The following is a 98,393-nucleotide window of genomic DNA, read 5'->3' on the forward strand; positions in this document are numbered from 1 at the left end:
TCATCTGGCCGGAATCCGCCATCCCGGATTACGAAGCCAGCCAGAACGGTTTCCTGACCATGATGGACGACCTGATGCGCGCCAAAAACAGCAGCCTGATCACCGGGATTGTCGACGTGCGCGCCACCCCGCAGGGCCAGCAAATCTATAACAGCGCCATTGTATTGGGTGAACAGACGCCGTACGTCTACCCGGCCAAAGACCGTTATAACAAGCATCATCTGGTGCCGTTCGGTGAGTTTGTGCCGCTGGAGACGCTGCTGCGGCCACTGGCGCCGTTCTTCGATCTGCCGATGTCGTCCTTCAGCCGCGGCGATTACGTCCAACCACAACTGAGCGTGAAGGGCTATAACCTGACGGCAGCGATCTGTTATGAGATTGTTCTCGGCCAACAGGTGCGCGATAACTTCCGCCCGGACACCAATTTCCTGCTGACCATCTCCAATGACGCCTGGTTCGGCCATTCCATCGGCCCGTGGCAGCACTTCCAGATGGCGCGCATGCGTGCGCTGGAACTGGGGCGCCCACTGTTGCGCAGCACCAACAATGGCGTAACCGCCGCCGTTGACGCCAACGGCGAGGTGATTGCCGAGATCCCGCAGTTCACCCGCAGCGTGCTCGAGGTGAAAGTCACCCCGACCACCGGCATTACGCCATACGCCCGTTTTGGCGCCACACCGCTGTGGATCATCACCCTGCTGCTTGGCGGCATGGCGTTGATGCTCGGCCTGCGTCGCAGGTAATCTCAACCGGTGCGCAGTTCACTGAACTGCGCACCGCGTCCCTGTCCCCATCTCAAATACCCATCAAATCAACGCTTCTGGCACACTCCTTGCTTTAATTACTTTGTGATTTAAGACCGATTTACTTTTACTGACGTTTTGTCGCACTTATGCACAACTTGAGAGCATCACAGGCACCGGAAGGGTGCATCAGGGTTTTGTTGCATTAATTTGGTGCGCGTGGCGTCTCAAAAAATGAAACATTTTAGTTTCATTGTGTTCACAATCGGCTATTTTCTAACGGTTATCTGTGCCAAGACTATCTTTATATCTTGAGTAAGAGATCCCCCGTTTTAAACCTGACACTCTTGAGTCAGAACCACGACAACAGCAAAGGAGCTGGACCATGCAAATGCGTAAATTGGCGTTATCGTTACTGCTGATCGGTATGGCGGGTAACGTAGCCCATGCGGAAGAACTGACCGGTACGCTGAAGAAAATCAAAGACAACGGCGTGATCGTTGTCGGCCACCGCGAATCGTCAGTGCCGTTCTCCTACTACGACAACCAGCAGAAAGTTGTGGGCTACTCCCAGGACTACTCCAACCAAATCGTTGATGCTGTTAAGAAAAAACTGAACATGCCCGATCTGCAGGTAAAAATGCTGCCGATCACCTCGCAGAACCGTATCCCACTGCTGCAGAACGGCACCTTCGATTTTGAATGCGGTTCAACCACTAACAACGTTGAGCGTCAAAAACAGGCGGCCTTCTCCGACACCATCTTCGTGGTCGGTACCCGCTTGCTGGTGAAAAAAGGCTCTGACGTCAAAGACTTCAAAGACCTGGCCGGCAAACCTGTAGTGGTCACCTCCGGCACAACGTCAGAAGTGCTGCTGAACAAACTCAACGACAGCGGCAAGATGAACATGCGCATCATCAGCGCCAAAGACCACGGTGACTCGTTCCGTACCCTGGAAAGCGGCCGCGCCGTAGCCTTTATGATGGATGACGCGCTGCTGGCGGGCGAACGAGCCAAAGCGAAGAAGCCGGATCAATGGGAAATTCTCGGCACGCCGCAGTCGAAAGAAGCTTACGGCTGTATGCTGCGTAAAGACGACGCCGAGTTCAAAAAACTGGTCGATGACACCATCGCTCAGGCCCAAACCTCCGGTGAAGCGGCAAAATGGTTTGATAAATGGTTCAACCAGCCAATTCCACCAAAGAACCTCAACATGAACTTCGCCCTGTCAGACGACATGAAGCAACTGTTCAAAGAGCCTAACGATAAAGCACTGAACTAATAGAAAGAGAGCTGGTGCGGCCGCCAGGCCAAACCAGCCCTGTTGATGGCTGGGACAGACAGGAATGAGGGGGGCCGTTCCCCTCCCTCATTTTCCCCCGAACTCACAACCGATATCCGCGCACATAAGCCAGCCTGACTGGCCGCGATGCAATCGGCGCTGAATAGTCATCAATCTTTAGGCGCTCTGCGCCCGCTTAACGGAGTTTGTTATGTCAATAGATTGGAACTGGGGTATCTTCCTGCAGCAGGCCCCGTTTGGGAATACCACCTACCTCGGCTGGATTTGGTCCGGCTTCCAGGTCACGGTAGCCCTCTCCGTCTGTGCATGGATTATCGCTTTCTTTGTCGGTTCGCTGTTCGGTATTTTACGTACCGTGCCAAACCGTTTTCTTTCCGCTCTCGGCACCTGCTACGTCGAACTGTTCCGTAACGTGCCGCTGATTGTGCAATTCTTTACCTGGTATCTGGTGATGCCGGAGTTGCTGCCTGCCAATCTGGGCATGTGGTTCAAAACCGAACTCGATCCCAACGTCCAGTTCTTTATCTCCTCCATGCTGTGCCTCGGGCTGTTTACCGCCGCCCGCGTGTGCGAGCAGGTACGCGCCGCGATTCAGTCCCTGCCGCGTGGCCAACGCGCCGCCGGGCTGGCCATGGGCCTGACGCTGCCGCAAACCTATCGCTATGTGCTGTTACCGAACGCCTACCGGGTGATTGTGCCGCCGATGACCTCGGAAATGCTCAACCTGGTCAAAAACTCCGCCATCGCTTCAACCATTGGCCTGGTGGATATGGCGGCTCAGGCCGGTAAGCTGCTGGATTACTCCGCGCATGCCTATGAATCCTTTACCGCCATTACGCTAGCCTATATCGGCATCAACGCCGTGATCATGCTGTTTATGCGTCTGGTAGAGAAGAAAGTGCAGTTGCCTGGCAATATGGGGAGTAAATAATGTACGAATTTGACTGGGCATCCATTGTCCCAAGCTTCCCTTACCTGCTGCAAGGGTTGGTCATCACGCTGAAGATCACCGTGACCGCCATCGTTTTTGGCATCCTCTGGGGCACCATTCTGGCGGTCATGCGTCTGTCTCCAATCAAGCCTATCAGCTGGTTTGCCACACTCTACGTCAACCTGTTCCGTTCCGTGCCACTGGTGATGGTGCTGCTGTGGTTCTACCTGGTGGTTCCAAGCTTATTACAACAAGTTCTGGGGCTATCGCCGAAAACCGATATTCGCCTGATCTCGGCTATGGTAGCCTTTTCCCTGTTTGAAGCGGCCTATTACTCGGAAATTATCCGTGCCGGCATTATCAGTATTTCCCGCGGCCAATCTTCCGCCGCGCTGGCGCTGGGCATGACCCACTGGCAGTCGATGAAACTGGTGATCCTGCCGCAGGCGTTCCGCGCCATGGTTCCGCTGCTGCTGACTCAGGGCATCGTACTGTTCCAGGATACTTCGCTGGTCTACGTGCTGAGCCTGGCCGACTTCTTCCGTACCGCCTCAACCATCGGCGAGCGCGACGGCACACAGGTTGAAATGATCCTGTTCGCCGGTTTTGTCTATTTTGTTATCAGTCTCGCCGCCTCGGCGCTGGTAAGCTATTTGAAGAAAAGGACTGTTTGATGATATCCCTGAAAAATGTTTCTAAGTGGTACGGTCACTTTCAGGTTCTGACCGATTGCACCACCGAAGTGAAAAAAGGCGAGGTGGTGGTAGTCTGCGGTCCTTCAGGCTCGGGCAAATCCACCCTGATCAAAACCGTCAACGGTCTGGAGCCGATTCAGCAAGGCGATATCCTGGTGAATGGCACGGCCGTCAACAACAAGAACACCAACCTGGCGCAGTTGCGTTCCAAAGTGGGCATGGTGTTCCAGCACTTTGAGCTGTTCCCGCATCTGTCGATCATCGACAATCTGACGCTGGCGCAGGTAAAAGTCCTCAAGCGCGACAAGGACGCCTCACGCGAGAAGGGCCTTAAGCTGCTGGAGCGCGTGGGGCTTTCCGCCCATGCCAACAAGTTCCCTGGGCAACTTTCCGGCGGCCAGCAGCAGCGTGTGGCTATCGCCCGGGCGCTGTGCATGGACCCGATCGCCATGCTGTTCGATGAACCGACCTCCGCGCTTGATCCGGAAATGATCAACGAAGTGCTGGACGTCATGGTCGAGCTGGCGCAAGAAGGCATGACCATGATGGTGGTGACCCACGAAATGGGCTTTGCCCGTAAGGTGGCCCACCGGGTGATCTTTATGGACGAAGGCAAAATTGTCGAAGACCGCAACAAAGACGACTTCTTCAACAACCCGGAATCCGAACGCGCAAAAGACTTTCTGGCCAAGATACTGCATTAATTCATCGACACTATGCGCCCCGCCCGGGGCGCATTCTCCGCCCCTATCCCGGCACTAAAAGCGCTTGTTTCTCCCCTGTTTTGATCCGATGCTCGCTGGATAACAACAAAGGAGATAAACATGCCCCGCCCTATCATTATCGATTGCGACCCCGGCCTGGACGACGCCATTGCCCTTGCCATGGCGCTGCGCTCGCCGGAACTGGACATCAAGGCCATCACCACTTCCGCCGGCAACCAGACGCCGGAGAAAACCCTGCATAACGCGCTCGGTCTACTGACGCTGATGAAACGCGAAGATATTCCCGTCGCTGCCGGTGCCGCGGCACCGCTGATGCGCCCGCTGGTGATTGCCGATCATGTCCACGGCAAAACCGGTATGGGCAATACCCATCTGCCAACGCCAACGATAAAACCGGTCACGCAAACCGCCGTGGAACTGATCGCCGCCCTGCTGCGCACCAGCCCGCAACCGATCACTCTGGTGGTCACCGGCCCGATGACCAATATCGCCCTGTTACTGGTCCAGCATGCCGAGCTGAAAGGCAACATCGAGCGCATCGTATTTATGGGCGGCGGAATGAATGCCGGCAACGCCACGCCGGTGGCGGAATTCAATATCTTTGTCGATCCCGAAGCCGCAGAAATCGTGCTGAAGTCCGGCGTGCCGCTGACCATGGCCGGGTTGAACGTCACCCATCAGGCGCTGGTGCTGCCGCAGGATATCGAACGTATCCGCCAGGTTAACAATCCGGTGGCGCAAGCGGTTGCAGAGATGCTCGATTTCTATCTGCCGCTGTACCTCAGCCACCCACGCGGGTTGCCGGGCGCCGCGATGCACGATCCCTGCACCATCGCCTGGCTGCTGGCACCGCAGCTGTTTACCGGCATCGAACGCTGGGTCGGCGTGGAAACCCAAGGGGAATATACCCTTGGCATGACGGTAGTGGATAACTTCCAGCAGAGCGGTAAACCGGCCAACGTTGAAGTGCTGACCGGTATTGATCGCGAAGGATTTATCGAACTGCTGATTGAACGCGTGGCGCGTTACTGATTGGCCGGGGCGTTCACTGCGCCCCGGCACATTCAATTTTTTTGATTTAACACAGCGAATTTTTACGCTATCACTGGCTGCGGCTTGCCTCTAAGATGCCTTATACACCGCATCACTAACACCTTAGAGCAAGTCTGGAGATAGCCCAATGAGTCGTATACTGGTCCTGAAATCAAGTATTCTGGGCGATTATTCCCAGTCTGGAAAATTAGTCGATTTTTTTGTTGAACAGTGGCGAGAAGCACATCCGAATGACACATTTACCCTTCGCGATCTGGCCAACCCAACCCTGCCCGAGCTGGATGGTGAAGTGGTTGGCGGTTTTAACGCCGGTGATAACCCCTTGACGCAGCACCAAAAAGAGACGCTGGCGCTTTCCGACGAGCTGATTGCTGAATTGAAATCGCACGACACTGTCATCATCGGTGCCCCAATGTACAATTTCAATATTCCTACCCAGCTGAAAATTTATTTCGACCTGGTGGCACGCGCCGGCCAAACCTTCCGTTACACTTCTGAAGGCGCGGAAGGCCTGGTGACCGGGAAAAAAGCGATAGTGATCTCCAGCCGCGGCGGTATCCACGCCGATACGCCAACCGATCTGATCACCCCTTACCTGAAGCTGTTCCTCGGGTTTATCGGCATCACCGACGTAGAATTCGTACTGGCGGAAGGTTTTGCCTATGGGCCGGAAGTCGCTGAAAAAGCCGCGCAAGACAGCCGCATTGCCGTGACGCAAAAGGTGCCGGCCAGGGCGCAATTGGCCCCGGCAACCCAGCCTGCGGCGGTACAAGCCCCGGCGAGCGGCGGCTTTCTGAGTAATCTGATGAAAAAGCTCTTCGGCTGATCGTCTCCCCTCATCCTGATTTGCCAAGCAAGAAGGATGAGGGGGCAACACTCAAGGTTCGAAGGGCCGACGCTGGAACTGGTCATGGCCGCACTTAGGGCACAGCGGCAGCACTTCCGGCGTGTAAAACGCCAAATGATGGTGGCACTGCTCGCACACCAGATTGCCCAACCCTACCACCTCACCGCTGTGGTAGACGCCGTGATGGCTGACGTCTTTAAACACTTCCCGCCATTCCAACTGGGTTTTGTCCGTAATATCCGCCAGCTCTTGCCACAGGCTCTCCTTGATTACCCGCATAAAGACGCTGTCGGTAAACTCGCCTTTGCTTTCCTGGTAACTGCGGGCGAACTCTTCCAGGTCGCGCCGTACCGCCTGGATCACCTGCTCCACTTCGCCGCGCGTCAATTCACCCGCTTCGTTCAGCCGTTTTTCGGCACCGGCGACCAATTCGTCAATATCACGCTCTCCATTTTTCAGGCGTTCGGTCAGAGATGCCACCAATTCGCGGTAATACTGAGCAACCTTGTTCATATTCTCTCCTCGATGAACTTACGTGACAGGGCTTATCGCCTAAAACTATCTCTTATCATTTTAGTCGTAAATTGCTGATGTCACTTGGCAAGGCACGGGCTCCTCAAGATGTGAGTCATATCATGGCGGGGATTTTTTAAATGCGCCTAGTCGGGCGCTTGGTGTTGTTGCCGGGAGGTCTTATCAGCTATGCTATGCGGATCTATAAGTACTCAACAGAATGCTACGGATGTAGCTGTTTTACACCTACAGGACCACCAGCCGCCATGCAAGAGCAATACCGTCCAGAAGACATAGAATCGAACGTACAGCTTCACTGGCAAGAGAAGCAAACTTTCAAGGTTACCGAAGACGCAAGCAAGGAAAAGTACTACTGCCTATCCATGCTGCCCTACCCATCAGGCCGTCTGCACATGGGACACGTTCGTAACTACACTATCGGCGACGTGATCTCGCGCTATCAGCGCATGCTGGGCAAAAACGTGCTGCAGCCGATCGGCTGGGATGCGTTCGGCCTGCCGGCGGAAGGCGCGGCGGTTAAAAACAACACCGCACCGGCTCCGTGGACCTACGACAACATCGAATACATGAAGAACCAGTTGAAACTGCTGGGCTTCGGCTATGACTGGGATCGCGAGATCGCCACCTGCGATCCGGATTACTACCGTTGGGAACAGTGGTTCTTCACCAAGCTGTACGAAAAAGGCCTGGTCTACAAGAAAACCTCCGCCGTCAACTGGTGCCCGCACGATCTGACCGTGCTGGCCAACGAACAGGTTATCGACGGCTGCTGCTGGCGCTGCGACACCAAGGTAGAGCGTAAAGAGATCCCGCAGTGGTTCATCAAAATTACCGACTACGCCGATCAGTTGCTCAACGATCTGGATACGCTGGAAAGCTGGCCAGAGCAGGTGAAAACCATGCAGCGCAACTGGATTGGCCGCTCCGAAGGGGTGGACATCACCTTTGACGTGGCGGGCAGCGACGAGAAGCTGACCGTTTACACCACCCGTCCGGATACCTTCATGGGCGCCACCTATGTGGCCGTCGCGGCGGGCCACCCGCTGGCGCAACAGGGTGCGGTGAATAACCCGGCGCTGGCTGAATTTATCGAAGAGTGCCGCAATACCAAGGTGGCCGAAGCCGACATGGCGACGATGGAGAAGAAAGGCATGCCGACCGGCCTGTTCGCCATTCATCCGCTGTCCGGCGAGAAGGTGCCGGTTTGGGTTGCCAACTTCGTCTTGATGGAATACGGCACCGGTGCAGTGATGGCGGTTCCGGCTCACGACCAGCGCGACTGGGAGTTCGCCACCAAATATGGCCTGCCGATCAAACCGGTGGTGCTGGCGCTCGACGGCAGCCAGCCGGACGTACACGCCGAAGCGATGACCGAAAAAGGCACGCTGTTCAACTCCGGCGAGTTCGATGGCCTGGATCACGAAGCCGGTTTCAACGCCATTGCCGACAAACTGGTCGCCATGGGCGTGGGCCAACGCAAGGTCAACTACCGTCTGCGCGACTGGGGCGTGTCCCGTCAACGTTACTGGGGCGCACCGATCCCGATGGTGACGCTGGAAGACGGCACCGTAATGCCAACCCCGGAAGACCAACTGCCGGTGATCCTGCCGGAAGACGTGGTGATGGACGGCATTACCAGCCCAATCAAGGCCGATCCCGAGTGGGCGAAAACCACCGTTAACGGCCAACCGGCGCTGCGTGAAACCGACACCTTTGACACCTTTATGGAGTCCTCCTGGTACTACGCGCGCTACACCTGCCCGCAGTACGACCAGGGTATGCTGGATCCGGCCGCCGCCAACTACTGGCTGCCGGTCGATCAGTATGTCGGCGGTATCGAACACGCCATCATGCACCTGATGTATTTCCGCTTCTTCCACAAACTGCTGCGTGACGCAGGCCTGGTGGATTCGGACGAGCCGGCAAAACGCCTGCTGTGTCAGGGTATGGTGCTGGCGGATGCCTTCTATTACACCGGTAACAGCGGCGAGCGCGTCTGGGTTTCCCCGGTCGACGCCACCGTTGAACGCGACGACAAAGGCCGCATTGTTAAAGCCACCGATCCACAAGGCCGCGAACTGGTCTATGCTGGCATGAGCAAAATGTCGAAGTCGAAGAACAACGGCATCGATCCGCAGGTGATGGTCGAGAAATACGGCGCGGATACCGTGCGTCTGTTCATGATGTTCGCCTCGCCGGCAGAAATGACGCTGGAATGGCAGGAATCCGGTGTGGAAGGGGCAAACCGCTTCCTGAAACGCGTTTGGAAACTGGCCTACGAACACCTTGAGAAAGGCGCTGTCCAGCCGCTGAACGTCGCGGCGCTGAACGAAGATCAGAAAGCGCTGCGCCGTGATCTGCACAAAACCATCGCCAAAGTGACCGATGATATTGGCCGTCGTCAAACCTTCAACACCGCCATTGCGGCCGTGATGGAGCTGATGAACAAACTGGCCCGCGCACCGCAGGACAGCGAGCAGGATCGCGCTCTGCTGCAAGAAGCGTTGCTGTCCGTCGTTCGTATGCTGTATCCGTTTACCCCGCACGTTTGCTTCTCGCTGTGGCAGGCGTTGGGCGGCGAAGGCGATGTGGATACCGCAGCCTGGCCACAGGCTGACGAGCAGGCGATGGTCGAAGACTCCAAGCTGGTCGTGGTACAGGTAAACGGCAAAGTTCGCGCTAAAATCACCGTGGCAGCAGATGCAACCGAAGAGCAGGTACGTGCGCGTGCCGCCGAGGAACATCTGGTCGCCAAATATCTGGACGGGGTTACGGTTCGTAAAGTGATCTATGTTCCGGGCAAATTGCTTAACCTGGTTGTGGGTTAACACAAGGAGGAGTTGTGCGACATCGTATTCTGACGCTGTTGCTGGGGTTGGCGGTGCTGGTCACCGCCGGCTGCGGTTTTCACCTGCGTGGCACCACGCAGGTCCCCTCGGAAATGAAAACGCTGATACTGGACAGTGGGGATCCTTACGGTCCGCTGGCCCGCGCAGTGCGTGAGCAATTGCGTCTGAACGACGTGACTATCGTCAAAGATCCGAAACGTAAGGATATTCCTTCCCTGCGTCTCGTCGGTTCCAGCGAAAGCCAGGACACCGCCTCGATCTTCCGGGACGGCAAAACCGCTGAGTATCAGATGGTGCTGACCGTTCAAGCGCAGGTCCTGATCCCGGGTCATGATCTGTATCCGCTGAACGTGAAAGTCTTCCGTTCGTTCTTCGACAACCCGCTGACCGCACTGGCAAAAGACTCCGAACAGGACATTATTCGCCAGGAAATGCGTGAGCAGGCCGCCCAGCAACTGGTCCGCAAACTGTTGACGGTGCATGCGGCGGAAGAACAAACCCAGCAAAAAGCTGCCGCCGCCGGTGAAAAAGCGGAAAGTCTCTCAGCGCAATGATCCGTATTTATCCTGAACAACTTGCCGCGCAGCTCCGAGAGGGGCTGCGCGCTTGTTATTTATTGAGTGGCAATGAGCCGTTATTGCTGCAGGAAAGCCAGGATCTGATCCGGCAAGCCGCGCAACAACAGCAGTTCACCGAGCACTACAGCATTTCTCTCGACGCCCATACCGACTGGGACGCCATTTTCAGCATCTGCCAGGCCATGAGCCTGTTCGCCAGCCGCCAGACCCTGCTGCTTATCTTCCCGGATAACGGCCCGACGGCCCCGCTCGGCGAGCAACTGATCAAGCTGGCGGCGCTGCTGCATGACGACATTTTGCTGATGCTGCGCGGCCCTCGCCTGACCAAAGCGCAGGAAAACAGCGCCTGGTTCAAAGCGCTTAGCCCAAATGGCGCTTACGTCAGTTGCCAGACGCCGGAACAAGCGCAGTTACCCCGCTGGGTGGCACAGCGCGCCAAAACCATGAAGCTCGAGCTGGACGATGCGGCCAACCAGTTGCTGTGCTATTGCTACGAAGGCAACCTGCTGGCGCTGTCGCAGGCGCTGGAAAGGCTGTCACTGTTGCATCCGGACGGTAAGCTCACGCTGCCACGCGTTGAACTGGCGGTGAACGACGCCGCTCACTTTACGCCGTTTCATTGGCTGGACGCCCTGCTGGCGGGCAAAAGCAAACGCGCCTGGCACATTCTGCAGCAAATGCAGCAGGAAGATGTCGAACCGGTGATCCTGTTGCGCACCCTGCAACGCGAGCTGCTGCAACTGCTCAACCTGCAACGCCGCATGGCATCCGTGCCGCTGCGCACGCTGTTCGATCAGTACAAGGTCTGGCAAAACCGCCGTAACCTGGTGACGCAGGCCCTGCAGCGGCTGTCCGGCGCTCAATTGCAGCAGGCGGTCCATCTGTTGACGCAAATTGAGATCACCCTGAAGCAGGATTACGGTCAGTCGGTATGGCCGGAACTGGAAACCCTGTCTATGCTGCTGTGCGGCAAACCCCTGGCCACGAGTTTTTCAGATGCCCACTAATCCGCAAAGCGCGACAATCCTGCATGCCCTGTTCGGCGGCACCTTTGATCCTATCCATTACGGCCATTTGCGGCCGGTGGAAGCGCTGGCCGCAGAAGTCGGCCTGAACCAGGTCACGCTGCTGCCAAACCACGTCCCCCCGCACCGCCCGCAGCCGGAGGCCAATGCCCAACAGCGGCTGAAGATGGTTGAGCTGGCGATCGCCAATAACCCGCTGTTCGCCGTTGACGATCGTGAACTGCACCGCACCACGCCGTCCTATACCATTGAGACGCTGGAAACCCTTCGTAAAGAACGTGGCCCCGCGTTGCCATTGGCCTTTATTATTGGCCAGGATTCTCTGCTGACGCTGCACAAGTGGCACCGCTGGCAGGCATTGCTGGATGTCTGCCATCTGTTGGTGCTGGCCCGCCCTGGCTACAATGACCAAATGGATACGCCGGAACTGCAACAGTGGCTGGAGCGTCATCGGGTCACCGACGCCGCGCTGCTCAGCCAACGGCCGCAGGGACATATTTACCTGGCCGACACGCCGCTGTTGGAAATTTCCGCCACTGAAATCCGCCAGCGCCGCCATCAGGGCCTCAGTTGTGACGACCTGTTGCCGCGTTCGGTACAGCGCTATATCGAGTTACAGGGTTTATATCGCTAGCCGGAGTCGCGTGATATACTGCGCCGCTATTTTTCAGGTATTCGCTGAAAACCCCGGAAACCTTAGCTGCCGGGCAATTATCAGCTGGCTTTCAGCGGCATCCTGCCGACATTATCATTGATTCAGGCCGCATGCGGGCATTTGCCTGCCGCAGTCGAACAAACAGAACACACCCGAGGGGGAACCTTTGCAAGGTAAAGCGCTCCAAGATTTCGTCATCGATAAAATCGATGACCTGAAAGGCCAAGACATTATCGCTCTGGATGTACAGGGCAAATCCAGCATCACCGATTGCATGATCATCTGCACCGGGACCTCTACCCGCCACGTGATGTCGATCGCCAACCACGTAGTGCAGGAAGCCCGCTCCGCAGGGATGGAACTGTATGGCATGAAAGGTCAGGAAGCCTCCGACTGGGTCGTGGTCGATTTGGGCGATGTGATCGTACATATCATGCAGGAAGAAAGCCGTCAGCTGTATGAGCTGGAAAAACTCTGGAGCTAAGCGGTGAAACTGCAACTGGTAGCGGTCGGCACTAAGATGCCAGACTGGGTGCAGACCGGTTTTATGGATTATCTGCATCGTTTTCCGAAAGACATGCCGTTTGAGCTGACCGAAATCCCGGCAGGCAAGCGCGGCAAGAATGCCGACATCAAACGCATTCTGGAAAAGGAAGGCGAGCAGATGCTGGCTGCGGTGGGCAAAGGCAACCGCATTGTCACGCTGGATATCCCCGGTACGCCGTGGGAAACGCCGCAGTTGGCGCAACAGCTCGAACGCTGGAAGCAGGATGGCCGCAACGTCAGCCTGCTGATTGGCGGCCCGGAAGGGCTGGCACCGGCCTGCAAAGCCGCTGCCGAACAAAGCTGGTCGCTCTCGCCATTGACATTGCCGCATCCTTTAGTGCGCGTATTGGTGGCTGAAAGCCTCTATCGCGCCTGGAGTATTACAACAAATCATCCTTACCACCGGGAATAACCGGTGGTGACAGTGACAGAGTGAAATAAAGCAGCGGGATGAAAATAGAACGTAACCCTTTTCGCGACTATACGGCTGAATCTGCCCTGTTTGTACGCCGCGCCCTGGTGGCGTTTTTGGTCATTCTGGTGCTGAGCGGCACCCTGATCGCCAATCTGTATAATCTGCAAATTGTCCGCGTCGAGGATTACCGCACCCGTTCCAACGAAAACCGCATCAAGCTGGTGCCCATCGCCCCCAGCCGCGGCATTATTTACGATCGTAACGGCACCCCGCTGGCGCTCAACCGCACTATCTATCAGTTGGAGCTGATGCCGGAAAAGATCGACGATCTGAAAGCGACGCTGCAGGCGCTGCGCCCGGTGGTCGATCTGACCGACGACGACATCACCAACTTCGAGAAAGAGCGCAAACGCTCACGCCGTTTCGTCTCCATCCCGGTGAAAACCGCACTGAACGAAGTGCAGGTCGCCCGCTTTGCGGTCAATCAGTTCCGCTTCCCCGGCGTGGAAGTGAAAGGCTACCAGCGCCGCTATTATCCCTATGGTTCCGCCCTCACTCACGTCACCGGTTACGTCTCGAAGATCAACGATCGCGACGTCGAACGGTTGGACAAAGACGGTAAGCTGGCGAACTACGCCGCCACCCACGATATCGGCAAGCTGGGTATCGAGCGCTATTACGAAGACACCCTGCATGGCAAAACCGGCTACGAAGAGGTCGAGGTCAACAACCGCGGTCGGGTAATCCGTCAGTTGCACGAGCAGCCGCCTTCCGCCGGCCAGGACGTTTACCTGACGCTGGATCTCAACCTGCAACGCTATATCGAGCAATTGCTGGTGGGCAGCCGGGCGGCAGTGGTGGTGAGCGATCCGCGCACCGGCGGCATTCTGGCGATGGTCTCCAACCCCAGCTATGACCCGAACCTGTTCGTGGACGGCATCTCCAGCAAGGATTACCAGGGGCTGTTGAACGATCCTAACCGGCCACTGATCAACCGTGCCACGCAAGGGGTTTACCCGCCTGCCTCAACGGTGAAACCCTATATTTCCGTCTCGGCGCTCAGCGCCGGGGTGATCACCAAAAACACCATAGTGTTCGATCCCGGCTGGTGGCAGTTGCCCGGTTCGGAAAAACGCTTTCGCGACTGGAAAAAATGGGGCCACGGCCGCCTGAACGTCACCAAAGCGCTGGAAGAATCGGCAGATACCTTCTTCTATCAGGTGGCGTACGACATGGGCATCGATCGCCTGTCGACCTGGTTGACCAAGTTTGGCTACGGCCAGTACACCGGCATCGATCTTTCCGAAGAACGTTCCGGCCTGATGCCGACCCGCGACTGGAAATTCAAACGCTATAAAAAACCCTGGTATCAGGGCGACACCATTCCGGTGGGCATCGGCCAGGGCTACTGGACGGCAACGCCGATCCAGATGTCCAAGGCGCTGAATACCCTGATTAACGACGGCAACGTCAAAACGCCGCATCTGATGCAGAGCACCCGAATCAACGGTGCGCTGGTGCCGTTCCGTCAGGAAGAGAACACGCAGATCGGCGATATTCATTCCGGCTTCTGGGAAATTGCCAAAGACGGCATGTATGGTGTAGCCAACCGCCCTAACGGGACGGCGCGTAAGTACTTCGCGGATGCACCCTACAAAGCCGCGGCAAAATCGGGTACCGCACAGGTATTCGGCTACGAAACCTATAACGCCCACAAACTCGCAGAGCATCTGCGTGACCACAAACTGATGACCGCCTTTGCGCCGTACAACAACCCAACGGTGTCGGTCGCCATCATTTTGGAAAACGGCGGTTCCGGTCCGGCGGTCGGGACGATTACCCGTCAGATCCTCGACCATATCCTGCTGGGCGACAACAATACGCAATTACCCTCCGAGGCTCCACTGCCGCCTGGTGTAGAAGGTGATTAAGGTAGAACATGACTGAAAGCCAACAAAAAGGCTCGATCTGGACCAAAATCCATATCGACCCCACTTTCCTGTTATTCATTCTGGCTCTGCTGGTCTACAGCGCATTCGTGATGTGGAGCGCCAGCGGCCAGGATATCGGCATGATGGAACGCAAAATCGGCCAGATCGTCATGGGCCTGATCGTGATGGGCGTAATGGCTCAGATCCCGCCGCGGGTCTATGAAAGCTGGGCGCCCTATCTGTACATTTTCTGCGTGATCCTGCTGATCATGGTGGACGCGTTCGGGCAGATCAGTAAAGGGGCTCAGCGCTGGCTGGATCTCGGCTTTGTGCGCTTCCAGCCGTCAGAAATCGCTAAAATCGCCGTTCCGCTGATGGTTGCGCGCTTTATGAACCGCGACGTCTGCCCGCCTTCGCTGAAGAATACCGCCATTGCGCTGGTGCTGATTTTCCTGCCGACCCTGCTGGTTGCTGCGCAGCCGGACCTGGGCACGTCGATTCTTATCGCCGCCTCCGGTCTGTTCGTGCTGTTCCTGTCCGGCATGAGCTGGAAGCTGATCGCCGTTGCCGCCGTGATGCTGGCGGCCTTTATTCCCGTGCTGTGGTTCTTCCTGATGCACGGCTATCAACGCGACCGCGTCATGATGCTGCTCGATCCGGAAAGCGATCCGCTCGGTGCCGGCTACCATATTATTCAGTCGAAAATCGCCATAGGTTCCGGCGGCCTGTCCGGCAAGGGCTGGCTGCACGGCACCCAGTCGCAGCTGGAGTTCTTGCCGGAGCGCCATACCGACTTCATCTTCGCGGTATTGGCCGAAGAACTCGGGCTGATTGGGGTGCTGGTGCTGTTGGCGCTGTACCTGCTGGTGATTATCCGCGGGCTGATGATCGCCGCCAGGGCACAGACGACCTTCGGCCGCGTCATGGTCGGCGGCCTGATGCTGATTCTGTTCGTTTATGTGTTTGTTAACATTGGTATGGTCAGTGGCATTTTACCGGTAGTTGGCGTACCTTTGCCTCTGGTCAGTTACGGGGGTTCGGCGCTGATCGTACTTATGGCTGGGTTCGGCATTATCATGTCGATCCACACGCATCGGAAAATGCTGTCTAAAAGTTTATAAGAGGTGAGTAATGCGTAAGGAATGGCTTTGGGTCGGCGTAGTGGCTGTGTTGCTTTCCGCCTGTACCTCCCCGACCACGGAACAGCAGGCGCCGCCGCAGCAGCCGTATAACGGGCCGGTGGTGGAAATCGGCGGCGTTGAGCCTCAATATGAACCCTATAACCCTGGCACCCTGCAGGATTATAAGGTTAATGGCGATACTTACCGCATCGTGAAGGACCCGCAGAATTTCTCGCAGACCGGTCTGGCCAGCTCCTATGGCGAAGAAGCCCGGGGCAACACCACCGCGCTGGGCGAGCAGTTCGATCCTAACGGCCTCACCGCCGCGCACCCCACGCTGCCGATCCCAAGCTACGTGCGCGTGACCAACCTCGCCAACGGCCGTCAACTGGTGGTGCGCGTGAACGATCGCGGGCCTTACACCAATGGCCGCATTATCGATCTGTCGAAAGCCGTTGCCGACCGTCTGAACCTGTCCAACAACACCAAGGTTAAAGTTGATTTCATCAACGTGGCGCCGGATGGCACCCTGAGCGGCCCCGGCACCATAGGGACAATCGTCGCCAAACAAAGCTACGCCCTGCCGTCGCGCCCCGATCTTGGCTCGAGCAGCATGGGAACTCCCGTGCAGCAGGAAGCCCCCATCGCCAGCGGTGCCGCAGTACGTCCAATAGATAACAGCAGCCTGGACACCGGTGACAGCAACGCCCCAGCCGCCGCAGCCGGCAGCAGCCGCACCGGCTTCCTCGGCGCACCAAGCCAGGTTCCCGCCGGCGTGTTGGAAGGTTCAGAACCTGAACCGGCCGTCGCCGCCGCCATTGCAGCCCCCGTCGCCGCCACCGCAGCCGTTGCTGCCGGAGCCTCTTCCGCCGGGAGCTATGTCGTCCAGGTTGGTGCACTCAGCAGCGCTGAACGCGCACAAACCTGGCAACAGAGCCTGAGCCGGCAATTTGGCGTGCCAGGCAAGGTTGCGGCCAGCGGCGGTGTCTACCGCGTACAGTTAGGCCCGTTCAACGATCGCCAGCAGGCGGCACAGTTGCAACAGCGCCTGGCCGCGGAAGCGCAACAACAATCTTTTGTCACTGCCGCACCCTAAACAAAGATACCCGATCAATTTCAAGCTGCAGCCGACACTGCTGCAGCTTGAAAGGTCAAAAGCATGAAGCCCCGGCGGGCGATCGCGACTGATAAGCGTTTCTCTAGCTGAAACATTTTCTTTCAGCAAAATGCCGGTAAAGCGCTATTAGTCAGATGAATGGATAATGCCTGCCGGAATCTCATCTGTTATAGTGTGGCTCGTTTTTAACTTTACCCTCATGGATGTTGTCCTCTCGATCATGAAACAAGTAACTTCTTTTCGCTTAATCAAGAGCATAGCGCTCGGCTCCGTTATCGCGATGAGTGCAGCTTCCGTTGCGCAAGCCGATGACGTTAATATCAAAACCATGATCCCAGGAGTGCCGCAAATCGATGCGGAAGCCTACGTCCTGATTGATTACAACTCCGGTAAAGTTTTGGCGGAAATGAATGCCGACGCGCGCCGCGATCCGGCCAGCCTGACAAAAATGATGACCAGCTACGTCATCGGCCAGGCGCTGAAAGCGGGTAAAATCGGCCCGGAAGACATGGTTACCGTGGGACAAGATGCCTGGGCGACCGGCAACCCGGTATTCAAAGGTTCTTCGCTGATGTTCCTGAAGCCAGGCGATCGCGTGCCGGTTTCCAAACTGACCCGCGGCATCAACCTGCAATCCGGTAACGACGCCTGCGTGGCGATGGCCGATTACGTGGCCGGCAGCCAGGACGCATTCGTTAACCTGATGAACACCTACGTCAGCAAGCTGGGCCTGCAAAACACCCACTTCCAGACGGTACACGGCCTCGACGCACAGGGCCAGTACAGCTCGGCGCGCGATATGGCGTTGATCGGCCAGGCGCTGATCCGCGACGTGCCGGACGAATACGCGATTTATAAAGAAAAAGAGTTCACCTTCAACAATATCCGTCAGATGAACCGTAACGGTCTGTTGTGGGACACCAGCCTGAACGTGGACGGCATCAAAACCGGCCATACCGATGCGGCAGGCTACAACCTGGTGGCTTCCGCCACCGAAGGCCAGATGCGCCTGATCTCTGCGGTACTGGGCGGTCGGACTTATAAAGGCCGTGAAACCGAAAGCAAGAAACTGCTGACCTGGGGCTTCCGCTTCTTCGAAACCGTTGCACCGCTGAAAGTGGGCAAAGAGTTTGCGTCTGAACCGGTCTGGTTCGGCGATTCGGATCGCGTTGAGTTGGGCGTGGACAAAGACGTCTACCTGACCATCCCACGCGGCCGGATGAAAGATCTCAAAGCCAGCTACGTGCTGAACACACCGGAGATTCATGCGCCACTGGCTAAAAACCAGGTTGTCGGCAGCATCAACTTCCAGTTGGATGGCAAAACCATCGATCAGCGCCCTCTGGTGGTAATGAACGAAGTGAAAGAAGGCGGTTTCTTCAGCCGCATCGTGGATTATATCAAACTGATGTTCCACCACTGGTTCGGTTAACAGTTGAAACGGGCAAAATTGCCCTCATATACTGATTAACATTAACTCCCGCTCCGGCGGGAGTTATAATTTATAGATTCGCTATGTTGATAGCAGCACTCTGGAGCGCACATGAAAACTAAACTGAACGAACTGCTCGAATTCCCTTGCTCGTTTACCTACAAGGTAATGGGCCTGGCACAACCTGAGCTGGTGGACCAGGTGGTTGAAGTGGTGCAGCGCCATGCTCCCGGGGATTACAACCCTGAAGTTAAACCGAGCAGCAAAGGCAATTACCACTCCGTTTCCATCACCATCAACGCCACCCATATCGACCAGGTTGAGACGTTATATGATGAATTGGGCAACATTGAAATTGTCCGCATGGTGCTGTAATTCCAGCACAAAACCCTGCTAACCAACCCGGGCCAGAGGATCGTCTGCCCGGGTTGCGCATTTTTGGTCAGCTAAATGCTGGTCGCCGGCCAGAGCGCCCGGTATAATGGCATTACCACTTCTGTAACCTGACGATGACTCTTTTGCAACCAGACAAGATCATTTTGCGTCAGCTGGGGTTGCAGCCCTACGAGCCTGTATCCCAAGCCATGCACAACTTCACCGATCGCAGAACCGATACCACGCCCGATGAGCTGTGGTTGGTTCAGCATCAGCCCGTGTTTACCCAGGGCCAGGCCGGTAAAGCGGAGCATCTGTTAATGCCGGGTGATATTCCGGTGGTCCAGAGCGATCGCGGCGGCCAGGTGACCTATCACGGTCCAGGGCAGCAGGTGATGTACGTGATGATCGATCTGAAACGCAACAAGGTTGGCGTTCGCCAACTGGTCACGGCTATCGAAGATACCGTTATTAATACCCTCGCCCACTTTCATATCGAATCGCGCGCCCGCCCGGATGCGCCCGGTGTTTACGTGGGGGAGCAAAAAATCTGTTCGTTGGGTTTGCGGATCCGCAAAGGCAGTTCATTCCACGGCCTGGCGCTGAATGTTGCCATGGATCTCACTCCCTTCCAACGTATCAACCCTTGCGGTTACGCCGGCATGCAAATGGCGCAGGTCAGCGCGCTGGCGCCCGGCGTAGGCATAGAAGACGTACACCCAATCCTGGTACAGGAATTTGTTCATTTACTCGGCTACCCGAAGGTCGAGCTTCGTAACTGGAACCTGCACGATTATGAGTAAACCAATTCAGATGGAACGCGGCGTTAAATACCGCGATGCAGACAAAATGGCGTTGATCCCGGTTAAAACGGTGGTCACCGAACGGCAGGAGCTGTTACGTAAACCCGAGTGGATGAAGATCAAACTCCCTGCCGACTCTACACGCATTCAGGGCATTAAAGCCGCCATGCGTAAAAACGGTCTGCATTCGGTGTGCGAAGAAGCTTCCTGCCCGAACCTGTCTGAATGCTTTAACCACGGCACCGCCACCTTTATGATCCTGGGCGCTATCTGTACCCGCCGTTGCCCGTTCTGCGACGTGGCCCACGGCCGCCCGGTGGCCCCGGATGCCAACGAACCGGAGAAACTGGCTCAGACCATCGCCGACATGGGCCTGCGCTATGTGGTGATCACCTCGGTTGACCGCGACGATCTGCGTGACGGCGGTGCTCAGCACTTTGCCGACTGTATCGCCGCCATTCGCGTGAAAAACCCGACCATCAAAATTGAAACGCTGGTGCCGGATTTCCGTGGCCGTATGGATCGCGCACTGGAAATTCTGACAGCGACGCCGCCGGACGTGTTCAACCACAATCTGGAAAACGTGCCGCGCGTCTACCGCCAGGTTCGTCCGGGCGCCAACTACGAATGGTCGTTGAAGCTGCTTGAGCGGTTCAAAGAAGCGCACCCGCACATCCCAACCAAATCCGGTCTGATGGTCGGCCTGGGGGAAACCAATGCGGAAATCGTTGAAGTCATGCGCGACCTGCGTCGCCACGGCGTCACCATGCTGACCCTGGGCCAATACCTGCAGCCAAGCCGCCATCACCTGCCGGTACAGCGCTATGTCAGCCCGGCCGAGTTCGATGAAATGAAAGAAGAAGCGATGGCGATGGGCTTTACCCACGCGGCCTGCGGCCCGTTTGTCCGTTCCTCCTACCATGCCGATTTGCAGGCAAAAGGAATGGAAGTGAAATAAGCGCGGTAACAATTTGTTACGCTTAAGCTTGCGGAAACGCCAAAAAACGGATGTCCTTGCGGCATCCGTTTTTTATTGCCAAACAGAAAACGTGATTACACGTCTTTCTTTTCGACGCTCTGCGGATTGGATTGGCTTTCTGCCGTATTTGCCGGCGGCGGAGTCGTGTCGTCGCCCACGGCCTTTTTAAAGCCCTTCAGCGCAGCGCCCAGATCGGCACCCAGGGTGCGCAGTTTGCTGGTACCGAACAGCAAGATGATCAACACCGCAATCACCAGAAGTTTGGTAATACTGATACCTTCCATACTCACCTTCTTATTCATATAGCGCTGCAGAGGCAGCGAAAAAACAAACCTTGCCTGTGGCTATTTACCTACTTTCGCCAAGCCAAGACAACAGCAACATGTAACAGAGTGAGATCCCTGCGCCGAGACTTCTTTTAAATGCATTGCACATTAATCAGACTATTCTGAGTTTATACGCTGCATGATACGCTGTCGTTACGCCTATCAGGGAGTCGCAGGATGTACACTGCACCATCAGTTATCGATACCAGACGATCCGGCCTCAGCTTTGCCAGACGTACCTATCTGCCACGCATCGTCGGGCTGGGGATTGGTTTTCTGTGCGTATTTTCGGTGCTCCATTCCCAGCCGTCGGCCCCCTGGGTGTGGGGGCTGCTGATTTTTCACGGTTTTATTTGGCCGCATATCGCCTACCAATGGGCGCGTCGCTCCGCCACGCCCTTCAAGGCGGAAACCCGCAACCTGCTGATCGATTCGTTTTTTGGCGGTCTGTGGGCAGCGATGATGGCCTTCAATGCATTGCCGTCGGTGGTCATTCTGTCGATGATGGGCATGAACAATATTGCCGCCGCCGGCAAGACGCTGTTCTTTAAAGGGCTGGTGGCACAGCTGGCCGGCGCCCTGACGGTCAGTGCTCTGTTGGGTTTTCCCTTCCAGCCACAGAGCACGCCGCTACAGATCTACCTCTGCCTGCCGATGATCTATCTCTACCCGGCCCTGTTGGGGTTAGTCACCTACCGCACCGCCAAGCGGTTGGCGCAGAAAAAACAGGAGCTGCTGCGCATCAGCATGCGTGACGGCCTGACCGGGTTGTACAATCGCCGCCATTGGGAACATTTGCTGCATCACCAATTCGACAGCTGCCGCCGTTACCAACACACTGCGACCCTGATCCTGATGGATGTCGATCGTTTTAAAACCATCAATGACACCTTCGGCCATGCGCTGGGTGACGAGGCGCTGGCGGTGCTGGCGGAAGAGCTGTTAATCGGCCTGCGTGCCGTGGATATTGTCGGGCGTTATGGCGGGGACGAATTTGGCGCAGTACTGCCGAACACCAGTGCCGAACAGGCCAGCATTGCGCTGCAGCGCATTCAGGAACGATTGAACGACATTATTTTTCGTGAAGCGCCGCAACTGCGGCTGAACATCAGCGCCGGCATAGCCGATTATCACGGCGATATGGGCGGCTATCTGGACTGGCTGAAAGCGGCCGACAACGCGTTGTACCGGGCAAAAAACAATGGCCGCAACCGCCTTGAGCTGGCGGTGCCCGGCAACTAACTTAATAACTTGGCAAAGTATTTAGGGACCTCGAAAAAGCCCTCCCGCTGATAGAAAGCGTGGGCCCATTCACGGCGGCTGTGACAATGCACTTCAAGTCGGTCACAGCCGCGCCGGCGGGCCAATGCTTCGCCCTCAGCCAGCAATAACTGACCGACGCCCAGGCCACGCGCATGGCTATCAACGCAAAAATAGCTGATACGGCAAATATCTCCGGCCAACGCCAACTGCGGCAAGAAATGCAGCGACAAAACCCCCAGCACCTCATTATCGTCATCGTCGGCCGCGACCAGCAACGCTTCATCGGGATGCGCCAATAGCTGCGCCAGGCGCGCGTCAATAAATGCCTCTGTTCCGGCGTAATCCAGTGCAGCCATTAACGCCACTATGGCTTTTTTATCTGCCGGCACCGCTGTTCTCACTTTCATTTCGATTGCCCCTGTCGTCACAGATACTACAAAATAAGCGGCGCCGGGTGTAAGATCCAGCCTGCGCGGCAAAAAGCGGCGCCGAACAACGGAGATGACATTCCTCCATAACCGCCTTCACAGGCTGATGATGTCTACGTAACCTCTCAAAGGGGTGCGTAGCGTTGCGCCAGCCCCTTTCTGAGCCTTGGTTTTCCCTTTTAGTGAAAGGTATTTCAACCATGTTGAGTTCTTTACTGGCAGTCTTTATTGGCGGTGGTGTCGGCAGCGTGCTGCGTTGGGTTATCAGCATGAAGATGAACCCGCTTAACGCGCATATCCCTTTGGGCACATTGGCGGTGAACCTGGTGGGCGGTTTTATCATCGGGTTGGCCATCGCCACCTTTACCCGCATGACGCACCTGGATCCCACCTGGAAATTGCTGATTACCACCGGCTTCTGCGGCGGGTTAACCACCTTCTCCACGTTTTCTCTGGAGGTGGTGTACTTGCTGCAGGATGGCCGTTTTGCCTGGGCGCTGGCCAATATGCTGCTCAATCTGGCCGGCTCCCTGGCGATGACCTTGCTGGCGTTTATGCTGGTCATCTGGGTTAACGGGCAGTAGCTGATTTCGGTCTCTTAATGTTTCCTTAATCAGCCATGCGCATAATCTCATCCAGTGTCCCAAACTGGATGAGAACCAAAATGTTTAGCCTGCCCAAAACCGCCGCTGAAGTGACCGCTACCCTGCTGTGCCTGCTGATTGTCGCCGCTTTCATCAAGGTCTATCTGTTCGCCTGACGCTACGCCCCCGCAGGATCCTCCCTTTATAGTTCCCCTGCTGCCGTTCTTGCATTACAATTGAGAATGAACGTTCGCACCCAGAATGCGAACCCCTCTCTTGGCAAAGGATCGGGAAATGATATCCACCAGCGACAGCAGGCAAGCCAAAGCGCAAGCCCGCCGCGATCAAATCGTCGAGGCGGCGAAAGTCTGTTTTCGTCGGCATGGTTTTCACGCCGCCAGCATGGCGGAAATCGCCCAGGCTTCACAGCTCAGCGTCGGTCAAATCTACCGTTATTTCGCCAATAAAGACGCGATCATCGAAGAAATCGTCAACCGTATTATCGCCAGTAAAATGCAGCGCCTGGAGGATCTTGGCGATCACATTAACCTGATCGCCAGCACCCTGTCGGCGCGCACGCTGTTCCAACAACCCGGTGAAAACGAAACTGACCATATGCTGATGCTGGAAGTCACCGCCGAAGCCACGCGCAACCCGGTGGTGGCGAAAATGCTCAGCGACGCGGAAACGCGGTTGTTCCATCACGTCTGCCAAAACCTGCAGCGGATGTACCCGTATTTCACCGAACAGGAAATCGCCGCACGGGTGGAATTTGTCGCCGTCTTAAGCGAAGGCACAGGTTATCGCATCCTTACCACGCAAAAAGCCGATGTCAGCTTGCTGAACGGCCTGTATCAACAAGCTATCTCTCACCTATTCAGGAAACCCTAATTTCCCATGACCAGACACTTATCCAGACAACGTCTGGTGTACGCGGTGGTGCTTGGCCTGCTGGCCGCACTGGGGCCGCTGTGCACCGATCTCTACCTGCCCGCCCTGCCGGAAATGGCCGGCGAGTTGAATACGTCCACCGCCACGGCGCAGCTCAGCCTGACTGCCGGCCTGCTTGGGCTGGGCGTCGGCCAACTGATTTTTGGCCCCTTCAGCGACAAGCTAGGCCGCATGCGGCCGCTGCTGCTGTCGCTGGTGCTGTTGCTGGCCGCCTCTCTGTGGTGCGCGCTGGCGCCAAATATCGACCAATTGCTGATCGCCCGCCTGTTGCAGGGGCTGGCCGGTGCCGGCGGTGCGGTGATTTCTCGTGCCATCGCGCGCGATCTCTATGCCGGACATGAATTGACGCGCTTCTTCGCTCTGCTGATGCTGGTTAACGGCCTGGCGCCGATTATTGCGCCGGTGCTGGGCGGCGCCATGCTGCAATTGATGGACTGGCGCGGGATTTTCGGCGTACTGGCGGCCATTGCCGTGCTGCTGTTTACCCTTTCAAGCCTTAAGCTGCGCGAATCGTTGCCCGTGGAACGCCGCAGCCAGGGTGGCATTTTGGCCATGCTGATGTCGCTGGGCGGGTTACTGACCCAGCGCCAGTTTATGGGCCTGTGCCTGACGCAGGGGTTCGTCATGGCCGGGATGTTCGCCTACATCGGCGCATCTCCCTTCGTATTGCAGCAGATTTATGGCCTCAGCCCGCAAATGTTCAGCCTGTGCTTTGCCGTTAACGGCGTCGGTTTGATTATTTCCGCGCAGCTTGCCAGCCGTCTGAGCGCACGCTGGGGGGAAAGGCTAGTGCTGAAAGGCGGCTTGACATTAGCGGCCGTCGCCTCGCTGCTGTTGCTGCTGGCAGGTAGCCTCCACGCACCGCTGGCGCTGCTGATGGTACCGCTGTTCTTCTCAGTGGCCGTGATCGGCATTGTCGGCCCTACGGCGTCATCATTGGCGATGCAAAGCCAGGGCGACAAAGCTGGCAGCGCCTCGGCGTTGATCGGCGTGTGCATGTTCGCGCTCGGCGCGTGCAGCGTGCCTATTACCGGGCTGGGCGGCACTTCCAGCGTGTCGATGGCGCTGACCATTGTCGGCTGTTACGCCATTGCCATCGTGCTGTTCACCCTGCTGGTGCGCAAACCTCAGGCGTAAGGCACCGTAAAAAGGGCAATAAAAAACCCGCTCAGGGAGCGGGTTTTAAGAATTTCGGCTACTGTAGCTTAGATAGCGATAACGTTAGCAGCAGATGGCCCTTTGGCACCGTTCGTGATTTCAAATTCTACACGCTGGCCTTCAGCAAGAGTTTTGAAACCATTGCTAGCGATGGCAGAGAAGTGAACGAAAACGTCCTTGCTACCATCTTCCGGGGTAATGAAACCGAAGCCTTTGGATTCATTAAACCACTTAACGCTACCTTTAATCTTAGACATCAAACTTACCTTTAACGTGAATGTAAGACACTAAACCTGTGTCCAGTACAGTACAGCAATTAGACCGGATTTTGTCCACAACCTGGATCACATAAAACCGATAAAGAGTGAAAAAATCGGTATCGCCCACTGTAAATCTCTTGCACCGCTGGTTGTAACCAGTCTTGACAGCTCAATGCTCTTTAATCTCCATCGAACAACGGCCGAACGCCTGTTTCAGCCCCGGCAGCGTTCGTTGACAGCGTGATGCAGACATAATCGCTATGAAATATAACCAGATAGTCTTTTTGCTTCCGGGCGAGCTGCACTAGGGTTAGAGCTTATCAACCACTGTGAGCCAAGACTATGACCAGCCAACTGGCCGAGAAGATCGTCGCCTACCGCCGTGAACTGCATCAGAACCCTGAGCTGTCCAACCACGAGTTTGCCACTACCGCCCGCCTCACCCGTTGGCTGGAAGAGGCGGGTATCCGTATTCTGCCGCTGGGCCTGAAGACCGGCGTGGTCGCCGAAATCGGCAGCGGCAAAGGCCCGATCATTGCGCTGCGCGGCGATATTGACGCCCTGCCGATAGAAGAAATCTCCGGCGTTCCCTTCAGTTCGCAAAATAGCGGCGTCATGCACGCCTGCGGGCATGATTTTCATACCTCGGTGATGCTCGGCGCAGCGCATTTGCTGAAAGCGCGCGAAGCCACCCTGCCCGGCACGGTACGTATTTTCTTCCAACCGGCAGAGGAAACCTTTAACGGTGCCCAGCATCTGATCGACGCCGGTGCGCTGGATAACGTGGCTGCTGTATTCGGCCTGCATAATGCGCCGGAGCTGCCGACCGGCACCTTCGCCACCCGCGCCGGGGCATTTTACGCCAACGTCGATCGCTTCCAGATCCTGATCACCGGCAAAGGCGCGCATGCCGCCAAACCGGAGCAAGGCGTAGACACCATCGTCACCGCCAGCCAAATCGTCAACGCGTTGCAAACCCTGCCCAGCCGCAGCTTTAGCTCGCTGGAGTCGCTGGTGGTGAGCGTGACGCGCATCGAGGGTGGCAACACCTGGAACGTATTGCCGCAGACCGTGGAACTGGAAGGTACGGTGCGAACCCACAACGAGAAAGTCCGCCATCAGGTCCCGGACAAAATCCGCCAGGTGATTAACGGCGTAGCCGCATCGCTTGGCGCGCAGGCGGAACTGCGCTGGCAGCCAGGCCCACCGGCGGTGGTCAACGACGCGCGCTGGGCGGCCTTCAGCAAAACCGTCGCCGCCGAAGCCGGTTATCGGGTAGAAGAAGCGGATCTGCAAATGGGCGGCGAGGATTTCGCGCTTTATCTGCACCATGTCCCAGGCGCTTTCGTCAGTATCGGTTCAGCCAGTGAGTTCGGTTTACACCACCCGCGCTTTAACCCGGATGAACAGGCGATCTTCCCGGCCTCGCAATATTTCGAGCTACTCGCTGAGCGCACGCTGCAACAATTAGCCACCGCGCCGGAAAAAATCACCAGCAAGGCGTAAAACTCCCCTCATTATTATTTCGCGGCGCAGCCTCTTCTGCGCTGCGATTTATTATTTTCCCGTTATCCATACACGCCACGATATTTGCTATTTCAACATTTGAATATGCTGTTTTGTTGTTTTACATCCTGAGAACGCTCATCAATAGTGGGAGCTCGACAGATAGCGCCACAGCGGCACTTAACAGGGTGAAAGCAATGAGCAACAATGCGAAAAACAAACGGCAATTGCGTCTTGGCGCCATTTTGCATGGCGCATCGGGAAATATGTCTGCCTGGCGGCATCCGGATGCCACCGCCGACGCCAGCATTAATCTCGATTTTAATATTGCCACGGCGAAAAAAGCCGAACAGGGTAAATTGGATTTCGTGTTTGTTGCCGACGGCTTATATATCAATGAGAAATCCATTCCGCATTTCCTTAACCGTTTTGAACCCCTGACCCTGCTTGCCGCCCTGTCCGCCGCCACCGACAAAATCGGGCTGGTGGGCACGTTGTCCACCTCATACAGCGATCCCTTTACCGTCGCGCGCCAGTTCGCCAGCCTGGATCACCTGAGCAAAGGCCGGGCGGGCTGGAACGTGGTGACGTCGCCGCTGGAAGGGTCGGCAAAGAATTTCTCGCGCACCGAACACCCGGAGCACAGCCTGCGTTATCGCATCGCCAGCGAGTATCTCGATGTCACCAAAGGGCTGTGGGACTCGTGGGAAAGTGACGCCTTTGTGCGGGACAAAAACAGCGGCGAATTTTTCAGCGCCGGCAAGCTGCATACCCTGAACCATCAGGGGGAATTCTTCTCGGTACAAGGGCCGCTGAATATCGGCCGTACGCCGCAGGGCCGCCCGATCTTGTTCCAGGCCGGTGCGTCGGAAGACGGCAAGCAGTTGGCGGCCAAACACGCCGATGCCATTTTCACCCACCATGAAACCCAACAGTTGGCGCAGGCGTTTTATCAGGACGTAAAAAACCAACTGGTGGAACAGGGCCGCGAGCCGGACGATCTGCGAATCTTCCAGGGCGTCAGCGTGATCGTCGGCGACGACAATGAAGACGTGGAACGCCAATATTGGGAAACCGCACGTCTGGTCAGCATCGAGAACGCTCTCAACTACCTTGGCCGCTATTTCGAGCATTATGACTTTTCCCGCCATCCGCTGGATGAGCCCTTCCCGGACATCGGCGATTTAGGGCAAAACAGCTTCCGCAGCACCACCGATGCCATCAAACGCAACGCCCGCGAACGTAATCTGACGCTGCGCGAAGTGGCGTTGGAAGCCGCCTCGCCGCGCCCGGTGTTCGGCGGCACGCCGGAGGCGGTAGCGGACGGTCTGCAAAACTGGTTCGACACCCAGGCCGCCGACGGTTTCATCATCAGCGGCGGCACGCCGAACTCCTTCGGCCACTTTATTGATCGCGTGGTGCCCATCCTGCAGCAACGCGGCCTGTTCCGCAGCGATTACAGCGGCGACACACTGCGCGACCACCTTGGCCTGAAGCAGCCGCTGAACCAATTTACCCAATAACAATAATATTTTTTCAGGGATATTCCGCTATGCAAAACACCGTTACCGGCTCCGGCATCCATGTAAAAGCCATCAATCCCCGTCGCCACGTGGCGAAAAATCAGCAAGGTCTGGGCGACTAGGAGCATACCGATGGCAAACGACGTCTTTATCCAAACGCTGCCGGACGACCCATTGGTCGAGCCGGTGATTGAAGGGCTGTTCGGCGAGTACCGTCAGCGCTACGGCGATTATTTTGGTGACCAGGAACAAGAAGCGCTGGATCTGTACGCCCCGCCACAGGGCGCGTTTATCGTGCTGCTGCGCGCCGGGGAGCCGATCGCCATGGGCGCGTTCAAACGCTACGATCCGCACACCGCAGAGCTGAAACGTATCTGGACGCGAACCGATCTGCGTCGCCAGGGGTTGGCGCAAAAGGTCTTGCAGCAACTGGAAACGCTGGCAAGAGAACAGGGTTACCGCCAGCTCTACCTGACCACCGGTTTTCGCCAGCCGGAGGCGGTGGGCCTGTATCTGAGCAACGGCTATCAGCCGCAGTTCGATCCCACCGTCGACAGTGAAGTTTACAGCCGCCCGCCCTACGACGGCCGGTTGCCGTTTCGCAAAAGCCTGATAACAGCAGACGCACTCTGTTGCGCACAGGAAAGGAAGATTGCCTAGGGGCCGGTCCCCTCCCTTTATCTGTTTCAGGAGCAATAAGATGTCCAAACAAGAAGTGTTAAAAGTGGTTCCCGCACGCTATCCGCTGCGGCTGGTGGGCGCACTGTTTTCGGTGTTTATTCTGGCGGCGATCGTCCAGTCGGTGGCAGTCAACGAGCGCTGGGAATGGGGGGTATTCGCCGAGTGGTTCTTTGCGCCGGCGGTGCTTTCCGGCCTGGGGCAAACCCTGCTGCTGACGCTGCTCGGCACGCTGTTCAGTATTATTTTCGGTACCTTGCTGGCGCTGGCGCGGTTGTCGCGCTCTTATCTGTTGGCTTCGCTGGCCTGGGGCTATATCTGGCTGTTCCGTTCGCTGCCGCTGATTCTGGTTCTGATCATCTTGTATAACTTCTCTTACCTGTATGACTCCATCTCGCTGGGCATTCCCTTTACCTCGCTGGTGTTCGCCAGCTACCCGACCATCGATATCCTCAGCCAGTTTTCCGTCGCGGTCCTGGGGCTAACCCTGGTGCAATCGGCCTATACCGCAGAAATCATCCGCGGCGGCATTCTCGGGGTGGAATACGGCCAGCATGAGGCCGCAGCGGCGCTCGGTCTGCCGGGCTATCGCCGCACTTTCCGCATCATTTTGCCGCAGGCGCTGCGCTCAATCGTTCCGACCGGTTTCAACGAGATCATCAGTCTGGCAAAGGGCACCTCGATCGTTTACGTGCTGGCGTTGCCGGAGCTGTTTTACACCATTCAGGTCATCTATAACCGCACGCAGCAGGTAATACCGCTGCTGATGGTCGCGACCGTCTGGTACCTGTTCATCACCACCGCGCTGTCGGTGATCCAATACTACATTGAACGCTATTTTGCCCGCGGCGCAGTACGCGAGTTGCCGCCGTCACCCTGGCAGAAACTGGCCGGCTGGATAAAACGTTAGGAGGATTTATGTCCGAAGCTATTGATTATTATGCCCTGCGCGAAGCGCCGGTGCGCAACATCGTTCCGGTACCGGCACGCGGCCTGATTGAAATCAGCAACGTGAGCAAATTTTTCGGCAAGCACAAGGCGCTCGACGACGTCAGCCTGACGCTGCGGCCGGGCACGGTCACGGTGATCCTCGGGCCGTCCGGCTCTGGCAAATCCACCCTGCTGCGCGCCATCAACCACCTGGAGCGCGTCGATGAAGGCTTTATCCGCATCGACGGCGACTACGTCGGCTACCGGCGTAAAGGCGACAAACTGTATGAACTGAAAGAGAACGCGATTCTCAAGCAGCGTATCAACGTCGGCTACGTGTTCCAAAACTTTAACCTGTTCCCGCATCTGACGGTGCTGGAGAACATCATTGAAGCGCCGGTGGTACATAAGATTTATTCGCGCGCTCAGGCAAAAGAAGTCGCCTATCAGCTGCTGGATACCGTCGGCCTGCGCCACAAGGCCGACGCTTATCCGCGCCACCTGTCCGGCGGCCAGCAGCAACGCATTGCCATTGCGCGTGCGCTGGCGTTGAACCCGAAGGTCATTTTGTTTGACGAACCCACCTCGGCGCTCGATCCGGAGCTGGTCGGCGAAGTGCTGGACGTGATTAAAGGGCTGGCGGACTTGGGCGTGACGCTGGTGGTGGTCACCCATGAGATTGGCTTTGCGCGTGAAGCGGCGGATCAGATTGTGTTTATGGTCGACGGCCAGGTCGTCGAACAGGGCAACGCCCGGCAGGTGCTGAACCATCCGCAGCACCAGCGCACCATTAACTTCCTCAACAAAGTTCTGTGACTCACGGGGCGCAACCGCGCCCCGCCCGATAATCTTAAGCCTCAGCAGCGAAGCGGCGTTTTTCGGCGGCGAAATCCAGCGGCTTGATGCCGCGCTGGTTGCGATCCTGCTCGGTCAGCAGCGCCGGCGGGATAAACCAGGTCACTTCAAACAATAGCCCGTCCGGATCGTGGCCATAGATGCTCTTGTGCACGCCGTGATCCTCCTCCAGCCCGAGGATGCCGCGCTGCGCCAATTGATCGCGAATGCGTTCGAGCTCATCCAGGCTATCGACTTCCCAGGCCAGATGGTACAGCCCGGCCGGTGGTTCGTTTTCCGCCGGCGGTTCGCCGTTGGCGCGAAACACTCCGGCGCGCTGTTGCCCAAGATTTTTGCTGAACAGCGCCAGATCGTGATCGTTATCCGAATCGGCCGCCTGGGTAAACACCGCTTTGTCGGGGCTGCCAGAAGGTTTTAGCTTGAACCCCAGCACCTGATGATAAAACTCCGCGCTTTGCTGCACATCGCTGACATACAGCACCGCGTGATTAAGCCGTTTAATTCCCATCGATTTTCCCTTTCCGCATTGAATAAAGTCAGCTTGAAAATAGCATGTGTCCGGAACCCCGCTAAATGCCGTTATCGCATTATCAAAACCGGTGCGCGTAACCTGTCACTGCAAGGCATTCCGCGCTATCATATGCACTGTATTGATCGACTTTATGAGAATGATGATGAACGGCAAAATAACGACTTTTTTTGAAGACAAAGGCTTCGGCTTTATTACCGATGAGAACGGGGAAAATCGTTATTTTCACGTGATTAAAGTGCAAAACCCGGAGCTGATTAAGAAAAACGCGGCGGTGACCTTCGAACCGACCAACAACACCAAAGGCCCTTCGGCGTATGCGGTCAAGGTGCAGGCGGCGAGCAAATACATCATCATCGCCAACGAAAGAATCAAGATCACCAGCATCAAATCTTTCAACACTTTCACCAAAGAAGTGCCGGTGAAAGCGGACGTGGACAAAGAAAATACCGTGCTGTCGGTGGGCCTGCTGATGAACCGCATCCGCCCGCAGTCCGAAGACGCGCCGCAAACCATGCAGACACTGCGCATGCTGACCATCACCACGTTCCAGAACGCGACCCATACCTTCTCCGAGCAGGAGATCGACATGGATGAAACGCTGAAAGTGCTGAAAAGCCTGTAATCACGGCCCAGCGCCTATCCCTGCCCCTTATCGGGCGCTATCTGCTTCGCCCGCCTTCGTCGGGACGAATATATTCGCGCCCTACTAATGGGGGCGCGTATAAAAAACATTCGAAGCAATTTTATATCACCTGTGTTAGCGTGGGTTTTCACCTGACACAGGCCGTGCTATATGACTGATTCCAGCAGCGTTAAAGGCTTTATCAATCGTTCCACCAACATCGCCTGCCCCAAATGCGCCTACGTCACCAGCCAAAAATGCGCGACGCTACGGCAAAACGTTCTGCTTATCTGCCCGAACTGCGGTACCCGGTTTGAACCCAGGCAGAACTGAAACGCTTATTTGAACACTATGTGCCCAACGCTGTTGCCACTCACCGCGTTAAACGACTCCACGCGATTGCGCCCCTGCGACTTGGCGCGATAAAGCGCGATGTCCGCCATATTCATCAGCTGTGCCAGCGACTTCACTTCGTTCATCGCCAGGCTGGCGACACCCACACTGATGGTCACTTTCAGCGGCGCTTTGCCTCCGGGATACAGGTCGGTTTTTTGCACCAGTTGCCGTAAATGCTCCGCCAATGCCACCCCCTGCGCCGCCAGCGCGCGCGGCAGCATAATCGCAAAATCTTCCCCGCCCAAGCGACCAAACAGCTGATCGTGGCGCAGTTCGCGCCGGACAATATGAGCGAAGGTAGCCAGTGCCTGATCGCCGACTTCGTGGCCGTGAGTGTCGTTAATGAGTTTAAAATGATCGATATCAATCAGCAGCAGCGATACCGCCTCTTTCGACTTATATTTGTGCTCCAGCAGTTCACCGGCCTTTCGCGTCAGCGCACTGCGCGCCAGCACCCCGGTCAGGAAATCGTGATTGGCGCTGTGCTCCAGCCGGCGCATCAGCTTGCGGTTAACGGCTATCGAACTGGCGAGGATCAGCGGCCCCATGACCAGCATGGCAATCCCCAACCGGGCCGACATCAGGGTATCGAGGAACGCGTTGTGGTTGTTCGGTGTTTCATACAGCATCAGGTTGGCGGAGATGCTGCTGATTTCGGTCATACCGGTCAACAGCGTCAGCAAGGTCACGGTGAACAGCTGGTAGCGGACCGCACACCACAGCAGCGCCGGGATAGGGAAGGCAATCGCCCCCGGGCCACCGATGTACACGCTGAATATCAGGGAAAACAGCAGCGCCAGCAGCGGCATGCCGGCACGCAGCGGCCAGTTGAACTGCATACGCAACAGCTGCTTCAGCCGCGGTGCCGCCAGGAACACCGGCAACAGCAACAGGTTGGTGGAGAACTGTTCGCTGAACCACGCCAGCCAGGCGGTGATCACCGTATTATTGTACAGGCTGTCACTGCGCAGTATCGACAGGGTCGACGCCACCGCCGCACCACTCAGGCTGGCGGTAAACATATAAAGTATCGCCTGAGGCTTGCCCATTCTGCGCTGCGACTGCGGCAACAGCAGCATCACGCCATAACCGGTGGCAATCAGCGACATATTGCAGGCGTTCAACCACATGACCAAAGGTAGCGCTTCGCCGGTCGTCAAATCGGCGGCAATCATGCCAAGGTAGGTGGTTAGCCAGCCCAGCGGCGTGGCATAAGCGGGTTTGCGCAATAGCAGGCCGAGTAAAATCGCATTCACCGGCCAAAACAGGGAAAGGGATCCGATCGGACGAGTAAATATACCCAACAAGGAAAGCAAAAACGCCAGCAGAAAAAGAGTGATCAGCTGGAGGGTAACGGGCAAGCCATGTTTGGCGTTTATTCTGGCGTTCATCACCTTACCCATAAATTCATAATAACCAGAGCAATTATCTGCATATTCCCTCGCCCGGCATGATAAGGAGGACAAAAAACCCGTTCTCAACCAGTAAATACAGATGATTCAAAAACAAAGAGACATTCATTTTTATTTAGCAGAACGTTCTTAACTCCACAGCTCGTCGCCGCAACCTGGAGTGAACGCATTCACGCAAAACCGAAGAAAAATGTTCGGCGATATCTACCAGCATAGCCTAAGCCGCCATCGATCCGCATCAGCATAAAGCCACAATAATAAAATGGGTATTTGTCGTTTACCCTATTGTGCCTGCGATTATTTTCCAGCAAGTCACCCGGAAGCGCAATTAGAACCGGAAACATAAAAAAAACCCGCAGAGCGGGCTCGCTTGAAGAGCAGCAAATTGACAGTTACGGCACAGCCATTGTCTGCCTGTGCCGTTATTCACTATATAGCCGGAAGCTTAAGCGGACCTTAACAACAAAAAACCCGGTCTAGGAACCGGGAATATTTGTACGAAATGCAGTGTTAGCCCAAGCAGGCTAATAACATTTCTCAGTTTACACGCCAAATGTGCAGAAAAAATGAACGGCGCGATATCCCCACCGAACGCGATGGGGAATGGGATCACGCCAGTTTGGCGGCAATGCTCGCGACGCGCTGACCATACAATTTGGCGGTTTCCAAATCCCCCGACAGCATTTCATCTACGCCGGCATCGGCAGGTGTCTGTACCAGCAGGCCGACAGATCCGCCCAGATTGTTCACATCGGTACGCTGCGCCGCTTTGCTGTTGGCCGGTGGCAGCCCCAGGCTGACCCACAGGCCTCCGTGCTGTGAAGCCAGCGTTTGCAGGGCGATCAGCGTGACCTGCTTGTCGCCGTTCAGGCTGGCGCTGTTGGTGAAACCGCCGAACACCTTGTCTTGCCATTTGCGAGTGAACCAGGCTTTTGAGCTGGCGTCGGCAAATTTCTTGAACTGCCACGACGGGCCGCCCATGTAGGTCGGCGAACCAAAGATGATGGCGTCGGCCTCATCCAGTTTCTGCCAGGCTTCTTCGCTGATATTGCCGTCTTGATCGATAGCGATCAGCTCAGCTTCTGCGCCTTCGGCAACAATGTTCGCCAAACGCTCGGTGTGGCCGTAGCCGGAATGAAAAATCACCACTGTCTTCGCCATAAGGAACTCCCAGGTAGTTACATTGGGGTGCCGGCGGCACCCTTAAATACGCTGATCCAATCTACTCAAGCGGCCCCAAGGTGAATACCCAATTTATCTGACGGAGTTATTCAAAAAAACCGCGTGGCATTTACACCCCGGCCACCTGCGCGCCCTGCTGCCGGGCGAAATCAATAAATGCGCGTAGTGGACGCGGCATTTGTCGGTTGGCGGGGTAGTAAAGGTAAAAACCGGGAAAAGGCGGCGTCCAGGCATCCAACAGCGGCACCAGCCGACCGTCGGCCAGCGCGGCGGCCACTTGATGCTCGAACAGGTAAGCGATGCCCACGCTGTCCAGCGCCGCCCGCACCAGGATCTCCGGTTCGTCGACGATCACCGGCCCTTCCACCGCGATATCCAGCGTTTCACCGTCGCGCTCGAATTCCCAGCGGTAAAGATTGCCATTGGTTGGCCAGCGAAAATTCAGGCAAAGATGTTGGCGCAGCTCGCGCGGCGCCTGCGGTTGGCCATGACGAGCCAGATACGCCGGGGAGGCGACTACCCGCATCCGAAGGTCTCCGCCAAGCTTGATCGCCACCATGTCCTTTTCCAGCTTCTCGTGCAGACGCACGCCGGCATCGAAACCGCCGGCGACAATGTCCACCAGCCGGTCTTCCACGTTGAGATCGAGGAGGATATCCGGGTACTGCCGGTGAAAAGGCGCGATCAACGGCGCCAGAAAATGCATGGCGGCGATCCGCGTAACATTGAGCCGCAAACGCCCGGTGGGCTGCTGGCGTTGGTTGACCGCCTGTTCCACCGCCGCATCGATTTCGGCGATAGCCGGCAACAGGCGCGCCAACATCTGCGCCCCGGCGTCGGTGGGTGCCACGCTGCGGGTGGTGCGGTTCAGCAGCCGCAACCCCAGGCGGCTTTCCAGATTGCGCAGCGTCTGACTCAGCGCTGAAGCGGTCATGCCCAGGTGCACGGCTGCGCGGGCGAAGCTGCCGTGTTCAACAATGGCGGCAAAAGCGCGCAATTCTGCAAATTCACTTCCTCTCATTATGCCTCCATCACTTAATAATTCATGAAGATTATAGCGTATTCTGTGAAGAGCCCGCCGGGTCTATCTTGAAATCAACATCAACAGGAGAACGCCCATGAACACATCCTTATCGCTGGACAGTTACCGCCTGCTGGGCCGCTCCGGCCTGCGCGTCTCGCCGCTGGCGCTTGGCACCATGACCTTCGGCGCCGACTGGGGTTGGGGAGCGGAACAGGTCGAGGCCCGCCGCCTGTTCGACGCCTATGTCGACCACGGCGGCAACTTTATCGATACCGCCAACCGCTATACCGAAGGCAGCGCCGAACGCTTTGTCGGCGAATTCGCCACCGGCCGCCGCGATCGTCTGGTGATCGCCACCAAATACACCTTGCCGATGCAACCCGATAACCCGAACTCCGGCGGCAATCACCGCAAAAGCATGGTGCGCTCGGTGGAGGATAGCCTGCGGCGCCTGAATACCGACTATATCGACCTGCTCTATCTGCACGCCTGGGACTACACCACCCCGGTGGAAGAAATCATGCGCGCGATGGACGATCTGGTGCGTGCCGGCAAGGTGCTGTACCTGGCGGTATCGGATCTCCCGGCCTGGCAGGCCGCCAGAATGCAGATGCTGGCGGATTTGCGTGGCTGGTCGCCTCTTATTGGCCTGCAGGTCGAATACAGCCTGCTGGAACGTACGGTGGAGCGCGAATTGATTCCGATGGCGCAAGAGCTGGGGCTGGGCGTGATCCCCTGGTCGCCGCTTGCGGGCGGTGTGCTGAGCGGCAAATACCGGCGGCAGGATCTGCAACCGGAGGGGGATGAAACAGGTACCCGACGCGAGGTCGTGCGTACCAAGGGAACGCTGACCGCCCACAACCTCGACATTGCCGATGCCGTGAGCGATATCGCCCGCGAAGCCGGTTACACGCCCGCTCAAGTGGCGTTGGCCTGGACGCTGCGCAATCCGGCGGTGAGCGCGCCGATTATCGGCGCACGCACGCTGACGCAACTGGATGACAACCTCGGTGCGCTGGAGGTCAGGTTGGCGGACGATCGCTGGCAACGTCTGGATGCGCTCAGCGCGATTGAATTGGGCTTCCCGCATGATTTTCTGACGCTGTCGACCACCCGCAACATCATGTTCGGCGGCCTGAACATCGCCGGGCGCAGATAAAAAAAAATCCCGCACGAGGCGGGATAAACTTAACAGGGATGGGGTAATACACTACAGGGACTAACACACAACATCATCGGGTAGGGTTACCTTACCAATCCCTATGTATAGAACTGTCATTCCTGCGTAAGGTTGCTCCGGCAGATGTAACACCGGATGGAAATGTGACATGTTGACCGTGGCGCCGGCGCTCAGGGATGGGCATAGCGCCTTATCCACCTCACACAACCGATTAATAAATAATCGATTCAGGGCTATTGAGAACGCCGGGTGGTATACTGATAACCCCTACATCTACCCGGTGAAAGATATGTCTATCTTTGATGCCCTTAAGATGTTCAGCGCCACATCCGTGAAAGTGACTTGCCCAAAATGCGCTTACGCTTCCGAGCAAAGCAGCAGCAAGATGCGCAAAAATATCACCATGATCTGCCCTAAATGCGGGCATTATTTCCGCCCTGGAGAAGAAAAGTAATTTTTCCCGTCAATGCACCCGCGGAGTGGTGTCGTTGGCGGCTATCAAAGCCGCTGCCCTCGGCTTTCACCTGCCTGATTTAACGATAAACAGCCGCGATTCGAACCCGCCGCTTTTAAAGGTGCTGGTGTTGGCCCATCCCGGCGGCAACCGCCCAAAATCCTGATTAAAATCGCCGCCGCTGACCAACCACACCCGACGATGTGGCCCCACCAGGGCGTTGAGATTATCGACATAGGTCTGCGCCGCCCGATCGTGGAAAAAAGTGCCAAAACCATAGGCATTGGGTTTTCCGGAAATACCGTTGGGCCTGACCGGCGTATACAGCAACGCGCGATGCCCTTTTTCGTTGTAATAAACATAACTCAGATAATTGAACATATTGCTGACGACAACGGCATCATCAGGTTGATAGCCACTGTTGATATAGCGCACCATCTCCTTAAACTCATCTTTCTCCGGCGGATAATCATTGCGCAACCCGCTGCCAAACAGCAGGCTAACCAGCAACAACAATAAAATTCTGTGCGCCTTTTTTTCGTTTTCAGTAATTAACAGGGCCAGGATGATCGGAATGCCTAATGAGGAGAAAAATAAATAACGGTCGACGAATAACGGCGTTCGGAACGAAATAATAAACAGCAGAGTAACGGGGATAAATACGCTGCAAAGCAACAGCAGAAGGTATTTTCTTTCCCCTCCCCGCCCCATCAGCCACAGGCATGACAACCCGGTGAAGCACACCGGCAACAGCCAAAAAATGATCGCGGGATAACCTCTGCCATCATTCCCGGTGAATAACCGCCAATACATGGCGGGAAGATCGCTCCACACAACCTGGGGGATCCAACCAACATCCCCGCCCACTTTCAGCTCCGCAATATGATCCAGCAAGTTCACCAACACCAGCAGCCAGGGGATATAGGCCAATCCTATAGCCAAATTGGCCAGCCACCATGCCGGTTGCTTGAGATAACGTTGAGGCTCATCACGCCGGCAGGACAGCGCCAACAGCACGATCCAGTGCGTCATCAAGGCAAAAATGGTGAAGTAATGCGTATAAAAACTCAGCGTCATCAATAACGCATAAACCGCCAAATAACGGCGGTTAGCGGGGGCCTTTAACCACATCACCAGCGCCAGGGTAGCGGCGATCGTCAACATGCCCATCAGCGCATACATACGCGCTTCCTGGCTGTAACGCACTGCCATCGGCATCATCGCCATCAGGCTGCCGGCCAGCAGTGCCGCCCGTTCATTGGCGACCTTGCGCGTCAGCTTTATGGCCAGCGCGACCGTAATAACGCCAAACAGCAGGCTGAGAGAACGGACAGCCAAAATGCTATCGCCGAACAGCAGCATCCAGCCACGCAGCAGCAGATAATAAAGCGGAGGATGGACGTCAAAAGAAGCATGGTACAGCAGCGCCGAGACGTCATAACGGCTGGTCAGCACGCTGGAGGCCTCGTCACACCAAAGGTATCTGCCGGTTAAAGAAATAAACCGGATCCCGGCGGCAAACATCAGGATCAGATAGACGCAACGCCGGTAGCCAATGCTTTTTAGCGCCTTGCCGGCCAGGGGTTTAGTAGAGATCTGTTGCAGAGACATAACCGCATTCCGCCGGGTTGTTCCACACAGTGTGGAGACGTGGCGATCATCATTACCGCGCTTAGGTAAATGGCAGCTCAATCATCACCAAAATAAGCCAACGCCGCTTTAACCGCCGCAAGGGAGGCTTCATTTTGATGCTGATTAATCGGGGGACGTTTTCTTAGTTCTTCAACGCTGGTAAACGCCCTTGGTACAAAGGTGAATGGATGATTGCCGAAGCCGTCGGCGTCCATCTCGCCGAGATCTGGCCTAGCCAATATAATGATGACGCCGGGTTGCTGCTGGACAGGAAGGCGAGGATCCGGCTCTGAAGATGTGCGGGGTTTGCCCCGCGCGGGAACCCGACAGCCATTATCCCAGGCTATCGGGCAATCCCGCCCCGACAAGAATAGCGCCGGTTAAGGTTGAAGCGGAGCCAGATGCGCCAGCACCAGATCTATGCCCTCCCCCGGGCGGCGCAACGGGTTATGCCCCAGCCCCTGGGTCTTCACCAGACAGGCGGTGGGCCAGGCTTGGGCCAGGCATTCTGCTTCCACTTCCAGGACGATATCGTCGGCGCTGTCGTGGATGATTAATGCCGGTTGTTCAATCTGCCGCAACCCTTCATAGGCGTTAAAGCGCTGCCAAACGGCATCCCCAATGCCAAAGTAACGCTCAATGTAACCCCGTAAACGTTGCTGTTGGCGCGCCGGTAAATTGAGGATAGAAGCATACTTGGTCACCAGGCCGCTAAAGTGCGTGGGGGCGCCGACAATCACCAAGGCTTTGGTACGCAGCCCGGCTTTCACCGCGTTGATCGCCGACAGGCCACCGAAGGAGTGGGCCACAATCGCGTCAAACCCGCCCTCTTGCCGCTCCAGTCGCTGAATGATTTCGATAAACTCGACAATGCTGCTCTGGTCGCCTTCCGCATCCCCGTGTGCCGGTGCGTCAAAGCCGACAACCTGGAAACCCCGTTCCACCAATATCTGAATCAAACGTGAGAAATGCGATGCCCGCGACTCCCAACCGTGCGCCAACAGCACCTTTGGCCCCTGTTGCCCCCAGTGGTACACCACCGCCTGCTTATCGTTGCTCAGGGTGATGTACGTAATGCTGCTCGCCATGCCCATCGTCTGTTTATCGCTTTCACGCGTCGGGACGCGGCGTGGGGTGAAAAAGCGTTTGCCAAGGTAGGCGGCCGTTGGGCCAGGCACCACAAAATCCATCAACCGGATACCCACTTTAATGCAGGATACGGCCGGTGAGCGCATATAAGCCGGCCCACGATACTGCCGGTAGGCTTGTTCGATAAGTTGGTCAAAGTGTTCGCTCATTGTACTCTCCAGAATCGCGGGGGACGTTAGACTTGCGCGGGCGCATCTTGCGCCGCTTGACGCTTATCGAGCTGCCGAATAAGGGCCCTTTCCGCATCCGTGGCGACATGCCGATCCCAATACGCCAGCTTTGCTTCCATGCGTTTAAACCACAGTGGCGGTACCAACGCATACAGGATATGCGCCACGTAACCATGATCGATCCCCACCGCATAGCTGTGCGCTTGCAGCCGCCAGAACTCCCGACGTGGATTCGTGTGGTGATCCGAGTGGCGCGTCAGATTCAACAGGCCGGCAGAAGATGCCTGGTTGTTGCAATCCCAGCTGTGGCGTGGCTCAACGCGGGTATTGGGAACCCGGATTAAGCCGTAATGCTGGATATAGTTGACGGTTTCAAACAAGAACTTGGAGACCAGCATGGCCACCAGGCAAGCGAGTAATCCACGCCCCCCTGCCGCCGCATAACAAGCCGCCAGGATCGTCAGGCTCATGATAACGCTGCGAATCACCCTATTGCCCAGCGTAATACTCCGCTTGCCCTGGCCTTTTAGCCGTTGCTGTTCCACCTGCCACGACTCGCGGTACTGCGACAGGGACGAGCGGATAAAGAAACGGTAAACATGCTCGCCACGGCGTGCCGTCGCCCCATCGGCGTACGTCGCCACATTGGGGTGATGCGAGTACACATGGGAGATAGAAAACTGCGCGTCCGCAACCAATGCCAGTAACCAGCGCCCGACGGTCATCGCCAACCAGCTCTGGGTTTTGTGGATAAGCTCATGAGCCACCACCGTGTTGGTACTCAGCGTATAGCCGGTGGACACGGCAGCCAGCAGCAATTCCGGCATTCGCATACCGTGCAAGGCCGGGACATCCCACCCCGTCGCCGCCGAGATCCCCGCCCCAAACCCCAGCACATCGCCCGGTGCCGCCTGCCAGATCAACGTAAACAACGCCAGCAGGGCAGCGGGAAGTTGCAGGTAGGGGATCAGCGCCAGAAGAGCGGTGAAGCGATAGTGGTGATCGGCAGTATCTACCGGGGTCACATTATCAAAGATCAAATAACTCAAGGATACGCACAGCATGGCGGCCAGTATCCACCCGCCGCCGAGCAAGTTGGCCGCCGCCGTCATGGGTAAAAACACCAGTGGCACCAGGGCGAATCTTAGGTAACTCAACATACTAACTCCTTATTGTTCGAGATTTTTTCCTCGGCGCCGGCGGGAGAAAAACAGTCCGTCTGGATATGTCGCGCCATCACCCCGGTGGCAAGCAGCCCCCGTTGGCACGCCTGCGCCAGCCCTGGGTTACCGCAGATCATCGCCCGCCAGCCGTGAGCCTCCAGCCGGTATTTTTGGTACGGATAGAGGCTGCGCCACTCTTCCAGCCAGGATGTAAAGCGCCCCACAAGTTCGTGCTGTTTCCCCTCATTCTCTTGCGACAACGCATGCAAGTAGTGGAAGCCTTCATGCTGTTGTTGCAACCGCTGCAGTTCGGCAACGTCAAACTTGTCCTGCCGCTTGCGAATGGCATGCACCAGCATTACCGCCCGATAGGGATTACGCGCCAGAGCCGCACGAACCAGCCCCAACGTGGTCCCTAAACCTGAGCCGCTGGCTATGGCCAGCAATGGCCCTTTCCCGTCATCGACTTGCCCAAACCGCCCGCTACAGCCAGACACCCACAAGGTGTGCCCGACGCTGCCCGGATTGCATAAAAGGGGGGAAACGAGCCCCTGCTCTCTCAGCGTGACATCCACGACAATCTCCCGCGCGTTACTGGGCCAGCTCACCGAGTAACTGCGGACATCGGTGCCCGGTTGGTGGCAAAGCTGCAAAAATTGCCCGGGCAGGAAAGGCATAGCCTGCTCAGGCGACAGGATGATCCGCCACACCCTGCTTGAGAGAGGCGTCGCCTGTTTTATCTGAGCCGGCACCCAGTTTGTCGCTACCGCAGCCGGCATCAGGGTTAAATCAGACTGGGGCAGGCACTGGCAGGCCAACACATGGCCGGCCGCAATGTCTTCGGCACTGAGCAAATAGCCGAGATCCACCAGCGAACGCACTTTACCGCTGACCACCCGGCACAAGCAGGATTTGCAAGACCCCACCTGGCAGTTATAAGGCAACGCCACGCCGGCTTTCAGCGCGCTTTCCAGCACCGTTTCCCCTGCAGCCAAGGTGAAAGCTTTCCCCTCCAGCACCCCTTGAAAGGTGCTGCGGCGCGAGAACCATCTCTTCAGCATGTTATTGCTCCCCGCACGTCAGCAGGCCATCGTCAAATACGCTGCCCATCAGGATCCGCCCGCCGAGCGGTGCCGCCACGCTGATCGCCGCCAGCGCCTGGCCATGGCTCTGGTAAAAAATTCGCGAGCGCTCAACCGCGCCCTGTGGGCCCAGCGACAGTTGCCAGACCAGCGACGGCGAACGTGCTTGCGCATCCTTTTGAAATGCGGCCAGCTTTAACAGTTGCGGATGCGCGGCCACCAGCAGCCCATCTCCGTCAGGCATGATATTGTCGACCCCGTGCAACCCGGTGAACCGCCCCAGCAAGACGGGTGACGCCTCGCCTGGCCGCCATGCCCAACTGCTCAGGGTGCCGTTGGTAGTTTCCGCCACGTACAGCCGCCCCCGTTGCGGGTCGTAGTAAATGCCGTTGGCAAAATGCAACCCATCGAGCAGCCTATGTTCCCCCGCGTCGTCTACCAGCAAGACCAGCGAGAGTGGCAGCCGCAGATAGTCTTCAACGCGCCCCAACATGCCGGAAAAGGCGTGATCGCGCGTCAACAACCAACGGGATTTATCAATGACGCTGATGTCGTTGATATTCTTGCCGACGCTGCGCGACAGCTCAGGCTGATAAACCAGCCGCATCGCCGCCCGCTCAAAACGGAACGTCTCAATGCGATCCCCACGAGAGCCGTGGCTCACGGCGTAAACCCACGTCTCTGCGCCCTTTTGCCACACATCGATACCGTGCGGGTAAAACTCAGCCGGATAGTCGCCGGGTAAACGCAGGGGCGCTTGCCCCTGTTGGAGGTAATAGAGCGCCCCCGGCGCGTTATCGTGGCGATTCAGGCTGCTGATCAGTGCGCCCCCCTCCTTTAGCGGCGCAATATCCTCCGCTCCGCTGATCCCCGGTATTTTTTGGCATTGCTGCAGGTTGATATCCTGAACGCGGTAGAACACGCCGGCGTCAAACAGCAGATTGATTACATACGCCAGCACAGCGACGGCCAGCGCTATCCCCATCAACTTTTTCATCATGCTTCCACGGCAACCGGTGAATAAAACTGCTGATTTACGGCGCTCACGCCTTGCTCTGCCAGAACCGCAATCGCAGCCAGATACGGCTCCAGCAGCGCTGAGGCGGTTTGCTCGGTGAAATAACGCGCCTGATAATCCAGCTCAATCGACAGCTCATCGGCCATTTCCACCACGTTGATCATCAAGGGGAACTCGACCGCATTGACCGGCAGCATCGACAGGCTGGCCTGCCACTGGCGCATTTCCGCCAACGGAACGGACGGCTCAACATTGAACGTGGCAAGCAGAGGCAGCGGCGCTTGCTCGCCATGGAAACAACGGGACGGCAATGCCGGTGCGTCACGCTGCGCCAGAATGGCCTGATGCACCTTGGCCACAAACTCAGGCAACGAAGCGCTCGCGGCGCTGTTGAAACACAACGGCATCAGGCTGACGCATTGGCCGACCAACCCTTCGCTGTTCTCGAAGTCACGCCCGGCATTCGGCACAGCGACAGGCAACAGAGAGTGGCCGACAAACTTCTCGAGCGTCAGTACAAACAGGGCGTTCAACATCGCAAAGCGGGTCGTGCGCAGTTCGGCGGCCACTTTACGCAGTTGGGCCGACAAGTTCGGGTAAGCCAGCCCTTGCTTCAAACGCTGGCCGTGATACGGCGCGGCCTGCAGGACAACCGGCAGCGCGCTGGCGGGATCGAAACGACGCGCGGGGATAGCGGCCAGCCGTTGAGCAACCTCTGCATCATTGGCCGTCTTTTCCGCACGCATAAAATGCAAATAGCTTGGCGCCGCCGACAGCTCAGGGCTAAACCCTGCCGCCAGCGCATCGTAGATATGCAGCAGTTCACGCAGCATCACCATAAATGACCAGCCATCCGCCACCGTATGGTGCGCCGTCAACGCCAGGGCCGTTTGGCCGGGCTGGCTCAGCAACAAGACGCGCGCCAACGGCGCTGCCGTCAATGCGAAGGGTTTAGCGGCAAACGCGGCCAGCCTTGCAGCAACGTCTGCCGACTCGCTGCGTTCCTCAATAAAATCGACATTGACCACGCCCGACGCCACCCGCAACTCCCCCGCGTCATTGAACTGCATACGCAAAGAGTCATGACGTTCGCTCAGCAGCGCCCAGGCTTCGGCCAGAAGTGAACCCTCGATTTCACGCGCCGTTTCAACCACGCAGCCAACGTTGCCCGCGCACAGCCCGCTTTCGTCTTTGGCGGCCAGCAGCATAAAGCGCTGCTGGCTGTCGGCGGCCGGGTAAGGTGTATCGGGGTGCAAACCGGCATCACCGAAGAAACCGTCAACGCGCATGGCATTAACGCTCTCTTTTACCGCCGCGATAAAGAGCTCTATATCTTGCGAAGAGTGCGCGGTGGACACGAAGCAGTTGCGGCCCTCCCAAATAAAGATGCCGCGCAGCATGAGGTGGTGGAACAGAATGTCGTAGTTACCGCTGAATTTGAAACGGAACAAACTGCCCGCCGAGACGATCTCGATCGGCGTACCCGTCGTGACAAACCAGGTGTTGAGCGTCTGCGCGAGGTAATGCGTCTTTTGGTTGATGTCGTCATAGAGCCCGGGGTGGCTCTTGATATAGTCGAGCACCGCTTTGCTGGCCGCCATGGTCAGTGGGTGTTTGGAGAAGGTCCCGGCAAAGAAAATCAGTTCGGATTGCGGCCAGGATTCATCGCCGTATTGCCAGAAACCGCCGTCGATGCTGTCCATAAAGCGCGCCGACCCCGCAATGGCGCCAATCGGCATGCCGCCGCCGACAATCTTGCCGTAGGTGGCAATATCGGCCTGGACACCGTAATACGCCTGCGCACCGCCGGCAGCCAGGCGGAAACCGGTAATCACTTCATCGAACATCAAGGCGATATTGCGCTCGGCCGTCAGCTTACGCAGCGCATGCAAATAGTCGCGCGGCTGATGATCGGGGTAGCGGCTTTGAATCGGCTCCACAATGACCGCGGCCAGTTGATCGGCATACTGGGCAATCAAAGCCAGGCTCTCTTCGCTGCCGTAGTCGAGCACCAGCAGATCCTCGACCAGGGACGCCGTCGTCCCTGCGGCAATCGGCACTGCTCGCTCCGGGGTTTCGCCCCCCTGCTGACGCCCCAGGATGCCATCGAAAACGCCGTGATAAGAGCCGCTGAACAGCGCCACTTTGTTCTTGCCCGTTACGGCACGCGCCAGGCGTACCGCGCTCATCACGGCTTCAGAACCGGAGTTACAAAACGCCACGCGGTGCTGGCCCGTCAGCTCTGCAATCAATGTTGCAACCTCACCGGCCAGCGGGCTCTGCGGCCCGATTTGCATGCCTTGCGCCAGCTGTGCGGCAACGGCCTGCTGCACGCACTCAGGCGCATGGCCCAACAGGTTGGCACCAAACCCCATGGTGAAATCAATGTACTCGTTACCGTCGGCATCCCAAATACGGGAGCCTTGTGAACGCACGCCCACCAGGGGATACAGCATTTCCTTGGTGGATAAACGGAAACCCGCCGATGCCCGGTTATCCGCCAGCACGGCGCGGTACTGCTGCGCATTGTGCTTGGAACTCGGGGTTTTGCTGACAAACTGCTGCGTCAATTGCTGTATGTGTTTATCGCGCTCGGCCCCTAATGACGTCTTCCTGGTTTCCTTTTTAAACCAGCTAGTGTGTGCGCCGGCTTTGGCCGGTGCAGCGGTAACCGGTGCGTTACTCGCCACTGCCGGTGCAGGAAGTGCGGCTACCGGTGCGCTTGCCGGTACCGAAGGCAGCGTGGGCGCGGAAAGCGGTTGAGCATGGCCGCCGCTTAACAGGCGCAGCTGTTGCGACATGACCTCTAATTGCCGCGCAATCACGCCTTGCAACTCAGCCGGGGCCGTTGCCGGTATTCCCCATTCCGGTTCGAGCTGAGGGGCCGACACAGGTATCACCGAAGCGTCGGCTTGCGGCATTGCCGCCACAACCCGGCTTTCACCGGCCACCGCGACGGGCTCCGCCACTTGCGCACGCTCCACGACGTAATGGATCACCGCATCCAGCGTATTCAACTCTTCAAACAGCGATCTCAGCGGGATCACCACGCCATAGCGATCCTTGATGGTATTGATCGCATCCAGCAAGACCAGCGAGTCGGCCCCCATTTCCAGGAAGGGCAGATCATCATCCAGAGCTTCGGGCGATGCCCCCAAATACCCGGCAATGATCGCTTTGATTTCGGCGTGTAATTGATGTTGTTTTGACATAGCGTCCTCATGTGAAGATGGCGGCAGCGTTGGCATTTCATCGGCCAGCCAATAAGTTTTCCGACAAAATTGAATGGCCGGCAGCGTCAACGCTTCACGACTTGTTGCGCGATACAGCCTGGACCAGTCGATGTCATGCCCTTGCTGCCACAACGACCCCAGCAGCGTCAGCAGTGATTGGTATTCATGGCGATGATCGGCAGCCGCCAAAATCGGTTGGCTGCGATCGGTGGCGTCGACGAACTTGCCCAGCGAACTGTCGGCGCTCAGATCCACAAAGGTATATTTCCCTTCCTCCCGCAGCGCCTGTATGCCTTGCAGGAAATGAACGGGCTGCCGGATTTGTTGGCTCCAGTAGTCGGCATCGGTGTGCCGGCGCGGCAGAGCGTCCAGATTGCTGTAGAAAGGGATATTCCCCTCGGCGAAATCAATATGCTGCGTCAACCAAAGGCGATACGCCGGCAAGATGGGATCCATCAGGTGAGAATGAAAGGCGTTGGTGGTTTTAATCCGGCGGGCATGGCCGCCTTGCGCCGAAATCGCCTGCAGACAAGCGTCAATCGCCGGCGAACTGCCGGTGATGGTGGTCAGCGTCGGCGTATTGAACGCGGCAATATCGATATCATCGGCCCAAGGGGCGATACAGCGACGAACCTCGTTTTCGCCGCTGAACACCACCGCCATCGCGCCCTGCTGATCCAGGCTGCCCATCAGGCGTGCGCGCTGATGAACCATCGCCAACCCCTGCTCCAGCGAAATCTGGCCGGCGACAACCGCAGCGCAATACTCGCCCAGGCTATGGCCAATCACCGCCGCCGGGCGTAGCCCGAACTGCAACAAGCTGTCCGCCGTGGCATAGCTGCAGGCAAACAGGGCCAACTGGCAGGTTTTGGCGCAATGCTGCCAACTGTCGTCCTGCGCATGCAGCGCTTGCCGAATATCGATTTGATACTCTTCCTGAACCCGCTCAGCCAGGTTATCGAAGCACCTGCGGTAGTGCGGCAGATGCTGGTATAACGCCGCCCCCATGCCGATTTGCTGCGTTCCCTGCCCAGGGAAGAGCCAGACCTGCGGGCGCGGTTTCTCCACTTTATTCGCGGTGAGTTGCGCCAGGTTTTCTGCCAATTGCCGGCGGTTGGCGCCATGGGCAAACCCACGATAGCGCGGGTGGTCATAACGGGTATTGACCAGGCGACACCATGCCGGGACGTCAACGTCGTGCTGCATTTGCAAGGTGCTATAAATGCCGTCACGCTGCGCGTTGAAACCCTGCTCTTCGTGCGAGGCCACCAGCAGCAGCGTCAGCGGCTGGGCCGCCTCATCGCGCTTAACGGCCTGCGGGCAATCACGCAGTATCACGTGGCTGTTCGTCCCGCCGAAGCCAAAACTGCTGACACCGGCATAACGTTGGCCCGCCGCAGACTCCCAGGCGCAAGAGTGGTTGCCCGCCACCGCCACCCGACGGCTAATGGCGGCGATATGCGGGTTTTTCTGCTGGAAATTCAAATGAGGCACGCGCTGTTGGCTATGCAGCATCAACGCGGTCTTCACCACCCCAAGCACGCCGGCTGCGGCTTCGAGATGGCCAATATTGGTCTTGATCGATCCCACCTGAACCGGTGCCGGTTGGCTCCGCTCGGCAAACACCGCTTCCAGCGCCTGATACTCGATCAGATCGCCCAGCGCCGTCCCGGTGCCATGCGCTTCCACATAGTCGATGTGATTGCTGTCGATGCCCGCCTCGGCCAGCGCCCGCGCGATCACCGCCTGCTGCGATGGCCCGTTAGGCGCAGTGATGCCGTTGCTGCGGCCATCCTGATTGATGGCGCTGGCAACCAAGGTGGCATAAACCCGATCGCCATCGGCCAATGCCTGCGCCAGGGGTTTCAAAACAACGATGCCGCACCCCTCGCCACGCACATAGCCATCGGCGCGCGCGTCAAAGGTTTTGCACTGGCCGTCCGGCGCCAGCATCTGCGCCTCGGTGAAGACCTTTTGCAAATGCGGCGTCAACGCCAGATTCACGCCGCCGGCAATAGCCAGCGAACAGCGCCCCGAGCGCAGGCTTTGCATGGCCCCGTCGATGGCCACCAGCGAAGAGGAACAGGCCGTATCAATGGCGACGCTTGGCCCTTTAAAATCATAAAGATAAGATATGCGGTTGGCGGCAATGCTGTGCGCATTGCCCAGCCCGCTATACGCGGAAACCCGGTCGCCCGAGACCAGGGCATAATCGCTGGCGCTGATGCCGATAAACACCGCAGTGTCGCTGCCCCGCAGTGCCGAAGCCTGTAACCCCGCATCGGTCAGCGCCTGTTGCACGGTTTCCAACAGCAGGCGATGTTGCGGATCGATATACTCCGCCTCGCGCGGCGAAATGCCAAAGTAACCGGCGTCAAAATCGCTCACGCGGTCAAAGAAACTGCCCTTGCGGTTAAAACCGCCGAGTGCAGAGCCGGCCCAACGGTGAGCGGGGATTTCACCCGTGGTGCTTTGCCCCTGCTGCAACATCGCCCACAGCGCCTGCACGCCACTGTGGCCTGGCAGTTCAACCCCGATGCCAATCACGGCGATATCCTGGCCGGCCACGGCCGTCTTAAGCGCTTCCGGTCGCTCAGTGGGTTGCAACAGACCCGCAGCCAGCTTATTGATCGTCGGATAATCGTAAATCAGCGCCGGCGACAGCTCACGCCCCAAATGTTGTTCTAACTCGCCGATCACGCCAACGGCCTGTAACGAGTTCAGGCCAAAGGCGGTAAAAGCCTCATCCCACTGTTCTTCACCGACAGCGCCGTTGACCGCAGTGCCGATGATACCGGCGATAAGCGCGGCCAGGGCAGGCGCGCTGTATGCGGCAATATCGGCAACCTGGGCCGCTTGCGGCTGCTCGACCCGGCTACGCCATTGCACCGTCAGTTCATTTTGCCGGTACATTTCTCTGGCGCGGGTACGTTGCAATTTGCCACTGGTGGTGCGTGGAATGGCCCGGCGGCCGACCCATACCCATTCCCCCAGGGTTATGCCGTGCCGCTCGGCCACCGCGGCATTCAAACGCCGGTTCAACGCTGCGGTATCCAGGGTCTCTTTGAGACGTTCCGGGATCTCCAGCAAAGCCACCGCCTGTTCCGTTTCGGCAACCTCGGCGGCAAAGACGCAAACGGTTGCGTCTGCCAGCAAAATATCTGCTTCCCTGATCGTTTCCTCGATATCCGTCGGGTAATGGTTTTGCCCATTGACGATCAGAAGTTCTTTCACACGTCCGGTGACGTACAGCGCCCCCGCTTGCAGGAACCCCAAATCGCCGCTGCGTAGCCAATGCGCCGGATCAGGCTCGATGCGCGCCTGGAAGGTGGCCTCTGTCGCCGCCGGGTTATCCCAATAGCCGGCCGCAATGCTGGGCCCACGCAACCAGATCTCGCCGGTTTGCCCGGCTGCCAGCGGTTGTAGCGTCTCGGGATCGACAATGCGGACATCGGTGCCGGGCAACGCCTCGCCACAGTTGACGACATCCCCCGCTTTTTCTTCGGCGACCGCCATCCCCTGACCTTTCTCCCTGCCGGTAACGATCAGCGTGGTTTCCGCCATGCCATAGCAGGGTAAAAACGCCTGCCCCCGAAAACCGGCCGGGGCAAAGTGTTCACTGAACTGGCGCAACGTGGCTGGCCGGATAGGCTCCGCACCGCAAAACGCCACATCCCAATTGGAGAGATCCAGGTCTTCGGCCTGCTGCGGGCTGATTTTGCGCACGCAGAGGTCGTAGGCGAAATTAGGGCCGCCCGACGTCGTCGCACGGAACTCTGACACCTGCTTTAACCAGTTAAGCGGGTTTTTCATCAGCATCATCGGCGACATCACCCGGCAGGGGAATGCCCCGAATACCGGCTGAAGCAAACCGCCGATCAGCCCCATATCATGGAAATGCGGCAGCCATATCATGCCGCGGCTTTCATTGTGGTGACCGAAATAACGATGGATGGCTTGAGAGTTGGCCCACAGGTTGCCATGAGTGACCATGACCCCTTTTGGCGTACCGGTTGAACCCGAGGTGTATTGCAAAAAAGCCACATCGTCGTCGCTCACCGGCGCAGGATTAAACGCCCCTGAAAAATGGCTATCGAGATGCTGAAGGCGATACCCCGCCGGCAATGCCACTGCGGGCAGTTGATCAAAGGTAAAAATTAGCGGCGCCAGCGGTAAACCGAGCGATATTAAGGTTTCAGCGCCTTTGCCTGTGGTAACGATAAATTCCGTTTGCGCATTGCGTAAAACCCCAATAAAGCGCTCCCACGCGCTGCCTGAGGCCTTGGCCGGCATAGGAACAGGCACGGCAATCATGCCGGCATAAAGACACCCGAAAAAAGCGCCAATAAAATCTTCGCCGTCGGGATAAAGTAAAATAACCCTGTCGCCCCGATGACCGTATTGCTGAAGTGCGCTAGCCAGAGAGGCGGCGCGCTGATGCAATTGTCTGTAACTTTGATTCTTTATTTCTTTGGCACTTCGCAAAAATTCAAATGCCGTCTTGTCGGTATGTTGAACAGCAAGCTCGGGCAATAGTTGGTTGAAGGAATTAAATCCCCTGTTAAACAACTGATGAGACGGCATAATGATTAGCTCTTTATTCTCAATATAAAATATGAAAAGTTAAATTAGCCTGAAATTATTTTGCGGCACGGCCGGCAAGCAGATCGTTGCAGAAGTCATTCCATACCTTCAGCCACAGATCCACATGTTGTACCATTTCATCAAAGCGCTCTTCCGTTATCGCCTGGCAGAATAAAATCCAGGCATCTTCAGAGTGGCCGTCTTCAATCGACTCACCGGTTTCCGTTTCTACGTGAATGCTGTGATAACCGCGGGAAACGTCAATGTCGGTCGCCACGTCCACGCTCTTCGCCCAAGGCGTCGCAAAATCATGGAACACCGTTTCCGCAACGGCCAGCAGCGCTACCAGCTGCGGGTAATCGCCGTAGGCGTTTTCAAAGGTTGCGCGGCAAGCCACGGAGCTGGACATCGGCAACCAGGCTTTCACCTCGTCCTCACTCATACCCAGTTGTTCAATGGTATTGAAGAATTGCACATAGTGCGCCAATGCAGGCTGGCCGTTATAGCTTCCGTCACTGCCGGTCCCCGGGTGGAAACCCAATTCGTCCAGCAGGTTGATCTGCAGCAGGAAACGCGCGGCCATTTTTGCCCGGGCGCCCAGGCGGCCTTCCAACTGTTTTGCCGAGCTCAGCGCTTCGATCACCGCATCGGTAAAGACCTGGGCAAAGGCATGATAAAACTCCAGATGGAAGACTTTCATCTGGTTGAGGTCAAATTCACCGCTATTCATTTTTGACAAGATAGGGTTTCTCATCAACGGATGCGATTCAACGCGATCAATTAATCTCTTTGCAAATTTATGATTACGTTGATAGTTATTCTTTTCTACCGTTGCAGCAATAGCGTCTCTGCCGAGTTGGCGTGCACTCAGTAACGTTTCCATTATTAGGATCTCAATATAAAAATTACGATTGATAGAAGATTACAAGGCGGATACCTTGCCTACGGCCATAACAACTAAGGCAAACATCCCACAGCTAAAAGGAATGGCCTGAATATATTTGAAGGGTAAATAAAAACAGGAGGCAATCAGTAATACAGGAATACCCACGGAAAGAATGACCATGCATATCGCCGCATAATACTTGTAAACGTAGGGAACCTGTAAGGTGTCAAGGCACATCCCATAAAGCATTGATATCAATGGCAGCATAATAAAAGCGATATGCGCCAATCTCAACATCCTGCGATTTAAATCGGTGTAATTCTCATGCCCTTTAGGTGCCCGAAAAGGCCCCTTAAAGGCGTACATCCCCATTAAGCCCCCCATCATAATACCCACAACAATACCGCCCCAACCAAAGGCAATCAGCATTTCACTGAGATTAACCACTTTACTTCTCCTGATTATTACAGCCACACAGATAAGGTGCTTGCGGAATCGCAAACACCCTTATAAATAAAAAATAGTTTTCTGAATAACCTCAACGCTATAAAGTTATAAATCCGTATAATTAAAAATCTGTAAATTTTTTAACTTTGGAATAATGAATCGGTTGTTCAAATCCCGGCATCGTGATGCCGTTCATGTCGATCTTAACCTCATCCTCATTCATGTCATGCTGCCCAAAAAGATAGATAACGTTCAATTCACCGCGCGATGCCGCCGTATCATAAGCCGCTACCTGTTGCTCGACCTGCCGCCTACGCTGCTGGTAGTCGGCAAAGACCTGTTCGCCATGCCGTTTGCGCAACCACTGCGCCGTCAGTTGCGGTGAGTAGACCACGCCGGTAGCATTATTTCCGCCAAACCCTTTCGAGTTGATAAAAGCGATCTGCGCCTGGTCGGCAGACAAAGGCCGATCCTGGGTTGGGATCAGCAAGCGAGCATCATTTACCTGCGGCGATATCTGATCCACGCTCTTGATTCCCGGCAAGATGCCGTACTTAAAGGTGCCCAGACAGCTAATCAACTGATCGCCACTCGCCGGCCCCAATGAGTGCCCCAGATAGGATTTCACCGCCGTGACGGGCCATGCGTTAATGGAAAAGGCTTCGGCGACCCGGTCAAAGATCTCGGCTTCGGACACGCAGTTTTTTGGCGTGCTGGAACCGTGCGCCTGGATAAAAGAGCCTTTCTGCACGCATGTCAACCCGGCCATCGTGACGGCAGAGGCTACGGCCTTCGCCATGGTGATGTAGTTGCCCGGCCCCGGCGAGGCGATAGAACGTTTATATCCGTCGGCGTTAATGAAAACATCGCTCACCGAGCCATGAATCTCCGCCCCCAGCTGCAACGCCAGTTCATCATCCATCAGCACAATATATTGGCTGGACTCGGCAATCACAAAACCGCAGCTGTTGCCAAACGGGCGGCTGCTGTTGCGCCAGTCTGCCGTTTCGGTTTCATCGATACGCTTGAGCTTGCTCTCCGTCGCCAGCGCCCCCATCGCATCAAAGCCCTCGATCACTTCCGAGGTGATCGGCGCCTCCGCGCTCCCTACGATGGCCACGCGGATCCTGCCCGCCTTGATATCTTCTACTGCGGCATTCAGGTTGTAGAGGAAGGTGGCGCAGGCGCCCAGGGTAGCGCTGGTGTGCCCCACACTGCCCAGCACATAGGCATTCAAAAAATCGGCGCACATGCTGTTCAGACCCAACGGGCACTGTTTGGCGCTGACGCGATTGCCTTTCAGCCGCGATTGCAGCATACCGCCAAACCCTTGATCGTCGAGCTGCCCCAGAATATTGCCGGAATACACCCCCAGCTGGTCTGGCGCAATCAGCGCCCGAATTTCACGCCACGGGATCCCCAGAGCATTGATGGCATCGGAGGCCGCGACGATCGCCATCTGCAACGCACGGGGATGAAACTGCGAGCTGTAGTGGTCACCCGGCCTAAATCCCTGCGGCAATTGCCCGGCGGCTTGCGCCTCAGTGCGCAGCGTGACGTCAATTTTGCAGTCCATTTCACCCCGAACGGTGATACGCACCCGGTCGTCCGTGAGCGGCTCAGCCAGCCACCCCTGCGGCAAAGGATGAGGCACCTGCCGGGTGGGTATATCAAAACTCAAAGGTTCGGCACCCGCCGCCATATTCAATTTGGCATGGCTGGCCACGGCATCAACGTCAAAATACTCTTTGGCGATCTTCCTGATCAGTGTGCCTTGCAACACGGCTTCTTTTATTTCAGCCGCTGCCTGTGCGGCTGAGCGTATATTCCCTTCTGCGTTACGGTAGCCGTCATCCTGATATTTAAGCAATCCCATCAGCACTGCTAATGATAATAGCGTTTCTTGCTGCTGATCTTCCGGCAACGAGTCTATGACCATGCGACGAAACGCTTGGTGCGAAGAGCTCCGACCTGCGGGACCGTAGCCACCGAATGCGGTTATGACAGGTAACTTGACCATAGAGTGTCCTAGCCTTTCTGCGGCATCGTTATGCCTTCACTTACTTTAGATAATTTACAGATATCAGTTTACAAAGCGTGGGCAAAAGCTATTATGAAAATCCGGCCAAAATGCAGACTTTTTTGGCCAAGACAGGTGTGAAAAGCAATAACCAAATAATAAATCAGGTATTGACCGGAAAATGAGAAATACAAAGATAGGATTTGTATTGTGTGAACACATGCTGAGTTCAGGCCTCAGCCTACCGATAGAAATGTGGAAATCAGCAGCAAGCAGTTATTTCGCGGAACAAAGAAACAATCAGAAAAATCAAGATAAATACACACTTACCCTATGCAGACCCGAAAATATCCTCAATATTAGTACGATAAGTATTAATAAAAATCCCATACCTACACACAGCGGTTTTAGCCTGATTGCCGATGACGTACTGGAAGACGATGCCGATTACGATATCATCTATCTGCCCGCAATCTGGCGCAATCCACGCCCTATCGTAAGACAGAACACGGCCATCACCCGGTGGCTGACAATGCAGGCGGCAAAAGGCACGCGGATAGCCGCCGTCGGGACGGGGTGCTGCTTTTTGGCCGAAGCCCGACTGCTGGATGCTCAACCGGCAACCACCCACTGGCACTATTTCGAACAGTTCGCACATGATTATCCCGAGGTGAATTTAAAAACAAAATACTTCATCACCCAGTCCGAGAATATTTTCTGTGCTGCCAGCGTTAAGGCCCTTTCCGATCTCACTATTCATTTTATTGAGACCATCTACGGTAAAAAAGTGGCAAACCATACGCAACGTACCTTCTTCCACGAGATCCGTAGCCACTTTGAACGCCAGTGTTACAGAGAAGAAAATAAGCCTCATCCTGATGAGGATATAATCCAGATCCAAACCTGGATAAAAGATAATTGCATGACAGATCTACCGATGCAAAAACTCGCCGATATGGTAGGAATGAGTTTGCGCAACTTTAACCGCCGCTTTAAAAATGCGACCGATATTTCGCCCTTGCAATATCTATTAAAGGCTCGGATTGAGTCCGCAATCAATATGTTACAAACGACCAATTTGAGTATTCAAGAAATTGCCGGTCTGGTGGGTTACCAGGATATTGCGCACTTTAACCGCCAGTTCAAACGCATCTCCAGCGTTTCGCCCGGTGATTATCGCAAAACCGTTCGCGCCAAGATGTTCCGCACGGAACACTCCACCGCCGAGGCTGAATCAAGGCTTTAACCTGAAGGGGCTCCGCAAGGGGCCCCAATCACCTCTCATGCTCAATCAATAAGCTTTCTGAACTGATGATGCACCGATTCAATGGAGTTTATGGTGTAAATTACCTTACGGATCATTGCCGGATACGACAAATTGCCCCATTTTCGCCTCCAAGACTGAGTCACCACCGGATATTGTGCCCCCTGTTTATCCCCCAGCTCGTCCAGCGTGGTTTCCGCTGCCTCTTTGGATATTTCAGCCATAAACGCCTTGTTGTGCTTCGACGCGACATAGTTAATTGAGTTGCCGCTCTGACGGATGGCCGCAGAGCTGGACTTCAGTATCAGGGTAAGCGGGAGGCTTACAAAGAATGTTAGAATTCGCTGATTCAAAAACGTATGAACTGCTCACAACAAAAAGGAAAAATGATGCCCCTGCGACGCGGGTTATTGTTCATATGGTTAAGTTTCGCGGCGGTCTCAATAACGCTAGGGTGGCTTATCTTCGAGCTTGGCCGACAGGGGGCGGATGAGCAGATTAGGCGCGTTCGCCAGGAAACAGCCACAAGCTGTGAAACTTTACGGGCTTCCGCCTCGCGGGCGGGCATTCGCGCTGTCCCTGGCAATATGAGCACAAGCCCGCAGTGGGTTTCCACAGCGCAGGCGGTCATCGATTTAACTCTGCGAGACAGGCCTGGAATTGAAGGTGGATTGTGGAGTGCCCACTCGGGGGTCGTGGCCTACGCCTTCCCCACTTATGACGGAAGTGGGATCAAACAGGACCCGCCAAGTGCTGAATTGGAGCGAATTGAGTCAACAAGCCGTCGCGCATTTGAAGGGCGGCGTTCCGTGACCGATTTGCGTCCAGGTCTGCGTGAAGCCGTCGTTTTTTCAGCCTGCCCGATGGAGGCTAATACGGGGCTGGTTGCGTGGACATTATCTCGCGTTCCGACAATCACCGGTGATGCGCTTGATAAGTTGGTATTGGCAATGGGGCTTTTGCTGGGGTTTGTACTCTTATCCGGCGGTTGGTTGGGTTGGGCACTCACTCGCTGGTCACGCGGCGTACGTCATCTGGCTGAGGTCCTGGACAAATCACGGACTAATATCGACTCACCGGCCCTCGCCGAACTATCAGGGCTGCCTGAGCTTGATCGGGTGACGGTGGCGCTGAATGACTATGCGCAACGCCTGGCTGATGCCCAACGTGAATCTACACGCCTGTCGGCTGAATTGGCACAGGCAGAAAAACTGGCGGCGCTAGGTGAGCTTTCCGCCGGGCTGGCGCATGAAATTCGCAATCCGCTCGCCACTATGCAAATGAAGGCCGAAAATGCGTTGCTCGCCCCCGAAGCGATCAGGCTGGTACGGGCAGAAAGTGCCTTGCAGGCAGTGTTAGAGCAAACGGAACGGCTAAACCGGTTGGTTTCCAGCCTGCTGGCCTTGACACAGCCCTTTCGCGTTGAACGCCACGCAGTCAACATTGAGGCATGGTTACAGGAAAGGAAAACCGTGCATGTTGATACTGCCCAGAAGCGGCAGATTGAACTGGTGCTGACGATTGCCCCTGAGTTGCATTCCCAGATGCACGGCATCGCATTGTTCGACCCGTCACAAATGGCGCGAGCGCTGGATAATCTGATATTAAACGCGCTGGCCCATGTTTCCGACCTTGGGCGCATTGAGATGGGGGCCAGACGTAATGATAACGGTAACTTGTTATTGTGGGTGGCCGATGATGGCCCCGGCGTATCCGAAGAGCTGCGGGCTCAGCTGTTCAAGCCGTTTATCACAGGTCGGCATGGCGGCACCGGGCTAGGTCTGGCGCTGGTACGTGAAATTGTTCATGCCCACGGTGGACATATTTACTTGGTCGATTGCGCACGAGGGGCGCGTTTTGAAATGGAGCTGACATGGCCTGTGTGTTGATTGTTGATGACGATGGCGCTTTCCGTGCCAGCCTGGCTGAAGCCGTGACCGATTTGCATCATCACGCGATAGAGGCGGACGGTACATTGGCCGGACTGGAACAGCTTCGCGCAGGTCATGTCGCTGTCGCTATTGTGGATTTACGCATGCCGGGTGATGACGGACTGGTCTTCCTGCGTCAGGCCCGCAGGCTCGCACCCGGCGTGCCCTGCATTATGTTAACGGCGCATGCCAGCGGGGGTAATACCATTGAGGCAATGCGGATGGGTGCCTTTGATCACCTGACGAAACCCATTGGCCGGGCTGCGCTGCAAGAGGTGCTAATGCGTGCCCTGAGGCAGAGCGAGGAAGATCAGAGCGCGTCAAAACCGTCTGCCGAGAGGCCATCCCCTGACGATGATCTGGTCGGGAGTAGCGAGGCCATGCGACAGGTTTTTAAACGTATTGGCCAGGTGGCAAACAGTGATGTCACCGTACTGGTTATGGGGGAGACAGGAACAGGGAAAGAATTGGTGGCCCGCGAGCTACATCGTAACAGTTCGTACTCCACCGGGCCTTTCATCGCGGTAAATTGCTCGGCAATCCCGACGGATCTGATAGAAAGCGAATTGTTTGGGCATGTAAAGGGGGCGTTTTCCGGTGCCATATCGGATCGTATTGGGCGATTCCGAGAGGCAGAGGGGGGTACCCTGTTTTTGGATGAAATCGGTGATATGCCGTTACCGACACAAGCGAAAATTTTACGAACATTGCAGGAGCGAGAGGTCACTCCCGTCGGGGGAGCTCGCACTTATCCGGTGAAGGTGCGCATCGTTGCCGCTACGCATCATGATCTGCCTTTGGCGGTGCGGGAAGGCAGTTTCCGTGAAGATTTATGGTATCGGCTACAGGTCATCACCATTACGTTGCCCCCGCTGCGTGAACGCCTGGGAGACGTGATTTTACTGGCGGAACATTTTTTACGACGTTCGGGGGGCGATACACCCAAACGTCTTTCCCATCAGGCCGCTCAGGTGTTGCTGGCGCATCTGTGGCCGGGGAACGTGCGTGAGTTGCAGAATGCCATAAAAAGGGCATCAGTGCTCAGTCAGGGTTCGATTATTGACCCTAACCAACTGGGGTTGTGTGCCTCTCCGGTAGAGAGCCCGGGACCGGTGCTGAACTGGGATGGTACGCTGGAAGAGACCATGGCGGCCATTGAGCGGGAGATGATTATGCGGGCATTGGCGGCAACCGGAGACAACCGGGCTCAAGCGGCCCGTCGGCTTGGCCTTTCGCGTCAGCAGCTTTATCGTAGGCTTGAACATTTTGGCATTAAATAGCAGGAGTGTCCGTATTCCGGACATCAACCTGTCCGGAATACGGACACTTTATAAAAGACACTTAACCTAACAGACTGAATAATTTAATTTTTTATTTGGCACACTCCTTGCTGTAGGAAAAGACATGGCTGTTTTTTCTCGGGAGTTATCATGAACGTGTCCGTTACGGTTTTATCTTTGTTCTCTATATTGGGTGGAATAGCGCCGGCTATGGCACAGGTCCCACCCAATCCTCCTCTTGTGTCTCTTGAACCCTTGCCTCTACCCCCGGTTAACACTGCCTCGAACGGTTTGGCGGCGATAGCGGAAGGCAAGGTACAGCGTCTTCTCATCAATCCTTTCGGGGAAGTCGATGGTTTGCGGCTGGAGAACGGCATTGTCGTCGCCTTTCCACCCCATATGGGGGACATATTAGCCGTGGTCGCCTCGCCGGGTCAGTCCGTTCGTATCATGGGGTATCGGGAAACGGCGGAACGAGTAAAAGCCGACAGCATAGTCAATGTTGCGACAGGCCGTGTTCTGGTTGATCAACCACCGGCTATCGGTAATGGAGGGGTTCCTCCCCATCTGCGTGCGAATAATTTGCAGCAACTGGAAGTTGAAGGTGCTATCGAGACGCTCCTGACAGGACCCCGCGGTGAGACCAATGGCGTGATCCTCAACGACGGAAGTATCGTGCGTTTCCCCCCCAATGGTATGCAAATACCCATTAAAGCCGGAATGCCGTTTGCCGCGTCGGGGCTGGGGACACGTAATAATTATGGGCAGTCGCTTGAAGCCGTTAGTGTGGGAGCCCATCTCTCGGCACTTCAACCTCTGTATCGCGGCGTTCCCTGATGGGGGCAAGCCTATGGATTTGGCTTGTTACCGGTTCGCTGTCCACTATTTTGTGGCTAAGCGCATTACGCCGAGAAGGGTTACATGTCGGCATGATTCAGTTTTTCAAACTGGGCCGTTGGTGATGCCGCCTGCGCTGTTGCTCTCGCTCTTGGTACTACATGGAATGTCATAATGACCATGCTAAGTGATCTACATACCCATATTCGAACCCGAACGCTCGTTTCGCTGGCGACACTTAACTTCTTTCTTGCCGATGCCCGTGATGGAATGGGGCCATTTCTTGACGCCTGGTTGGTTACCCAAGGTTGGACGCCGTTTCAATTGGGATTATTGGCAACCTCCGGGGGAATTATCGGGCTGCTTGGGGGGATTCCTGCGGGGGCATTGGTCGATGCAACCCGCTTCAAACGCAGTTTGATCATCGTGCCGGTAATATTGACCACCTTGTTGGCTTTTGCCTGCATTTTGTGGCCAACCAAACCTGTGGTTTTTGCTACTCAGGCATTAACAGCTCTGGCAGGACTGCTTATCGGCCCCGCAATGGTTGCTATCTCACTGGGGCTGGTCGGGCGCAAGGACTTTGGTCAACAGGTCAGCCATAATGAGGCCTGGAGCCACACCGGCAATATTGTCCTGTTAATCGGCACCTGGTGGATCAGTAGTGAAATAGGGTTATCCGGGGTAGCAACGCTGATGATCCTGACCACCGCAGTCACTGTACTCGCAACATTATCGATCAATGCCGATCACATTGATCATGAAGTGGCTCGCGGGCAAGGTGAAGCGCAACAAAAGGGGCAGCCCAATCCCCCCTCCCAATTACAGGTTCTATGGTCTAACCGCGTTTTGCTGGTTTTTGCATTAACACTGATGCTGTTCCATTTTGGTAATGCGCCGATCTCTCGCTTGTTGATTCAACAATTTGCATTGAATCTGGAGCAACCTTTTAAAACAACGGCAATTATCATGATTGTCGGGCAAGTCTCGGCCATCGCAGGGGCATTATTGGCGCCTGCCGCAGCCCGGCACTTTGGGTTACGTCATATGGTGTTGTTTGCATTGGCCACATTACCGGTACGCGGCGTGATTGCAGCCCAGGCGCAAAGTTTTGACGTGATTTATCCGGTACAAATTCTTGATGGCTTGGGTGCCGGCTTACTGGGTATTTTGACGCCGTTGATGCTAGAAAAATTGTTGGCAGGGACAGGACATTTTAACCTCGGATTCGCAGCCGTACTGACCGTGCAAGGTATTGGCGCCACGCTAAGCAGTGTGGTGGCGGGGATGGTTGTTCAGGAATCGGGTTATGGTGCTGCATTTTTATTTCATGGCTTGATTGCCCTGTTGGCACTGCTGCTATTTGGTTTAGCGGGTCGGGAACAGAGCCGACCGCCTCTGATTTAAACGCTGTGAATCGCCAGGGGTAGCTCCATTGCCTTCAACCCTGAGTTCATTGTTGGGTTCTGGGATGGCTTACCAATGAAATAACTAAAGGGTAGAAAGCAAAAAGCCCTCTTAGGTGGGCTTGTTAATCAACCAGCTACCGATCAAATTCCTGACCATTGGTTGATTTAAGATAAAGTGATTTCATATAAGGCATCTTAAATATTATGGAATCTTTTTCCAGTACTTTTCCAATCATCATGCTTCTGCACAACAAGCTAACTCCTCCCGTTGCCTTTACGCACATTCCATCCGCACTTTCAAACACCCCCATGTTCCCTTTCCGCCACATTACAAATGTAGCTCCTTCGGGTAGTGCACCTATAGGTTGGACGCTGAAAAAGGATATTTTTGTATAAACAAAAGCCGCCAAGACCAACAGCATAACTATGCTACCAAGTATTATTTTTTTTAACATGGAAAATCCTTAACATCCTATCGTTTGGCCATCTTTTGTTATAGTACATGTATTACCATCGCTATCAGACGAATGGCACCCAGAATCATCACACCAACTTTTGATTGAGTATTTATTGCCTTCACTATCGGAAGAAAATGACTCTGAAACACCATCAGAGTACTCTCTCGAGCCCGATGTGATTGAGTAATTATTCCCCTCGGTATCATAAGAGGAAACCGTTGTATCTCCGTTGTATTCAGTGCTTGTATCAGTGCAAATTTGATACTCAGCCTCACCAACACAATCTTCCGCATACACCGGCAACGACATTGACAACAAAATAGCTAGCAACGCTATCTTCATGACAAATTCCCGTAGACGAGTAACAAGTCGTTACATGGTAGCAGAGGGTGCGAAGTAGACAACGAAAAAACCCGCATTTACTTGGTGATCAAGGCAATGAACAAGGGAACGAGAATTGAGGAGATAACAAGGCCGATCACCCACTTATGGTTTTCATCCATTTTGTCCACTACGCGGCGCTCAAAGGCTTTTGCATTATCATTTGAACTTCTCTCAAATGACCTGATGTCACTGCGGATACCAATCATTTCTTGCCGAACATCCTCCATAAGCTTGGCTTGATTTTCTGCAATAATTTCTATGCGCGTCATTCTATTATTCATGTCGCTTCCGTCTCCACCACCTCCGCCATGCCACTGGTATTTTGGGTAATCGGCCATGGAAGAAAGTCCATTATCTCTTTCTCCATTAGCCATTTGACTTATCTCCTTCCACCCATTCTAGCACCGGCAAAACTGCTATGTGGTGGGTAAATCCGCAATTACGGCAGATAACCCGGTATTGATAATGCATCAGGGAATGTGGAGGACCACTAGCATCTAGTTTTATATAATCGACAAACGTTACAGACGAACTACCTTCTGGCCCAGATTTATGTACGTTACATTGAGGAATTCCGATGTCCTCACTTCCACACAAAAGGCATCGAAACGTCTGAACGCCCTGAGTAAAGAGGAATTCAGAAAGCAGGTCAGGAGTTACCCTTTCCATTCTATTTTGAAGGGTCTGCTTTATCTGCCTTTGACGTTCATTTTCATCTTCCATGCTAACTCACCAAAAACGCAATTTTGATGAATCTACCATGCAAAACGAGGGTTCATAAACTGATCTTATATCCATCACCAACGAAAAAACCCGCAGCTAAGCGGGTGGAATAGGTAGGCTCAACATTGAGCGAATTAGAACAACTTACGAAGGTCTACACCGTACACAGCCATCCAGGCATCACGCGGCCATGACTTCACCGTGCCAAAGCGTGGATCTTCCACATCGTGCGGTAAGGTGTCATTCTCTCTGCACCACTTACGCAGCGGCTGCCATTTGAATTTCTCACCGGTCTTCTTCTCTACCGGGATGATGGCAGCGTAATTTTTCCCTTCTCCGAGCCGCTCAGCAAGTTTGTTCTTCTCACGCACCGCTACAGATGCGGTTGCCATTGCCGTGGCCTCTCGCTTTTCCCCTATCCACCGACGTTCCTTTATGGCTCTGTCACGCTGTTCGGTAACTAGGCTTGCTTCTTTGACCTTTACAAGCAGATCTTCAAGAGCCTGTTCATAGGTCAATGGCAAACCTACAGACTCACGAGGACGAAAGTATGAATCCTCCAGTTTTTCGAAGAAAGACCACGCCTCGTCAGTGTCGACGATCTTAGACATCCGGGCGGCCCCCTTCTCAGTCCAGATTGTCAGGGTACGCACCATTCTTGAAATTTGTGCGTGACTATTAGTCACTCGCAAATCTTTCAACTCATCACCTTCAATAGTGAAAATATGTACCCCTTCGACAAAGCGAGCGCTATTGCGTGACAAGTTCTTCCGTATGTTGACTTCGTCAGTTCCATAGCCCCTAGCCAGGGTCTCAGTAGTCACAACACGTATACCGCGCCATTCAATCACTGAAAGCATATCAGGATCGACAACATGCATAGTCTTTGCTACATTTACTGCAGTTGATTGTTGCATTCAAATCTCCAATCAGTAGTAACATAAGCCGCCAGCAGCAACTGGCGGTTTTTATTTGCCCAATGTCAGAGGCAAAATTCTCAGTGCTTTCGCATAATTTTCTCCGTCGCCAGACGACGGCTAATAAATCCTGTTGGTTCAAACCCTAAATCAGTCGCCACGTGCTATCGCTCTGAATGAATCAGCTTTTCCTAACATCTCCACTTCGCCACCAAACAGGTTATCTCTGATGATGGCTTTCACGTAGTAGCGATACAGTGGTGATTCTTCCGGCGAATGAGCTATTTCCTGATCCAAGATATCCAGCACCCATCGGCGAAACTCTTTCGCAATTGAAGTGCGGGCAAACATCGCTATTAAGTGCGCTCCGCGCAGCAAAAAAACACGGGTTGCTTGCTTTCCACTAGGGGTGGTCAGATTGACCACCCCTGTCATTTTGTCGGCAAACTCATCAGCGTGCCGTGAGTAAATACGCTGTACAGCCTTATCGTCAGCGTACTGAAGTGCATAACCAATCTGTGAAGCGGTTAGTCATGTGTCAAGGGCATCGTTTACCGGCGTCAAAATCACACCGTGGAAATTGAGATCGGTATTCGCTACAATCTTCATGTTAGTTTTCTCGCAAGGGTTACTGATACTGAAGCCCCAGCTATCGCAAGTAGCTGGGGCTTCGCCGTTTACACTACGCATTCTTAATCCGCCCAACCGAACGATTCATCCGCTCAGTAGGAACCCTTACAATTTCACTATTCAGCGATCTACCGTGCGATTTTGCCTGTTCCTTCAACCAATTTTTCAGGTCGGCAGGCATGCGTACTAAGTGCGGGGGGATTTCACTTACCCTCCGTGGATTCATTTTGATTCACCATTTGAATGGTTGCCGTACCGTCATCGAACAAATAATGATTCTATATGATTCATTTGTCAACTCAACCATAAAAAAATACACTCATTAGAATGAATCATAAGGAATCACCAATATGGCTAGACCTTCATCATATCCATTGAGGATTAGTGACGAACTCAGAGAACAACTGGAGGCTGAGGCTGCAGATAGCGGCAGGAGCTATAACGCCGAGCTAGCCATGCGCTTGCAGTTGTCTATCAAAATTGAAGAGGCATCTGGAGTAATTCTAGAATATGTGCCAACTCTTATTGAAGACCTAAGCACTGGGCCAGAAAGGATAAAATCGCTAAAAGCAGAAAACGAAAAACTCAAAGAAAAGCTGCGTGCTTTGCAGTCAGAATTTTCATCCTCTTTCGCTATTTCAGGGGCTGACAAATCTGGCATAGCATTGATGAAGCTAAAGAAAGCATATTCTCATATTGCATCAGGCCTAGACGAAATAAGCAGCCTTCTTCCTGATGAGAAGAAATAACTCAGCTACACTTTCGCCATCATCGCCTTCCAGCGCTTCTCATCTTCGCCCATGACCTGGTCATACTCTTCACGCGCAAACCCTTTCTGCTCCGGGTATTTCGCCACCAACAACTGCTGAAATTCAGTCATCGTAAGCTGCTCAGCCTCTGCACGCGGCATGCTGAAGTGATTGCGCTCAGCGCTGATGTACTCGAATGCCTTGAACTCATTCACGTAGGTGTTCGACTCATGACGCTACAGCTTACGCACCTTCGCTTTCCCGATAATGCCGTGAGTGATCAGAGACTGTCCAATAGCGATAATGTCACTCGCTGGCATCTTGCCTTTGCGGAAAACAAAAGCCCGCCTTCCTCTTTTGCTGGGCCGCAACTCCCCCACCAGTGCGCTGATGTCATCATCGCAGCAGACTTGCATAACGATCATTCCAGCAAAAATAGCATCACTACTGAACGAAAGTGCATTGACGTGCGCCAGCAACCACTCAGGAATATCTCCATACGCCTCTAATGCGGCTTCAAGCAACCGAGGTACGTCCACTGGTATGCAGATCAGCAAAACGCTCCATAATCTCCGCAGGTGAGCCTACGGCACGATACCTTCTTGATGTACCGGCGAGCCGTAGCGTAGTTAATGTCCCGCGCTTCGCACCAGTCCTTGGGGGAAATGTTCGTTTTGGCATGGTCGGCGAGGAACTGTTTCTGAAGTGCCCCCCAATCCGGTCTTGCCATAAAATCCTCCAGAATGAAAAGCCGCCAGCAACGGGAGGCCACTGACGGCTCTATGACTAAACATTGAATCAGCCACTCTCTGAATGGCTGCTGCAATGCCTATACCGCTGTGTTTGAAAAAATCGCCAGCGCCTCTACAGACTCCTGAATCGCTTTAGTTGTGCGGCCTACCACGCCATCTTCGGTGGTCACTCGGTTGAACTGCTGCACAAACATTTCGTAATTCAGCCGATCATCCTTAACAAAAGCTATGGCCTGTTTCGTCGCTGCAGTGTCGTAACTCAATAACATCAGCAGATCCATTCGTAACTTTTGAGATGCGGTTAACTCGTCTGTTTCCATGCCTGATCCTCGGGTTTTGACATAAAAAAACCCGCCGTAGCGGGTTGTGATTGAGTGTTCTTATTTCTTTCCGTTGGCCTCGGCCATTTGCTGATAGACCGGCGCGGATCCGGTGGGAAGCCTTTTGCTCACCTCGCGGTAGTGCGCCATGCGCTCTTTGTAAGCAACGCCTGACGCAGCGAGGTCAACGTTTACTTTATCCATTTCTTCTTTTGGTAGATTGCCGAGATTGTATGACATGGGGCACTTCTTTTGGGGAGGATTATATAGCAATACAAACCAGCTATATGAATCAGACCTATTATAAGAAAAAAACCGCCTCAGCGGTTTTCTTATACAGTTATGTTCTTTAAACCAGAAACCAACTTATCGATCTCTTCGGCTTCATTGATAAGTTGCTGTGCTGTTAATTTGTTTACTTTCTGATGAAGCTTATAATCAGCAGTAACCCGATGATAATGACCAGTTTTTAACTTTAGCCCAAGTTTCTTCAGGATGACCGGGTCGAGCTTATGCTCAGTCGCCGCATCACCATCACATAAGTAGTTAAAAAACCGCTCGTGGGCGCCGCCTGGAATCTTATTACCATCTTTATCATGAGAAGGAACTTGCCCATTAACCACCCGCAAAACAGAGTGATACATGCAATAGTAAGCTCGACTCACTGCATTACGAGTCCACTGCTCACCTGTGTTGCCCATAGATGCTTTGGCTAGCTCCATAAAACAATCGTAATTTACGGCCATTTACTCACCTTTTGGTTCAAAAAAGCCAATACAATTACTAGTTTCTAGGCCACTACCTATCATTTCCTCTACCAACTGATCGTTAAGAGTAGAGAGTAAGGCAACATCATCAGTATCTACAACGAAACTGAATGCTAACATTCCATAACCATCATCACCGACCTGTGTACTCACAGGAGGCAGATTGTGCCTTTCGGCAACTTTCCGTACTGCTTTAGCAACCTCTTCAAGGTCTTTCACTTGCTCGCCCAACGATAAGAGCTTGTCGAAGGTTGAGATTGCTGCTGCACACGTCTCACTAGGTTGAATTTCCATTGCTATATACATTGGAACCACCTTATTTAACAGGTCCATGTCAATCCAGAAAGCCGCGACTATGATGACATCGCTGAGCAATTCTGGCTCACGGACAGCATCGACAGCACGTCTGAGAATTTCGAGTTGCTTACTATGAATCCCCTTGTTAGCAAAAGCCAATGCATAGTTAGCCCATGTAACTTGGTCCTGCGGAGCTAGGAGTATCGAGCGTTCACACAGCTCCACTCCTTCGTCAATATCTCCGCAAATAATCTTCACCAACCCTTCTATACCAAGCCCTTGATATCTATCCGGAAGCTTTTTTGAACCAGCAATCACTCGCTTGGCCTCAAATTCACTCAAGAGATTTTTACCCTCGAGCAGCGACGGAGTAAGCAACTGAATCCACTCATTAGATTTTGGCTTTGGAGCGCTCATTCGTTCTTCTTTGCTGTTGTTTTACTGACAAAAAATGCAATGATTCGCTCATTGCATCTTAAATGAATCTAACGTTGTACCTACTCGTAATGCTACGAAGTGTATTACTACAGGTAATAAAATGCCATCAGTTAGATGTAAAAATCGCACTATCAGGCACTGCAATACCATCATTTTCAGATTGTACTTAGGGAAATGGTTGCGGTTTTGATAGCGATTTTTCCCTAAGATTTCCATCGTATTCAAGCTGACGTATTGCCACCAACTGGCTGTTTGCTTTATCGATGGCCGCAAGCAGCGGGTCAATCCACAGCACCGCTTGGCAATAGGTCAGCGTGCCGGAGGCAGTGGGGCCAGCACCGGTTGCGTCAGCGTTGCCGGTATCGGCTGACATTGCGCCGGAACGTATACGGTGCGTGTAGTCGAGCAGCCCACCAGCAATAGCAGCGGGAACAGCCAGATCACACGTCGGTTGATTCTTGAGGATCGTCCGGTATTCAATTTCTTTCCCCTGAGTGTCCGCGTCGGTGTTTATGCCGTACTGGCTTGCAGCAGTGCTGATAGCATTGGCTCGCTGAAACTGAAACGACTGGGTAGCAATGGTGGTAGCCTGCAAGCTGTTGTCGCTTTGCAGCTGTTCAACCTTTCCGCTAACTGAGAAAGAGGAAAAGAGATCACTGGACGATGACCGCACGAAAATAGAGTTTTTCCTACAGCATTTCTCTGGAAAAAATCTCTCGTCGATCACGGAAGATAGGATTATGACGGCAGTTGCCAAGATGCCAAACAGGAAACATAGGCAGCGTTGGGAGCTGAGAAAAGCAGCGGCGGAAAGGAGAGGGAAGCCAGTCCCTGTTTATGAACCCAAGCCTGTATCGGCTGCCACACGCAGCCAGCATCTATCATTCATGCGTGGGTTAATGAAAATCGCCGCCGATGAATGGAAATGGCTACGCAAATCACCAGTGATTAAAGTCAGAAAACCTATTAGCAAGCGAGTTAGGTGGCTTACAAAGGAAGAAGCAACCACGCTGCTCAGGTGTATGCCTGAGCAATTCCTCCCTGTTGTTGTGTTTGCACTGGCTACAGGGCTTCGCCGCTCTAACATTATAGATCTTGAATGGTCACAGGTTGACATGCAAAGAAAGGTAGCCTGGATTCACCCAGAAAACGCTAAGGCGGGTAAAGCCATTGGTGTTGCCCTTAATGACACTGCATGCAAAACACTAAGGGATCAGATTGGCAAGCATTCGAGATTTGTTTTTGTGCATACAACTGCACGCAAGCGGCCTGGTGGCGGAGTGACACCAGCCGTCAGGAAAATGCGTGTTGACGATAACTCAGCCTGGAATACAGGAAAGCGTCGCGCTGGCATTACTGATTTCCGATTTCACGATCTGAGACATACCTGGGCAAGCTGGTTGGTTCAGGCGGGAGTACCACTGTCAGCACTGCAAGAAATGGGAGGTTGGGAGAGCATAGAGATGGTTCAGCGTTACGCTCACCTTTCCCCTTCCCATTTAACCGAACATGCGAGAAAAATTGACGAAGTCTTGGCGAGCAATGTCACTAATCTGGCACTTTTGGAAAATGTAGTTGTTGGAGAGCAGAGGTAAGTCATTGAAATTTAATGGTACGCCCTACAGGGCTCGAACCTGTGACCTACGGCTTAGAAGGCCGTTGCTCTATCCAACTGAGCTAAGGGCGCATTGGGATGCGGCAACCGGGGGTTGCGGGTTGGGATTATACGGTCAGAGGTCACTGAGTCAATGCCTTTTCATGACGTTACGGCGGCAGCCGTGCTTTATGGCGATTTTTCACCCATCCCCCGTTCCGCCCATTGGGCCAACGCCTTCATTTATCTTGGGTGAGATCCGGCAGCAGGCTGCTGCTGCGCTGGGCCAGGCCGCGATCGGCGGTGGTGGGAAGGCGTTCTGATTGCTCTTGCCCTGCCGGGCGTTGCAGGCAAACGCGTGCCGAACGCACCACCGCGTTGATATTCCCCCAGTCCGCGTGTTGCGCCGTCAGCAGGTTGCAGGCCGCCGTTAGCTGTTGGCTGAGCGCGGCGCTGGCAGGTGCAGCATTTAACGAGGCGTGGCCCAACGGCATCCACGCCAGCAGCATAAAACCTATGCCCACGAGTTTTCTCATGCTCTCAGCCCCCGGTACAACGCGTTCAGCCGCGCTCTCCATGAAGGCTGCGCCTTGTGTACGGCGAGTTGGTGCAACGCAATCAGCTGCGCCACATCCGCCGGGTGCAAAGAAGAGTCGAACACCGTTTCACCGACGTGTTTCGGTTGGCTATCAATCGGGTGGTGCAATGAGTGCAACCGGGCGATGACCATCATGATTTTTACTCCCGTACCGCAGTATGAATAATGCCAGCTTACGCAGCAGCCGGTAAAAAAGGCGTAGAGGATCATTCCGTTGGCATAAAAAAAACGTAAATCCCCACCGGCAAACGCCGGCGATCGCGATTCAACGCCTGACAGCGCGCTCAGCTTCTGACAAAATAGCGCCATCCCCCGCTTTTCTTAATTGATGGATTTCCTCACTGATGGCAGCAAAGATTATTGATGGTAAAACGATTGCGCAGCAGGTTAGAAACGAAGTGGCTGAGCAAGTTAAACAACGTCTGGCGGCCGGCAAACGCGCCCCGGGCCTGGCGGTCGTGCTGGTGGGCGAGAACCCGGCGTCACAGATTTACGTCGCCAGTAAGCGCCGCGCCTGTGATGAAGTGGGCTTCCTTTCCCGCTCTTACGATCTGCCTGCCACCACCAGTGAGGCCGAGCTGCTGGCACTGATCGACAAACTGAACGCCGACGGCGAAATCGACGGCATTCTGGTGCAGTTGCCGCTGCCGGCCGGCATCGATAACGTCAAAGTGCTGGAACGTATCCATCCGGATAAAGACGTCGACGGTTTCCACCCGTACAACGTCGGTCGCCTGTGCCAGCGCGCGCCGAAGCTGCGCCCCTGCACCCCGCGCGGCATCGTCACCCTGCTCGAGCGTTATAACATCGACACCTACGGCCTGAATGCCGTGGTGGTTGGCGCATCCAACATCGTTGGCCGCCCGATGAGCATGGAGTTGCTGCTGGCCGGTTGCACCACCACCGTGACCCACCGCTTCACCAAGAATCTGCGTCACCACATTGAAAACGCCGATCTGCTGGTGGTGGCGGTCGGTAAACCGGGCTTTATTCCGGGCGATTGGATCAAACCGGGCGCGATCGTGGTCGATGTCGGCATTAACCGTCTGGAAAGTGGTAAAGTGGTCGGTGACGTGGATTTCGATGCCGCCAGTGAGCGTGCAGCCTACATTACCCCGGTTCCGGGTGGCGTTGGCCCGATGACCGTTGCTACACTGATCCAAAATACCTTGCAGGCCTGCGAGGAATATCACGACGTTCAACCTAAATAAGTAAGGCAGTATGGAAACTTTTAATCTGGATAGTCACCCGCACGTCGAACTGTGCGACCTGCTCAAGTTCCAGGGCTGGTGTGAAAGCGGCGGCGCCGCCAAAGAAGTCATCGCCGAAGGGTTGGTGAAAGTGAACGGCAAAGTCGAAACGCGCAAACGCTGCAAAATCGTCGCCGATCAGGTGGTGGAGTTTAACGGCGGCCAGGTTGTAGTTAAGCCGTGAGCCCCGCTCCATAGAAAAAGGCGCTGATAATCAGCGCCTTTTTTGTTTGCGGCTGCGCCTGTTACTTACGGCGCCAGGTGGTCCCCTGCGGGCCGTCTTCCAGCACGATACTCATCTCGTTCAAGCGATCGCGAGCGGCATCCGCCAGCGCCCAGTCTTTGGCTTTGCGCGCGTCGTTACGCTGTTTGATTAACGCCTCGATCTCCGCCACTTCACCGTCGTCAGCCTGTGCGCCGCTTTGCAGGAACTGTTCCGGCTCCTGTTGCAGCAGGCCCAGCACCTTCGCCAGCTTGCGCAGTTCCGCCGCCAGCCCGTTGGCCGCCGCCATGTCCTCGCCTTTCAGGCGGTTAACCTCACGCGCCAGATCGAACAGCGCCGAGTAGGCTTCCGGGGTGTTGAAATCGTCGTCCATCGCTTCGCGGAAGCGGGCTTCGAAGGCTTCGCCACCGGCCGGTTGCGCATTGGCGTCGGTGCCGCGCAGTGCGGTGTACAAACGCTCCAGCGCGGTGCGCGCCTGCTTGAGGTTCTCTTCGCTGTAGTTCAGCTGGCTGCGATAGTGGCCGGACATCAGGAAGTAACGCACCGTCTCGGCATCGTAATGGCCGAGCACGTCGCGGATAGTGAAGAAGTTATCCAGCGATTTCGACATCTTCTCGCGGTCGATCATCACCATGCCGGAGTGCATCCAGTAGTTGACGTACGGGCCGTCGTGGGCGCAGCTGGACTGGGCAATCTCGTTCTCGTGATGCGGGAACATCAGATCCGAACCGCCGCCGTGGATGTCGAAATGGGTGCCGAGCTGCTTGCAGTTCATGGCGGAACATTCAATGTGCCAGCCTGGGCGGCCCGCGCCCCACGGCGATTGCCAGCTAGGTTCGCCCGGTTTGGACATTTTCCACAGCACGAAGTCCATCGGGTTGCGCTTCACGTCGTCAATCTCAACGCGCGCGCCGGCCTGCAACTGATCCAGATCCTGGCGTGACAGCAGGCCGTATTGCGGATCGCTATCAATCGAGAACATCACGTCGCCATTGCTGGCGACATAGGCGTGATCGCGATCGATCAGGCGTTGGGTGATCTCGATGATCTCGGCGATATGCTGGGTGGCGCGCGGCTCTTGATCCGGGCGTTCGATCAGCAGCGAATCGAAGTCCGCGTGCATCTCCGCCAGCATGCGTGCGGTCAGTTGATCGCAGCTTTCGCCGTTTTCTGTCGCGCGGCGGATAATTTTGTCGTCAACGTCGGTCACATTGCGCACATAGTTCAGCGAATAGCCGAGATAACGCAGGTAACGCGCTACTACGTCGAAAGCGACAAAGGTACGCCCGTGGCCGATATGACACAGGTCATAGATGGTTACCCCGCACACGTACATGCCCACTTTACCGGCATGAATGGGTTTGAATTCCTCTTTTTGACGACTCAGGGTATTAAAAATCTTTAGCATCGAGACATTCCGTGGTGTGCGTGATAACAAAAAAGGGAGTTAGGCTATACACCTAGCAGGTGTATTGAAACCCGAAGCCTGATCTAATGCAAGGTTAAGCCCGCGCTTTGCTGCGCCGGGTTGCGCAAATCGGTGATATGTCCGTCATCTTGCAAGCCGCAGGGTATCAATCAACGCCGCCGCCATTGTTATAATATAACAACACCCGATTTACCACAGAGCCTGCGCGGTTTAGCCGCTGCTGACTCGTTAATAGAGATATGTTATAAGGTCGGTCTGAATGTTCACTCGCTCTACGTGACGTCTCACTTCATCTTGTTAGGACTAAAACTATGGTTACTTTCCACACTAATCACGGCGACATCGTTATCAACACCTTTGCTGACAAAGCGCCGGTTACCGTTGAAAACTTCCTGAGCTACTGCCGTGCAGGTTTCTACGACAACACTATCTTCCACCGTGTTATCAACGGTTTCATGATTCAGGGCGGCGGTTTTGAGCCTGGCATGAACCAGAAAGACACCAAAGCGACCATCAAGAACGAAGCCAACAACGGTCTGAAAAACACCGTGGGCACCCTGGCGATGGCGCGTACCAACGATCCGCACTCCGCTACCGCTCAGTTCTTCATCAACGTGGCTGACAACGACTTCCTGAATTTCCGTGCCGAGAACGCGCAAGGCTGGGGTTACTGCGTATTTGCCGAAGTGGTTGAAGGCATGGACGTGGTCAATAAAATCAAAGCCGTGAAAACTGGCCGCAGCGGCATGCACCAGGACGTTCCGGTAGAAGACGTGATCGTCACCAGCGTTACCGTCAGCGAGTAATCGCGGCTGCATGAATACGCTGTTCATCGCGGATCTGCACTTATGCGCACAGGAACCGGCAATCACTGCCGGTTTTCTGCGTTTTTTGCGGCACGATGCGATTCACGCCGAAGCCCTGTACATTCTTGGCGATCTGTTCGAAGCCTGGATCGGCGATGACGATCCCGAACCGCTGCACGCGGAGATTGCCGCTGCGCTGAAGACGCTGCAGCAAGCCGGCGTGCCCTGCTACTTTATCCACGGCAACCGCGATTTCCTGCTCGGCAAGCGCTTTGCCCGCGCCAGCGGCATGCATCTGCTGCCGGAAGAGAAAGTGCTGGAGCTGTACGGTCGCAAAATCCTGATCCTGCACGGCGACACGCTGTGTACCGACGATCAGGCTTATCAGCAGTTCCGCCGCAAGGTACATAATCCGTTAATCCAGAAGCTGTTTTTGGCCATGCCACTGCGCTGGCGCCTGAAGATCGCCGCCAAGATGCGCGCTCGCAGCCGGCAGAGCAATCAGGGCAAATCGCAAGCCATTATGGACGTCAACCCGCAGGCGGTTGAGCAGGCGATGCTGAGCCATAACGTACACTGGATGATCCACGGCCACACCCACCGCCCGGCGGTGCATGAGCTGGAACTGAGCAACGGCAAGGCCCACCGCGTGGTGCTGGGCGCCTGGCACGCTGAAGGTTCGATGATCAAAGTCAGCGCCGACGCCGTCGAACTGATCCAATTCCCTTTCTAACCCCCTGACTTGCCACGCGAGTGAAAAAATTCGCGTTTTCGACGGTGAAAACCGGCGACGCAACCGTTTTCCTCGCCGTGCGCTCATGGTATGATCTGCGCCCTCATTCGGCCTCCCGCCGCAGGCAACCGGCCGTCGTTTGTACACTTACAGGAGCCTTACACCCATGGGAGCCAACGCCGCTTCAGCCACTAACGCTGGGGTTAAAATCGCAATTGTAATGGGATCGAAAAGTGACTGGGCCACCATGCAGTTCGCGGCCGAGATCCTGACCCAACTCGATGTCCCGTTCCATGTCGAAGTCGTTTCCGCTCATCGCACGCCAGACAAGCTGTTCAGTTTCGCCGAACAGGCCGGCGCCAACGGCTTTGACGTGATCATTGCCGGTGCGGGCGGTGCTGCGCACCTGCCGGGCATGCTGGCGGCGAAAACGCTGGTTCCGGTGCTGGGTGTTCCGGTTCAAAGCGCCGCGCTGAGCGGTGTAGACAGCCTGTATTCTATCGTACAAATGCCGCGCGGCATTCCGGTCGGCACCCTGGCGATCGGCAAAGCCGGTGCGGCCAACGCCGCTCTGCTGGCGGCGCAAATTCTGGCGCTGCACGACACCGCGCTGGCGCAACGTCTGGCCGACTGGCGCCAGGCACAGACCGAAGAGGTGCTGAACAACCCGGATCCGCGGGAGGAAGCATGAAGCCGGTTTGCGTACTGGGCAACGGCCAACTGGGGCGCATGCTGCGCCAGGCCGGCGAACCGCTGGGCATCGCCGTTTACCCGGTCGGCATCGACGCCGAACCGGAAGCAGTGCCCTATCAAAACAGCGTGATCACCGCAGAAATCGAACGCTGGCCGGAAACCGCGCTGACGCGTGAACTGGCGACCCACAACAGCTTCGTCAATCGCGATATTTTCCCCCGTCTGGCGGACCGCCTGACGCAAAAACAGCTGCTCGATCAGCTCGGCCTGGCCACCGCGCCGTGGCAATTGCTGGCCGATGCCGCCGAGTGGCCGCAGGTGTTCGCCACTCTCGGTGAACTGGCGATCGTCAAACGTCGCGTTGGCGGTTACGACGGCCGCGGTCAATGGCGCTTGCGCCCGGGCCAGGAAGCGGAACTGCCGGCGGATGCCTACGGCGAGTGCATCGTCGAGCAGGGGATTAACTTCTCCGGCGAGGTTTCGCTGGTCGGCGCGCGCGGGCACGACGGTAAGTCGGTGTTCTATCCGCTGACCCATAACCTGCATGAAGAAGGCATTCTGCGCACCAGCGTGGCGCTGCCGCAGCCTGACCCCGCTCTGCAACGGCAGGCTGAACAGATGCTGGCGGCGATCCTCGACGAGCTGAACTACGTCGGCGTGATGGCGATGGAGTGCTTTATCGTTGGCGACAGCCTGCTGATTAACGAGCTGGCACCACGGGTACACAACAGCGGCCACTGGACGCAAAACGGCGCCTCCATCAGCCAGTTCGAACTGCACCTGCGCGCCATTCTCGCCCTGCCGCTGCCGAAACCGGTGGTCAGCACGCCGTCGGTGATGGTCAATCTGATCGGCACCGCCGTGAATCAACAGTGGCTGGCGCTGCCGTTGGTGCATTTGCATTGGTATGAGAAAGAAGTGCGCGAAGGCCGCAAGGTCGGCCACCTCAACCTGAACGATCCTAGCGCCACCGTGCTGCAACAGGCGTTGCAGGCACTGGCACCGCTGTTGCCGGCCGAATACCAGAGCGGCCTGGCCTGGGCGCAACAGAAGCTGGCTTAAGGTTTACTCCGCAACAAAATCAAAGGGTTCAGCCAGGCTGAACCCTTGAGTTTGATGACAAAGTTGTCTTTGAACCCGAGATACCCGGGCCTAGCGCACCGAGGGGCGCTCCGACGGCCAAGGCCGTTACGACCCCTTCGGCACGCTCTCCCTAATAACGAGCTTTGTCAGCAGTCTGCAGGGGTCAGTTCAGCACGCGGAACCCTTTTTATGGCCGATAAAACACTACCGGGTATAGCCCTGCGGATTTTTGCTTTGCCAGTTCCAGGTATCGCGCATCATCGCATCGAGCCCGCGCTGCACTTCCCAGCCCAGTTCCCGTTTAGCCAAACTGACATCGGCCCAGAACGCGGGCAAATCCCCGGCACGGCGCGGTAAAATCTGATAAGGCACGGCAACGCCGGCGGCTTTCTCAAACGCATGCACCATCTCCAGCACCGAATGCCCTACCCCGGACCCCAGGTTATAAGCTTTAGAACCGGCGATCTGCTTTAGGTGATCCATCGCTGCCAGGTGGCCCTGCGCCAGATCCATCACGTGAATGTAATCGCGCACGCCGGTTCCGTCTTTGGTGGGATAGTCCCCGCCGAACACGCTCAGGTGATCCCGCTTGCCGACGGCCACCTGAGCAATATAAGGCAGCAGATTATTCGGGATCCCGCTGGGGTCTTCCCCCATCAATCCAGACTCATGGGCGCCCACCGGGTTGAAGTAGCGCAGAGAGACAATGGAAAAGGCCGGTTCAGCCTTGGCGAAATCCTGCAGGATCTGCTCCACCATCCACTTGGAGGTGCCGTAAGGGCTGGTCGTGCCGCCGATCGGCATGTCTTCCCGGTAAGGCACCGGCGCATCTTCGCCGTACACCGTCGCCGAAGAACTGAAGATAAACTGATGAACCCCGGCGTCGCGCATAGCTTCCAGCAATACCAGCGTGCCCGCTACGTTGTTCTGGTAGTATTCCAGCGGTTTGCGGGTGGATTCTCCCACCGCTTTCAGGCCGGCGAAATGGATCACCGAAGCGATCTTGTGCTCGCCGAAGATCCGGCTCAGGCACGCCGCGTCCCGCACATCCCCCTGGCAGAACACCGCCGCTTTACCGGCCAGTTGCTCCGCACGGCGTAAGGACTCTTCGGAGGCGTTGATCAAATTATCCAACACCACCACCTCTTCACCGCGCTCCAACAGCGCCAGTACCGTATGTGAACCTATGTATCCGGCGCCGCCGGTCACTAAAATCGCCATCATGCTCCCCTTTCATCAGCATCGGGCGCTAACACCCGATGCATATGCCTGTTTCATGCGCGCAGCCAGCCGACTAGCGCGTACCTATGTTGCGTAATGGCTTGCCGGCCATCAGATTGCGTTCGATATGTTCCAGAGAGATATTTTTGGTCTCTGGGATCAACGCCAGCGTAATAAAGATAAACACTACGTTGAGCGCCGCGTAGACCCAAAAGGTATAGGCGCTGCCCAGCGAATTGAGCATAGTCAGGAAAGTCGCACCGACGATCATATTGGCGATCCAGTTGGTGGCGGTGGAACAGGTGATGCCAAAATCACGGCCCTTAAGCGGCTGGATCTCCGAACACAGCACCCAAATCAACGGGCCGGCGCTCATGGCGAAACCGACAATAAACATCAACAACATGATGACGGCGAAATATTGCGTCGCCGGCGTACTCATGCCGATACCCATCATTGTTCCCAATGCGCCCATGCCCACGGCCATCACGATAAAACCGAGGATCAGCGTCGGTTTGCGGCCCCAGCGATCCACCAGCCCAATGGCGATAAAGGTGGCCAGCACGTTAACCAGCCCGACAATCACCGTACCCCACATCTGCTGTTCGGTACTGGCAAAACCCGCCAGGCCGAAAATCTTCGGCGCGTAATACATGGTGACGTTCATGCCGGTAAACTGCTGCATAACCTGCAACAGAATGCCGAGGAAAACGGCGCGGCGGAAATTTTTATTATCCTTGAACAGCGCCCAGCCACTCTGCTTCAGCTTGAGGCTTTCACGGATTTCGTTCAGTTCATGCTGCGCCTGGGCGCTGCTGTCGCGCAGCTTTTCCAGCACCTGACGCGCCTGTTCATGGCGATTGCGCGAGGCCAGCCAGCGCGGGCTGTCCGGCAGGAAGAACACGCCAACCAGCAGCAAGCCGGCCGGAATGGTGATAACCCCCAGCATCCAGCGCCAGGCGCCGGTGTAGCTGAACGCGGTATCAGACAGGTAGGCGGCCAAAATCCCGATGGTGATCATCAATTGATACATCGAGATCATGCTGCCGCGAATTTTCTCCGGCGCGATTTCAGACAGGTAAATCGGCGCGGTATAGGAAGCGATGCCCACCGCCAGCCCCAGCAGAATGCGCGAAAGTATCAATATGTCCACATTGGGCGCCGCTGCGGAACACAACGACCCCGCCACGAACAGGATCGCGCCGATCATCAGGCTGTATTTGCGCCCGATGCGGAAATTCATCCAACCGCTGCCCACGGCGCCGACCGCCGCACCGAACATCATCGAGCTGACCACCCACTCCTGCTGGGAGCTGGTGATGTGAAAAGAGTCGGCAATAAACGGCAAAGCGCCCGCAATCACGCCGATATCCAGACCAAACAGCAGCCCGGCTAACGCAGCCAGAAAACAGACGAAAAAAGTCATACCGGCATTCGTCTGGCTTTTCTCAGCCGACGCAATTTTGACGGCAACACTCATACAGCCTCCAATAGATAACGTTGAATCAGTTAGCCGTCATGATAGGAGGCAATCCGCAGGCGGTAAGTGAGTGAGATCACATTAGTGGAAACGGTTACATTATTTCCATTTTCGTAAACTTACTTATCGGCATAAAAAATCAAACATATCATATTGATTATATTTACAAATAACTTCGTAGCGTTTGCCGGCACTCTCAAGATAAAAAACACCGCTTGTCAGACCTCAATATCAACCTTGAATGGCAGCCATTTATTTGTAATCGATTTCACTGAAGTGACATACTCAACGAAGGATCAAGATGGAAGGAAAAAACACTTTCCTGGCAGGCGGTCATGAAGGGGAATCAGTGGGGTTTCAATACAAAAGATTTCGGCCCGGCTCCCGATAACAGGGGGCCGGGCCGACTATGCAGCGGTTTAACCGTCGTAACTGCGGAACAATGCCTGGCCGCGCAACAGCCGTACGCCCAGCCAGCCGCCACACAGCGACAACAGCAACGCACTGAGCAACGGCAACGCCCACCACAGCACCGGCGTGGGCGCCCACGGGAAGTCGAATACCTGGCTTTGCAGCAACCATAGCGCCGCTTCCGCCCCCACCGCCGCCGCGATGCCCGCCACCAGCCCAAGCAGCGCAAACTCGCACCACAGCGTGCTGCGCAACAAGCGCTTGCCGGCACCCAGAGTACGGTACACCACCAGTTCCTGGCGCCGTTGCCGCATGCCCACCTGCACCTGCGCCATCAGCAACAAGCCACCGCAGAGCACCACCAGCACCACCATCACCTCCAGCGCGCGGCTGACCTGTTGCAGCACCCCGCCGACCTGTTTGAGGATTGACCCGATGTCCAGCAGGCTTAGCGTCGGGAATTGCCGGTTGAGCTGGGTCAGCATCTGGCCGTCCCCGTCATAGCGGAAGCTGGTAAGCCAGGTCTGCGGTTGACCGTCCAGCGCACCCGGCGGGAAGATGAAGTAAAAGTTCGGCTTCAGGCTTTCCCAGTCCACCTGCCGCAGGCTGGTGACCCTGGCGCTGAACGACTGGGTATCGCCGCTGAAGGTCAGCGTGTCGCCCAGCTTAACCTTGAGCCGCCCGGCAATGCCCTGATCCATCGACACCTCACCGGCCTTCGGCGGCCAACTGCCCGCCAGTAGCGGATTGTGCGCCGGCAGATCCGCCAGCCAGGTCAGGTTCAGCTCGCGGTTAACTGCCTCACCGCCCGGATCGTCCTCATGCACCCGCTCGGTCGCCACCTGCTGATTAATCTCGGTTAGGCGCACGCGTACAATCGGGTAATACGTTTCCGGCTTGACCTGATGCTGTTGCAGGAAGGTTTTCACCTGCGGCACCTGCGCTTCGGTCAGGTTCAGCAAGAAGTAGTTCGGGCTGTCCGGCGGCAGTTGCTGTTGCCAGCGGTCGAGCAGATCGCCACGCAGCACCAGCAACAACGCCAGCAGCATAAACGACAGCGAAAACGCCGCCAGTTGGCTGACCGTTACCCAGGGCTGATGCAGCAGGCGATTGACCGCCAGCCGCAGCGCCAGATTCTTCAGCGTAATGCGGCGCAACAGCAGCAGGCTGCCCCAGCCGATAGCCCCCAACAACAGCGCCAACACCAGAATACCGGCGAGGATCGACCACAGCAGCGTGCTGGCTCCCATCAAGGCCGTCAGCAGCGCCACCACAATCACCGCCGTTACCGGCAGGAAATAGCGCAGCGGCCAAACGTTGGCCACCACGTCGCGGCGCAATACTCGCAGCGGTTGGGTCGCCAACAGTTGCCGGTACGGCCGCAGCCCCACCAGCAGCGAAATCATCAGCAACGCGCCGATCGCCCACAACCACGGCCAGGCCCCGGCGGCCGGCAGTTCCGCCGGCAGCACCGGCGCCAGCAGCCGAATCAGCACCGCTTCAAACCCCAGGCCGATAATGCCGCCGCACGCTGCCGCCAGCGAAATGACCGCCAGCCACTGGCCGACAATCAACTTGCGCAAGGCGCTGCGGCCGGCACCCAGCGTTTTCAGCACCGCGATCAGATCATAACGGCTGCGGCAATAGTGGCTCATGGCCACCGCCACGGCGGCGATCGACAGCAGCAGAGTCAGCAGCGCCGACAGCAGCAGGAACTGTTGCGATCGTTGCAGCGATTTGCCCAGCGCGCTGCCGGACTCCTGCAACCCAAACCAACGCTGGTCGGGCTGGAGCTGCGGCGTCAGGCGCGTTTCGTAACGCTGAATGTCCTCCGGCGAACCGGCGAACATATAGCGGTAGCTCAGGCGGCTCCCCGGTTGCACCGCCCCGGTTTTATCCACATCCGCAAGGTTGATCATGATGCGAGGCGCAGTCTGGAACGGATTGAAGCCGGAGTCCGGCTCCTGAAGGATTTCACCGGCAATGCGCAGGCGGGTGTCGCCCACGTCCAGCGAGTCCCCCACTTTCACATTCAGCAACGCCAGCAAACGCGGCGCCACCAGCACGCTGCCCGGTTCAAGCTTGACGTTGGCCGGGCGCGTTTCCAGCTTGCCGTACAGCGGATAGGCCAGATCGGTGGCTTTCACGTCCGCCAGCTGCGGCCGGTCACCGGCGTAGGTCATGGTGGTGAACGACAGCTGGCGGCTCACTTTCAGCCCTTCTTGTTGCGCATCCAGCAGCCAGCCTTCCGGTACTGGCCGCGCGCTGCGCAGCACCCGGTCACCGGCGATAAAATCACGGCTTTGCTGGCTCAGCCCCTTGTCCATGCGATCGCTGATGCTGCCCAGCGCCAGCACGCAGGCCATCGACAGCGTCAGCGCCAGCCAAACGATCAGCAGTGACGGCGAACGCCATTCCCGCCAAAACCAACGCCAGATCATGCTTCCTCCCACAGCTTGCCTTCACGCAGGCGCAACCGCCGCTGGCAGCGCGCCGCCAGGGTTTCGTCATGGGTGACCAGGATCAGGGTGGTGGAGAAATCGCGGTTGAGGGAGAACAGCAAATCGGCGATGCGTTCGCCGGTCTGGCGATCGAGGTTGCCGGTCGGCTCATCGGCAAACAGCACCCGCGGCCGGCCGCTGAATGCGCGCGCCAACGCAACCCGCTGCTGCTCACCGCCGGAAAGTTGCGCCGGCAGGTGATCGAGCCTTTTGCCCAGCCCCAACTGCTCCAGCAACTGAACCGCCTGCTCGCGGCTCTGCCTGTCGCTCTCGCCGCGCAGCAGCGCCGGCAGTTGCACGTTCTCCAGCGCGTTGAGCGTCGGCACCAGCATGAATGACTGAAATACAAAACCGACGTTTTTGGCGCGCAGGGCCGCGCGCCCTTCTTCGTCCAGCGCGGTCAGCGATTCACCCAACAAATGCACGTCCCCTTCACTGCCGTCGTCCAACCCGGCGAGGATCCCCAGCAGCGTCGACTTGCCCGAGCCGGATTCGCCAATCAGGGCAATTGTCTGTGCGGGTTTGACAACCAGCTCGACTCCGGTAAGGATGGAGAGCTGATGCTCACCCTGACCAACGTGTTTACTAAGATGATGAACTTCAAGAACGTTTTCCGCTGGCATCTTCCCTTCCTTTTGCTGTTGGGATTATTCAGTTTACGCGCTGTCGCCGCCGATACCTTATTGATTTTAGGCGACAGTTTAAGCGCCGGTTACCGCTTGCCGGTGGCGCAGGCCTGGCCGACGCTGCTGGCCGACCAATGGCAGAAAAAACCGGGCGATCCGCAGTTGGTGAACGCCAGCATCAGCGGCGACACCGCCGCACAAGGGCTGGCGCGCTTACCCGCCCTGCTGAAACAACACCAACCGCGCTGGGTGCTGATCGAACTGGGCGCCAACGACGGCCTGCGCGGTTTCCCGGCGCAGGACGTGCAACGCGATCTCAGCCAGATCATTACTCTGGTGCAGCAAGCCGGTGCGCAGCCGCTGCTGATGCAAATCCACATTCCGCCCAACTATGGCCGCCGCTATACCGAGGCTTTCAGCGCGATTTACCCGCAGCTTGCCAGGCAGTTCAACATTCCGCTGCTGCCGTTCTATATGGAACAGGTGGTGATCAAAGCGGAATGGATGCAGGATGACGGATTGCACCCCAATAAGGACGCCCAACCGTTTATCGCCACCTGGATGGCGGAACGCCTGGAACCTCTAGTAAAACATGAGTCTAACTAAATAGGGTTGTACACTAGGTAAAGTTATGCAAAAAGCGGTATTGATAACCGGCTGTTCCAGCGGGATAGGACTGATTGCAGCGCAAGATCTGCGTAATCGCGGCTACCGGGTGCTGGCCGCCTGTCGCAAGCCGCAGGACGTGGAGAACATGCGTCAACTGGGCCTGGAAGGCATTGAGCTGGATCTGGACGACAGCGACAGCGTCGAACGCGCCGCGGCGCAGGTGATCGCACTGACCGGCGGCCGGCTGTATGGCCTGTTCAACAACGGCGGCTTCGGTGTGTACGGCCCGCTGAGCAGCATTTCCCGTCAACAGCTGGAGCGGCAATTCTCCACCAACCTGTTTGGCACCCACCAGTTGACCCAGTTGCTGTTGCCGGCGATGCTGCCGCACGGCGAAGGGCGCATTATTCAAACCAGTTCGGTTATGGGGCTGGTCTCCAGCGCCGGACGCGGCGCCTATGCCGCCAGCAAGTTTGCGCTGGAAGCCTGGTCCGACGCGCTGCGCATGGAGCTGCACGGCACCGGCATTCAGGTCAGCCTGATTGAACCCGGCCCGATTTCGACCCACTTTACCCAGAACGTGAACCAGGCGCAGAGCGATAATCCGGTGCATAACCCCGGTATCGCCAAACGCTTGACGCTGCCGCCGGAGGCCATTTTGCCCAAGCTGCGCCACGCGCTGGAAAACCCGCGCGCCAGGCTGCGCTATCCGGTGACCCTGCTGGCGCACGCGCTGAGCGTATTGCGCCGCATCCTGCCCGGCCGCTGCCTGGACTGGCTGCTGCGCAGCAACGGTTAATTTGGGTGCCGGGGTTGAAGAATGCCGCCCCGCCCCCATCTAAGAGCCAATGGCTCCGCAAGATCAGAGAGAGAATCACATGCTAGCTCAAGCTGTTGTTGATATTAACGAAACAAACCTGCACCAAACGCTGGAACAATCGATGTCCCTGCCGGTGCTGTTCTACTTCTGGTCAGATCGCAGCCAACACTGTCTGCAACTCACCCCAATCCTGGATAAGCTGGCGGCGGAATATGTCGGTCAGTTCGTGTTGGCCAAAGTGGACTGCGACGTAGAACAAGCGATCGCCGCCCAGTTCGGGCTGCGCTCCCTCCCTACGGTTTACCTGTTCAAAGACGGCCAACCGGTCGACGGCTTCCAGGGCCCGCAGCCGGAAGACGTCATCCGCGAATTCCTGCAGCGTTTCCTGCCGAAGGCAGAAGATCTGAAACTTGCGCAGGCAACCGATCTGCTGGCCGAAGGCAACGCGGCTGAAGCGCTGCCGCTGTTGAAAGACGCCTGGCAAGCCAGCCAGCAACGCAGCGATATCGGCCTGACGCTGGCAGAAACCCAGATCGCGCTGAACCGCACTGAAGAGGCCGAAACGGTGCTGGCGACTATCCCGTTGCAGGATCGCGATACCCGTTATCAGGGCCTGGTAGCGCAAATTGAGTTGCTGAAGCAGGCGGCCGACACGCCGGAAATCCAGTTGTTGCAGCAACAGGTGCAACAACAGCCGGAGAACGTCGAGCTGGCCGTGCAACTGGCGCTGCAACTGCATCAGGTTGGGCGCAACGAAGAAGCGCTGGAACTGCTGATGGGGCATTTGAAGAAAGATCTGGCCGCCGCCAACGGCAGCGCGCGCAAGACGCTGATGGATATTCTGGCCGCACTGGGCACCGGTGACGCATTGGCGGCTAAGTACCGTCGTCAGTTATATTCATTACTGTATTAATACCCGCCATAATTCCGCTATTCTCGGCGATATCCCCTAAATAGTTCGGGTTGCGTCAAGGCGGCAACTGAATGAATCCCCGGGAGCATAGATTACTATGTGACCGGGGTGAGTGAAGACAGCCAACACAGATGCAGCTCGAAATATGACGGGGATATCAGCGATAAACCCGCACCCCGCCCTCCACGCCTTTCGGGCTGAACAACACTTGCCACAGCTGAATATCGCGCGAACGGAACGCGCCGGCGCAGGCATTCAGGTAATAAGTGAACATCCGCTCGAAGCGTTCAGAGTAATTCTCTGACAACGCCGGCCACGCCCGTTTGAAATTCTCATACCAGGCCATCAGCGTGCGATCGTAATCGGCGCCGATATTGTGCCAATCCTCCATCACAAAACGCTTTTCGCTGGCTTCGGCGATGTGGCGCACCGAGGGCAGACAGCCGTTGGGGAAGATGTATTTATCAATCCAGGCATCGACATGGGGATTGGTTTGGTTGGCGCCAATGGTGTGCAGCAGGAACAGACCGTCAGGCTTCAGATTGCGCTCGGCGACGCTGAAATAGGTGTCGTAGTTTTTCGGCCCGACATGTTCAAACATGCCGACGGAAACAATGCGGTCAAACTGGCGGTTCAAATCGCGGTAATCCTGCAGCAGGATCTCCACGTCCAACCCCTGGCAGCGCTCCTGCGCCAGCTTTTGCTGCTCGGCCGAAATGGTCACGCCGTACACCGATACGCCGTAGTTTTCCGCCGCATACTGCGCCAGCCCTCCCCAACCGCAGCCGATGTCCAGCAGCGACATGCCCGGTTTCAGTTGCAGCTTCTCGCAGATCATTTTCAGCTTGGCCAGTTGCGCCTGCTCCAGCGTTTCCGCGTCCTTCCAGTAACCGCAGGAATATTGCATATAGGGATCGAGCATCGCACGGAACAGATCGTTGCCGATGTCGTAATGCTCTTTCCCCACCTGCCAGGCGCGTTTGCGCGATTGCCGGTTAAACAGCCGCGCATAGGCGATCCGCGTAATGTCCGCCAGGCTTTTGGGCAGGCGTTCATCAACGCCGAAATGCAGGATGCGGGTAAACAGCGCATCCAGTCTTTCGCAATCCCACCAGCCGTCCATATAGCTTTCGCCAAACCCGAGCGAGCCTTCCTGCAGAATGCGTTTAAATAAGCCCGGATTGTGCACCTGAAGATCAAATGCATTATTCCCGTTGATGGTAATGCCGGCCGCAGCCAGCATTTCTTCCACGATGAGATACCAGCGATCTTTTTTCTGGGCAAGTTCATCGACACTGATTGAGTCCATAACGATCCTTGGCGCAAGATGTCACTTCAAAAAGCATAGTCGCAAATAGAAATGACAAAAGTTCGAAGATAAGCGCAGCGACAGGTTCCACTCTAGCCAAAGCAGACAACGTCATGAAATGAATTAAAATTATTGGAAACATGCCAATTTGGAATGTTATCGATCCCTTATGCTGATTTATCTCCTGAAACGACGGGGATATTAGGCTTTCCCCCCGCTCTGGCGTAAAATCTTCTTACATATGTCTGACAGGAGGTTTGCCATGTTTACCCTTATTCCCATCGTGATTGTCGTCGCGCTGATCATCGTCTTCGCCGGCGTCAAAATTGTACCGCAAGGGTTCCAATGGACGGTGGAACGCTTCGGCCGCTACACCAAAACGCTGATGCCCGGTTTAAATCTGGTTGTGCCCTTTATGGATCGCATCGGCAGAAAAATCAATATGATGGAACAGGTGCTGGATATTCCTTCGCAGGAAATCATCTCACGCGATAATGCCAACGTGGCCATCGATGCGGTGTGCTTTATCCAGGTGGTCGACCCGGCGCGCGCCGCTTACGAGGTCAGCAACCTTGAGCGGGCGATCGTCAACCTGACCATGACCAACTTCCGTACCGTGCTCGGCTCAATGGAGCTGGACGAAATCCTGTCGCAGCGCGACAGCATCAACAGCCGCCTGCTGCATATCGTCGACGAAGCCACCAACCCGTGGGGCGTCAAGATCACCCGTATCGAGATCCGCGACGTGCGCCCGCCGGCTGAACTGATCGCCTCAATGAACGCCCAGATGAAGGCCGAACGTACCAAGCGTGCGGACATCCTTGAGGCCGAAGGTGTGCGCCAGGCGGCCATCCTGCGCGCCGAAGGGGATAAGCAATCGCAGATCCTGAAGGCCGAGGGCGAGCGCCAATCGGCATTCTTGCAGGCGGAAGCGCGTGAACGTGCCGCAGAAGCGGAGGCGCGGGCCACTCAGTTGGTTTCCGACGCTATCGCCAGCGGCAATATCCAGGCGGTGAACTATTTTGTGGCGCAGAAATACACTGACGCGCTGCAGAAGATCGGTTCCGCCAACAACAGTAAAGTCATTATGATGCCGCTGGACGCCAGCAGCCTGCTCGGTTCAATCGGTGGCATTGCCGAGCTGTTGAAAGACACCAAAGGCAAGTAATCATGCTCGAACAAATTGCAGCAAACCCGCACTGGTTCTGGCTTTCGCTCGGCGGGCTGCTGCTGGCGGCCGAGATGCTCGGCGCCAGCGGTTACCTGTTATGGAGCGGCGTGTCGGCGGTGGTGGTCGGCGCGATGGTCTGGCTGCTGCCGCAGCTGGCCTGGGAGTGGCAGGGGGTGATTTTTGCCGTCCTGACCATTGTCGTGGCCTATCTGTGGTGGTACTGGCTGCGCCAGCGGCCGGCGGCGGCAACCAGCGGTTCGCAGGTGCTGAACCAGCGCAACCGCCAGTTGATCGGCACCCGCGCAACGCTGACCGAAGCCATGCACAACGGCATGGGCCGCATTAACATCGGCGACAGCAGTTGGCGTGCGCAGGCCAGTGAAGATCTGGCGATAGGGACCGAAGTTGAAGTGATCGCCGTCGAGGGCGTCACCCTGGTGATCCGTGCCGTTACGCGCTAGTGATTGCGGCAGCAACCGGCCAGGTTATTAATGATCGGGCATTCCGCCCCGTCATCGCCCGGGCATTCGTTCGCCAGCGCCAGCAAACGCTGGCGCATCTCGCCCAACTCACTGATGTGCTTTTCAATATCCGCCACTTTTTGCAGCGTGCGCGCTTTCACATCGGCGCTGTGGCGGGCCGGATCGTTGAACAGCGCCACCAGCTCACGGCACTCGTCCAGATTAAAACCCACCAGCCGCGCCTGGCGCAGCAGCGTCAGCTCTTCGATATGCTTCGGGTTATAGCTGCGGTAACCGTTATCGGTACGGATCGGCGCGGTAACCAGCCCTTTCTCTTCATAAAAGCGGATCGCCTTGCTGGTTAAGCCGGTTTTTTTCGCCACGTCGCTGATATTCATTTTCACTCCTTGACCTTCCCCTTGCTGGAAGGTTTAACCTTCATTCTTAGTGAAAATAGGCTAAGCGGTCAACCTTTAAACACCGCACTTGAGCGAGGAACCGAATCATGTCACAAACCACCGTGCTGGCGTTGCAGGGGCTAACCTGCATGAACTGCGCGCAACGGGTGAAAAAAGCCCTGGAAAGCCGCAACGATGTCGAACAGGCAGAGGTCAACGTCCATTACGCCAAAGTCACCGGCGATGCGCCGAGCCAGGCGCTGATCGACAGCGTGATCGCCGCCGGTTACCAGGCTGCCGTAGCGCAACGGCCGGATACCGAACTGCAGCTGAGCGGCCTGAGCTGCATGCACTGCGCCGCCAGTACCCGTAAAGCGCTGGAAGCGGTACCGGGCGTGATCGCCGCCGACGTCGGCATCGAGTCGGCCAAGGTCTATGGCGATGCCGCTCCCGAGGCGTTGATCGCAGCGGTCGAGGAAGCCGGTTATCACGCCAGCGTCAATGGAGCCGCCCCTCTCCCAAAAACTGAGCCGTTGACTGAATCAGCCCCTGAATTGCCGGAACCCCAGGCAGCGGCCCCCTCTTCCCTTCCGGCAACTCGCCACAGCGACGATGATGACAGCGTTCAACTGCTGCTCAGCGGCATGAGTTGCGCCAGCTGCGTCAGTAAAGTCCAAAGCGCGCTGCAAAGCGTGCCCGGCGTCGAACTGGCGCGGGTCAATCTGGCGGAACGCAGCGCGTTGATTACCGGCGGTGCCGATCCGCAGGCGCTGGTGGCGGCAGTGGAAAAAGCCGGCTACGGCGCGGAAATGATCCAGGACGAAACCGAACGCCGCGAGCGCCAACAGCAGACCGCGCAGGCCAACATGAAGCGCTTCCGCTGGCAGGCGGCGCTCGGCCTGGCGCTGGGCATTCCGCTGATGGCCTGGGGTCTGTTTGGCGGCAGTATGTCGCTGACACCGGAAACCCAACGCCCGTGGCTGTGGGTGGGTCTGATCACGCTGGCGGTGATGGTGTTCGCCGGCGGGCATTTTTACCGCAACGCCTGGCGCGCGCTGCGCAACGGCAGCGCCACCATGGATACGCTGGTCGCACTCGGCACCGGCGCCGCCTGGCTGTATTCGATCAGCGTCAACCTGTGGCCGGATTTCTTCCCGATGGAGGCGCGGCACCTGTATTACGAGGCCAGCGCCATGATCATCGGCCTGATCAACCTCGGCCATGCGCTGGAGCAGCGGGCGCGCCAGCGTTCGTCACAGGCGCTGGAGCGGCTGCTGGACCTGACGCCGCCGACGGCGCGGCTGGTGACCGACGACGGCGAGAAAACCATTGCGCTGGCGCAGGTGCAGCTTGGCATGACGCTGCGCCTGACCACCGGCGATCGTATCCCGGTGGACGGCGAAATTGTGCAGGGCGAAGTGTGGCTGGACGAAGCCATGCTGACCGGCGAAGCCGTGCCGCAGCAGAAAGGCGTTGGCGATACGGTGCATGCCGGTACGGTGGTGGATGACGGCAGCGTGCTGTTTCGCGCAGGCGCAATCGGCAGCAAAACCACGCTGGCGCGAATCATCAAACTGGTGCGCCAGGCGCAGAGCAGCAAGCCGGAGATTGGCAAACTGGCGGACCGTATTTCTGCGGTGTTCGTGCCGGTAGTGGTGGCCATCGCCCTGTTCAGTGCGGCGATCTGGTATTTCTTCGGCCCGCAGCCGCAGTTGGTTTACACGCTGGTGATCGCCACTACGGTATTGATCATTGCCTGCCCTTGCGCGCTGGGCCTGGCGACGCCGATGTCGATCATCTCCGGCGTTGGCCGTGCGGCCGAGTTCGGCGTGCTGGTGCGCGACGCCGATGCGTTGCAGCAGGCCAGCACTCTGGATACGCTGGTGTTTGATAAAACCGGCACCCTGACCGAGGGCCAGCCGCGCGTAGTGGAGATCTTCACCTTCAATCAGATCGGCGAGCAGCAGGCGCTGCGCTGGGCCGCGGCACTGGAACAAGGTGCCAGCCATCCCTTGGCGCGGGCCATCGTTGAGCACGCCACCGGGCAAGCGCTACCGCCGGTTGAGCAGTTCCGGACCCTGCGCGGTGCCGGCGTCAGCGGCGAAGTGGACGGCGTGAAGCTGCTGCTGGGCAACGCCGCGTTGTTGCAACAGCACCAGGTGGCGACCAGCGCGCTGGAAGCGCAGATGCAGCAACAAGCGGAGCGCGGCATTACGCCGGTGCTGCTGGCAGCCGACGGGCAACCGGCTGCGCTGATCGCCATCCGCGATCCGCTGCGCAGCGACAGCGTTGAGGCGTTGCAACGCTTGCATCGTCAGGGCTATCAACTGGTGATGCTGACCGGCGACAACCCGGTGACCGCCAACGCCATTGCCAAAGAAGCCGGTATCGACAAGGTCATCGCCGGCGTGCTGCCGGACGGCAAAGCCGAGGCGATCAAACAGTTGCAGGCGCAGGGCCACCGCGTGGCGATGGTCGGCGATGGCATCAACGACGCCCCGGCACTGGCGCAAGCCGACGTGGGCATCGCGATGGGCAGCGGCAGCGATATCGCTATCGAAACCGCCGCCATCACCTTGATGCGTCACAGCCTGAACGGCGTCGCCGACGCGCTGGAACTGTCGAAGGCCACGCTGCGCAACATGAAACAGAACCTGCTCGGGGCATTCATTTACAACACGCTCGGCATTCCCATCGCCGCCGGGGTGCTGTATCCGTTGACCGGCACGCTGCTCAGCCCGGTAGTGGCGGGCGCGGCGATGGCGCTGTCTTCCATTACCGTAGTCAGTAACGCCAACCGGCTGCTGCGTTTTAAACCGAAACGCTGAATGCCACTGCGGGGCGTAAATCCTTGCGCCCCGCTTCCTTTGGGATAATTCCTTCACTCTTCAGGCTTTCTTGTGCGCCGGATAGCGTTTAGCATGGCATAAACGCGCTACCCGCCAGAGGCCAGGCCGTCGTCTGCACACTCGCGGGGAAAATAAGGAACCACGCTGTATGGGTAAGCTATTACGCCGCCTGGCCGCCTTTCTCGGCATTATTTCTCCGATGACCTACGCCTACCCGGCGCTGGATATCCGGCTGCCCGGCGATCGTCAATTCCATCTGGTGGGCAGCATTCATATGGGTACGGTGGATATGTCGCCGCTGCCGGCCACGCTGGCGACCCGCCTGAAACAGGCTGATGCCCTGATTGTCGAAGCCGATATCACCGGCTCCGCCTCGCCGTTTGGCCACAGCGCCCCACAGCCCGACCTGGTGGAGCGCCTTTCCGATACCGAGTTTCAGCAGTTATTGGTCCTGTGCCAGGAACTGGGCGCCGACGCAGAGGTGTTCTCGACCCTCCCCGGCTGGCAGGTGGCGTTGACGATGCAGGCTCGTCAGGCTCAGCGACTGGGGCTGCGCGCCGAGTATGGCGTGGACTACCAACTGTTGCAGGCCGCCAGGCAACAACACAAAAAGGTGATTGAGCTGGAAGGCGCGGAACAGCAGATGGCGATGCTGGAACAGTTGCCGGAAGGCGGTATGGCGCTGCTGCGCGATACTCTGGAGCACTGGCACACCAACGCGCGGCTGCTGCAAACCATGGTGAGCTGGTGGCTGGACGCAAAACCCAACGGCGCGCTGGAAACCCTGCCCGCCACCTTCAGCGCCGATCTGTACGACGTGCTGATGCATAGGCGCAACCGGGACTGGCAGCAGAAACTGGAGGCGTTGCCGGCCGGCAACTACGTGGTGGCGGTGGGCGCACTGCATCTGTACGGCGAAGATAATCTGCCGGCGATGCTTCAGGCGCAGTAAAAAAAGTGGCCAATATCGCTACTGGCCAGTCAAAGAGGAATTTCTTGTATTTTAGTTATACGCATAGCAACCGTGTTAACGGTTACAATAGACAGGGTAGCAACCCAGTGAACACCTTGGCAACCCGCTTTATGTAACAGCTGCTCAGGTTGCTGCCGCCGTTAGATTTTTGTAATTTTGTTGCTTTGCGTTGCAACTTCCCGTGCGAAGGGAAATAGGAAAACAGTATGACGCCCGCAGTGATCCTGCTTGAGAAACAAAAAATCGCGTTTACCCTTCATCCCTATCATCACGACAGTGCGGAAACCCACTTCGGTGATGAAGCGGTGCAGAAACTTGGGCTCGATGCCGATCGCGTCTATAAAACGTTGTTGGTGGCGCTGAACGGCGACGCCAAACATCTGGCGGTAGCGGTAACGCCGGTCGCGACCCAGTTGGATCTGAAAAAGGTCGCTCGCGCCCTGGGCGCAAAGAAAGCGGAAATGGCCGACCCGCAACTGGCGCAGCGCGTAACCGGTTATCTGGTCGGCGGCATTAGCCCGCTGGGGCAGAAAAAGCGGTTGCCGACGGTGATCGACAGCCCGGCGCAGCAGTTCGCCACCATTTACGTCTCCGGCGGCAAACGCGGGCTGGATATCGAACTGGCCGCCGGCGATTTATGCCGCCTGCTGGCCGGCAGCTTCGCCGATATCGCCAAGCGCGATTAAGCGGATGGGGAGCCTTCCGGCTCCCCGATTAACATTTACTGATAAACAATCTCGCCCTTCGGCTCATAGGCCGCCGCATCCAGCGGAGAGTGCTTCTCGATATACTGTTTCAGCACTTCGGCATCGATAAAACCGGTGTTGACGTAGCTTGGCAGGGTATCGAGTTTCGGATAACCGTCGCCGCCCAACGCATTGAAGTTCAGCGTCGCCATGCGGTAGGTTTTGTCCGCCTGCAATGGCTCGCCCTTGATCTTCACGTTGCTGACGCCCTTGCCGTCCGCCGTCAGGCTGACGTTGGCAAACTGCGCGTAAGCGCCGGAATCCACCTTCATGTTGGCGACTACCGCCAGGTATTTTTCTACCTCGCTGCCTTTCATCTCGGCATACACCAGCGTGTTGCCAAACGGTTGTACCTTGAGCACGTTTTTATAGGTTATGTCGCCGGATTCGATCGAATCACGCACCCCACCGCCGCTCATCACCGCAAAATCGGCTTCGGCACGTTCCATTTGCGCCGCCAGCAGCACGCGCGACAGGTTGGTCTGAACGAATCGCACCTTGCTGCGATCGCCCTCCAGCTTGCCGTTCACGCTGCCGATTTTTACCTCAAGCTGCGCCTTGCCCTTGTCCTGGAATGGCGTCAGCAGTTTCATCATGGAAGGATCTTCCTGAATTTGCCGGGTGTAATACACTCGCTCGCTGGTGCCGTCGGCTTTTTCCACCTTCTTCTTCAGGTTGACCGGGATCAGTTGATAATGCACCAGCTTCAGTTCGCCGTTGCGGAACTGGAAGTCGGCGCGGCCGACGTATTTGCCCCACTCGTGCGCCTGGACGATCCAGGTGCCGTTTTGGCGATCCGGCGAGCACGGAGTGCCCGGCACGTAGTCTACCTGCTTGTGGTTTTCGCCGGCCATACAGACCGGATCCTGCGAGTGACCGCCGACGATCATATCCAGGTAACCGGCAGGCAGGCTGCGCGCCATCTCGACGTCGCCCGGCGCGTTGGAACCGTGGTTGCCGTCATCGTAATGGCCCATGTGAGTGGCGGCGATGATCACGTCCGGCTTTTCATCCTTGCGCAGTTGCTCAACCACTTGTTTCGCTTCCTGCGCCGGTACGCGGAACTCGATATCGGTAAAGTATTCCGGGTTGCCGATCTTGGCGGTGTCGTCGGTGGTCAGGCCGATAACCGCGATCTTGATGCCTTGCTTGTCAAATAAGGCGTAGGGTTTGAACAGACGCTGTTGAGTGCTTTTCTGATAGATATTGGCCGACAGCAGCGGGAAGGTCGCCCATTTTTCCTGCTGACGCAGCACGCTGAGCGGATTGTCGAACTCATGGTTGCCGATCGCCATCGCATCGTAACCCACCAGGTTCATGCCGCGAAAATCCGGTTCGGCATCCTGCAGGTCGGACTCCGGCACGCCGGTATTGATATCGCCGCCGGACAGCAGCAGCAGACTACCGCCCTTGGCCGCCACTTCCTGGCGAATGCTGTCTACCAGGGTTTTCTGCGCGCCCAGACCATACTCACCGTGATCGTTCTGCCAGAAATGGCCATGGTGATCGTTGGTATGCAGGATGGTGATGTCGTAAGTTTTATCCTTTTCCCAGGCGCTGGCGGCTCCCGACAGGAAAGTCAGGGACACGGCCAAGGCGCATGCGGTGGTTTTTAACGAAAAACGCATGGCGGCTCTCCATGATGAAAATGAACTGTTTTTTTGAGGTGGCCGAAATTGTAGCGCGAAACAAAGGCGAGTGATTTCAAATTTTTGCGATATACGTCAAATTATGTCGGATGTGGTAAAAATTGAACAACTTGCCTAAGATAATCTGCTCTGAACTCTAAAACTTACCAGGCTAATAATAAAATGACCGACCGTAGCGAAACCGCCATGCCGCCGGCCAAGGGCGGTGCGGTTAAAGGCACCGCTTTCTCGATCCTCGGCGCCATCAGCGTATCCCATTTGTTGAACGACATGATTCAGTCGCTGATCCTGGCGATTTACCCGATCCTGCAGGCCGATTTCAATCTCAGCTTTGTGCAGATCGGCATGATCACCCTGACCTATCAATTGACCGCCTCGCTGTTGCAACCGTTGATCGGCCACTTCACCGATAAACACCCACAGCCTTATTCGCTGCCGATCGGCATGGGCTTTACCCTGTGCGGTCTGCTGCTGCTGTCGGTAGCCAATACTTTCCCGCTGGTGTTGCTGGCTGCGGCGTTGGTCGGTACCGGCTCTTCGGTGTTCCACCCGGAGTCGTCCCGCGTGGCGCGCATGGCTTCCGGCGGCCGGCATGGTCTGGCGCAGTCGCTGTTCCAGGTCGGCGGCAACTTTGGCAGTTCTCTGGGCCCCCTGTTGGCGGCGCTGATTATCGCGCCTTACGGTAAGGGCAACGTCGCCTGGTTCTCACTGGCGGCGCTGCTGGCTATCGTGGTGCTGTTGCAGGTCAGCAAGTGGTATCAGCAACAGCATCGGGCAACAAAAGGTCTGCCAAAAACCGCCGCTGCGCGGCAACCGCTGCCAAAACGTACCGTTACCTACGCTCTCGGCATCCTGCTGGTGCTTATTTTCTCAAAATATTTCTACTTGGCCAGTATCAGCAGCTATTACACCTTTTATCTGATACATAAGTTCGGCGTTTCGGTACAAAATGCCCAGATACACCTGTTTGCTTTTCTGTTCGCCGTAGCCGCCGGCACCATTATCGGCGGGCCACTGGGCGACAAGATAGGCCGAAAATATGTCATTTGGGGCTCCATACTTGGCGCAGCACCTTTCACGCTTGTTTTACCCTATGCATCTTTATACTGGACCGGTATTTTGACGGTGATCATAGGGGTAATTCTCGCCTCGGCGTTTTCGGCCATTTTGGTCTACGCTCAGGAGCTGATCCCCGGAAAAGTGGGTATGGTTTCCGGTTTATTCTTCGGTTTTGCTTTTGGTATGGGTGGGTTAGGTGCGGCAGTTCTTGGTTATGTCGCAGATTTGACCAGTATCGAATTGGTCTACCAAATCTGTGCTTTCTTACCCTTGATCGGCATTATCACCGCACTGCTGCCTAATATGGATCATAACTCGCAATAACCCTGCTACAGCCCGGTTGATAAATATTATTCAGCCGGGTTATCTCCCACATAAATCAATGTTATTTGACTTATTTATTGATAAATCCCCTCGCTGGCCTGCCCAACGCGGAATCCTCTGCTTTTTCGCAAAAAGGCCAAATTTAGCTAAGCAAAGCACGCACAAATGCAATAAACTAAATGTATCTTTTCGTAACTTCGTTGCGTTTTCCCTCTACCGCCATGCATAGCTAGAAGGAGTCTGGATGCATAATTCAACACCGTTAATCACCACCATTGTCGGAGGGTTAGTACTCGCCTTCCTCCTCGGTATGCTGGCGAATCGCCTGCGCATCTCCCCACTGGTAGGATACCTTGCAGCAGGCGTGCTCGCTGGCCCCTTTACCCCCGGGTTTGTTGCCGACACCTCGCTGGCACCGGAACTGGCGGAAATTGGCGTGATTTTGTTGATGTTCGGTGTTGGCCTCCATTTCTCTCTTAAAGACCTCCTCGCAGTAAAACATATCGCCATTCCCGGCGCCGTGGCACAGATTGCCGTCGCTACCTTGCTGGGTATGGGGCTGTCCAAGTTGCTCGGCTGGGATTTGATTTCCGGCCTGGTGTTCGGGCTGTGTCTGTCCACCGCCAGTACCGTGGTGTTGCTGCGTGCTCTGGAAGAACGTCAGTTGATCGACAGTCAGCGCGGGCAAATCGCCATCGGCTGGCTGATCGTGGAAGACCTGGCGATGGTGCTGACATTGGTGCTGTTGCCGGCCTTCGGCAACATGATGGGCAATGACAACGCCAGCAGCAGCCAGTTGCTGATGGAGCTGGCCATCACCATCGGCAAAGTCATCGCCTTTATCGCGCTGATGATTGTGGTCGGCCGCCGCCTGGTGCCGTGGATCCTGGCGAAAACCGCCAGCACCGGCTCTCGCGAGCTGTTTACCCTGGCGGTGCTGGCGCTGGCGCTGGGCATTGCCTATGGCGCCGTGAAGCTGTTCGACGTTTCCTTCGCTCTGGGGGCGTTCTTCGCCGGCATGGTGCTGAACGAGTCGGAGCTGAGCCACCGCGCAGCCCACGACACGCTGCCGCTGCGCGATGCTTTTGCGGTGCTGTTCTTTGTCTCGGTCGGCATGCTGTTTGACCCGATGATCCTGATCAACGAGCCGCTGGCGGTGCTGGCGACGCTGGCGATTATCGTGTTCGGTAAATCGGCGGCGGCATTCCTGCTGGTGAAAATGTTCGGCCACTCCAGGCGCACCGCGCTGACCATTTCTGCCAGCCTGGCGCAGATCGGCGAGTTCGCCTTCATTTTGGCCGGCCTTGGCATCTCGCTCGGCATGATGTCGGAGCACGGCCGTAATCTGGTGCTGGCTGGCGCCATCCTGTCGATCATGCTCAACCCGCTGCTGTTCACCCTGCTCGAACGTTATCTGGCCAAGACCGAAACCATGGAAGACCAGATTCTGGAAGAAGCGGTGGAAGAAGAGAAGCAGATCCCATTCGATATGTGCAATCACGCCCTGCTGGTCGGCTATGGCCGTGTCGGTAGCCTGTTGGGTGCCAAATTGGCCGAGGCCGGCATCCCGCTGGTGGTGATCGAGAACTCTCGCCCTCGGGTCGAAGCGCTGCGTGAACAGGGTATCAAAACGGTGCTGGGCAACGCCGCCAATCCGGAGGTGATGGATCTGGCAAGGCTCGACTGCGCACGCTGGCTGTTGCTGACCATTCCAAACGGCTACGAGGCCGGGGAGATCGTCGCCTCTGCGCGCAACAAGCGGCCAAACATCGAGATTATCGCCCGCGCGCATTACGATGACGAGGTGTCATACATCTCAGATCGCGGTGCCGACCAGGTCGTGATGGGCGAGCGGGAAATCGCCAACAGCATGTTGAATATCCTTAAGCTGGATACGCTGAGCGAAGAAGAGAAAATGGGCGCCTGCCCGATTTGACGTGAAAACCGGTGACTAGTCCTGATATAGGTTGACACTTTTCAGCCTTATAACGCCCGATGAACTT

General features: G+C 56.2%; 95 protein-coding genes, 1 tRNA gene, 4 pseudogenes and 1 riboswitch (1 of these 101 running past the window's edge). Of the genes and pseudogenes, 57 read left to right on the forward strand and 43 right to left on the reverse strand.

From position 1 onward, the window contains the following. The 7 genes from lnt to ACUTQW_RS16155 form a co-directional block, all read left to right on the forward strand. Positions 1-743: the final stretch of an apolipoprotein N-acyltransferase gene (gene lnt, locus ACUTQW_RS16125; protein ID WP_006324079.1), read on the forward strand. It extends 787 nt beyond the left edge of the window; 743 of the gene's 1,530 nt are visible here — the last part of the coding sequence; the start codon falls outside the window, past its left edge; the stop codon is at positions 741-743. A 385-nt stretch (positions 744-1,128) separates the two neighbouring features. After that, the gene (locus ACUTQW_RS16130) at positions 1,129-2,025 is read left to right on the forward strand and encodes an amino acid ABC transporter substrate-binding protein (RefSeq protein ID WP_006324078.1); all 897 of its coding nucleotides are present in this window, start codon (positions 1,129-1,131) and stop codon (positions 2,023-2,025) included. Positions 2,026-2,236: 211 nt separating this feature from the next. Next, positions 2,237-2,977, forward strand: coding sequence for an amino acid ABC transporter permease (locus ACUTQW_RS16135; RefSeq protein ID WP_020438628.1), 741 nt, complete (start codon positions 2,237-2,239; stop codon positions 2,975-2,977). Next, positions 2,977-3,651 (forward strand): glutamate/aspartate ABC transporter permease GltK, encoded by a 675-nt coding sequence (gene gltK / locus ACUTQW_RS16140; RefSeq protein WP_004949616.1) that lies wholly within the window; start codon positions 2,977-2,979, stop codon positions 3,649-3,651. Before ACUTQW_RS16135 ends, gltK begins: the two co-directional genes overlap by 1 nt. Continuing rightward, positions 3,651-4,376 carry an amino acid ABC transporter ATP-binding protein gene (locus tag ACUTQW_RS16145; RefSeq protein ID WP_004949614.1) on the forward strand — a complete coding sequence of 242 codons (726 nt, stop codon included), beginning with the start codon at positions 3,651-3,653 and terminating at the stop codon, positions 4,374-4,376. The genes gltK and ACUTQW_RS16145 overlap by 1 nt, the downstream gene beginning before the upstream one ends. Before the next feature lie 120 nt (positions 4,377-4,496). Further along, a complete protein-coding gene (gene rihA, locus ACUTQW_RS16150; protein ID WP_004949612.1) occupies positions 4,497-5,429 on the forward strand; it encodes a pyrimidine-specific ribonucleoside hydrolase RihA in 933 nt (310 codons plus the stop codon). A 148-nt stretch (positions 5,430-5,577) separates the two neighbouring features. Beyond that, positions 5,578-6,276: an FMN-dependent NADH-azoreductase gene (locus tag ACUTQW_RS16155; RefSeq protein ID WP_006324076.1), complete on the forward strand. Its 699-nt coding sequence runs from the start codon at positions 5,578-5,580 to the stop codon at positions 6,274-6,276. A 51-nt stretch (positions 6,277-6,327) separates the two neighbouring features. On the opposite strand, the gene ACUTQW_RS16160 is transcribed toward ACUTQW_RS16155, so the two are convergent. Next, positions 6,328-6,810, reverse strand: a complete 483-nt coding sequence (locus ACUTQW_RS16160; protein WP_004949608.1) for a zinc ribbon-containing protein — start codon at positions 6,808-6,810, stop codon at positions 6,328-6,330. 266 nt (positions 6,811-7,076) lie between these two features. Between ACUTQW_RS16160 and leuS the strand changes: the two genes are divergently transcribed. The 13 genes from leuS (at position 7,077) to lipA (ending at position 20,636) form a co-directional block, all read left to right on the forward strand. Next, complete coding sequence (gene leuS, locus ACUTQW_RS16165) at positions 7,077-9,659, forward strand: leucine--tRNA ligase (RefSeq protein ID WP_037430379.1); 2,583 nt, start codon at positions 7,077-7,079, stop codon at positions 9,657-9,659. Positions 9,660-9,673: 14 nt separating this feature from the next. Further along, entirely contained in the window at positions 9,674-10,234 is a 561-nt protein-coding gene (gene lptE / locus ACUTQW_RS16170; protein ID WP_004949605.1) for an LPS assembly lipoprotein LptE, read from the forward strand. Beyond that, positions 10,231-11,265, forward strand: a complete 1,035-nt coding sequence (gene holA / locus ACUTQW_RS16175) for a DNA polymerase III subunit delta (protein ID WP_004949603.1) — start codon at positions 10,231-10,233, stop codon at positions 11,263-11,265. The genes lptE and holA overlap by 4 nt, the downstream gene beginning before the upstream one ends. After that, positions 11,255-11,917, forward strand: a complete 663-nt coding sequence (nadD, locus tag ACUTQW_RS16180) for a nicotinate-nucleotide adenylyltransferase (RefSeq protein WP_004949600.1) — start codon at positions 11,255-11,257, stop codon at positions 11,915-11,917. Before holA ends, nadD begins: the two co-directional genes overlap by 11 nt. 187 nt (positions 11,918-12,104) lie before the next feature. Continuing rightward, the gene (gene rsfS / locus ACUTQW_RS16185; RefSeq protein ID WP_004949598.1) at positions 12,105-12,422 is read left to right on the forward strand and encodes a ribosome silencing factor; all 318 of its coding nucleotides are present in this window, start codon (positions 12,105-12,107) and stop codon (positions 12,420-12,422) included. Between the two features lie 3 nt (positions 12,423-12,425). Then, positions 12,426-12,896, forward strand: coding sequence for a 23S rRNA (pseudouridine(1915)-N(3))-methyltransferase RlmH (gene rlmH, locus ACUTQW_RS16190; protein ID WP_004949595.1), 471 nt, complete (start codon positions 12,426-12,428; stop codon positions 12,894-12,896). Positions 12,897-12,934: 38 nt separating this feature from the next. Beyond that, the gene (gene mrdA / locus ACUTQW_RS16195) at positions 12,935-14,830 is read left to right on the forward strand and encodes a peptidoglycan DD-transpeptidase MrdA (protein WP_004949593.1); all 1,896 of its coding nucleotides are present in this window, start codon (positions 12,935-12,937) and stop codon (positions 14,828-14,830) included. An 8-nt stretch (positions 14,831-14,838) separates the two neighbouring features. Then, positions 14,839-15,951 (forward strand): peptidoglycan glycosyltransferase MrdB, encoded by a 1,113-nt coding sequence (mrdB, locus tag ACUTQW_RS16200; RefSeq protein WP_006324073.1) that lies wholly within the window; start codon positions 14,839-14,841, stop codon positions 15,949-15,951. A 10-nt stretch (positions 15,952-15,961) separates the two neighbouring features. After that, the gene (rlpA, locus tag ACUTQW_RS16205) at positions 15,962-17,047 is read left to right on the forward strand and encodes an endolytic peptidoglycan transglycosylase RlpA (RefSeq protein ID WP_006324072.1); all 1,086 of its coding nucleotides are present in this window, start codon (positions 15,962-15,964) and stop codon (positions 17,045-17,047) included. 241 nt (positions 17,048-17,288) lie between these two features. Continuing rightward, the gene (gene dacA, locus ACUTQW_RS16210) at positions 17,289-18,500 is read left to right on the forward strand and encodes a D-alanyl-D-alanine carboxypeptidase DacA (RefSeq protein ID WP_006324071.1); all 1,212 of its coding nucleotides are present in this window, start codon (positions 17,289-17,291) and stop codon (positions 18,498-18,500) included. A gap of 111 nt (positions 18,501-18,611) precedes the next feature. Further along, complete coding sequence (gene ybeD, locus ACUTQW_RS16215) at positions 18,612-18,875, forward strand: DUF493 family protein YbeD (protein WP_004949579.1); 264 nt, start codon at positions 18,612-18,614, stop codon at positions 18,873-18,875. A 134-nt stretch (positions 18,876-19,009) separates the two neighbouring features. Further along, a complete protein-coding gene (lipB, locus tag ACUTQW_RS16220) occupies positions 19,010-19,678 on the forward strand; it encodes a lipoyl(octanoyl) transferase LipB (RefSeq protein ID WP_445654891.1) in 669 nt (222 codons plus the stop codon). After that, on the forward strand, positions 19,671-20,636 hold the full coding sequence (gene lipA / locus ACUTQW_RS16225; protein ID WP_004949576.1) for a lipoyl synthase: 966 nt from the start codon (positions 19,671-19,673) through the stop codon (positions 20,634-20,636). Before lipB ends, lipA begins: the two co-directional genes overlap by 8 nt. Before the next feature lie 95 nt (positions 20,637-20,731). Here the strand turns inward: lipA and tatA are convergent, their stop codons facing one another. Then, a complete protein-coding gene (gene tatA, locus ACUTQW_RS16230; RefSeq protein ID WP_006324068.1) occupies positions 20,732-20,941 on the reverse strand; it encodes a Sec-independent protein translocase subunit TatA in 210 nt (69 codons plus the stop codon). A gap of 219 nt (positions 20,942-21,160) precedes the next feature. On the opposite strand from tatA, the gene ACUTQW_RS16235 reads away from it, so the two are divergent. Continuing rightward, a complete protein-coding gene (locus tag ACUTQW_RS16235; protein ID WP_325987067.1) occupies positions 21,161-22,225 on the forward strand; it encodes a diguanylate cyclase in 1,065 nt (354 codons plus the stop codon). On the opposite strand, the gene ACUTQW_RS16240 is transcribed toward ACUTQW_RS16235, so the two are convergent. Beyond that, positions 22,222-22,653 (reverse strand): GNAT family N-acetyltransferase, encoded by a 432-nt coding sequence (locus ACUTQW_RS16240; protein ID WP_004949567.1) that lies wholly within the window; start codon positions 22,651-22,653, stop codon positions 22,222-22,224. The two genes, ACUTQW_RS16235 and ACUTQW_RS16240, sit on opposite strands and share 4 nt — an antisense overlap. 81 nt (positions 22,654-22,734) lie before the next feature. Next, positions 22,735-22,797, forward strand: a riboswitch (Fluoride riboswitch). Positions 22,798-22,874: 77 nt separating this feature from the next. On the opposite strand from ACUTQW_RS16240, the gene crcB reads away from it, so the two are divergent. The 3 genes from crcB (at position 22,875) to ACUTQW_RS16255 (ending at position 25,346) form a co-directional block, all read left to right on the forward strand. After that, a complete protein-coding gene (gene crcB / locus ACUTQW_RS16245; protein ID WP_004949564.1) occupies positions 22,875-23,258 on the forward strand; it encodes a fluoride efflux transporter CrcB in 384 nt (127 codons plus the stop codon). Between the two features lie 294 nt (positions 23,259-23,552). Next, on the forward strand, positions 23,553-24,149 hold the full coding sequence (locus tag ACUTQW_RS16250; protein ID WP_037432366.1) for a TetR/AcrR family transcriptional regulator: 597 nt from the start codon (positions 23,553-23,555) through the stop codon (positions 24,147-24,149). 6 nt (positions 24,150-24,155) lie between these two features. Next, positions 24,156-25,346 (forward strand): multidrug effflux MFS transporter, encoded by a 1,191-nt coding sequence (locus ACUTQW_RS16255; RefSeq protein WP_062869908.1) that lies wholly within the window; start codon positions 24,156-24,158, stop codon positions 25,344-25,346. A gap of 68 nt (positions 25,347-25,414) precedes the next feature. Here the strand turns inward: ACUTQW_RS16255 and cspE are convergent, their stop codons facing one another. Further along, positions 25,415-25,624: a transcription antiterminator/RNA stability regulator CspE gene (gene cspE / locus ACUTQW_RS16260; protein ID WP_002210315.1), complete on the reverse strand. Its 210-nt coding sequence runs from the start codon at positions 25,622-25,624 to the stop codon at positions 25,415-25,417. A gap of 345 nt (positions 25,625-25,969) precedes the next feature. On the opposite strand from cspE, the gene ACUTQW_RS16265 reads away from it, so the two are divergent. The 5 genes from ACUTQW_RS16265 to ACUTQW_RS16285 all read left to right on the forward strand — a co-directional run bounded on the left by ACUTQW_RS16265 (position 25,970) and on the right by ACUTQW_RS16285 (position 31,080). Then, entirely contained in the window at positions 25,970-27,133 is a 1,164-nt protein-coding gene (locus ACUTQW_RS16265) for a M20 peptidase aminoacylase family protein (RefSeq protein ID WP_006324065.1), read from the forward strand. Positions 27,134-27,330: 197 nt separating this feature from the next. Then, the gene (locus ACUTQW_RS16270) at positions 27,331-28,656 is read left to right on the forward strand and encodes an LLM class flavin-dependent oxidoreductase (protein WP_445654892.1); all 1,326 of its coding nucleotides are present in this window, start codon (positions 27,331-27,333) and stop codon (positions 28,654-28,656) included. 132 nt (positions 28,657-28,788) lie between these two features. Further along, on the forward strand, positions 28,789-29,316 hold the full coding sequence (locus ACUTQW_RS16275; RefSeq protein ID WP_445654893.1) for a GNAT family N-acetyltransferase: 528 nt from the start codon (positions 28,789-28,791) through the stop codon (positions 29,314-29,316). A gap of 40 nt (positions 29,317-29,356) precedes the next feature. Then, entirely contained in the window at positions 29,357-30,244 is an 888-nt protein-coding gene (locus ACUTQW_RS16280) for an amino acid ABC transporter permease (protein ID WP_006324063.1), read from the forward strand. A gap of 8 nt (positions 30,245-30,252) precedes the next feature. Continuing rightward, positions 30,253-31,080 carry an amino acid ABC transporter ATP-binding protein gene (locus ACUTQW_RS16285; protein WP_006324062.1) on the forward strand — a complete coding sequence of 276 codons (828 nt, stop codon included), beginning with the start codon at positions 30,253-30,255 and terminating at the stop codon, positions 31,078-31,080. 34 nt (positions 31,081-31,114) lie between these two features. On the opposite strand, the gene ACUTQW_RS16290 is transcribed toward ACUTQW_RS16285, so the two are convergent. Beyond that, positions 31,115-31,627: a VOC family protein gene (locus tag ACUTQW_RS16290; RefSeq protein WP_006324061.1), complete on the reverse strand. Its 513-nt coding sequence runs from the start codon at positions 31,625-31,627 to the stop codon at positions 31,115-31,117. A gap of 166 nt (positions 31,628-31,793) precedes the next feature. Here ACUTQW_RS16290 and ACUTQW_RS16295 point away from each other — a divergent pair, with 166 nt between their 5' ends. Beyond that, positions 31,794-32,273, forward strand: coding sequence for a cold-shock protein (locus ACUTQW_RS16295; protein WP_020438622.1), 480 nt, complete (start codon positions 31,794-31,796; stop codon positions 32,271-32,273). A 171-nt stretch (positions 32,274-32,444) separates the two neighbouring features. Next, a complete protein-coding gene (locus ACUTQW_RS16300) occupies positions 32,445-32,606 on the forward strand; it encodes a YnfU family zinc-binding protein (RefSeq protein WP_006324059.1) in 162 nt (53 codons plus the stop codon). A gap of 5 nt (positions 32,607-32,611) precedes the next feature. On the opposite strand, the gene ACUTQW_RS16305 is transcribed toward ACUTQW_RS16300, so the two are convergent. From ACUTQW_RS16305 to ACUTQW_RS16315, 3 genes are all read right to left on the reverse strand, one after another. Then, on the reverse strand, positions 32,612-34,060 hold the full coding sequence (locus tag ACUTQW_RS16305) for a GGDEF domain-containing protein (RefSeq protein ID WP_006324058.1): 1,449 nt from the start codon (positions 34,058-34,060) through the stop codon (positions 32,612-32,614). Positions 34,061-34,690: 630 nt separating this feature from the next. Beyond that, the gene (locus ACUTQW_RS16310) at positions 34,691-35,242 is read right to left on the reverse strand and encodes a flavodoxin family protein (protein ID WP_004949530.1); all 552 of its coding nucleotides are present in this window, start codon (positions 35,240-35,242) and stop codon (positions 34,691-34,693) included. Positions 35,243-35,372: 130 nt separating this feature from the next. Further along, entirely contained in the window at positions 35,373-36,284 is a 912-nt protein-coding gene (locus tag ACUTQW_RS16315) for a LysR family transcriptional regulator (protein WP_122289294.1), read from the reverse strand. Positions 36,285-36,381: 97 nt separating this feature from the next. On the opposite strand from ACUTQW_RS16315, the gene ACUTQW_RS16320 reads away from it, so the two are divergent. Together ACUTQW_RS16320 and ACUTQW_RS16325 are read left to right on the forward strand one after the other, a co-directional pair. Then, positions 36,382-37,446, forward strand: coding sequence for an aldo/keto reductase (locus tag ACUTQW_RS16320; RefSeq protein ID WP_325987071.1), 1,065 nt, complete (start codon positions 36,382-36,384; stop codon positions 37,444-37,446). A 169-nt stretch (positions 37,447-37,615) separates the two neighbouring features. Then, on the forward strand, positions 37,616-37,921 hold the full coding sequence (locus ACUTQW_RS16325; RefSeq protein ID WP_037432362.1) for a YnfU family zinc-binding protein: 306 nt from the start codon (positions 37,616-37,618) through the stop codon (positions 37,919-37,921). Between the two features lie 66 nt (positions 37,922-37,987). Here ACUTQW_RS16325 and ACUTQW_RS16330 read toward each other — a convergent pair whose 3' ends face one another. Both ACUTQW_RS16330 and ACUTQW_RS16335 read right to left on the reverse strand, forming a co-directional pair. Further along, positions 37,988-39,532, reverse strand: a complete 1,545-nt coding sequence (locus tag ACUTQW_RS16330; RefSeq protein WP_037430375.1) for a glycosyltransferase family 39 protein — start codon at positions 39,530-39,532, stop codon at positions 37,988-37,990. A 77-nt stretch (positions 39,533-39,609) separates the two neighbouring features. Beyond that, positions 39,610-39,768, reverse strand: coding sequence for a hypothetical protein (locus tag ACUTQW_RS16335; RefSeq protein ID WP_208905171.1), 159 nt, complete (start codon positions 39,766-39,768; stop codon positions 39,610-39,612). On the opposite strand from ACUTQW_RS16335, the gene ACUTQW_RS16340 reads away from it, so the two are divergent. Next, positions 39,742-39,846 carry a helix-turn-helix domain-containing protein gene (locus tag ACUTQW_RS16340; protein WP_208904713.1) on the forward strand — a complete coding sequence of 35 codons (105 nt, stop codon included), beginning with the start codon at positions 39,742-39,744 and terminating at the stop codon, positions 39,844-39,846. The two genes, ACUTQW_RS16335 and ACUTQW_RS16340, sit on opposite strands and share 27 nt — an antisense overlap. 87 nt (positions 39,847-39,933) lie before the next feature. Here the strand turns inward: ACUTQW_RS16340 and ACUTQW_RS16345 are convergent, their stop codons facing one another. The 8 genes from ACUTQW_RS16345 to ACUTQW_RS16380 form a co-directional block, all read right to left on the reverse strand. Then, a complete protein-coding gene (locus tag ACUTQW_RS16345; protein WP_445654894.1) occupies positions 39,934-40,851 on the reverse strand; it encodes an alpha/beta fold hydrolase in 918 nt (305 codons plus the stop codon). A 26-nt stretch (positions 40,852-40,877) separates the two neighbouring features. Further along, the gene (locus ACUTQW_RS16350) at positions 40,878-42,032 is read right to left on the reverse strand and encodes an alkane 1-monooxygenase (protein WP_445654895.1); all 1,155 of its coding nucleotides are present in this window, start codon (positions 42,030-42,032) and stop codon (positions 40,878-40,880) included. After that, a complete protein-coding gene (locus ACUTQW_RS16355) occupies positions 42,026-43,096 on the reverse strand; it encodes a 2Fe-2S iron-sulfur cluster-binding protein (RefSeq protein WP_445654896.1) in 1,071 nt (356 codons plus the stop codon). The genes ACUTQW_RS16350 and ACUTQW_RS16355 overlap by 7 nt, the downstream gene beginning before the upstream one ends. Before the next feature lies 1 nt (position 43,097). Further along, entirely contained in the window at positions 43,098-44,114 is a 1,017-nt protein-coding gene (locus ACUTQW_RS16360; RefSeq protein WP_445654897.1) for an arylesterase, read from the reverse strand. After that, positions 44,114-51,952: an aminotransferase class III-fold pyridoxal phosphate-dependent enzyme gene (locus ACUTQW_RS16365; protein ID WP_445654898.1), complete on the reverse strand. Its 7,839-nt coding sequence runs from the start codon at positions 51,950-51,952 to the stop codon at positions 44,114-44,116. The genes ACUTQW_RS16360 and ACUTQW_RS16365 overlap by 1 nt, the downstream gene beginning before the upstream one ends. 55 nt (positions 51,953-52,007) lie before the next feature. After that, a complete protein-coding gene (locus ACUTQW_RS16370; protein WP_230554897.1) occupies positions 52,008-52,682 on the reverse strand; it encodes a hypothetical protein in 675 nt (224 codons plus the stop codon). A 192-nt stretch (positions 52,683-52,874) separates the two neighbouring features. Next, positions 52,875-53,285: a hypothetical protein gene (locus ACUTQW_RS16375; protein ID WP_013811842.1), complete on the reverse strand. Its 411-nt coding sequence runs from the start codon at positions 53,283-53,285 to the stop codon at positions 52,875-52,877. 121 nt (positions 53,286-53,406) lie between these two features. Continuing rightward, the gene (locus ACUTQW_RS16380) at positions 53,407-55,305 is read right to left on the reverse strand and encodes a beta-ketoacyl synthase (RefSeq protein WP_445654899.1); all 1,899 of its coding nucleotides are present in this window, start codon (positions 55,303-55,305) and stop codon (positions 53,407-53,409) included. A 220-nt stretch (positions 55,306-55,525) separates the two neighbouring features. Between ACUTQW_RS16380 and ACUTQW_RS16385 the strand changes: the two genes are divergently transcribed. Further along, positions 55,526-56,551 carry a GlxA family transcriptional regulator gene (locus tag ACUTQW_RS16385; protein WP_042437383.1) on the forward strand — a complete coding sequence of 342 codons (1,026 nt, stop codon included), beginning with the start codon at positions 55,526-55,528 and terminating at the stop codon, positions 56,549-56,551. Between the two features lie 50 nt (positions 56,552-56,601). Here the strand turns inward: ACUTQW_RS16385 and ACUTQW_RS16390 are convergent. Then, positions 56,602-56,881, reverse strand: a pseudogene (locus ACUTQW_RS16390) (transposase); the annotation flags it as partial. A gap of 497 nt (positions 56,882-57,378) precedes the next feature. Here ACUTQW_RS16390 and ACUTQW_RS16395 point away from each other — a divergent pair. The 4 genes from ACUTQW_RS16395 to ACUTQW_RS16410 all read left to right on the forward strand — a co-directional run bounded on the left by ACUTQW_RS16395 (position 57,379) and on the right by ACUTQW_RS16410 (position 62,024). Beyond that, entirely contained in the window at positions 57,379-58,458 is a 1,080-nt protein-coding gene (locus ACUTQW_RS16395) for a sensor histidine kinase (RefSeq protein ID WP_445654900.1), read from the forward strand. Then, the gene (locus tag ACUTQW_RS16400) at positions 58,443-59,780 is read left to right on the forward strand and encodes a sigma-54-dependent transcriptional regulator (protein WP_013811838.1); all 1,338 of its coding nucleotides are present in this window, start codon (positions 58,443-58,445) and stop codon (positions 59,778-59,780) included. Before ACUTQW_RS16395 ends, ACUTQW_RS16400 begins: the two co-directional genes overlap by 16 nt. Before the next feature lie 150 nt (positions 59,781-59,930). Then, the gene (locus ACUTQW_RS16405; protein WP_445654901.1) at positions 59,931-60,617 is read left to right on the forward strand and encodes a hypothetical protein; all 687 of its coding nucleotides are present in this window, start codon (positions 59,931-59,933) and stop codon (positions 60,615-60,617) included. Between the two features lie 174 nt (positions 60,618-60,791). Beyond that, a complete protein-coding gene (locus tag ACUTQW_RS16410) occupies positions 60,792-62,024 on the forward strand; it encodes an MFS transporter (RefSeq protein WP_445654902.1) in 1,233 nt (410 codons plus the stop codon). Positions 62,025-62,160: 136 nt separating this feature from the next. Here the strand turns inward: ACUTQW_RS16410 and ACUTQW_RS16415 are convergent, their stop codons facing one another. The 6 genes from ACUTQW_RS16415 to ACUTQW_RS16440 all read right to left on the reverse strand — a co-directional run bounded on the left by ACUTQW_RS16415 (position 62,161) and on the right by ACUTQW_RS16440 (position 65,364). Next, positions 62,161-62,481 (reverse strand): hypothetical protein, encoded by a 321-nt coding sequence (locus ACUTQW_RS16415; protein WP_445654903.1) that lies wholly within the window; start codon positions 62,479-62,481, stop codon positions 62,161-62,163. A 422-nt stretch (positions 62,482-62,903) separates the two neighbouring features. Next, positions 62,904-63,242: a hypothetical protein gene (locus ACUTQW_RS16420; protein ID WP_445654904.1), complete on the reverse strand. Its 339-nt coding sequence runs from the start codon at positions 63,240-63,242 to the stop codon at positions 62,904-62,906. Beyond that, positions 63,235-63,591, reverse strand: coding sequence for a hypothetical protein (locus ACUTQW_RS16425; RefSeq protein ID WP_445654905.1), 357 nt, complete (start codon positions 63,589-63,591; stop codon positions 63,235-63,237). The genes ACUTQW_RS16420 and ACUTQW_RS16425 overlap by 8 nt, the downstream gene beginning before the upstream one ends. Before the next feature lie 134 nt (positions 63,592-63,725). Beyond that, complete coding sequence (locus tag ACUTQW_RS16430; RefSeq protein ID WP_445654906.1) at positions 63,726-64,508, reverse strand: ORF6N domain-containing protein; 783 nt, start codon at positions 64,506-64,508, stop codon at positions 63,726-63,728. Between the two features lie 150 nt (positions 64,509-64,658). Further along, the gene (locus ACUTQW_RS16435; RefSeq protein ID WP_445654907.1) at positions 64,659-64,943 is read right to left on the reverse strand and encodes a hypothetical protein; all 285 of its coding nucleotides are present in this window, start codon (positions 64,941-64,943) and stop codon (positions 64,659-64,661) included. 247 nt (positions 64,944-65,190) lie between these two features. Continuing rightward, positions 65,191-65,364 (reverse strand): Arc family DNA-binding protein, encoded by a 174-nt coding sequence (locus tag ACUTQW_RS16440; RefSeq protein ID WP_445654908.1) that lies wholly within the window; start codon positions 65,362-65,364, stop codon positions 65,191-65,193. Positions 65,365-65,488: 124 nt separating this feature from the next. Here ACUTQW_RS16440 and ACUTQW_RS16445 point away from each other — a divergent pair, with 124 nt between their 5' ends. Next, the gene (locus tag ACUTQW_RS16445) at positions 65,489-65,887 is read left to right on the forward strand and encodes an Arc family DNA-binding protein (protein ID WP_445654909.1); all 399 of its coding nucleotides are present in this window, start codon (positions 65,489-65,491) and stop codon (positions 65,885-65,887) included. 5 nt (positions 65,888-65,892) lie between these two features. Here the strand turns inward: ACUTQW_RS16445 and ACUTQW_RS16450 are convergent. The 7 genes and pseudogenes from ACUTQW_RS16450 to ACUTQW_RS16480 form a co-directional block, all read right to left on the reverse strand. Next, positions 65,893-66,426: pseudogene (locus tag ACUTQW_RS16450) on the reverse strand (DUF6246 family protein). Positions 66,427-66,485: 59 nt separating this feature from the next. Then, a pseudogene (locus tag ACUTQW_RS16455) lies at positions 66,486-66,617 on the reverse strand (terminase small subunit); the annotation flags it as partial. Positions 66,618-66,716: 99 nt separating this feature from the next. Further along, the gene (locus tag ACUTQW_RS16460) at positions 66,717-66,959 is read right to left on the reverse strand and encodes a DUF2560 family protein (protein WP_445654910.1); all 243 of its coding nucleotides are present in this window, start codon (positions 66,957-66,959) and stop codon (positions 66,717-66,719) included. Between the two features lie 60 nt (positions 66,960-67,019). Next, positions 67,020-67,199 (reverse strand): DNA polymerase III subunit theta, encoded by a 180-nt coding sequence (locus tag ACUTQW_RS16465; RefSeq protein WP_445654911.1) that lies wholly within the window; start codon positions 67,197-67,199, stop codon positions 67,020-67,022. Positions 67,200-67,291: 92 nt separating this feature from the next. Further along, on the reverse strand, positions 67,292-67,705 hold the full coding sequence (locus ACUTQW_RS16470) for a hypothetical protein (RefSeq protein ID WP_445654912.1): 414 nt from the start codon (positions 67,703-67,705) through the stop codon (positions 67,292-67,294). Next, complete coding sequence (locus ACUTQW_RS16475) at positions 67,706-68,440, reverse strand: tetratricopeptide repeat protein (RefSeq protein WP_445654913.1); 735 nt, start codon at positions 68,438-68,440, stop codon at positions 67,706-67,708. A gap of 187 nt (positions 68,441-68,627) precedes the next feature. Further along, a complete protein-coding gene (locus tag ACUTQW_RS16480; RefSeq protein WP_445654914.1) occupies positions 68,628-69,188 on the reverse strand; it encodes a hypothetical protein in 561 nt (186 codons plus the stop codon). On the opposite strand from ACUTQW_RS16480, the pseudogene ACUTQW_RS16485 reads away from it, so the two are divergent. After that, positions 69,091-70,056: pseudogene (locus tag ACUTQW_RS16485) on the forward strand (tyrosine-type recombinase/integrase); the annotation flags it as partial. The gene ACUTQW_RS16480 and the pseudogene ACUTQW_RS16485 sit on opposite strands and share 98 nt — an antisense overlap. Before the next feature lie 15 nt (positions 70,057-70,071). Here ACUTQW_RS16485 and ACUTQW_RS16490 read toward each other — a convergent pair. From ACUTQW_RS16490 to ACUTQW_RS16500, 3 genes are all read right to left on the reverse strand, one after another. After that, positions 70,072-70,148 (reverse strand) — tRNA-Arg (locus ACUTQW_RS16490). Positions 70,149-70,294: 146 nt separating this feature from the next. Further along, positions 70,295-70,591 (reverse strand): hypothetical protein, encoded by a 297-nt coding sequence (locus tag ACUTQW_RS16495; protein WP_232246869.1) that lies wholly within the window; start codon positions 70,589-70,591, stop codon positions 70,295-70,297. Beyond that, the gene (locus tag ACUTQW_RS16500; protein ID WP_237402099.1) at positions 70,588-70,962 is read right to left on the reverse strand and encodes a hypothetical protein; all 375 of its coding nucleotides are present in this window, start codon (positions 70,960-70,962) and stop codon (positions 70,588-70,590) included. The genes ACUTQW_RS16495 and ACUTQW_RS16500 overlap by 4 nt, the downstream gene beginning before the upstream one ends. 35 nt (positions 70,963-70,997) lie before the next feature. Between ACUTQW_RS16500 and folD the strand changes: the two genes are divergently transcribed. Continuing rightward, on the forward strand, positions 70,998-71,864 hold the full coding sequence (gene folD, locus ACUTQW_RS16505; RefSeq protein WP_004949430.1) for a bifunctional methylenetetrahydrofolate dehydrogenase/methenyltetrahydrofolate cyclohydrolase FolD: 867 nt from the start codon (positions 70,998-71,000) through the stop codon (positions 71,862-71,864). Positions 71,865-71,874: 10 nt separating this feature from the next. Beyond that, a complete protein-coding gene (gene ybcJ / locus ACUTQW_RS16510) occupies positions 71,875-72,087 on the forward strand; it encodes a ribosome-associated protein YbcJ (RefSeq protein ID WP_004949428.1) in 213 nt (70 codons plus the stop codon). Positions 72,088-72,148: 61 nt separating this feature from the next. Here the strand turns inward: ybcJ and cysS are convergent, their stop codons facing one another. Continuing rightward, positions 72,149-73,534, reverse strand: a complete 1,386-nt coding sequence (gene cysS / locus ACUTQW_RS16515; RefSeq protein WP_004949426.1) for a cysteine--tRNA ligase — start codon at positions 73,532-73,534, stop codon at positions 72,149-72,151. Positions 73,535-73,866: 332 nt separating this feature from the next. Between cysS and ppiB the strand changes: the two genes are divergently transcribed. From ppiB to purK, 4 genes are all read left to right on the forward strand, one after another. After that, positions 73,867-74,361 carry a peptidylprolyl isomerase B gene (gene ppiB, locus ACUTQW_RS16520; protein WP_004949423.1) on the forward strand — a complete coding sequence of 165 codons (495 nt, stop codon included), beginning with the start codon at positions 73,867-73,869 and terminating at the stop codon, positions 74,359-74,361. A 10-nt stretch (positions 74,362-74,371) separates the two neighbouring features. Then, complete coding sequence (locus ACUTQW_RS16525; protein ID WP_020438581.1) at positions 74,372-75,094, forward strand: UDP-2,3-diacylglucosamine diphosphatase; 723 nt, start codon at positions 74,372-74,374, stop codon at positions 75,092-75,094. Positions 75,095-75,260: 166 nt separating this feature from the next. Next, positions 75,261-75,785, forward strand: a complete 525-nt coding sequence (gene purE, locus ACUTQW_RS16530) for a 5-(carboxyamino)imidazole ribonucleotide mutase (protein ID WP_004949420.1) — start codon at positions 75,261-75,263, stop codon at positions 75,783-75,785. Beyond that, a complete protein-coding gene (gene purK, locus ACUTQW_RS16535) occupies positions 75,782-76,849 on the forward strand; it encodes a 5-(carboxyamino)imidazole ribonucleotide synthase (protein WP_020438580.1) in 1,068 nt (355 codons plus the stop codon). The genes purE and purK overlap by 4 nt, the downstream gene beginning before the upstream one ends. 225 nt (positions 76,850-77,074) lie before the next feature. Here purK and galE read toward each other — a convergent pair whose 3' ends face one another. The 4 genes from galE to ybbA form a co-directional block, all read right to left on the reverse strand. Then, complete coding sequence (gene galE, locus ACUTQW_RS16540; RefSeq protein ID WP_197912970.1) at positions 77,075-78,091, reverse strand: UDP-glucose 4-epimerase GalE; 1,017 nt, start codon at positions 78,089-78,091, stop codon at positions 77,075-77,077. A 73-nt stretch (positions 78,092-78,164) separates the two neighbouring features. Then, positions 78,165-79,571 carry a sugar porter family MFS transporter gene (locus ACUTQW_RS16545; RefSeq protein ID WP_020438578.1) on the reverse strand — a complete coding sequence of 469 codons (1,407 nt, stop codon included), beginning with the start codon at positions 79,569-79,571 and terminating at the stop codon, positions 78,165-78,167. A 419-nt stretch (positions 79,572-79,990) separates the two neighbouring features. Then, entirely contained in the window at positions 79,991-82,423 is a 2,433-nt protein-coding gene (ybbP, locus tag ACUTQW_RS16550) for a putative ABC transporter permease subunit YbbP (RefSeq protein WP_020438577.1), read from the reverse strand. Further along, complete coding sequence (gene ybbA / locus ACUTQW_RS16555) at positions 82,420-83,106, reverse strand: putative ABC transporter ATP-binding protein YbbA (protein ID WP_004949414.1); 687 nt, start codon at positions 83,104-83,106, stop codon at positions 82,420-82,422. Before ybbA ends, ybbP begins: the two co-directional genes overlap by 4 nt. Here ybbA and tesA point away from each other — a divergent pair. The 3 genes from tesA to ACUTQW_RS16570 all read left to right on the forward strand — a co-directional run bounded on the left by tesA (position 83,077) and on the right by ACUTQW_RS16570 (position 85,451). Beyond that, positions 83,077-83,715, forward strand: a complete 639-nt coding sequence (gene tesA, locus ACUTQW_RS16560; RefSeq protein WP_042437248.1) for a multifunctional acyl-CoA thioesterase I/protease I/lysophospholipase L1 — start codon at positions 83,077-83,079, stop codon at positions 83,713-83,715. The genes ybbA and tesA overlap by 30 nt on opposite strands. A gap of 25 nt (positions 83,716-83,740) precedes the next feature. After that, positions 83,741-84,517, forward strand: coding sequence for an SDR family oxidoreductase (locus ACUTQW_RS16565; protein WP_004949412.1), 777 nt, complete (start codon positions 83,741-83,743; stop codon positions 84,515-84,517). Positions 84,518-84,596: 79 nt separating this feature from the next. Continuing rightward, entirely contained in the window at positions 84,597-85,451 is an 855-nt protein-coding gene (locus tag ACUTQW_RS16570) for a thioredoxin family protein (RefSeq protein ID WP_197912926.1), read from the forward strand. 157 nt (positions 85,452-85,608) lie between these two features. Here ACUTQW_RS16570 and cfa read toward each other — a convergent pair whose 3' ends face one another. Beyond that, on the reverse strand, positions 85,609-86,760 hold the full coding sequence (cfa, locus tag ACUTQW_RS16575; RefSeq protein WP_037432333.1) for a cyclopropane fatty acyl phospholipid synthase: 1,152 nt from the start codon (positions 86,758-86,760) through the stop codon (positions 85,609-85,611). A gap of 262 nt (positions 86,761-87,022) precedes the next feature. Between cfa and ACUTQW_RS16580 the strand changes: the two genes are divergently transcribed. Together ACUTQW_RS16580 and ACUTQW_RS16585 are read left to right on the forward strand one after the other, a co-directional pair. Then, positions 87,023-87,928, forward strand: a complete 906-nt coding sequence (locus tag ACUTQW_RS16580; protein ID WP_004949405.1) for an SPFH domain-containing protein — start codon at positions 87,023-87,025, stop codon at positions 87,926-87,928. 2 nt (positions 87,929-87,930) lie between these two features. Further along, positions 87,931-88,392: an NfeD family protein gene (locus ACUTQW_RS16585; RefSeq protein ID WP_004949404.1), complete on the forward strand. Its 462-nt coding sequence runs from the start codon at positions 87,931-87,933 to the stop codon at positions 88,390-88,392. Here the strand turns inward: ACUTQW_RS16585 and cueR are convergent. Next, the gene (gene cueR / locus ACUTQW_RS16590; RefSeq protein ID WP_004949402.1) at positions 88,389-88,790 is read right to left on the reverse strand and encodes a Cu(I)-responsive transcriptional regulator; all 402 of its coding nucleotides are present in this window, start codon (positions 88,788-88,790) and stop codon (positions 88,389-88,391) included. The genes ACUTQW_RS16585 and cueR overlap by 4 nt on opposite strands. Before the next feature lie 107 nt (positions 88,791-88,897). Between cueR and copA the strand changes: the two genes are divergently transcribed. The 3 genes from copA (at position 88,898) to ybaK (ending at position 93,298) form a co-directional block, all read left to right on the forward strand. Beyond that, a complete protein-coding gene (copA, locus tag ACUTQW_RS16595) occupies positions 88,898-91,618 on the forward strand; it encodes a copper-exporting P-type ATPase CopA (protein WP_006323995.1) in 2,721 nt (906 codons plus the stop codon). 169 nt (positions 91,619-91,787) lie between these two features. After that, positions 91,788-92,591, forward strand: coding sequence for a TraB/GumN family protein (locus ACUTQW_RS16600; RefSeq protein ID WP_006323994.1), 804 nt, complete (start codon positions 91,788-91,790; stop codon positions 92,589-92,591). Positions 92,592-92,818: 227 nt separating this feature from the next. Continuing rightward, complete coding sequence (gene ybaK / locus ACUTQW_RS16605; protein WP_004949396.1) at positions 92,819-93,298, forward strand: Cys-tRNA(Pro)/Cys-tRNA(Cys) deacylase YbaK; 480 nt, start codon at positions 92,819-92,821, stop codon at positions 93,296-93,298. 35 nt (positions 93,299-93,333) lie between these two features. Here the strand turns inward: ybaK and ushA are convergent, their stop codons facing one another. Then, a complete protein-coding gene (gene ushA, locus ACUTQW_RS16610) occupies positions 93,334-94,986 on the reverse strand; it encodes a bifunctional UDP-sugar hydrolase/5'-nucleotidase UshA (protein ID WP_004949394.1) in 1,653 nt (550 codons plus the stop codon). Positions 94,987-95,169: 183 nt separating this feature from the next. Here ushA and ACUTQW_RS16615 point away from each other — a divergent pair, with 183 nt between their 5' ends. Next, a complete protein-coding gene (locus ACUTQW_RS16615) occupies positions 95,170-96,390 on the forward strand; it encodes an MFS transporter (protein WP_004949392.1) in 1,221 nt (406 codons plus the stop codon). 244 nt (positions 96,391-96,634) lie between these two features. Next, positions 96,635-98,326, forward strand: coding sequence for a YbaL family putative K(+) efflux transporter (gene ybaL, locus ACUTQW_RS16620; RefSeq protein WP_004949391.1), 1,692 nt, complete (start codon positions 96,635-96,637; stop codon positions 98,324-98,326). The last annotated feature ends 67 nt before the right edge of the window (positions 98,327-98,393 follow it).

The sequence above is a fragment of the Serratia sp. TSA_7 genome, assembly GCF_052692135.1.

Bases quoted from the DNA above. Each gene is read 5' to 3' on its own strand.
- crcB (WP_004949564.1), top strand. From the start codon at position 22,875: ATGTTGAGTTCTTTACTGGCAGTCTTTATTGGCGGTGGTGTCGGCAGC.
- ACUTQW_RS16285 (WP_006324062.1), top strand. From the start codon at position 30,253: ATGTCCGAAGCTATTGATTATTATGCCCTGCGCGAAGCGCCGGTGCGC.
- mrdA (WP_004949593.1), top strand. From the start codon at position 12,935: ATGAAAATAGAACGTAACCCTTTTCGCGACTATACGGCTGAATCTGCC.
- ACUTQW_RS16445 (WP_445654909.1), top strand. From the start codon at position 65,489: ATGGCTAGACCTTCATCATATCCATTGAGGATTAGTGACGAACTCAGA.
- ACUTQW_RS16380 (WP_445654899.1), bottom strand. From the start codon at position 55,305: ATGGTCAAGTTACCTGTCATAACCGCATTCGGTGGCTACGGTCCCGCA.
- dacA (WP_006324071.1), top strand. From the start codon at position 17,289: ATGAAACAAGTAACTTCTTTTCGCTTAATCAAGAGCATAGCGCTCGGC.
- ACUTQW_RS16570 (WP_197912926.1), top strand. From the start codon at position 84,597: ATGCTAGCTCAAGCTGTTGTTGATATTAACGAAACAAACCTGCACCAA.
- ACUTQW_RS16330 (WP_037430375.1), bottom strand. From the start codon at position 39,532: ATGTCTCTGCAACAGATCTCTACTAAACCCCTGGCCGGCAAGGCGCTA.
- leuS (WP_037430379.1), top strand. From the start codon at position 7,077: ATGCAAGAGCAATACCGTCCAGAAGACATAGAATCGAACGTACAGCTT.
- ACUTQW_RS16545 (WP_020438578.1), bottom strand. From the start codon at position 79,571: ATGAGTGTTGCCGTCAAAATTGCGTCGGCTGAGAAAAGCCAGACGAAT.
- ACUTQW_RS16240 (WP_004949567.1), bottom strand. From the start codon at position 22,653: ATGAAAGTGAGAACAGCGGTGCCGGCAGATAAAAAAGCCATAGTGGCG.
- ACUTQW_RS16405 (WP_445654901.1), top strand. From the start codon at position 59,931: ATGAACGTGTCCGTTACGGTTTTATCTTTGTTCTCTATATTGGGTGGA.
- ybcJ (WP_004949428.1), top strand. From the start codon at position 71,875: ATGGAAACTTTTAATCTGGATAGTCACCCGCACGTCGAACTGTGCGAC.
- ACUTQW_RS16355 (WP_445654896.1), bottom strand. From the start codon at position 43,096: ATGCTGAAGAGATGGTTCTCGCGCCGCAGCACCTTTCAAGGGGTGCTG.
- ACUTQW_RS16320 (WP_325987071.1), top strand. From the start codon at position 36,382: ATGAACACATCCTTATCGCTGGACAGTTACCGCCTGCTGGGCCGCTCC.
- ACUTQW_RS16325 (WP_037432362.1), top strand. From the start codon at position 37,616: ATGTTGACCGTGGCGCCGGCGCTCAGGGATGGGCATAGCGCCTTATCC.
- lipB (WP_445654891.1), top strand. From the start codon at position 19,010: ATGACTCTTTTGCAACCAGACAAGATCATTTTGCGTCAGCTGGGGTTG.
- ybbA (WP_004949414.1), bottom strand. From the start codon at position 83,106: ATGCCAGCGGAAAACGTTCTTGAAGTTCATCATCTTAGTAAACACGTT.
- ACUTQW_RS16275 (WP_445654893.1), top strand. From the start codon at position 28,789: ATGGCAAACGACGTCTTTATCCAAACGCTGCCGGACGACCCATTGGTC.
- rlpA (WP_006324072.1), top strand. From the start codon at position 15,962: ATGCGTAAGGAATGGCTTTGGGTCGGCGTAGTGGCTGTGTTGCTTTCC.
- ACUTQW_RS16470 (WP_445654912.1), bottom strand. From the start codon at position 67,705: ATGGCCGTAAATTACGATTGTTTTATGGAGCTAGCCAAAGCATCTATG.
- ACUTQW_RS16430 (WP_445654906.1), bottom strand. From the start codon at position 64,508: ATGCAACAATCAACTGCAGTAAATGTAGCAAAGACTATGCATGTTGTC.
- ACUTQW_RS16435 (WP_445654907.1), bottom strand. From the start codon at position 64,943: ATGACAGGGGTGGTCAATCTGACCACCCCTAGTGGAAAGCAAGCAACC.
- ACUTQW_RS16130 (WP_006324078.1), top strand. From the start codon at position 1,129: ATGCAAATGCGTAAATTGGCGTTATCGTTACTGCTGATCGGTATGGCG.
- ACUTQW_RS16360 (WP_445654897.1), bottom strand. From the start codon at position 44,114: ATGAAAAAGTTGATGGGGATAGCGCTGGCCGTCGCTGTGCTGGCGTAT.
- ACUTQW_RS16385 (WP_042437383.1), top strand. From the start codon at position 55,526: ATGCTGAGTTCAGGCCTCAGCCTACCGATAGAAATGTGGAAATCAGCA.
- ACUTQW_RS16425 (WP_445654905.1), bottom strand. From the start codon at position 63,591: ATGGAAGATGAAAATGAACGTCAAAGGCAGATAAAGCAGACCCTTCAA.
- ACUTQW_RS16135 (WP_020438628.1), top strand. From the start codon at position 2,237: ATGTCAATAGATTGGAACTGGGGTATCTTCCTGCAGCAGGCCCCGTTT.
- ACUTQW_RS16420 (WP_445654904.1), bottom strand. From the start codon at position 63,242: ATGGCTAATGGAGAAAGAGATAATGGACTTTCTTCCATGGCCGATTAC.
- ACUTQW_RS16250 (WP_037432366.1), top strand. From the start codon at position 23,553: ATGATATCCACCAGCGACAGCAGGCAAGCCAAAGCGCAAGCCCGCCGC.
- ACUTQW_RS16350 (WP_445654895.1), bottom strand. From the start codon at position 42,032: ATGTTGAGTTACCTAAGATTCGCCCTGGTGCCACTGGTGTTTTTACCC.
- ACUTQW_RS16475 (WP_445654913.1), bottom strand. From the start codon at position 68,440: ATGAGCGCTCCAAAGCCAAAATCTAATGAGTGGATTCAGTTGCTTACT.
- ACUTQW_RS16145 (WP_004949614.1), top strand. From the start codon at position 3,651: ATGATATCCCTGAAAAATGTTTCTAAGTGGTACGGTCACTTTCAGGTT.
- ACUTQW_RS16310 (WP_004949530.1), bottom strand. From the start codon at position 35,242: ATGGCGAAGACAGTGGTGATTTTTCATTCCGGCTACGGCCACACCGAG.
- ACUTQW_RS16460 (WP_445654910.1), bottom strand. From the start codon at position 66,959: ATGGAAACAGACGAGTTAACCGCATCTCAAAAGTTACGAATGGATCTG.
- ACUTQW_RS16500 (WP_237402099.1), bottom strand. From the start codon at position 70,962: ATGGCGCTATTTTGTCAGAAGCTGAGCGCGCTGTCAGGCGTTGAATCG.
- purE (WP_004949420.1), top strand. From the start codon at position 75,261: ATGGGAGCCAACGCCGCTTCAGCCACTAACGCTGGGGTTAAAATCGCA.
- ACUTQW_RS16155 (WP_006324076.1), top strand. From the start codon at position 5,578: ATGAGTCGTATACTGGTCCTGAAATCAAGTATTCTGGGCGATTATTCC.
- ACUTQW_RS16410 (WP_445654902.1), top strand. From the start codon at position 60,792: ATGACCATGCTAAGTGATCTACATACCCATATTCGAACCCGAACGCTC.
- cueR (WP_004949402.1), bottom strand. From the start codon at position 88,790: ATGAATATCAGCGACGTGGCGAAAAAAACCGGCTTAACCAGCAAGGCG.
- ACUTQW_RS16565 (WP_004949412.1), top strand. From the start codon at position 83,741: ATGCAAAAAGCGGTATTGATAACCGGCTGTTCCAGCGGGATAGGACTG.
- cfa (WP_037432333.1), bottom strand. From the start codon at position 86,760: ATGGACTCAATCAGTGTCGATGAACTTGCCCAGAAAAAAGATCGCTGG.
- ACUTQW_RS16370 (WP_230554897.1), bottom strand. From the start codon at position 52,682: ATGAATAGCGGTGAATTTGACCTCAACCAGATGAAAGTCTTCCATCTG.
- copA (WP_006323995.1), top strand. From the start codon at position 88,898: ATGTCACAAACCACCGTGCTGGCGTTGCAGGGGCTAACCTGCATGAAC.
- ACUTQW_RS16235 (WP_325987067.1), top strand. From the start codon at position 21,161: ATGTACACTGCACCATCAGTTATCGATACCAGACGATCCGGCCTCAGC.
- folD (WP_004949430.1), top strand. From the start codon at position 70,998: ATGGCAGCAAAGATTATTGATGGTAAAACGATTGCGCAGCAGGTTAGA.
- ACUTQW_RS16440 (WP_445654908.1), bottom strand. From the start codon at position 65,364: ATGAATCCACGGAGGGTAAGTGAAATCCCCCCGCACTTAGTACGCATG.
- tesA (WP_042437248.1), top strand. From the start codon at position 83,077: ATGAACTTCAAGAACGTTTTCCGCTGGCATCTTCCCTTCCTTTTGCTG.
- ybbP (WP_020438577.1), bottom strand. From the start codon at position 82,423: ATGATCTGGCGTTGGTTTTGGCGGGAATGGCGTTCGCCGTCACTGCTG.
- ACUTQW_RS16615 (WP_004949392.1), top strand. From the start codon at position 95,170: ATGACCGACCGTAGCGAAACCGCCATGCCGCCGGCCAAGGGCGGTGCG.
- rihA (WP_004949612.1), top strand. From the start codon at position 4,497: ATGCCCCGCCCTATCATTATCGATTGCGACCCCGGCCTGGACGACGCC.
- ACUTQW_RS16365 (WP_445654898.1), bottom strand. From the start codon at position 51,952: ATGCCGTCTCATCAGTTGTTTAACAGGGGATTTAATTCCTTCAACCAA.
- ACUTQW_RS16495 (WP_232246869.1), bottom strand. From the start codon at position 70,591: ATGAGAAAACTCGTGGGCATAGGTTTTATGCTGCTGGCGTGGATGCCG.
- ppiB (WP_004949423.1), top strand. From the start codon at position 73,867: ATGGTTACTTTCCACACTAATCACGGCGACATCGTTATCAACACCTTT.
- ACUTQW_RS16295 (WP_020438622.1), top strand. From the start codon at position 31,794: ATGAACGGCAAAATAACGACTTTTTTTGAAGACAAAGGCTTCGGCTTT.
- ACUTQW_RS16335 (WP_208905171.1), bottom strand. From the start codon at position 39,768: ATGGACGCCGACGGCTTCGGCAATCATCCATTCACCTTTGTACCAAGG.
- ACUTQW_RS16345 (WP_445654894.1), bottom strand. From the start codon at position 40,851: ATGAGCGAACACTTTGACCAACTTATCGAACAAGCCTACCGGCAGTAT.
- cspE (WP_002210315.1), bottom strand. From the start codon at position 25,624: ATGTCTAAGATTAAAGGTAGCGTTAAGTGGTTTAATGAATCCAAAGGC.
- gltK (WP_004949616.1), top strand. From the start codon at position 2,977: ATGTACGAATTTGACTGGGCATCCATTGTCCCAAGCTTCCCTTACCTG.
- ACUTQW_RS16465 (WP_445654911.1), bottom strand. From the start codon at position 67,199: ATGTCATACAATCTCGGCAATCTACCAAAAGAAGAAATGGATAAAGTA.
- ACUTQW_RS16600 (WP_006323994.1), top strand. From the start codon at position 91,788: ATGGGTAAGCTATTACGCCGCCTGGCCGCCTTTCTCGGCATTATTTCT.
- ACUTQW_RS16525 (WP_020438581.1), top strand. From the start codon at position 74,372: ATGAATACGCTGTTCATCGCGGATCTGCACTTATGCGCACAGGAACCG.
- ACUTQW_RS16315 (WP_122289294.1), bottom strand. From the start codon at position 36,284: ATGAGAGGAAGTGAATTTGCAGAATTGCGCGCTTTTGCCGCCATTGTT.
- ushA (WP_004949394.1), bottom strand. From the start codon at position 94,986: ATGCGTTTTTCGTTAAAAACCACCGCATGCGCCTTGGCCGTGTCCCTG.
- ACUTQW_RS16400 (WP_013811838.1), top strand. From the start codon at position 58,443: ATGGCCTGTGTGTTGATTGTTGATGACGATGGCGCTTTCCGTGCCAGC.
- ybaL (WP_004949391.1), top strand. From the start codon at position 96,635: ATGCATAATTCAACACCGTTAATCACCACCATTGTCGGAGGGTTAGTA.
- ACUTQW_RS16255 (WP_062869908.1), top strand. From the start codon at position 24,156: ATGACCAGACACTTATCCAGACAACGTCTGGTGTACGCGGTGGTGCTT.
- purK (WP_020438580.1), top strand. From the start codon at position 75,782: ATGAAGCCGGTTTGCGTACTGGGCAACGGCCAACTGGGGCGCATGCTG.
- ACUTQW_RS16270 (WP_445654892.1), top strand. From the start codon at position 27,331: ATGAGCAACAATGCGAAAAACAAACGGCAATTGCGTCTTGGCGCCATT.
- ACUTQW_RS16415 (WP_445654903.1), bottom strand. From the start codon at position 62,481: ATGTTAAAAAAAATAATACTTGGTAGCATAGTTATGCTGTTGGTCTTG.
- holA (WP_004949603.1), top strand. From the start codon at position 10,231: ATGATCCGTATTTATCCTGAACAACTTGCCGCGCAGCTCCGAGAGGGG.
- ACUTQW_RS16305 (WP_006324058.1), bottom strand. From the start codon at position 34,060: ATGAACGCCAGAATAAACGCCAAACATGGCTTGCCCGTTACCCTCCAG.
- ybaK (WP_004949396.1), top strand. From the start codon at position 92,819: ATGACGCCCGCAGTGATCCTGCTTGAGAAACAAAAAATCGCGTTTACC.
- mrdB (WP_006324073.1), top strand. From the start codon at position 14,839: ATGACTGAAAGCCAACAAAAAGGCTCGATCTGGACCAAAATCCATATC.
- ACUTQW_RS16160 (WP_004949608.1), bottom strand. From the start codon at position 6,810: ATGAACAAGGTTGCTCAGTATTACCGCGAATTGGTGGCATCTCTGACC.
- ACUTQW_RS16340 (WP_208904713.1), top strand. From the start codon at position 39,742: ATGATTGCCGAAGCCGTCGGCGTCCATCTCGCCGAGATCTGGCCTAGC.
- cysS (WP_004949426.1), bottom strand. From the start codon at position 73,534: ATGCTAAAGATTTTTAATACCCTGAGTCGTCAAAAAGAGGAATTCAAA.
- ACUTQW_RS16580 (WP_004949405.1), top strand. From the start codon at position 87,023: ATGTTTACCCTTATTCCCATCGTGATTGTCGTCGCGCTGATCATCGTC.
- nadD (WP_004949600.1), top strand. From the start codon at position 11,255: ATGCCCACTAATCCGCAAAGCGCGACAATCCTGCATGCCCTGTTCGGC.
- galE (WP_197912970.1), bottom strand. From the start codon at position 78,091: ATGGCGATTTTAGTGACCGGCGGCGCCGGATACATAGGTTCACATACG.
- ACUTQW_RS16265 (WP_006324065.1), top strand. From the start codon at position 25,970: ATGACCAGCCAACTGGCCGAGAAGATCGTCGCCTACCGCCGTGAACTG.
- ybeD (WP_004949579.1), top strand. From the start codon at position 18,612: ATGAAAACTAAACTGAACGAACTGCTCGAATTCCCTTGCTCGTTTACC.
- ACUTQW_RS16280 (WP_006324063.1), top strand. From the start codon at position 29,357: ATGTCCAAACAAGAAGTGTTAAAAGTGGTTCCCGCACGCTATCCGCTG.
- tatA (WP_006324068.1), bottom strand. From the start codon at position 20,941: ATGGAAGGTATCAGTATTACCAAACTTCTGGTGATTGCGGTGTTGATC.
- ACUTQW_RS16290 (WP_006324061.1), bottom strand. From the start codon at position 31,627: ATGGGAATTAAACGGCTTAATCACGCGGTGCTGTATGTCAGCGATGTG.
- ACUTQW_RS16300 (WP_006324059.1), top strand. From the start codon at position 32,445: ATGACTGATTCCAGCAGCGTTAAAGGCTTTATCAATCGTTCCACCAAC.
- lipA (WP_004949576.1), top strand. From the start codon at position 19,671: ATGAGTAAACCAATTCAGATGGAACGCGGCGTTAAATACCGCGATGCA.
- ACUTQW_RS16585 (WP_004949404.1), top strand. From the start codon at position 87,931: ATGCTCGAACAAATTGCAGCAAACCCGCACTGGTTCTGGCTTTCGCTC.